The 115343-nt window shown below is 67.5% G+C and carries 88 protein-coding genes, 7 pseudogenes and 2 other annotated features (2 of these 97 only partly in view); of the genes and pseudogenes, 59 read left to right on the plus strand and 36 right to left on the minus strand.

The window, feature by feature from the left end:
• A protein-coding gene (locus tag BLU62_RS29235; RefSeq protein ID WP_074853990.1) for a WS/DGAT/MGAT family O-acyltransferase crosses the window boundary here: on the plus strand, positions 1–214 show its 3' portion. Its footprint begins 1187 nt before the window's first position; 214 of the gene's 1401 nt are visible here — the last part of the coding sequence; its start codon lies beyond the left edge, outside the window; it ends in the stop codon at positions 212–214.
• Between the two features lie 53 nt (positions 215–267).
• Here the strand turns inward: BLU62_RS29235 and BLU62_RS29240 are convergent.
• The 4 genes and pseudogenes from BLU62_RS29240 to BLU62_RS29255 all read right to left on the minus strand — a co-directional run bounded on the left by BLU62_RS29240 (position 268) and on the right by BLU62_RS29255 (position 4016).
• A pseudogene (locus tag BLU62_RS29240) lies at positions 268–2303 on the minus strand (NAD(+) synthase).
• 70 nt (positions 2304–2373) lie between these two features.
• Positions 2374–3198 (minus strand): ammonia-dependent NAD(+) synthetase, encoded by an 825-nt coding sequence (nadE, locus tag BLU62_RS29245; RefSeq protein ID WP_074853991.1) that lies wholly within the window; start codon positions 3196–3198, stop codon positions 2374–2376.
• Positions 3199–3237: 39 nt separating this feature from the next.
• Positions 3238–3732, minus strand: coding sequence for a SixA phosphatase family protein (locus BLU62_RS29250; protein WP_074853992.1), 495 nt, complete (start codon positions 3730–3732; stop codon positions 3238–3240).
• Positions 3729–4016 carry a hypothetical protein gene (locus tag BLU62_RS29255; RefSeq protein ID WP_074853993.1) on the minus strand — a complete coding sequence of 96 codons (288 nt, stop codon included), beginning with the start codon at positions 4014–4016 and terminating at the stop codon, positions 3729–3731. The genes BLU62_RS29250 and BLU62_RS29255 overlap by 4 nt, the downstream gene beginning before the upstream one ends.
• Positions 4017–4131: 115 nt before the next feature.
• On the opposite strand from BLU62_RS29255, the gene BLU62_RS29260 reads away from it, so the two are divergent.
• Positions 4132–5004, plus strand: coding sequence for a DMT family transporter (locus tag BLU62_RS29260; protein ID WP_074854319.1), 873 nt, complete (start codon positions 4132–4134; stop codon positions 5002–5004).
• 27 nt (positions 5005–5031) lie between these two features.
• On the opposite strand, the gene BLU62_RS29265 is transcribed toward BLU62_RS29260, so the two are convergent.
• Positions 5032–5475: a flavodoxin domain-containing protein gene (locus tag BLU62_RS29265; protein WP_074853994.1), complete on the minus strand. Its 444-nt coding sequence runs from the start codon at positions 5473–5475 to the stop codon at positions 5032–5034.
• Positions 5476–5747: 272 nt separating this feature from the next.
• On the opposite strand from BLU62_RS29265, the gene BLU62_RS29270 reads away from it, so the two are divergent.
• From BLU62_RS29270 to mmsB, 3 genes are read left to right on the plus strand one after another with little or no spacing between them, the layout of a single operon-like run.
• On the plus strand, positions 5748–7280 hold the full coding sequence (locus BLU62_RS29270) for a CoA-acylating methylmalonate-semialdehyde dehydrogenase (RefSeq protein ID WP_074854320.1): 1533 nt from the start codon (positions 5748–5750) through the stop codon (positions 7278–7280).
• Between the two features lie 11 nt (positions 7281–7291).
• Positions 7292–8467: an acyl-CoA dehydrogenase family protein gene (locus BLU62_RS29275; protein WP_074853995.1), complete on the plus strand. Its 1176-nt coding sequence runs from the start codon at positions 7292–7294 to the stop codon at positions 8465–8467.
• A gap of 58 nt (positions 8468–8525) precedes the next feature.
• Positions 8526–9395, plus strand: coding sequence for a 3-hydroxyisobutyrate dehydrogenase (mmsB, locus tag BLU62_RS29280; RefSeq protein ID WP_074853996.1), 870 nt, complete (start codon positions 8526–8528; stop codon positions 9393–9395).
• A 65-nt stretch (positions 9396–9460) separates the two neighbouring features.
• On the opposite strand, the gene BLU62_RS29285 is transcribed toward mmsB, so the two are convergent.
• From BLU62_RS29285 to BLU62_RS29295, 3 genes are all read right to left on the minus strand, one after another.
• Positions 9461–10330 carry a type IV toxin-antitoxin system AbiEi family antitoxin domain-containing protein gene (locus BLU62_RS29285; protein WP_074853997.1) on the minus strand — a complete coding sequence of 290 codons (870 nt, stop codon included), beginning with the start codon at positions 10328–10330 and terminating at the stop codon, positions 9461–9463.
• A 99-nt stretch (positions 10331–10429) separates the two neighbouring features.
• Positions 10430–10933, minus strand: a complete 504-nt coding sequence (locus BLU62_RS29290; RefSeq protein ID WP_074854321.1) for a MarR family winged helix-turn-helix transcriptional regulator — start codon at positions 10931–10933, stop codon at positions 10430–10432.
• Positions 10934–10959: 26 nt separating this feature from the next.
• Entirely contained in the window at positions 10960–11568 is a 609-nt protein-coding gene (locus BLU62_RS29295) for a TetR/AcrR family transcriptional regulator (protein ID WP_074853998.1), read from the minus strand.
• Positions 11569–11619: 51 nt separating this feature from the next.
• Here BLU62_RS29295 and BLU62_RS29300 point away from each other — a divergent pair, with 51 nt between their 5' ends.
• The 3 genes and pseudogenes from BLU62_RS29300 to BLU62_RS29310 all read left to right on the plus strand — a co-directional run bounded on the left by BLU62_RS29300 (position 11620) and on the right by BLU62_RS29310 (position 32232).
• Positions 11620–12120 (plus strand): DUF4188 domain-containing protein, encoded by a 501-nt coding sequence (locus tag BLU62_RS29300; protein ID WP_074853999.1) that lies wholly within the window; start codon positions 11620–11622, stop codon positions 12118–12120.
• Positions 12121–12809: 689 nt separating this feature from the next.
• Positions 12810–31147: pseudogene (locus BLU62_RS29305) on the plus strand (amino acid adenylation domain-containing protein).
• A gap of 101 nt (positions 31148–31248) precedes the next feature.
• Positions 31249–32232, plus strand: a complete 984-nt coding sequence (locus BLU62_RS29310) for a hypothetical protein (protein ID WP_244278433.1) — start codon at positions 31249–31251, stop codon at positions 32230–32232.
• A 41-nt stretch (positions 32233–32273) separates the two neighbouring features.
• On the opposite strand, the gene BLU62_RS29315 is transcribed toward BLU62_RS29310, so the two are convergent.
• Positions 32274–32915: a TetR/AcrR family transcriptional regulator gene (locus BLU62_RS29315; protein ID WP_074854323.1), complete on the minus strand. Its 642-nt coding sequence runs from the start codon at positions 32913–32915 to the stop codon at positions 32274–32276.
• A 217-nt stretch (positions 32916–33132) separates the two neighbouring features.
• On the opposite strand from BLU62_RS29315, the gene BLU62_RS29320 reads away from it, so the two are divergent.
• From BLU62_RS29320 to BLU62_RS29360, 9 genes and pseudogenes are all read left to right on the plus strand, one after another.
• Positions 33133–34689 carry an amino acid permease gene (locus BLU62_RS29320; RefSeq protein ID WP_074854000.1) on the plus strand — a complete coding sequence of 519 codons (1557 nt, stop codon included), beginning with the start codon at positions 33133–33135 and terminating at the stop codon, positions 34687–34689.
• A gap of 236 nt (positions 34690–34925) precedes the next feature.
• Positions 34926–35795 (plus strand): urea amidolyase associated protein UAAP1, encoded by an 870-nt coding sequence (locus BLU62_RS29325; protein WP_074854001.1) that lies wholly within the window; start codon positions 34926–34928, stop codon positions 35793–35795.
• 11 nt (positions 35796–35806) lie between these two features.
• Positions 35807–36475, plus strand: coding sequence for an urea amidolyase associated protein UAAP2 (locus BLU62_RS29330; protein WP_074854002.1), 669 nt, complete (start codon positions 35807–35809; stop codon positions 36473–36475).
• A 48-nt stretch (positions 36476–36523) separates the two neighbouring features.
• Positions 36524–38566 (plus strand): 5-oxoprolinase/urea amidolyase family protein, encoded by a 2043-nt coding sequence (locus BLU62_RS29335; RefSeq protein WP_074854003.1) that lies wholly within the window; start codon positions 36524–36526, stop codon positions 38564–38566.
• Complete coding sequence (gene atzF / locus BLU62_RS29340) at positions 38563–40233, plus strand: allophanate hydrolase (protein WP_074854004.1); 1671 nt, start codon at positions 38563–38565, stop codon at positions 40231–40233. The genes BLU62_RS29335 and atzF overlap by 4 nt, the downstream gene beginning before the upstream one ends.
• A gap of 228 nt (positions 40234–40461) precedes the next feature.
• Positions 40462–42219: a hypothetical protein gene (locus BLU62_RS29345; RefSeq protein WP_074854005.1), complete on the plus strand. Its 1758-nt coding sequence runs from the start codon at positions 40462–40464 to the stop codon at positions 42217–42219.
• 194 nt (positions 42220–42413) lie between these two features.
• Positions 42414–42608, plus strand: a complete 195-nt coding sequence (locus tag BLU62_RS29350; protein WP_005201466.1) for a hypothetical protein — start codon at positions 42414–42416, stop codon at positions 42606–42608.
• A 184-nt stretch (positions 42609–42792) separates the two neighbouring features.
• Positions 42793–43676, plus strand: a pseudogene (locus BLU62_RS29355) (DUF3558 family protein).
• Positions 43673–44224: a DUF3558 domain-containing protein gene (locus BLU62_RS29360; RefSeq protein WP_074854006.1), complete on the plus strand. Its 552-nt coding sequence runs from the start codon at positions 43673–43675 to the stop codon at positions 44222–44224. The pseudogene BLU62_RS29355 and the gene BLU62_RS29360 overlap by 4 nt, the downstream one beginning before the upstream one ends.
• A gap of 9 nt (positions 44225–44233) precedes the next feature.
• Here BLU62_RS29360 and BLU62_RS29365 read toward each other — a convergent pair whose 3' ends face one another.
• A complete protein-coding gene (locus BLU62_RS29365) occupies positions 44234–45061 on the minus strand; it encodes an acyl-[acyl-carrier-protein] thioesterase (RefSeq protein ID WP_074854007.1) in 828 nt (275 codons plus the stop codon).
• 100 nt (positions 45062–45161) lie between these two features.
• On the opposite strand from BLU62_RS29365, the gene BLU62_RS29370 reads away from it, so the two are divergent.
• From BLU62_RS29370 to BLU62_RS29385, 4 genes are read left to right on the plus strand one after another with little or no spacing between them, the layout of a single operon-like run.
• Positions 45162–46838, plus strand: coding sequence for an FAD-dependent oxidoreductase (locus BLU62_RS29370; protein WP_074854008.1), 1677 nt, complete (start codon positions 45162–45164; stop codon positions 46836–46838).
• A 2-nt stretch (positions 46839–46840) separates the two neighbouring features.
• Positions 46841–48118 carry a glycosyltransferase family 4 protein gene (locus BLU62_RS29375; RefSeq protein ID WP_074854009.1) on the plus strand — a complete coding sequence of 426 codons (1278 nt, stop codon included), beginning with the start codon at positions 46841–46843 and terminating at the stop codon, positions 48116–48118.
• Positions 48105–48833, plus strand: a complete 729-nt coding sequence (locus tag BLU62_RS29380; RefSeq protein ID WP_074854324.1) for a class I SAM-dependent methyltransferase — start codon at positions 48105–48107, stop codon at positions 48831–48833. The genes BLU62_RS29375 and BLU62_RS29380 overlap by 14 nt, the downstream gene beginning before the upstream one ends.
• Positions 48830–49885: a prenyltransferase gene (locus tag BLU62_RS29385; protein WP_074854010.1), complete on the plus strand. Its 1056-nt coding sequence runs from the start codon at positions 48830–48832 to the stop codon at positions 49883–49885. The genes BLU62_RS29380 and BLU62_RS29385 overlap by 4 nt, the downstream gene beginning before the upstream one ends.
• 471 nt (positions 49886–50356) lie before the next feature.
• Here the strand turns inward: BLU62_RS29385 and BLU62_RS29390 are convergent, their stop codons facing one another.
• A complete protein-coding gene (locus BLU62_RS29390; protein ID WP_159441570.1) occupies positions 50357–51685 on the minus strand; it encodes an IS110 family RNA-guided transposase in 1329 nt (442 codons plus the stop codon).
• Between the two features lie 239 nt (positions 51686–51924).
• Between BLU62_RS29390 and BLU62_RS29395 the strand changes: the two genes are divergently transcribed.
• On the plus strand, positions 51925–52782 hold the full coding sequence (locus tag BLU62_RS29395; protein ID WP_074854011.1) for an LLM class F420-dependent oxidoreductase: 858 nt from the start codon (positions 51925–51927) through the stop codon (positions 52780–52782).
• Between the two features lie 539 nt (positions 52783–53321).
• Here BLU62_RS29395 and BLU62_RS29400 read toward each other — a convergent pair.
• The gene (locus BLU62_RS29400) at positions 53322–53954 is read right to left on the minus strand and encodes a TetR/AcrR family transcriptional regulator (RefSeq protein WP_074854012.1); all 633 of its coding nucleotides are present in this window, start codon (positions 53952–53954) and stop codon (positions 53322–53324) included.
• A gap of 185 nt (positions 53955–54139) precedes the next feature.
• On the opposite strand from BLU62_RS29400, the gene BLU62_RS29405 reads away from it, so the two are divergent.
• Genes BLU62_RS29405 through BLU62_RS29415 form a run of 3 tightly spaced genes read left to right on the plus strand, consistent with a single transcriptional unit; the run spans position 54140 to position 57227 of the window.
• Positions 54140–55525, plus strand: a complete 1386-nt coding sequence (locus BLU62_RS29405) for a flavin-containing monooxygenase (protein ID WP_074854013.1) — start codon at positions 54140–54142, stop codon at positions 55523–55525.
• Positions 55522–56463: an alpha/beta hydrolase gene (locus BLU62_RS29410; protein ID WP_074854014.1), complete on the plus strand. Its 942-nt coding sequence runs from the start codon at positions 55522–55524 to the stop codon at positions 56461–56463. The genes BLU62_RS29405 and BLU62_RS29410 overlap by 4 nt, the downstream gene beginning before the upstream one ends.
• Entirely contained in the window at positions 56460–57227 is a 768-nt protein-coding gene (locus BLU62_RS29415) for an SDR family NAD(P)-dependent oxidoreductase (RefSeq protein WP_084811967.1), read from the plus strand. Before BLU62_RS29410 ends, BLU62_RS29415 begins: the two co-directional genes overlap by 4 nt.
• Before the next feature lie 34 nt (positions 57228–57261).
• On the opposite strand, the gene BLU62_RS29420 is transcribed toward BLU62_RS29415, so the two are convergent.
• The 4 genes from BLU62_RS29420 to BLU62_RS29440 form a co-directional block, all read right to left on the minus strand.
• Positions 57262–57855 (minus strand): HNH endonuclease signature motif containing protein, encoded by a 594-nt coding sequence (locus BLU62_RS29420; protein ID WP_244278434.1) that lies wholly within the window; start codon positions 57853–57855, stop codon positions 57262–57264.
• A 315-nt stretch (positions 57856–58170) separates the two neighbouring features.
• Positions 58171–59471 (minus strand): IS3 family transposase gene (locus BLU62_RS29425; protein ID WP_099047828.1). Its coding sequence is split into 2 segments (ribosomal slippage): positions 58171–59198 and positions 59198–59471, totalling 1302 coding nucleotides; the frame shifts between segments, so codons are not numbered across the junction.
• Positions 59068–59199, minus strand: a sequence feature (AL1L pseudoknot). It overlaps the preceding gene by 132 nt.
• Before the next feature lie 18 nt (positions 59472–59489).
• Complete coding sequence (locus BLU62_RS31995; RefSeq protein WP_425284625.1) at positions 59490–60260, minus strand: DUF222 domain-containing protein; 771 nt, start codon at positions 60258–60260, stop codon at positions 59490–59492.
• A gap of 232 nt (positions 60261–60492) precedes the next feature.
• The gene (locus tag BLU62_RS29440; RefSeq protein ID WP_074854015.1) at positions 60493–61191 is read right to left on the minus strand and encodes a class I SAM-dependent methyltransferase; all 699 of its coding nucleotides are present in this window, start codon (positions 61189–61191) and stop codon (positions 60493–60495) included.
• Positions 61192–61240: 49 nt separating this feature from the next.
• On the opposite strand from BLU62_RS29440, the gene BLU62_RS29445 reads away from it, so the two are divergent.
• From BLU62_RS29445 to BLU62_RS29460, 4 genes are all read left to right on the plus strand, one after another.
• Complete coding sequence (locus BLU62_RS29445) at positions 61241–62215, plus strand: NADPH:quinone oxidoreductase family protein (protein WP_074854016.1); 975 nt, start codon at positions 61241–61243, stop codon at positions 62213–62215.
• A 57-nt stretch (positions 62216–62272) separates the two neighbouring features.
• Positions 62273–62542: a DUF2277 domain-containing protein gene (locus BLU62_RS29450; protein ID WP_006358618.1), complete on the plus strand. Its 270-nt coding sequence runs from the start codon at positions 62273–62275 to the stop codon at positions 62540–62542.
• Between the two features lie 301 nt (positions 62543–62843).
• Complete coding sequence (locus BLU62_RS29455) at positions 62844–64577, plus strand: ABC transporter substrate-binding protein/permease (RefSeq protein WP_244278452.1); 1734 nt, start codon at positions 62844–62846, stop codon at positions 64575–64577.
• A gap of 3 nt (positions 64578–64580) precedes the next feature.
• On the plus strand, positions 64581–65327 hold the full coding sequence (locus tag BLU62_RS29460; protein ID WP_074854017.1) for an amino acid ABC transporter ATP-binding protein: 747 nt from the start codon (positions 64581–64583) through the stop codon (positions 65325–65327).
• A 4-nt stretch (positions 65328–65331) separates the two neighbouring features.
• Here BLU62_RS29460 and BLU62_RS29465 read toward each other — a convergent pair whose 3' ends face one another.
• From BLU62_RS29465 to BLU62_RS29480, 4 genes are all read right to left on the minus strand, one after another.
• Positions 65332–66135 carry a FadR/GntR family transcriptional regulator gene (locus tag BLU62_RS29465; RefSeq protein WP_074854018.1) on the minus strand — a complete coding sequence of 268 codons (804 nt, stop codon included), beginning with the start codon at positions 66133–66135 and terminating at the stop codon, positions 65332–65334.
• 304 nt (positions 66136–66439) lie between these two features.
• Positions 66440–67366 (minus strand): amidohydrolase family protein, encoded by a 927-nt coding sequence (locus tag BLU62_RS29470; protein WP_074854019.1) that lies wholly within the window; start codon positions 67364–67366, stop codon positions 66440–66442.
• Between the two features lie 46 nt (positions 67367–67412).
• The gene (locus BLU62_RS29475) at positions 67413–68432 is read right to left on the minus strand and encodes an alcohol dehydrogenase catalytic domain-containing protein (protein ID WP_074854020.1); all 1020 of its coding nucleotides are present in this window, start codon (positions 68430–68432) and stop codon (positions 67413–67415) included.
• Positions 68433–68437: 5 nt separating this feature from the next.
• Positions 68438–69079, minus strand: coding sequence for a PaaI family thioesterase (locus BLU62_RS29480; protein ID WP_074854021.1), 642 nt, complete (start codon positions 69077–69079; stop codon positions 68438–68440).
• Positions 69080–69273: 194 nt separating this feature from the next.
• Here BLU62_RS29480 and BLU62_RS29485 point away from each other — a divergent pair, with 194 nt between their 5' ends.
• The 4 genes from BLU62_RS29485 to BLU62_RS29500 are packed head-to-tail and all read left to right on the plus strand — an operon-like array spanning position 69274 to position 74360.
• The gene (locus tag BLU62_RS29485; protein ID WP_074854327.1) at positions 69274–70071 is read left to right on the plus strand and encodes a lysophospholipid acyltransferase family protein; all 798 of its coding nucleotides are present in this window, start codon (positions 69274–69276) and stop codon (positions 70069–70071) included.
• An 18-nt stretch (positions 70072–70089) separates the two neighbouring features.
• A complete protein-coding gene (locus tag BLU62_RS29490; protein ID WP_074854022.1) occupies positions 70090–71739 on the plus strand; it encodes an AMP-binding protein in 1650 nt (549 codons plus the stop codon).
• Between the two features lie 3 nt (positions 71740–71742).
• Complete coding sequence (locus tag BLU62_RS29495; RefSeq protein WP_074854023.1) at positions 71743–73191, plus strand: wax ester/triacylglycerol synthase domain-containing protein; 1449 nt, start codon at positions 71743–71745, stop codon at positions 73189–73191.
• Positions 73188–74360 carry an alpha/beta hydrolase family protein gene (locus BLU62_RS29500; RefSeq protein ID WP_074854024.1) on the plus strand — a complete coding sequence of 391 codons (1173 nt, stop codon included), beginning with the start codon at positions 73188–73190 and terminating at the stop codon, positions 74358–74360. The genes BLU62_RS29495 and BLU62_RS29500 overlap by 4 nt, the downstream gene beginning before the upstream one ends.
• 284 nt (positions 74361–74644) lie before the next feature.
• On the opposite strand, the gene BLU62_RS29505 is transcribed toward BLU62_RS29500, so the two are convergent.
• The 7 genes from BLU62_RS29505 to BLU62_RS29540 all read right to left on the minus strand — a co-directional run bounded on the left by BLU62_RS29505 (position 74645) and on the right by BLU62_RS29540 (position 82831).
• Positions 74645–75945, minus strand: a protein-coding gene (locus tag BLU62_RS29505) for an IS3 family transposase (RefSeq protein WP_099047828.1) whose coding sequence is annotated in 2 segments (ribosomal slippage) — positions 74645–75672 and positions 75672–75945 — 1302 coding nt in all. Because the reading frame shifts where the segments join, the coding sequence is not laid out codon by codon here.
• Positions 75542–75673 (minus strand) — a sequence feature (AL1L pseudoknot). (Overlaps the previous gene by 132 nt.)
• 198 nt (positions 75946–76143) lie before the next feature.
• Entirely contained in the window at positions 76144–77532 is a 1389-nt protein-coding gene (locus tag BLU62_RS29515; RefSeq protein ID WP_084811968.1) for an IS1380 family transposase, read from the minus strand.
• Between the two features lie 221 nt (positions 77533–77753).
• Positions 77754–79106: an alpha/beta hydrolase domain-containing protein gene (locus BLU62_RS29520; RefSeq protein ID WP_074854026.1), complete on the minus strand. Its 1353-nt coding sequence runs from the start codon at positions 79104–79106 to the stop codon at positions 77754–77756.
• Positions 79103–79492 carry a carboxymuconolactone decarboxylase family protein gene (locus BLU62_RS29525; RefSeq protein ID WP_074854027.1) on the minus strand — a complete coding sequence of 130 codons (390 nt, stop codon included), beginning with the start codon at positions 79490–79492 and terminating at the stop codon, positions 79103–79105. The genes BLU62_RS29520 and BLU62_RS29525 overlap by 4 nt, the downstream gene beginning before the upstream one ends.
• Complete coding sequence (locus BLU62_RS29530) at positions 79489–80370, minus strand: NAD(P)-dependent oxidoreductase (RefSeq protein ID WP_074854028.1); 882 nt, start codon at positions 80368–80370, stop codon at positions 79489–79491. The genes BLU62_RS29525 and BLU62_RS29530 overlap by 4 nt, the downstream gene beginning before the upstream one ends.
• Positions 80367–81107: an SDR family oxidoreductase gene (locus tag BLU62_RS29535; RefSeq protein WP_074854029.1), complete on the minus strand. Its 741-nt coding sequence runs from the start codon at positions 81105–81107 to the stop codon at positions 80367–80369. Before BLU62_RS29535 ends, BLU62_RS29530 begins: the two co-directional genes overlap by 4 nt.
• Before the next feature lie 257 nt (positions 81108–81364).
• Positions 81365–82831 carry an aldehyde dehydrogenase gene (locus BLU62_RS29540; RefSeq protein ID WP_074854328.1) on the minus strand — a complete coding sequence of 489 codons (1467 nt, stop codon included), beginning with the start codon at positions 82829–82831 and terminating at the stop codon, positions 81365–81367.
• Between the two features lie 64 nt (positions 82832–82895).
• On the opposite strand from BLU62_RS29540, the gene BLU62_RS29545 reads away from it, so the two are divergent.
• From BLU62_RS29545 to BLU62_RS34125, 11 genes and pseudogenes are all read left to right on the plus strand, one after another.
• A complete protein-coding gene (locus BLU62_RS29545; protein WP_074854030.1) occupies positions 82896–83477 on the plus strand; it encodes a TetR/AcrR family transcriptional regulator in 582 nt (193 codons plus the stop codon).
• Positions 83477–84721, plus strand: a complete 1245-nt coding sequence (locus BLU62_RS29550) for a cytochrome P450 (protein WP_074854031.1) — start codon at positions 83477–83479, stop codon at positions 84719–84721. The genes BLU62_RS29545 and BLU62_RS29550 overlap by 1 nt, the downstream gene beginning before the upstream one ends.
• Positions 84721–85560 (plus strand): SDR family oxidoreductase, encoded by an 840-nt coding sequence (locus BLU62_RS29555; protein WP_074854032.1) that lies wholly within the window; start codon positions 84721–84723, stop codon positions 85558–85560. The genes BLU62_RS29550 and BLU62_RS29555 overlap by 1 nt, the downstream gene beginning before the upstream one ends.
• On the plus strand, positions 85557–86924 hold the full coding sequence (locus BLU62_RS29560) for a cytochrome P450 (RefSeq protein ID WP_074854033.1): 1368 nt from the start codon (positions 85557–85559) through the stop codon (positions 86922–86924). Before BLU62_RS29555 ends, BLU62_RS29560 begins: the two co-directional genes overlap by 4 nt.
• The gene (locus BLU62_RS29565) at positions 86924–87121 is read left to right on the plus strand and encodes a ferredoxin (protein WP_074854034.1); all 198 of its coding nucleotides are present in this window, start codon (positions 86924–86926) and stop codon (positions 87119–87121) included. Before BLU62_RS29560 ends, BLU62_RS29565 begins: the two co-directional genes overlap by 1 nt.
• 11 nt (positions 87122–87132) lie before the next feature.
• Complete coding sequence (locus tag BLU62_RS29570; protein WP_074854329.1) at positions 87133–87678, plus strand: Cif family virulence factor; 546 nt, start codon at positions 87133–87135, stop codon at positions 87676–87678.
• A gap of 6 nt (positions 87679–87684) precedes the next feature.
• Positions 87685–88953, plus strand: coding sequence for a hypothetical protein (locus BLU62_RS29575; RefSeq protein ID WP_074854035.1), 1269 nt, complete (start codon positions 87685–87687; stop codon positions 88951–88953).
• Positions 88950–89843: an SDR family NAD(P)-dependent oxidoreductase gene (locus BLU62_RS29580; RefSeq protein WP_074854036.1), complete on the plus strand. Its 894-nt coding sequence runs from the start codon at positions 88950–88952 to the stop codon at positions 89841–89843. Before BLU62_RS29575 ends, BLU62_RS29580 begins: the two co-directional genes overlap by 4 nt.
• A gap of 338 nt (positions 89844–90181) precedes the next feature.
• Positions 90182–90672: pseudogene (locus BLU62_RS29585) on the plus strand (IS110 family transposase); the annotation flags it as partial.
• Positions 90673–90725: 53 nt separating this feature from the next.
• Positions 90726–91043, plus strand: coding sequence for a transposase (locus BLU62_RS32000; protein ID WP_074854037.1), 318 nt, complete (start codon positions 90726–90728; stop codon positions 91041–91043).
• A 24-nt stretch (positions 91044–91067) separates the two neighbouring features.
• A pseudogene (locus tag BLU62_RS34125) lies at positions 91068–91901 on the plus strand (IS3 family transposase); the annotation flags it as partial.
• Positions 91902–91947: 46 nt separating this feature from the next.
• On the opposite strand, the gene BLU62_RS32630 reads toward BLU62_RS34125, so the two are convergent.
• From BLU62_RS32630 to BLU62_RS29615, 4 genes are all read right to left on the minus strand, one after another.
• A complete protein-coding gene (locus BLU62_RS32630) occupies positions 91948–92136 on the minus strand; it encodes a tautomerase family protein (protein ID WP_074854038.1) in 189 nt (62 codons plus the stop codon).
• A gap of 68 nt (positions 92137–92204) precedes the next feature.
• On the minus strand, positions 92205–93470 hold the full coding sequence (locus tag BLU62_RS29605; RefSeq protein ID WP_074854039.1) for a metal-dependent hydrolase family protein: 1266 nt from the start codon (positions 93468–93470) through the stop codon (positions 92205–92207).
• Between the two features lie 73 nt (positions 93471–93543).
• On the minus strand, positions 93544–95016 hold the full coding sequence (locus BLU62_RS29610) for an aldehyde dehydrogenase (RefSeq protein ID WP_074854040.1): 1473 nt from the start codon (positions 95014–95016) through the stop codon (positions 93544–93546).
• A gap of 35 nt (positions 95017–95051) precedes the next feature.
• Positions 95052–96512, minus strand: a complete 1461-nt coding sequence (locus BLU62_RS29615) for a nicotinate phosphoribosyltransferase (protein ID WP_074854041.1) — start codon at positions 96510–96512, stop codon at positions 95052–95054.
• Positions 96513–97083: 571 nt separating this feature from the next.
• Here BLU62_RS29615 and BLU62_RS29620 point away from each other — a divergent pair.
• From BLU62_RS29620 to BLU62_RS29685, 13 genes and pseudogenes are all read left to right on the plus strand, one after another.
• Positions 97084–98175 carry an LLM class flavin-dependent oxidoreductase gene (locus BLU62_RS29620; RefSeq protein WP_074854042.1) on the plus strand — a complete coding sequence of 364 codons (1092 nt, stop codon included), beginning with the start codon at positions 97084–97086 and terminating at the stop codon, positions 98173–98175.
• A gap of 64 nt (positions 98176–98239) precedes the next feature.
• Positions 98240–98854 carry an HAD family hydrolase gene (locus tag BLU62_RS29625; protein ID WP_244278435.1) on the plus strand — a complete coding sequence of 205 codons (615 nt, stop codon included), beginning with the start codon at positions 98240–98242 and terminating at the stop codon, positions 98852–98854.
• A gap of 79 nt (positions 98855–98933) precedes the next feature.
• Positions 98934–99689 carry a glutamine amidotransferase gene (locus tag BLU62_RS29630; protein WP_074854044.1) on the plus strand — a complete coding sequence of 252 codons (756 nt, stop codon included), beginning with the start codon at positions 98934–98936 and terminating at the stop codon, positions 99687–99689.
• 18 nt (positions 99690–99707) lie between these two features.
• The gene (locus tag BLU62_RS29635) at positions 99708–100736 is read left to right on the plus strand and encodes a LacI family DNA-binding transcriptional regulator (RefSeq protein ID WP_244278436.1); all 1029 of its coding nucleotides are present in this window, start codon (positions 99708–99710) and stop codon (positions 100734–100736) included.
• Positions 100737–100741: 5 nt separating this feature from the next.
• Positions 100742–101665, plus strand: a complete 924-nt coding sequence (locus BLU62_RS29640) for a PfkB family carbohydrate kinase (RefSeq protein WP_074854046.1) — start codon at positions 100742–100744, stop codon at positions 101663–101665.
• Entirely contained in the window at positions 101662–102756 is a 1095-nt protein-coding gene (locus BLU62_RS29645; RefSeq protein WP_244278437.1) for a ribose-phosphate diphosphokinase, read from the plus strand. The genes BLU62_RS29640 and BLU62_RS29645 overlap by 4 nt, the downstream gene beginning before the upstream one ends.
• Positions 102746–103318: a flavin reductase family protein gene (locus tag BLU62_RS29650; RefSeq protein ID WP_099047937.1), complete on the plus strand. Its 573-nt coding sequence runs from the start codon at positions 102746–102748 to the stop codon at positions 103316–103318. The genes BLU62_RS29645 and BLU62_RS29650 overlap by 11 nt, the downstream gene beginning before the upstream one ends.
• Positions 103319–103332: 14 nt before the next feature.
• A complete protein-coding gene (locus BLU62_RS29655; RefSeq protein ID WP_074854048.1) occupies positions 103333–103662 on the plus strand; it encodes an NIPSNAP family protein in 330 nt (109 codons plus the stop codon).
• Positions 103659–103907 carry a hypothetical protein gene (locus BLU62_RS29660; RefSeq protein WP_074854049.1) on the plus strand — a complete coding sequence of 83 codons (249 nt, stop codon included), beginning with the start codon at positions 103659–103661 and terminating at the stop codon, positions 103905–103907. Before BLU62_RS29655 ends, BLU62_RS29660 begins: the two co-directional genes overlap by 4 nt.
• 59 nt (positions 103908–103966) lie before the next feature.
• Positions 103967–105421 carry an NAD-dependent succinate-semialdehyde dehydrogenase gene (locus BLU62_RS29665; RefSeq protein ID WP_074854050.1) on the plus strand — a complete coding sequence of 485 codons (1455 nt, stop codon included), beginning with the start codon at positions 103967–103969 and terminating at the stop codon, positions 105419–105421.
• A gap of 40 nt (positions 105422–105461) precedes the next feature.
• Positions 105462–106409 (plus strand): nucleoside hydrolase, encoded by a 948-nt coding sequence (locus BLU62_RS29670; RefSeq protein ID WP_074854051.1) that lies wholly within the window; start codon positions 105462–105464, stop codon positions 106407–106409.
• Between the two features lie 167 nt (positions 106410–106576).
• A pseudogene (locus BLU62_RS29680) lies at positions 106577–107827 on the plus strand (IS3 family transposase).
• Positions 107828–107891: 64 nt separating this feature from the next.
• Positions 107892–108175, plus strand: a pseudogene (locus BLU62_RS29685) (IS110 family transposase); the annotation flags it as partial.
• Between the two features lie 115 nt (positions 108176–108290).
• On the opposite strand, the gene BLU62_RS29690 reads toward BLU62_RS29685, so the two are convergent.
• The 5 genes from BLU62_RS29690 to BLU62_RS29710 form a co-directional block, all read right to left on the minus strand.
• Complete coding sequence (locus tag BLU62_RS29690; RefSeq protein WP_074854052.1) at positions 108291–109280, minus strand: NAD-dependent epimerase/dehydratase family protein; 990 nt, start codon at positions 109278–109280, stop codon at positions 108291–108293.
• Positions 109277–110332, minus strand: a complete 1056-nt coding sequence (locus BLU62_RS29695) for a phosphotransferase family protein (protein ID WP_074854053.1) — start codon at positions 110330–110332, stop codon at positions 109277–109279. The genes BLU62_RS29690 and BLU62_RS29695 overlap by 4 nt, the downstream gene beginning before the upstream one ends.
• 13 nt (positions 110333–110345) lie before the next feature.
• The gene (locus tag BLU62_RS29700) at positions 110346–111428 is read right to left on the minus strand and encodes a TIGR03857 family LLM class F420-dependent oxidoreductase (protein WP_074854054.1); all 1083 of its coding nucleotides are present in this window, start codon (positions 111426–111428) and stop codon (positions 110346–110348) included.
• An 18-nt stretch (positions 111429–111446) separates the two neighbouring features.
• On the minus strand, positions 111447–113045 hold the full coding sequence (gene fadD1 / locus BLU62_RS29705; RefSeq protein WP_074854055.1) for a fatty-acid--CoA ligase FadD1: 1599 nt from the start codon (positions 113043–113045) through the stop codon (positions 111447–111449).
• 113 nt (positions 113046–113158) lie between these two features.
• On the minus strand, positions 113159–113620 hold the full coding sequence (locus BLU62_RS29710; protein ID WP_074854056.1) for a hypothetical protein: 462 nt from the start codon (positions 113618–113620) through the stop codon (positions 113159–113161).
• A 101-nt stretch (positions 113621–113721) separates the two neighbouring features.
• Between BLU62_RS29710 and BLU62_RS29715 the strand changes: the two genes are divergently transcribed.
• Both BLU62_RS29715 and BLU62_RS29720 read left to right on the plus strand, forming a co-directional pair.
• Positions 113722–114663: a PaaI family thioesterase gene (locus tag BLU62_RS29715; RefSeq protein ID WP_074854057.1), complete on the plus strand. Its 942-nt coding sequence runs from the start codon at positions 113722–113724 to the stop codon at positions 114661–114663.
• A gap of 179 nt (positions 114664–114842) precedes the next feature.
• Positions 114843–115343 carry the 5' portion of a TIGR03084 family metal-binding protein gene (locus BLU62_RS29720; protein WP_074854058.1) on the plus strand. The gene runs 303 nt beyond the window's last position, so the window shows 501 of its 804 coding nt (coding positions 1–501); the start codon lies at positions 114843–114845; its stop codon lies beyond the right edge, outside the window.

Genomic DNA, 115343 nt, shown 5'->3' on the forward strand with positions numbered 1-115343 from the left:
CGACTTCCCGCTCTACTTCCTCGGTTGCCGTGTCACCGCTGTCTATCCGCTGGGCCCGATCTTCCACGGTCTCGGCCTGAACATCACGGTGTTCTCCGCCGACGGTCACCTCAACGTCGGGATCCTCGCGTGCACCGATCAGACCCCGGACCCGTGGGAGATCGCCAACGCCTTCGACGATCAGCTCAAGCAGCTGCTCGCCGCCTGCGACTGAGGTTGCCCTCTGCTGATTTCGATACGGCCCTCGCCCTTGGGGCTCGGACCTACTCAACCAGCAGAGCTGCCGCCCGCGAGCTGGTCGAGCCAGACCCGCGCCGACGCGTCGGACGGCGAACGCCAGTCGCCGCGCGGCGACAGCGAACCGCCCGAACCGATCTTCGGGCCGTTCGGCATCGCGGTGCGCTTGAACTGGTTGCCCATGAAGCGCTTGAGGAAGATCCCCAGCCAGTGCTCGATGGTCGCGGCGTCGTACTCGTTGCGCTTGTCCTCCGACAGCAGTTCCGACCAGGGGCCGCGCGAGCGGTCACCCCAGGCCTGCCGGGCGAGGTAGGCGACCTTCGTCGGCCGGAACCCGAAGCGGGTCACGTAGTAGAGGAAGAAGTCGTGGAGTTCGTAGGGTCCGACGGTGTCCTCGGTGGACTGGATCCTGCCGTCGTCGCCGGCCGGGACGAGCTCGGGGGAGATGACGTCGTCGAGGATCTCGGCGAGCACCTCGCTGGTCTCCGCCGAATGGTGGCTGCTGCTGATCATCCACCGGATTAGGTGCTGGATAAGGGTTTTCGGTACCGAGCCGTTGACGTTGTAGTGCGACATCTGATCGCCGACACCGTAGGTGCACCACCCGAGGGCGAGCTCGGACAGGTCGCCGGTGCCGAGGACGATGGCGCCGTGGTGATTGGCGAGCCGGAACAGATGCGAGGTGCGTTCCCCGGCCTGCACGTTCTCGAAGGTGACGTCGTAGACCTTCTCGCCCCGGGAGTAGGGGTGGTCGAGGTCGGCGAGCATCTGCTCGCACGACGGCCGGATGTCGATCTCCTTGCCGCTCACGCCCAGCGAGTTCATCAGGACGTGGGAGCGGCGCAGCGTCGCGCCGCCGGTGGCGAAGCCGGGCATGGTGTAACCCAGGATGTTGGTGCGCGGCAGGCCGAGCCGGTCGAAGGTGTCGACCGCGACGAGCAGCGCGAGCGTCGAATCGAGGCCGCCGGAGACGCCGATGACGATCTTGTCGATTCCCGTCGACCGCAGGCGCTGGGCCAGTCCCTGCACCTGGATGTGGCGGACCTCGGCGCAACGCTCGTCGAGATCGGCGGAATCGGCCGGGACATAAGGGAATCGGGGCACGACGCGACGCAGCACATCATCGTCGCCGCCGAGCTCCCCGAAAGAGAAACCGATGCGGCGCAACGACTTCAGCTGCTCCGAGTGATCACCGGCCTGGTCGCGGAGGCTGATCATCCGCATGCGTTCCTGCCGCAGCCGGTCGAGGTCGATGTCGGCCGAGATGACCTGATCGGTGGTCGCGAACTGCTGGCTCCGTGCCAGCAGGGAACCGTTCTCGGTGATGAGGGCGTCGCCGTCCCAGGCGAGGTCGGTGGTGGACTCGCCGTAACCCGCCGCGACGTAGACGTGCGCGGAGATGGTGCGCGCGGAATGCCCTGTGCACAGGTTCTTCCGGTAGGTCTCCTTGCCGATGGTGACCGGACTGCCGGACAGGTTGGCCAGCACGGTCGCACCGCCGAGGGCGGCCCACGTGCTCGGCGGGATGGCCACCCAGCCGTCCTCGCAGATCTCGACGTGCAGGGCGAAGCCGGGCAGATCGGTGGCCTCGAAGATCAAATCGGCCCCGAACGGGACCTCCTCGCCGTCGACGATCACGATGGTGGGCACGGCGTCGCGGGCGGCCGAGAAGAACCGCTGCTCGTAGAACTCGCGGTAGTTCGGCAGGTACGACTTCGGGACGACGCCGAGGACCGCACCGTCGCGGATCACGGCGGCGCAGTTGAACAATCCGTCGCCGACGACCATCGGCAGACCGACGACGATCAGCGGAGTGAGACCGCTGCTGGCGGCCACGATCTCGGTCAGCGCGTCGCGGCATCCCTCGATCAGCGCGTCCTGGTGGAACAGGTCGTCGATGCTGTAGCCGCAGAGCCCCAGCTCGGGAAGACCACGAGCGCGGCGCCGTCGCCGGCGGCCTGTCGCATCAGCTCGATGGTGCGTACGGCATTCGCGGCGGGTTCGGCGATCGTGAGCACGGGCACCGCACCCGCGACCCGAACGAAGCCGTTTGCGTAGACAGACACGTCGACAACAGTAAACGGCCTGGCACCCGAGCACTGCGCGCTGTGTACACGCGTCCGCGATGTGTGCCTGCTAGGCCCGCCACCAGATGTCGTCGAGTTCCACCGGCGTGGTGCGCTTGTGGCGGTTGCGATGCCACGCGGCCTCGATCTTCTCCGCGGTCTCGACGGGGACCTCGCGACCCTCGAGGTAGTCGTCGATCTCGTCGTAGGTCAGGCCCAGTTCGTCCTCGTCGGTCTGGCCCGCCTTCTCGTCGAGCAGGTCGGCGGTCGGGACCTTCTCCCACAGTTGCCGTGGCGCACCGAGGTGGCGCAGCAGCGACCTGCCCTGGCGCTTGTTCAGACCCGACAGCGGCAGGACATCCGCCGCCCCGTCGCCGAACTTGGTGAAGAATCCGGTCACGTTCTCTGACGCGTGGTCGGCGCCGATCACCAGCAGCCCGCGGTCCCCGGCGACGGCGTACTGCGCGACCATGCGGTGTCGCGCCTTGGCATTGCCCTTGGTGAAGTCGGTGAGCGTGGCGCCCGTCGCCCCGGTGATCTCGTCGTTCAGGGCGTCCACGCCCGGCGCCACGTTGACGGTCAGCGTCTCGTCGGCCGCCACGAAGTCGACGGCCGCGACGGCGTCGTGTTCGTCGTGCTGCACCCGGTAGGGGAGACGCATGCCGACGAACACCGCGTCGCCTCCGTCTTCCCGGACGCGTTCCACCGCGATCTGGGCGAGGCGCCCGGCGAGGGTCGAATCGACGCCGCCGGAGATGCCGAGCACGAACCCCGACGCGCCGACCGCGTCCAGGTAGTCGGCGAGGAACCGGACTCGTCGCTCCACCTCGTCGGCGGGATCTATGGCGGGGCGGACCCCCAGGGCGTCGATGATGGTCCGCTGGGTCTCACGCATACGCGCTCCAATGCTCGGTGTCGGGTCGAGCAGCCGCGGTCACTCCTCGCGGGGTATCCGGACGCCGACAAGGCGGGCGTCGGGGTCCGGGGCCATGCCGAGTCGATCCCACGGCTGCGACACGGTGAGTACCGCATAGGCGGATGTGGGAAACCGGTCGATCGGTCCGGCGGGATCGAGCGTCAGCGCGGTCTGCGGCATCCCGGGTTCGTGTCCGACGACGAGCAGGGTGGCCGCGTCGGCCGGCGCATGGATGCGGATGGTCTCCAGCACGTCGTCGGCGTCACCGCCGTAGATGTCCTCGACGTAGGTGACCGGCGCCCGGACGCCGGTCCGCTCGAGGGTCTGACGGGTCCGGGTGGACGTCGAGCAGAGCACTGCGTCGATACGGAGGCCTTCGTCGGCCATCCAGCGTCCGGCGAGCGCGGCCTGCCGGTCGCCGCGTTCGGCGAGTGGGCGGTCGTGGTCGCGCGTCGCCGGGGGATAGCCCGACTTCCCGTGACGCATCAGGATCAGGGTCCGTGCGTCGCTCATGCGGTTCCGGTCCGCCGGTGCTCCGCCGGATAGGCATCCGGATCGGCGGCGATGGTGCGGAGCAGGCGGACGGTGGCGCGCCAGGCCGACGCCTCCTGGCGCAGGAAGGCGGCGTGCTCGGGGTCGTCGAGCGCCTCGGCCTCATCGGCCAGCGCATCCAATTCGAGGTGTTCGTCGACCGCACAACCGATGAACTCGTCCAGCGTCGTGCAGTCGGTGCAGGCACGCTCGATCGCGGCTGCGTCGAGGGTGGCCAGGCGTTCCAGATCCGACCGATACCGCATGATTTCCGAATGTACGCCGTCGGTGCTGGTTACCGACGTTGCGACACCGGGTCGACCGTCTGCCGGTGATGCCCGATTCGGGCGTGGGGTCCGCGTCGCCCTTACCCTTGTGGGCGTGCACACCTGGGTACCCGCGCTACTGGCGGTGTTGGCGGCGCTGATGATCGCGGCCGGCACCGTGCTGCGTCAGCGTGCGTCCCGGGTCAACGGTGCGATCACGATCGGATGGTGGGTGGGCGCCGCCATCGCGCTCTGCGGCTTCGGGCTGCAGGCCTCGGCCCTGGGGCTGGGATCGATTCTGCTGGTGCAGCCGCTCGTCGTCCTCGCGGTCCTCTTCGCGCTACCGCTGGAGGCGTGGGCGGATCACCGGCACCCCGCACCCGTCGAGTGGGCGTGGGGTGGGGTGCTCGTCGCCTGCGTCGCGACGTTCCTGATCGTCTCGCGGCCGGAACCGTCGCTGAGACGCCCCGACGCGCTGCTGCTGGGATGCACCGTGGGCGCCGTCATCGGCATCGTCGTGGCGCTGGTGATCTGCGCCCAGCGCTCCAGCCCGCACTACAAGGCGCTGTTCTACGGACTCGTGGCGGGCACGCTCTTCGGGGTGTCGGCGCTGCTGGTCAAGGCCGTGATCTTCCAGATCACCCACGAGTTCTGGCGGACCTTCCTCCAGCCGGAGATCTACCTGTTCGTGCTGGTCGTGGTCTGCGCGGTGATCGCCCAGCAACTCGGTTTCGGGGCGGGCGACCTGCAGACGTCGTTCCCGTCCATGACCGTCGCCGAGCCGGCCGTCGCGATGGTGCTGGGCGTCCTGCTGCTCGGCGAGAACCTCAATGTCTCGGTGCCGACGGCGCTGTTCCTCGGCATCGTGCTCGCGATCATGGTCCGCGCGGTGTGCGAGCTGGCGAAGCTGTCGGCCGTGCGCGGATACGAGCAGGCCGTGGCGGCCGAGATGGAGATGCCGCCGGCCGAGGGACGGCCGGCGGCATAGATCAGCTGGTGCTGTCAGCGGGTGTGATCAGCCCTCGATCAGTTCGGCGATGCCCTCGGCCCATTCCTCGGCCTGCTTCGCGGGCTTGATCGACGACGAGTTGTCGTGGCGGGCGTGCTCGCCGACCTGGACGGCGCCGCGCTTCGTCAGCATCTCGGCGACGATCTCGCCGCCGCGGTTGAAGGTGTCGTAGATCGAGTCGCCGAGTCCGAACACCGCGAAGCGCAGCCCGCCGAGGTCGGGGTTGACGCTCTCGAGTTCGTCGGCGAAGGGCTCGGCACCGGTGGGCAGCTCGCCCTCGCCGTATGTCGAGCAGACGATCACCAGGAAGTCTTCGGGCACGAGGTCCTCGACCGCGTACTCGCTCATGTCATAGATCGAGGGATCGTGCTGGTTGAGCGCGTCCGCGATCGCGTCTGCGACGAGCTCTCCCGTTCCGGTCTCGGTTCCGTAGAGGATGACGACCGACATTTGCAGAACTCCTCTCGACGTCGGCTTTTCGCCAGCGAGGGTAACCTAACCCGCTCCCGACTGCTAAATCGCAGGTCGGAAGGGGTTGGAAGAAATACTTGGATGTCCTACTATGTTGTGACAGAGGCCATGACCCCGCATTCGGCAGATCGGGGTGCTCGCCGCCGGCCCGGACGCCGACGAGGCAGGCCCACGCAACCCCCGAATAGACGTCCCGCCCCGAGGCCGAGACCCCGACCCGACAACCCCGACAAGAATCAAAGGTGATCGAAGTGTCCGCTCCCGCAGTCCCGTCCATCCCGCACTTCCTGAACGGCAAGCGCGTCACCGCCGAGGGCGGTCGCTTCGCCAATGTCTTCAACCCCAGCACCGGTGCCGTGCAGGCGCAGGTTCCGCTGGCCTCGACCGACGAGGTCGCTGCGGCCGTCGCCACCGCCTCGAAGGCGCAGAAGGAGTGGGCCGCGTGGAACCCGCAGCGTCGTGCGCGCGTCCTCATGCGCTTCGTCGACCTGGTCAACAAGAACGCCGACGAGCTCGCGACCACGCTGTCGCTCGAGCACGGCAAGACCCACGCCGACGCCCTCGGGGACATCCAGCGCGGCGTCGAGGTCATCGAATTCGCCATCGGCATCCCGCATCTCATCAAGGGTGAGTTCACCGAAGGTGCCGGCAGTGGCATCGACGTGCATTCGGTCCGCCAGCCGCTCGGTGTGGTCGCCGGCATCACGCCCTTCAACTTCCCGGCGATGATCCCGCTGTGGAAGGCCGGTCCTGCCCTCGCCTGCGGTAACGCCTTCATCCTCAAGCCCAGCGAGCGTGACCCGTCGGTTCCGGTCCGCCTAGCTGAATTGTTCACCGAGGCAGGGCTTCCCGACGGCGTCTTCCAGGTCGTCCACGGCGACAAGGAATCGGTCGACGCGCTGCTCACCCACCCCGACGTCAAGGCCCTCGGCTTTGTCGGCAGCTCGGACATCGCGCAGTACATCTACTCGACCGCAGCCGCACACGGTAAGCGTTCGCAGTGCTTCGGTGGCGCCAAGAACCACATGATCATCATGCCCGACGCCAACCTCGACCAGGTCGTCGATGCGCTGATCGGTGCCGGTTACGGCAGTGCCGGCGAGCGTTGCATGGCCATCTCGGTCGCGGTCCCGGTCGGCGAGGAGACCGCAGATCGTCTGCGCGCCAAGCTGATCGACCGCGTCAACGCGCTGCGCGTCGGCCACAGCCTCGACCCCAAGGCCGACTACGGCCCCCTGGTCACCGCGGCCGCCCTCGAGCGTGTCCGCGGCTACATCACCAAGGGCGTCGAGGAGGGTGCCGAGCTGGTCATCGACGGCCGCGAGCGCACCAGCAACGAGCAGACCTTCGGTGATGAGGACATCTCGAAGGGCTACTTCATCGGACCGACCCTGTTCGACCATGTCACCAAGGACATGACCTCGTACCAGGAAGAGATCTTCGGTCCGGTGCTGCAGATCGTTCGCGCAGCCGACTACGAGGAAGCCCTCGCGCTGGCCACCGACCACCAGTACGGCAACGGCACCGCCATCTTCACCCAGGACGGCGACGCGGCCCGCGACTTCGCCGCACGCGTCGACGTCGGCATGGTCGGCGTCAACGTGCCGATCCCGGTCCCGGTGGCGTACTACACCTTTGGTGGATGGAAGCGCTCGGGCTTCGGCGACCTCAACCAGCATGGTCCGGCGTCGATCCAGTTCTACACCAAGACCAAGACCATCACCACGCGCTGGCCGTCGGGCATCAAGGACGGCGCCGAGTTCGTCATCCCGACGATGGACTGAGTGCGGCCCAGATGACCACACTTGCCGAGGCTGCGGTCGCGCGGCTCGACGGTGACGAACGCGTCATCGTCGAGACCGCGGCGGCCTTCGCGGCCAAGAAGCTGGCGCCTTATGCGCTGGAATGGGATGCGTCCAAACACTTTCCGGTGGCCGAACTCCGTGAGGCGGCCGAACTGGGGATGGGTGCCATCTACTGTTCCGAGGACGCCGGGGGCAGCGGACTCCGTCGCCTCGACGGAGTGCGGATCTTCGAGCAGCTGGCCTACGCCGACCCGGCCGTCGCGTCGTTCCTCTCCATCCACAACATGTGCGCCTGGATGATCGACCACTACGGCACCGACGAGCAGCGCAACAAGTGGGTGCCGCGGCTGGCGACGATGGAGACCATCGCGAGCTACTGCCTCACCGAGCCGGGCGCCGGATCGGACGCGGCCGCGCTCGCCACCCGAGCCGAACGTTCGGGTGACGAGTACGTCCTCACCGGGGTCAAGCAGTTCATCTCCGGTGCCGGGTCGTCGGATCTGTACGTGGTGATGGCCCGCACCGGCGACGCCGGTCCCAAGGGCATCTCCACCTTCCTGATCGAGAAGGACACCCCCGGACTGAGTTTCGGTGCGCAGGAACACAAGATGGGCTGGAACGCCCAGCCCACCGCGCAGGTCGTCCTCGACGAGGTGCGGGTCCCGGCGTCGAACCTCCTCGCCGAGACCGAGGGCATCGGGTTCGGCATCGCGATGAACGGCCTCAACGGCGGCCGGCTCAACATCGCCGCGTCGTCCCTCGGCGGTGCCCAGGCGGCCTTCGACAAGGCGGCCGCGTACGTCTCGAGTCGTCGTGCGTTCGGCAACTCGCTGCTCGACGAGCCGACCATCCGGTTCACGCTCGCCGACATGGCGACCTCGCTGCAGACCTCACGGCTGATGCTGTGGCATGCGGCGGCCGCACTCGACGACAACGCCCCCGACAAGGTGGAGCAGTGTGCGATGGCCAAGCGGTTCGTCACCGACAGCTGCTACGACGTGGCCGACCAGGCGCTGCAGCTGCACGGCGGCTACGGGTATCTGTCGGAGTACGGAATCGAGAAAATCGTCCGCGACCTCCGTGTGCACCGCATCCTGGAAGGGACCAACGAGATCATGCGGGTCGTCCTCGGCCGTTCGATCGCGTCCCGATACCGGGAGAGCTGACGCGAACTCGCTGCAACGCAATGGTTTTCGCAGGCAAACACTTTAGGGAGCAAAGACAATGACGACGATCGCTTTCCTCGGTCTCGGCAACATGGGTGGCCCGATGGCCGCCAACCTGGTCAAGGCCGGCCACACTGTGCGTGGGTTCGACCTGTCGCCCGACGCGGTCGAGACCGCCAAGTCCAACGGGATCGAGACGTTCCCCGCGGCCATCGAGGCCGTCTCCGGGGCCGAGGTCGTGATCACCATGCTGCCCAACGGCGGCATCGTGAAGAAGGTCTACGACGAGGTCCTGCCGGCCACCCCGACCGGTGCGCTCTTCATCGACTCGTCGACCATCTCGGTCGACGATGCGCGGGAGATCCACCGCCGCGCCGTCGACCACGGGTTCGCCCAGGTCGACGCGCCGGTGTCGGGTGGCGTCAAGGGTGCCACCGCGGGCACGCTGGCCTTCATGGTCGGCGGCGAGGACGAGGCCTTCTCCGCCGCACGCGGAACCCTCGATCCGATGGCGGGCAAGATCATCCACTGCGGTGCGGCGGGTGCCGGCCAGGCGGCGAAGGTGTGCAACAACATGCTGCTCGCCGTCCAGCAGATCGCGGTCGGCGAGGCGTTCGTCCTCGCGCAGAAGCTGGGCCTCGACGAGCAGGCTCTCTACGACGTGGTCACCGGTGCCACCGGTAACTGCTGGGCCATCGAGACCAACTGCCCGGTTCCCGGCCCGGTCCCGACCTCGCCGGCGAACAACGACTTCAAGCCGGGGTTCGCCACCGCACTGATGAACAAGGACCTCGGTCTGGCGATGGACGCCGTCGCCAGCACCGGTTCCCGCGCCCCGCTCGGAAGCCACGCCGCGCAGCTGTACCGCGGCTTCGCCGAGCAGCACGCTGATCTCGACTTCAGCGCGATCATCACCTCGCTGCACTAGTACCGCACCACCTGCAGTTCCGTATGACGTTGTGCCCGGATTCCGGGCACAACGTCATACTGTTTTCAGCTGGCAGCTCGGTGAAGTGCGCCCTTGACCTCCTCGACGACCTCGGTCGGGCGCTCGACGAGGTCAGTCCACGTGAAGTTGAGTACGGTCCATCCGTTCGCGACCAGCAGGTTGCGCTTCAACCGATCCCGCCGAAATGCGGTGGCGTCACGGTGGAACGCGAATCCGTCGATCTCCACCGCGACCTTCACGTGGGGGATCGCGAAGTCGATGATGTAGCCGAACGCGGGCATGTTCGCGATCCAGCCCGAGACGCCACCGGTCGTCAGCAGATTCACGGTGAGCCGCTCGGCTTCCGATCTCGCGCCGTCGCCGAGAAGTCGCAGATAGGAGGCCGCGCGTGTTGCGCGATGCCGCCTCGGGTAGCGGGTGTGCGCGGCGTCGAGTGCCTCGACGGTGACCCGTTTCGTCAACAGAGTCGAGTCGATGATGCTCATCCCGAGGTCGAGGGAGGCGTCCAGGACGGTCAGTGCCGGCTCGGTGACCCGAAGTCCCTGGTACTCCGTGATGTCCGCGTCGTGAAGGTGCCGGTATCGGGTCAACGCCGTCGCCGACGATCGGCGGGCGGCGCCCCGCGTCCTCGTGAAGACGATGTGTTTACGGGGTTCGGCATCGTGGAGGCCCAGCCACCAGGCGGCAGCCGCACCTCCCAGCACCGCATCGGTATGTACCGAGAGGACTGCGATCCGCGCCTGCGCGCGTGCCGAACGGGCATGTCCGGTGACGAGATAGACGCCGCGCGTCACCGCTCTCCACTCTCCGGCGGCCACCTTGCGTTGGATCGTCGACGAGCTGACGCCGCATTCGAGAGCCTCTCGGGCCGAGAACACGCCATCTCTGCGGACGGTCAGTTCGGTGATGTCCATGAAGATTCGACGCCGACGACACCAACTCGGTTCCAGCGACCGGAGCGCCGGTGTTCCGTATGACGTCGAACCCGGATTCCGGGCACAACGTCATACCGCTCAGAAATCCCCGTTGTGCTTCCGCAGCGACTGGATGGCGCCGACGAGGCCGGCCATCTCGCCGTCGGACATGCCGACGTCGGCGAAGACCTCCTCGTTGAGGGTCTTGGTGGCGTCCTCGACGGTGGAGCGGCCGAGGTCGGTGATCTCGACGAGGGTGGTGCGCCCGTCGGTCGGGTGCGGGACGCGGCGGACGAGGCCGCCTTCCTCGAGGCGACGGATCGCGTGGGTGACGCTCGTGACGTGGACCTGCAGACGATCGCTGGCCTTGGTGATCGGGAGTGCGCCCTGACGTGAGAATGCCAGGAGCCGGAGGAGTTCGAATCGGGAGAAGCTGAGATCGAAGGGGCGCAACGCGGCCTCGACGCGGGCGAGCAGGATCTGGTGTGCGCGCATCACCGAGGTCACCGCCACCATGCCGTCGGCGACGTCGCTCCATCCGGCTTCGGTCCAGTTGTCCCGTGCCTCGGCGATGGGATCGAAGTCCATGCTGCGCCCTGCCATGTCCACACCCTAATCGGCTCGTGGCGTCAGCGATCGACGGCGCGCCAACCGTCGATGACGGCGTACGTCGCGGCGACGGGATCGGCCCCGGCGGGGTAGTGGCCGGCGAGCAGGAGCAGCGCCGAACCGTGGACCTGGGCCCACAACGACGCGGCCACGGTGTCCACTTCCGCGTCGCGGAAGACGCCGGCTTCGATGGCCCGCGAGACGCCCTCGCGCAGCGGTCCGATCGCCCGCGCGGCGGCGGCCTTGGTCTCCTCGGTCGGTTCGATGCCGGAACGCGCCTCCCCGAACATCAACTCGTAGAGCCGCGGGTGCTCCAGCGCCCAGCCGACATAGGCGATTCCCAGACCCGTGAGATCGGCGGTCTCGCCGTCGGGGTCGGTGCCGTCGATCGTGGCGGTCGTCTGCGCGGCCTCGAAGGACGCGAATGCGCGGAGGAGTACCCCGCGGGCGAGGCCCTCCTTGCTGCCGAGCAACGAGTACACCGCGGACGTCGACGTGCCCGCGGCATGGGCGACGTCCCGCACCGACAACGCGCCCAACCCGCCGTCCTCGACGATGCGGACCGCTTCGTCCAGCAACTTCTCACGCACGTCGTCGGTGTGTACACGGGGTCTTGCCACGCGGATCATCGTTCCATAACATCGTTTCGTAACAGTGTTACAAAACCTTCGGAGGCAGACATGGCACGATCCACCGGTGCGCGACGACCCGGCGGGGCGCGGACGACCACCCTTTCTCCGCCGGAGGGGACCGCGCTGTTCCTGATCGGGATGCGGGTGACCCGTCCGTGGCGTGTACGTGCCTGGTTGGCCGTACTGGCCGCCATGCCGAAGATGCTCATCCACCTCCGGCGCAACCCGGAGGCGGGCCTGCTGTCGGCGCAGCTCTACCTGGGGCGCTCGCTCATGGTGGTGTCGTACTGGCGCAGTGCCGAGGACATCAGGCGCTTCGCCGCCGACGCCGGCGCGCCGCATCTCCCGGTCTGGCGGTGGTTCAACCGCGAACTCGCCGGCACCGACTCGGTCGGCATCTGGCATGAGACGTATGTGATCGGGGAGCACGAGACGATCGCGAGCGGCATGCCCCCGTCGGGTCTGGCGCAGGCGGTGGGAGCCTGCCCGGTCGCGGCCGGGACGACGACTGCGGCGCAGCGGCTGACGCGCAGTGGTCTGAACGGGTGACACCGACGAGTGACACAAGTCCCTCGGTGAGTGACACAAGGCCTACGACGCAGCGCGGGAATGTGATTGCCGCAACCGGAGAATCGACTCGAGCGGTGTCGTTTCCTGGAACGACACCACCCGAATCGAGACCTTCTGTCCCGGCTGGAATCAAAGATGGAGATTCGATATAGGAATGGTCACGGCGTCGTTAGGCTGATTCTCCATACCCATTAACTGTTCAAACTAAGCAAATCGCGTTATGTGGAAAATGGGCGATTTGCGAGCATTTACCGTCTTCGGTGGAGGACTGAAATCAGTACTCCAGCAGACGGTTTCGTGTCCGTACCCGGGGGTTTGTGAATCTGGATCCAAATCTGTTTTCACTTCGGGCGAGATGCAGATATCTGCGCGCAGAACAGGCGGTCCGGGGAATGTCATCCGATCGGACCAATTGTCTGATGACACCATTTTGAGACCTTTCTCGCGCGACCTTTACGAGTGATTTGTCTTCGCGGAAATCGTTGTGGCGGAAAGTTTCGCGAGAGTAGGGTCCGTTCTTGTCGGCGGGGGCGACAACTATCCAGGGGGGCTGCATTGCCCATTTCCGCTTCAGGCGCGGGAACGGCAATTTGTGGTCTGACGATTCCGCCCGGGCTCTGCCCCCAGGCTCGGCGGGTGCAGTCGATGAGGACGCATGGGGAGGCCGCGTGACCATCTCAGAGAAGAATTTCGAGACATCCTTCGACGATGTGTCGGGGGCTCGATCACGGGTTGGCACCCTGCCTCTGTCCGCGGCGCAGCGGGGGATCTGGTTCGCCCAGCATGTGGCAGGTGACCTGCCGATCTCGGTGGCGCAATACGTGGAGATCGCGGGCGAACTCGACACCGACGTGCTGGAAGACGCCGCACGGACAACCGGAAGAGAGTTCGGCTCCGGATATCTGCGGCTGATCGAGGTCGACGGCGAGCCGCGGCAGTACGTCGACGAGGCTCACGGCGCACCGGTGTACACCGTCGATCTGCGCGGGCAGCCCGACCCGATCGAGTCCGCCCATCGGCTGATGTCGGAGGACTATTCGCGGCCTCTGGACCTGCTCGTCGACCACCTCATGGCGAGCGTCGTGTACCAGGTCGGGACGAACCACTACTTCTGGTATCTGCGCGCCCACCACATAGCCCTCGACGGTTTCGGGGCGGTCACGATGGTCCGGCGGATCACCGAGCTGTACAACGCCGGTATCCGCGGCGAGGCTCCACCGCCTTGCAAGGCAAGCGATCTCGCCGACATCATCGAGCAGGACGCCTCCTATCCGGGGTCGACCCGCTACGAGAACGACCGCAAGTACTGGAGCGAACATCTCGAGGGCGCCCCGCCGGTGGTCAGTCTCGCCGGCCGGCTCGGCAAGCCCACGTTGCACCCGACGTTGGTGAGCACTCCGTTGCCCGCCGAGACGGCCCGGTTGCTCGACGACGCCTCGCACGACGGCGGCGTCACCCCGGTGATCGTTGCGGCCTTCGCCGCCTACCTCGCCCGGATGACCGGTAGTCCCGAGGTCCTCCTGAGCCTGCCGGTCTCGGGCCGGCACTCCGCGGTCCTGCGCCGCTCGGGCGGCATGGTCGCGAACGTCGTGCCCCTGCGGGTCCCGGTCGCGGGCCGGACGCTCAGCGACGTCGTCACCGCCGTGAAGAGCGAGCTGCTGAGCGCGCTGCGGAGGCAGCGCTACCGCCAGGAGGACATCTTCCGCGACATGGGGATCGCGCGCGACGAGGCGTCGTCCTTCGGTCCGGCCGTGAACCTGATGCTGGTCGACAGCGAGGTCGTGTTCGGTGACGTGGCGGGACGCCTGCACGTGCTGACGTCCGGCCCGACCTCCGACCTGTTCGTCAACATCTATCCCGGCGCGGGTCACGACAGCACGCACATCGACTTCCAGGGCAATCCCAACGTCTACACGCCCGCAGAGCTCGCCGACCATCACCGCAGGTTCCTGATGTTCCTGCACGAGTTCCTCGGTGGTGCGGAGGACGACCAGGTGGGGCGGCTGGAACTGCTCGACGAGCCGGAACGTGCTGCGCTCCTGCCGGTACGAGGTCCGGAAGGCGTTGCGCCACGGCTTCTCCCGGACATCCTCGCCGAGAACGTGGCCCGGCACGGTGACCGGGTCGCGATCTCGGCAGACGGTCGGCGGCTGACGTATCGGGAACTGGACGCCGTCTCGTCGCGGATGGCCCGGCGCCTGATCGACCTGGGCTGCGGGCCGGACACATCGGTCGCGATTCTTCTCCGACGGTCTGCCGAGTCCGTCGCCGCCGCGTGGGCGGTTGCGAAGTCCGGGGCCGCCATCGTTCAGGTGGACCCGGACTACCCACGCAAGCGTATCGAGCACATCGTCGCCGACAGCGGCGCCGCGGCGGCCATCACCGCCGACGGGTTCACCGACCGACTCCCGGAGTCGATGCCCACGGTGATCGTCGACGGTGAGAGCTCGCGAGGGGACGATTCTCGCGGGGAGGGCGGTCTCGGGGAGGGGGCCGCCCTCGCCCCGGACGCGATCGGGGACCTCGACCGCATCCGCCCGCTGCGCGCGGACAACGTCGCCTACATGACCTACACCTCGGGATCGACGGGCGTGCCGAAGGGTGTCCAGGTCACGCACAAGGGACTCGCGAACCTCATCTCCGACCGAACCGAGGCCTATGGCCTGGACGCGGAGTCGCGTGTGTCCTATGCGCTGTCACCGAGCTTCGACGCGTCGATGGAGCAGCTGCTCACCTGCTTCGCGAACGGCTCCGCGCTGGTCGTCGTACCGCCGGACGTGATCGGCGGCGAGCGGCTCACCCGCCTGCTGGCAGATGAGGGCGTCACCCACCTGACGCTGACGCCGGCGATGCTGGCCACCGTCGAACCGGAAGTCCTGCTCGACCTGCGGGCGGTCATGGTCGGCGGCGACAAGACCGCGCCCCGCATGGTCGAACGCTGGACGCGGTGCGCCCGGATGATCAACGAGTACGGGCCGACCGAGGCGACCATCACCGCCGCGAGCGGGGTCCTCGACCCTGCCGAGGATCTGACCGTCGGCCGTCCGGTGCGCGGGGCGTCGATGATGATCCTCGACCCCGCGTTGCAGCCGGTTCCGATCGGCACCGCGGGCGAGCTGTACCTGGCGGGACCGGGCCTCGCCCGCGGCTATGCGAATCTCCTCGCGCAGACCGCAGGCCGGTTCGTCGCCGATCCCCACGGGGAGCCCGGCGAACGGATGTACCGCACCGGCGATCTCGCACGGTGGATCGGGGATCCCTCCGCACTGTCGCTGGAACTGTTGGGTCGCACCGACTTCCAGCTGAAGATCCGTGGATACCGGATCGAGCCCGGCGAGATCGACACGGCCCTCATCGGCCACCCCGACGTCGAGGCATCGATCACCGTGCCGGTCCGCAACAACGCCGGCGCGACCGTCCTCGCGTCGTACGTGGCGGCCGTCCGCGACCACCGGATCGATGTCTCCGAGTTGGGTCGATTCGCCCGTGAATCGCTTCCGCCGCACCTGGTCCCGGCGGTGATCACCACGCTGGACGCGCTGCCGCTCAACGCCTTCGGCAAGGTCGACCGGAAGGCCCTACCCGCCCCGGTCTTCGCGGCCGCCCGTACCGGACGGCCGCCGTCGACGCCGGGGGAGTACCGACTGGCACAGCTGTTCTCCGAGGTCCTCGGGGTCGACGAGGTCGGGGCGGACGACAGCTTCTTCGTCCTCGGCGGCGACAGCATCTCCTCGATCGAACTCGTGGGCCGGGCCAAGGCCGCCGGACTGGCGTTCTCGACCCAGGACGTGTTCGAATGCAAGACCGTTGCAGCACTGGCGGTTCGGGCCACCGACGCCTCCCGCGACGACACCCTGCACGAACTCCCCGGGGCGGGCGTCGGATCGTTCCCGCTGGCCCCGATCATGCACGCGATGCTCGATCGGGGGCACATCGACCGTTTCGCGCAGGCCGCACTCGTCGAGCTCCCGGACGACCTCGAACGCGCCGACCTCGTACGCGCACTGGACGCACTGATCGACCGTCACGACATCTTGCGCGCGGTTCTGCGCGACCACTCCGGAGAGGGGTTCGTCGAGGTCCGCGAATCGGGGTCGGTCGACGTCGAGGAGTCGCTGACCGAGGTGTGGCTCGACCGTCGCGATGCCGACGAGATCGACCGGCACCTGCAATCGGCCGCCGACCTGCTGGACCCGCGGGCCGGACTGTTGACGCGATTCGTCTGGCTGCGGGACCGGACCGGCACGAAGCCGGATCTGCTGTGGCTCGTCATCCACCACCTCGCCGCCGACGGGGTGTCGTGGCGAATCCTCCTGGGCGACCTGGCGATTGCCCACGGCCACATCGCCGCGGGCGTCGATCCGCAGCCGGGCACTCCCACGACCTCCGTGCGACGCTGGGTCCACGGCCTGGTCGAGCGGTCCTCCGGACGTACCGCCGCCGAACTCGATCTGTGGTCGGACATCCTCTCGGCCGGCGACCGCCCGCTCGGGACGCGCGCGCTGGACCCCGACCGCGACATCACCGCCTCCGCGGGACGCGTGCGCATGCGCATCCCGGCCGATGTCACCGAATCGGTGGTCACCACCATCCCCGGCCGGTTCCACGGCAGCCCCAACGACCCGCTGCTCGCGGCACTGGGACTCGCCCTGGCGCGCTGGCGGTCGCTGCGCGGCGAGGCACCGGACAGCGAACTGATCGCGCTCGAAGGACACGGCCGTGAGGAGTCGGCCGTCCCCGGCGCCGATCTGACCGCCACGGTCGGCTGGTTCACCTCACGGTTCCCCGTCCGTCTCGATCTGGCGGACATCGACCTCGACGACGCCTTCGCCGGCGGGCCGTCCGCCGGTACGGCGATCAAGCGGGTGAAGGAGTTCCTGCGCGCGGTGCCGGACAACGGCATCGGCTACGGCATGGTCCGGCATCTGGACCCGGTGGGCCGCAACGAACTGGAGAACCGTCCCGAACCGCAGATCAGCTTCAACTACCTGGGCCGCGCGGGCACGCGGGACGTATTCGGACCGTGGACGCCCTCACGCGAGTTCGATGCGCTGGCCGGCACCGCCGATCCGTGGATGGCACTCCCGGCGATCCTCGACATCAACGCGATCGCCGAGCCGGGCCCGGACGGTCTCGAACTCGATGCGGTGTGGGAGTTCGCCTCCCTGGTACTCGATCGCGACGAGGTCGAAGAACTGTCGCGGCTGTGGGTGCAGGCGCTCGAAGGCCTCGCACGGCACGCGCAGGCCGACGACGCCGGCGGGCACACGCCGTCGGACTTCCCGCTCGTCGAGACCACGCAGGACGAGATCGACGGCTGGCTGCGCGACCACCCGTCGATGGTCGACGTCTGGCCGCTCACCGCGCTGCAGTCCGGTCTGCTGTTCCACGCCACCTACGACGGCATCGATGCCCGGAACAGCGCGGGAGGCGCCGGTGGCGCCGGTGGCGCCGACGGCTACGTCGTGCAGGCCGAGGTCACCCTCGGCGGCTCCCTGCGACCCGAGCGGATGCGGCAGGCGGCGCAGGCGCTCATCGACCGCCACGACAGCCTCCGGGTCGCCTTCGTCGAGACCAGCACAGGTCCACGCCAGATCCTGCTGCGCGACGTGCCCGTCGACTGGACCGATTCCGACCTCACCGGTATCGCCGACGCCGAGGAGCGGCATCGTGAACTGCGTCGGCTGATCACCGGGTCGGCGGCCCCCTTCGACCTGTCCCGGCCGCCGCTGGTGCGGTTCCACCTGATCCGCGTCGACGACGACGAGTTCCTGCTCCTCCTGACGAACCACCACATCGTGCTGGACGGCTGGTCGATGCCGCTGCTCGTCCACGACCTGCTCGCGCTGTACATCGCCGACTCCGCGGACGGCGGAGCGGCCGGCCTGCCCACGGCGCGGTCCTTCCGGGACTACCTGCAGTGGTTGGACTCTCACGACCACGACGCGACGACTGCCGCGTGGGAGGAGATGCTGGCCGACATCGAGAGCCCGACGCGACTGACCGGCAACCCGGACCGGGTCGCCGCGGACGACGTCGCGCAGGTCGACCTCGATCTCGACGTGGCCACCACCGACGCGGTTCTCGGACTCGGCCGCGCCCACGGCGTCACCCCGAACACCGCCATCCAGGTGGCGTGGGCACTGCTGCTCTCCGCCATGACGGGTCGTTCGGATGTGGTGTTCGGCAACACGGTCTCGGATCGGCCGGCGCACATCGCGGGCATCGAGCGGATGATCGGCCTGTTCATCAACACCCTGCCGGTGCGGGTCCGGCTCGATCCCGACGAGACCGTCACCGAGCTGCTCGCACGGGCGCAGGCCGAACAGGCCGCGATGCTCGACCATCGGAACATCGGGCTCGCGGGCCTCCAGCGCGCCGCGGGGATGGCCGACATCTTCGACACCGCCACCGTTCTCGAGTCCTATCCCATCGACGCCGAGGGTGTCGCGGGCGCACTGGCAGAGGCCGGGTTGCAGTGGAAGGGCATCGTGGCCCACGACGCGACCCCGTATCCGGTCAGCCTGCAGGTCACCCCGCCCCGACCGGTGACCGCCGGACGCGGGGCGGGTGATCCGGGTCGATACGAGCTGATCCTGAAGTACGCCGCCGATCGTCTCGACGCGCAGGGTGCGGCGCTCCTGCTCGAACGTTTCGCGATGCTGCTGGGGCAGATCGCGGCGGACCCGGGCCGGAAGGTCGCGACGGTCTCCCCGTGCTGGGACATCGAATGGGCCGCGCTGTCCCGCGTCGAGGGCCCGCCGGCCATGACACCGCGGACGCTCCGGGGCATCCTGTCGGACACCGCGCGCCGCCACCCCGACATGCCGGCCGTGCGTTCGGGAGAGGGCACGCTGACCTACCGGGAGCTCGACCGACGGGCCGATCGTGTCGCCCGTGAACTCGTGCGCCGCGGCGCCGGGCCCGAGGGGTTCGTCGCGTTGGCGCTCCCGCGGTCGGTCGAACTGATCGTCGCCATCTGGGCGGTGGCCAGGTCGGGCGCGGCCTTCGTCGCCCTCGATCCCGGCAACCCCGCATATCGCCTGGCCGAGTTGCTGGCCGACTCGCACTGCACGCTCGGCATCACGGTCGAGGAGGTCACGAAGAACCTCCCGGATTCCGTCGAGTGGCTCGTTCTCGACGCCTCCCAGGCGGATGACGAAGGGGTGGAAGCGGACTGGTCGACGACCACGGTGGAAGCCGACAGCAGTGCGTACCTGATCTTCACCTCCGGATCGACCGGACGGCCGAAGGCGGTCCACATCGATCACCGGGGCCTGCGAGACCGGGTCACCGCGCTGGGCGACTACTTCGGCGTGCAACCGGGTTCGGCTGTGCTGCAGGTGTCGTCGCCGGGCTTCGACGCCTGCGTCTCCGAGGTCCTGCTCGCTCACGGCAACGGGGCGTGCCTGGTGGTGGCGCCCCAGGACGTCTACGGCGGAGCCGATCTCGAGGAACTGGTGCGGGCCGAGCAGGTGTCGCACGCCATCATCACCCCGACGGCCCTCAACACCATGGACCCCGCCCGCGTACCGTCGCTGGCGACGATCGCCGTGGTCGGCGAGGCGACCGGCCTGGACATCGTGAACCGCTGGGCGCCCGGCCGTCGTCTGATGAACCACTACGGTCCCACCGAATGCACCATCTGGGCCACCGCGGCCGACGACCTGCAGCCCGGGCGGCCGGTCACCATCGGCGAGCCGGTCCGCGGTGTGTGGGCGGTGGTCCTCGACGCGTGGCTGCGGCCGGTCCCGGTCGGCGTGGCCGGTGAACTGTATGTGGGCGGACCGGGTCTGGCCCGCGGGTACCACGACCGGCCCGGCCTCACCGCATCCCGTTTCATCGCAGACCCCCGGTCGACGACCGGCGAACGCATCTACCGCACCGGCGATCAGGTGCGGTGGATCCGCGGGCGTGACGGACTCGAACTCGACTATCTGGGCCGCAACGACCAGCAGGTCAAGATCCACGGTCTGCGGATCGAGGCCGGGGACATCGACGCACATCTCGCCCGACACGACGCCGTCGCGCAGGCTGTCACGCTGGTCCAGCCGGGTCCGGCCGGCCAGCCGGTCATCGTCTCCTATGTGGTCGGCACGCCGGGGGAGGGCCTCGACGTCACCGCGCTCCGTGAGGATCTCGCGGAATCGCTGCCGCGCTACATGATTCCGACCGCAATCCTCGAGCTACCCGCGATGCCGGTCACCCGCACCGGCAAGGTCGACCGGAAGGCGCTCCCCGCGTGGGACTTCCGCACCGAGAGCGCGGGCGGCCGAGAACCGTCGACACCCACCGAGGAGCTGTTCGCCCGGCTGTTCGCGGAGGTCCTGAACCTCGACGCGGTCACCGCCGACGACAACTTCTTCGCCCTCGGCGGTGACAGCATCGTGTCGATGCAGTTGGTGGCGCTGGCCAAGTCCGCCGGACTCACCATCACCGGCCGCCAGATTTTCGAGGCCAAGACGGTCGCCGCACTGGCGGCGCTGGCCGACCCGGACGGATCGATCCCCGCCGGCCCCGGCCCGGTCTCCGAGGAGACGGCCGACCGCGCCGCGGGCCTCGGTACCGTCGCCGACTTCGGCAGCGTGTCCGACACCGATGCGGAGCTCCTCGCGCACCGCTACCCGAATCTGTCGGAGGTCTGGCCGCTGTCGCCGACGCAGTCCGGCATCCACTTCCATTCCACCCTCGATCCCGACGCGGCGGACAACTACACCGTCCAGTCGACGGTCGGACTGTCGGGACGCCTCGACGGCGCCGGGTTGCGCCGCGCCGCACAGGCACTGGTCGACCGTCACGACATCCTGCGCGCCGGTTTCGTGGAGACCTCGCGGGGCCCGCGTCAGGTCGTGGTCGCGCACACCGAGGTCGCCTTCCGCGAGATCGACCTCACCGATCGCCCCGCCGAACGGGCACGGGAGGAGGCCGAACGCATCGCCGCCGAGGACGCCGCCGCGGGCTTCGATCTGAGCATCCCGTCGCTCATCCGGTTCACCCTGGTCCGTCTGGACGCCGAGGCGTTCGCGCTGCACATCACCAACCACCACGTGATCCTGGACGGCTGGTCGATGCCGCTGCTCATCGGCGAACTCCTCGAGTTCTACGGCGATCCGGAGCGGATCGGGATCGCCGGTCCGGCTCCCTCCTACCGCGACTACCTCCGCTGGCTGGCCGAACAGGACCAGGAGGCGTCCATCGCCGCCTGGACACGGGCCTACGCCGACGTCGACGCGGCCACCCGCGTCAGCCGGAGCGGTGCCGCGATGTCCGGCGACTTCGCCGGCGAGGTCGGCGCGGAGTTGCCCGCGCAGGAGTACCTGCGGTTGCGTTCCGTGGCCGCGGATTCCGCGGTCACCGTCGGTACCGCGCTCTCGACGGCGTGGGCACTCGTCCTGCGGGTGCTGACCGGTGAGACCGACGTGATCCTCGGTTCGGCCGTCGCCGGCCGGCCACCGGAACTGCCGGGAGTCGGGCAGACCCTCGGGATGTTCCTCAACACGGTGCCCGTTCGGGTCCGGCTCGAACCCTCGGCGTCGTTGCGGGAGTTGCTGATCGGCACGCAGGATCGCAACTCCGAACTGCTCGACCACCACTACGTCGGTCTTCCGGCCATCCACCGCGCGGTGGGGATGTCGGACATGTTCGACACCGCGCTCGCCTTCCAGTCCTTCCCGCTGCGCGAGTCGACCCTGCAGGACCTCGTCTCGTCGGCGGGCCTCCGCGTCGACGAGATCACCGGCGTCGACGCCACCCCGTATCCGCTGAGTCTCGTCGTGGCACCGAAAACCGATGCCGTGGACGGGGAACCGGGTCTGTCCATCACGCTCCGCTTCCGCCGCAACGACTTCGACCCCGCTCGGGCGCGGGAGATCATCGATCTGTTCGTCGAATGCCTGGCGCGGATCGCCGACGACCCGGACACGCGTCTCGGCATGCTCGCGCACGGCGGTGGCGAGTTGGACCTGCCGGCGTCGCTGCGGCATCCGCAGCCGGAGACGTTGCCCGACATCCTCGCCGCGTCCGTCGCACGCCACCCCGACTCGGTCGCGGTGACGTGCGGCGCCTCGGTCTCGTACCGCTGGCTCGACGAGCGGTCGAACAGAATGGCCAGACTGCTTGTGCGTCATGGAGTCCGGCCACAAGATGTGGTCGCCTGTGTGTTGCCGAGGTCCCTCGACGCGATCGTCGCCATCTGGGCGGTCGCCAAGACGGGCGCGGCATTCCTGCCGGTGGACCCGGCCCTGCCTGCTGAACGGATCGGATACCTGCTCTCCGATGCCGATGTCAGGTTGGGTCTCACGCACGCCGGGACCGCTACCCTGGACGGTCCCGGCGTGCCCCCCGGCCTCGAGTGGCTCGAACTCGACGACGAACGGCACCTGTACATGCTCGACGCCGAATCCGCCGAGCCGATCACCGACGTGGAACGGGGTGGTCCGATCCGGATCGGACAGACCGCCTACGTGATCTACACGTCGGGCTCGACCGGTACGCCGAAGGGGGTGCTCGTCAGCCACCGCGGCGTGGCGCGGGTCGTCGAGGCGCAGCACCGCGTCCTCGGCTGCGACGACGCGTCGAGCGTCCTGCAGGTGGCCTCGCCGAGCTTCGACGCCTCGGTGTTCGAGATGCTGATGGCGCACGGTTCCGGTGGCCGCCTCGTCGTCTCGCCGCCCGACGTCTACGGCGGCCCCGAACTGGCCGAGCTGATCCGCCGCGAATGCGTGTCGCACGCGGTGGTGACACCATCGGCGCTGTCCACGGTCCCCGACGCAGGCCTCGAATCCCTGCGTGTACTCGCAACCGCGGGTGAGGCCGTCGGCCCCGAGCTGATCGGCCGGTGGGCGCCGGGACGCACCATGATCAATCTCTACGGCCCCACCGAATCCACCATCTGGGCCACGGCGAGCGAACCCCTCGAGCCGGGGGCCAGGTGACGATCGGCCGCGCGGTGGGCCCGGTCGCCGCGGTCGTGCTCGACACGTGGATGCGCCCGGTGCCCCAGGGCGTCGTCGGCGAGCTCTACCTGTTCGGCCCCGGACTCGCCGACGGTTACGTCGGGAACCCGTCGACCACCGCGGCCCGGTTCGTGGCCTGCCCGTTCGGCGAGGCCGGCGACCGGATGTACCGGACCGGCGACCTGGTCCGGCGCACCGCCGACAATCACCTCGAGTTCCTGGGGCGCAACGATTTCCAGGTGAAGATCCGCGGCACCAGGATCGAGGTCGGCGAGATCGACGCCCTCCTCGGCGACCGGCCCGACGTCGCCTATGCCGTCACCGTCGCACGCAGCGACAACGGGATGCCCCGGATCCTGGTGTCCTACGTCGTGGCCGTGCCGGGTGAGGAGCTGTCCGGCGGGGAGCTGCGGGACATGTTGTCGCAGAGCCTGCCCGCGTACATGGTCCCGGCCGCGGTCGTCGTCCTCGGCGAGATCCCGCGGACCCCGACGGGCAAGCTGGACCGGAACCGGCTGCCCGAACCGGTGTTCGCCGCAACCGAGTTCCGCGCACCGTCGAATCCCGCGGAATCCGCGGTGGCCACCGCCTTCGAGGAGGTCCTGGAGATCGAACGCGTCGGTGCCGACGACGACTTCTTCGCTCTCGGCGGCGATTCGCTGAGTGCGTCGGTGGTGGCGGCGAGAGTGGGTGCGGCGCTGGGTGTCCGCGTCCCGGTGCGCGCCCTGTTCGAGGCGCCCACCGTGTCGAGTCTCGCCGCGCTCGCCGGATCGCTGCACGAGGGGCAGCGCGCGCCGCTGATCGCGGGCCCGCGCCCGGAGCGGCTGCCGCTGTCGCTGGCGCAACAGCGCATGTGGTTCCTCAATCGGATGGAGCCGGAGTCACCCGCCTACAACATCCCGGTGATCCTGAAGCTGAACGGGCGCCTCGACATCGCAGCGCTGGAGCAGGCGCTCGCCGACGTGATCGGCCGGCACGAGGTGTTGCGGACGATCTACCCCGACGACGCCGGCGAGCCGTACCAGCTCGTCCTGGACCACGTGGCCGCCGCCGTCGAGGTGCGGTACGTGCCCGGAGGCGCCGTGGAAGAGGTGGTGGGCGAGTTCGTCCGCCGCGGATTCGACGTGACCACGAGGGTGCCGATCCGCGTGGGACTCCTGCGCATCGACGAGCCCGGGGCGTCCGGCGGCGGTCAGTTCCTCGACCGGGCCGGAGAGTTCCTGCTGGTCCTGGTGGTCCACCACATCGCGGGCGACGGACAGTCCATGGCGCCGCTGGCGCGAGATGTGATGTCCGCCTACGCCGCCCGCCTCGCCGGGCAGGAGCCTTCCTGGGAACCGCTCGAGGTCCAGTACGCCGACTACGCACTGTGGCAGCGTCGGGTCCTCGGCGAGCCCGACGATCCGCAGTCCCTCATGCACGCACAACTGGACTACTGGCGGTCGAGGCTGGCCGAGATCCCGGATGTCCTGGATCTCCCCACCGACCGTCCGCGCCCCGCGGTCGCGAGTCTGTCGGGCGGCCACGTCCCGGTGGAGATCGATGCCCGGCTCCACGGCCGCCTGCTGGAACTGGCGCGGTCGCGGAACGCGTCGCTGTTCATGGTCCTGCACGCCGCGCTCGCAACGCTTCTGGGCCGTTTGAGCGGTGGGGACGACATCGTCGTCGGCAGCCCGGTCGCCGGCCGCGGCGAGCCGGGACTCGAGCCGCTGGTCGGGATGTTCGTGAACACCCTCGCCCTGCGCACTCCTCTCGACCGGGAACAGTCCTTCGTCGAACTGCTCGGCCAGGTCCGGGACACCGACCTCCACGCCTACGAACACGGCGACGTCCCGTTCGAGCGGATCGTCGAGGAGCTCAACCCGCAGCGCTCCACCGCACATCACCCGTTGTTCCAGGTGGCGCTGGCCTTCCAGAACCTCTCGAAGGTCGACGTGCAGCTGCCCGAGGTGGCCGTGTCCCGAGCGCAGGCCGACACCGGTGTCTGCCAGTTCGACCTGCAGCTCGTGGTCGCCGACGCCTACGGCGACAACGGTGCCGCCGAGGGCATCACGGGCGCGATGATGTTCGCCCACGACCTCTTCGACCCAGCGACGGTCGAGGGCTTCGTCCGGCGACTGAACCGGCTGCTCGAAGCGATCGTCGACGATCCGGAGACACCCGTCGGCGAGATCGACTGGCTCGACGCGGCGGAGCGCACCGAACTGCTGTCCCGCGTGGGCCGCCCGCGGCTCGCCGATGCGGAGGCGCCGGCACCGGTGCTCCTGCCGGAGGTCTTCGCCGCGGCGGTCCGGCGGAATCCGCACGGACCCGCGGTGGTCGCCGGCGGCGCCGAGATGTCCTACACCGAACTCGATCGCCGTTCGAATCGCCTGGCACGCCACCTCATCCGACTCGGCGCGGCACCGGAACAGCCGGTGGCCGTCGCGGTCGAGAGGTCCCTGCAGTCCGTGGTCGCCTGGTGGGCCGTGGTGAAGTCCGGTGCCGCCTATGTGCCGGTCGATCCGCACTACCCGACCGCCCGGATCGACCAGATGGTCACCGATTCCGGTGCGACGCTGGGCATCACGACGCTCGGCGCACGTTCCGGACTCCCCGGGACGATCGACTGGGTCGTCGTCGACGATCCCACCGACGCCGCCCGCATCGATGCGGAGGACGACGCCGAGGTCGAACAGGCCGAACGGATCCGGCCGGTGCGCGCCGCGAACACGGCCTGGGTCGTGTTCACCTCCGGATCGACCGGGGTGCCCAAGGGCGTCGCGGTGAGCCACGCGGGGATCGCCGACTATCTGACCTCGCTCTTCGTCGATCCCGCGAGTGGCCCCACATCCCGGGTGCTGCACTTCGCCTCGCCGTCCTTCGACGCCTCCCTGCTCGAGATCCTGCTGTCGATCAGCTCGTCCTCGGCACTCGTGGTGGCACCGACCGACGTCCGCGGCGGCAACGAACTCGGGGACTTCATGCGCGACCAGCGCATCACCCACGCGTTCGTGACCCCCGCCGCACTGGCGTCGGTCGACCCCCAGGGCCTCGACGACCTGCGTGAGGTGATGTCCGGCGGCGACGAGGTGCCGACGGATCTGATCAGCCGGTGGGTCGGCGACGATCCGGCCCGCGCACGCCGATTCCGCGTGCTGTACGGACCGACCGAGACCACGATCGTCGCCACCGCGACCGAGCCGCTGAACGCGGGGGAGCGCTCGACGATCGGCACCCCGATGTCCGGGATGCAGGCCCTGGTCCTGGACGCGCGGATGCAGCCGGTGCCGGTCGGGGTGGCCGGCGAACTCCACCTGGCCGGCCCGGCGCTGGCCCGTGGCTATCTGAATCGTCCGGGCGTCTCCGCGTCGCGGTACGTGGCCAATCCCTTCGGCCGGCCCGGGGAACGGATGTACCGCACCGGCGACGTCGTCCGCTGGAATGCGGCCGGATCGTTGGAGTTCCTCGGACGCAACGACTTCCAGGTGAAGATCCACGGCTTCCGGGTGGAGCTCGGCGAGATCGACTCGGCTCTGGGGGAGCACCCCGGGGTGTCGTTCGCCGTGACGGTGCCGCGCCGCGACAGCGGAGTCGGCATGCGGCTGGTCTCCTATGTGGTGCCGGCACCCGGCGAGGTGATCTCGGGCGAGAAGCTGCGCGCCCTGCTCCTGGATTCGCTGCCGCCGTACATGGTCCCGGCCGCGGTCATGGTTCTGGACGAGATCCCGCTGACACCGAGCGGCAAGCTCGACCGCAAGGCCCTCCCCGCTCCGCTGATCACCACCCGGCGGTTCCGCGCCCCGGCGTCCCCGGTGGAGGAGATCGTGGCGGGCGTCTTCGCCGACGTCCTCGGGATCGAGGGTGGAGTCGGCGCCGACGACGACTTCTTCGACCTCGGCGGCAACAGTCTCGCGGCGACCCGCGTGGTGTCGAGAATCGGTGCGGCCCTGGGCACCAACGTCGGAGTCTCGATGATCTTCGAGGCGTCGACGGTGTCGAAGCTGGCGGCGCGAGCCGAATCCCACACGGCGATCGGCCGGATTCCGCTGGGCGCGCTGGAACGGCCGGAGCGCATCCCGCTCTCGTACGCGCAGCAGCGCATGTGGTTCCTCAGCCGGATCGAACCGGAGTCGCCGGCGTACAGCATCCCGATCGTCGTGCGGCTGTCCGGACATCTGGACGTCGACAACCTCAGGGCGGCGATCGGGGACGTCGTCGACCGTCACGAGATCCTGCGCACGGTCTACCCCTACGTGGATGCCGAACCGACGCAGGTGATCCTGCCGCCGGCCGCCGACCGTGTCCCGGTGGTCGTCACCGCGGTTCCCGAAGCGGAGATGCCGCGGGCGATGTCGCAACTGCTGGCCAGGCCCTTCGACGTGACGTCCGAGGTCCCGGTGCGGATCAGCCTCTTCTCGCTCGGCGACGACGAGTGGGTCCTCGCGGTGGTCATCCATCACATCGGTGCCGACGGTTCGTCGTTGACGCCACTCGCCCGGGACCTGATGAACGCGTACGCGGCCCGGACGAACGGTGGCGAACCCGGTTGGGAACCGCTGCCGGTCCAGTACGCGGATTATGCGATCTGGCAGCGGGTGGTCCTCGGTACCACCGAGGACCCCGACTCGCTCCTGCACGCGCAGATCGACTACTGGTCCAAGCAACTGGCAGACGCACCCGCGCTGCTCGAACTGCCCGCCGACCGTCCGCGGCCGCCGACGCAGTCCTACACCGGCGGCAACGTCCCGCTGGCCGTCGACGCCGATCTGCACGCCGCACTGCAGCAGGTCGCCCGTGCGCACAACACGACGCTGTTCATGGTCTTCCATGCGGCGCTGGCGGCACTGCTGGCCCGGCTCGCGGCGACCGACGACGTCGCGATCGGCACCCCGTACGCCGGACGCGGAGAACGTGAACTCGACGATCTGATCGGCATGTTCGTCAACACCCTGGTCCTGCGCACGCAGCTGCGTCCCGACATGTCGCTCGGTGAACTGATCGACGACGTGCGGGACACCGATCTGGCGGCCTTCGGACATTCGGACGTCCCGTTCGAGCGACTCGTCGGTGAGCTCAACCCGGTCCGGTCCGACGCCTACAACCCGCTCTTCCAGGTGATGCTGGCGTTCCAGAACATCTCCTCGGCGGACATCGAGCTGCCGGAGCTGTCGGTGTCGGCCGTCGAACCCGACACCGGGATGTCGCTGTTCGACCTGCAGGTGACGGTGTCGGACACCTATGACTCGAGCGGTGCGCCGGCCGGCCTCCGCGGCGGGATCACCTTCGCCACCGACCTGTTCGACGCATCGACGGTCGCCGGCTTCGGTGAACGCCTGGTGCGGATGCTCTCCGCCCTCGCCGAGGATCCCGCGCGCGGAGTGCACGAGGTCGACCTGCTCGACGACACGGAACGGGACGCGGTGCTGGTGCGGTGCAACGAGACCGCCCGTGCCATCGATCCCGCCGAGACGCTCCCGTCGCTCTTCGCGGGTGCCGTTGCCGGCTTCGCGGACGGTCCCGCGATCACCGCCGGCGAGGTCACCCTGACCTACGCCGAGTTCGCCGGCCGCGTCAACCGGTTGGCCCGGTGGCTCGTCTCCCGCGGAGTCGGACCGGATTCCCTGGTGGCGCTGCGGATGCGGCGCTCGCTGGACCAGGTGACCGCGATGTACGCGGTGCACGCCGCCGGCGGTGCGTACGTGCCGGTCGATCCCGATCACCCGGCCGAGCGCATCGACTACATGCTGGAGTGCGCCGACCCGGTCGTGGTCCTGACATCGCTCGACGGTGTCGAACTCGACGCCTTCGACGACACACCGCTGACCGACGACGACCGGCTCGGCCCGCTGACGCCGGACAACCTCGCGTACGTGCTCTTCACCTCGGGGTCCACCGGCAGGCCGAAGGGTGTTGCCGTGTCCCACCGTTCGGCGGTGAACCAGGTGCGCTGGATCAGCGACGAGTACGACCTGAACGTTGCCGACGTCGTCCTGCAGAAGACGCCGGCCACCTTCGACGTCTCGGTGTGGGAGCTCTTCGCCACTCTCGCGGTCGGAGCGCGCCTGGTGATCGCACGGTCGGACGGGCACACCGACCCCGACTACCTCGCCGACACGATCGCCCGGGAGCGCGTGACCATCACCTCGTTCGTGCCCTCGATGCTCGCGGTGTTCGCCGGCTCCGCGACCGCCTGTTCACCGGAGTCGCTGCGGGCGCTGCTGGTGGCGGGCGAGGCCTTCGGCCCGGACGTGGTCGGCGCGGCGCGCCGGATGCTGCCCGGGGTGGAACTGCACAATCTCTACGGTCCGACGGAGTTCACGGTGCACGCCACCGCCCGTGCCGTCCATCCCGACGACACCGGGTCGGTGCCGATGGGCAAGCCGGTGTGGAATGCCCGTGCCTACGTGCTCGACTCGCGGCTGCAGCCGGTACCGATGGGCGTCACCGGAGATCTGTACCTGTCGGGGACGCAGGTGGCCCGCGGCTACCACGGACGGCCCGGCCTGACCGCGGAGCGGTTCGTACCCGACCCCTTCGCGCCGGGCGAGCGGATGTACCGCACCGGCGACCTCGTGCGCAGGCGGCCGACCGGGGACCTGGAGTACCTGGGCCGCAGCGACTTCCAGGTGAAGCTGCGCGGCCTGCGGATCGAGCTCGGGGAGATCGAGGCGGTGTTCGCCGAGCACCCGAAGGTCGCCCGCGCGATCGCCACGGTCACCTCGACCGACACGGTCGAGTTCCTCGCGGTCTACCTCGTTCCCGCCACCGGGGCGGCCGATGCCCTCGACACCGACGAGGTGACGGCCTTCGCGTCGACGGAACTGCCGGGCTACATGATGCCCACGGCGGTGCTCGTGCTGGACACGGTGCCGCTGACCGCGTCGGGCAAGCTCGACCGGAAACGACTGCCGAAGCCGACGCTGAACACCGCGGAGTTCCGTGAACCGTCGACCTGGCTGGAAGGCGAGATCGTCCGCACCTTCGAACACGTCCTCGGCGTACCGCGGGTGGGGGTCGACGACGACTTCTACGAGCTCGGCGGCAACTCGTTGCGGTCGGTTCAGGTGGTCAACGACCTGAAGAGCGAACTGCACATGGACATCCCGGTCCGGTGGATGCTGTCCGCCTCGAGTCCGGCCGACCTGGCCCGACGGATCGAGGACTGGATGGGACGCGGCGAAGACGCCGACCAGTCCATGGAGTTCGATGCGCTGCCGCCGCTCGGGCTCGACGTCCTCCTGACGATCCGGCCGGGCGGGGAGCGCCCGCCCCTGTTCTGCGTCCATCCCGCATCCGGACTCTCGTGGGCCTATCACACGCTCGGCCGGCATCTCGCGTCCGGACGGCCGGTGTACGGGCTGCAGGCACCGCAGATCGGTGGGGAGAACGACGGTCCCACAACGATTTCCGGACTCGCCCGCCGGTACTTCGACGAGATGCGGACCGTGCAGCCGCATGGGCCGTACCACCTGATGGGGTGGTCGCTGGGCGGCACGATCGCCCACGCGGTGGCTGCCGAGATCCGCGCGGCAGGCGAGGAGGTAGGACTGCTCGCGATGCTCGACACCGAGGCCGACGCGGTCGACACCGATGCGATCACCACCATCACGGCCGGCGAACTCATCAGCAACCTCGGACCGGTCCTCGGCATCGACTTCGTCAGTGCCGACGCGACCGCCGAGGAGGCGGCCGAACAGATCGCCGCGCGTCTCGGCGGTGGACTCGGCATCGACGCCGAATCCATCGAGAACCTCACCGAGGCATACAACATGCTGATCCGGGCAACCGGTGACTGGCAGCCACCCGTCGTCGACGTCGACCTGCGGTACTTCACTGCGGTTCGCGACCGGCGCGCGGATGCGGTCGGTCACGACGGGTGGGCACCCTACGTCCGCGGGGACATCTCCAATGTCGACGTCGACGTACACCACCTCGGAATGACCGAGAACGAGGCGATCATCCGGATCGCCGGGATTCTCGACGAGTACATGACTCGCGATGACGGCCACGAGCACGGCCTTTCCGGGTCCAGGGATTTCAACAATGGGAGATTCACCATCAAGAAATGAGGTAGTCCATGAGCAGGTCAAGGACTTCGACCGAGCTACGCCGAACGCGCTTCCAGGGCTTGCGCGTTCGACGCCCAGCGGTCGCGATGCTGGGTTGTGCGATGGCCGCGTCTTTCGCGGTCACCGTGCCTGCCCACGCCGCCGCCCCCGCGGCCGGCCCGCCGACACCGGGTATCGCCACCGTGGGGATTCCCACGATGGCGTTGCCCGCCGGGACACTGCCGGATCTTCGTCCGGTGTCCCAGGTGGTGCTGTCGAAGACATCTGCCCCCGAACAGGGATCGGTGGTGACATCGTCCTGGCCGCGGGTCATGGCCGGTGACACGGCGATTCGTCCGACCCCACTGGGCCCGGCCCGCCGCGTCGCCGATCGGACTGCGGCGACCGGAGACATCGTGCGGATCGGGAATCTCGAGCTCAGCCGACCGCGTGCCGTGTCCAAGCAGCTGGCCGCCGACATCACCGCGGGCTCGGGTGAACTGGTGGCCGGTATCTCCGATGTCCTTCGGAGCAACGGGGTTTCGACCGCCCGTGCGGACAAGGTCGCCGAACAGATGGTCGGTGACGCCGCCGTCGGTGGCGTGATCGGCGTCGGAGTGGCGGCGCCACTCGCCCTCGCCGTGGGCGGTGTCGTCGGCGGCGGACTCGGGCTCCTCCTGACGCTTCCGCTCTGGCCCACCGGTCTGGTCTTCGGGCCGCTGATCGGAACGGCCGTGGTCGCAACGCTGGTGGCGCTTCCGGCGGTGGCCGCCGGCGTCGCCATCGGCGCGGCGCACGGCTACGACAAGGGATGGAAGGTGCCGCTCGACCGCAAGCCCGCCAAGCGGCCCCAGCCGACGTCTGTCTCGCTCGACCGGGCTCCGGTCCGGGTGGCCCCGCCGGTACCGGCGACCGCCATCAAGCTGCTGACCCCGGTGCCGACCGTCAAGCAGGTTGCTCCGTCGCCCGCGGTCGAGCGCGTGACACCGACACCGGCGGTCAAGCAGGTCGCGCCGTCACAGCCTGCCCGTCGTGATGCGGTGCCGTGCACGTGGGCACGGATGGCCGAGGTCGCACTGCAGGGAGGTGCCATCGGCAGCTGCTGAGCGCAACCGAAGGATCGGCCCTGGCGCAGTCGCGGACGGCGTCAGGGCCGATGTTCTGTCAACATCCGGATCGCGCCGACGATCGTGTCGACGAGTCCCTCGGCGGTGTGTCCGCCGAGCTCGCCGCGCTGTTCGTCGGCGCGCATCATGATGACCGACTCCACGAGGCGGAACGGCAGCAGACAGCGCTTGTCGGCCGGATCGCCCAGGGCCGCGGACGTCAGTGCCGAGTATGCGGCCGCGAGTTCTTGTCGGGCGGAGCGGAATTCGGCGAAACGGGGTTCGCCCACCTCGGGCAGAAGGTAGAGCGCCCCGAGGTTCCAGCGCGCACGGGCGAGCTGTCCCACGTCGAAACGGGCCAGGGTGAGCAGCCGCTCCAGAGCCTGCCCCTCGGCGTCGAGCAGCGCGCGGGCCTGCTCGACCGAACCGAGGACCGTCGTCTCCAGCAGGTGCGCCAGGATGTCGTCCTTGGTGCCGAAGTAGTGGTACATCGAGGCCTGCCGGATTCCCACGGCCTCGGCGATCATCCGCGTCGACGTGCCGGTGTAGCCATGGCGGGTGAAGAGTTCGGCTGCGGCGTCGAGGATCTCGTCGCGGGCGGTCTCGCCCCGACGTCTCGCCGGCACCAGACGTGGGCGCCCGGGGCCGCCGGATGTGGTGGCCGAGCGAGTGTCGGTCGCCATGATTCCTCCTGCGTTGGTGGATGTTCCCGACCAGTTGACCATGCCTGAGGGCCTCCGGATGACGGTGCGAACCCGCGACCTGCGTCGATTAACGCACTCGTTACCTGCGTTTTCGCAGCCGGAACAAAACTGTCAATCGAAAGAAACGTGCGTTCGCTTATCTATCACCTGACAGATACGCGCTCAACGAGGAGCTCCTCGACAAGAAAGAACGCACATGACCTCAACCCCGGAAAAGACCGTCGCGCAACCGGCCACCGCCCCGGCGGGCGACCACGACGCCGACGACCTCTCCGAATTCGGTTACGAGCAGCAGTTGCACCGCTCGCTCGGCAAGTTCGCCTCCTTCGCCGCGGGCTTCTCGTTCGTCTCGATCCTCACCACGATCTTCCAGCTCTTCGGACTCGGCTTCGGGTTCGGCGGCCCGGCCTTCTTCTGGACCTGGCCGATCGTCTACGCGGGCCAGTTCCTGGTGGCGCTGTGCTTCGCCGAAATCGCTGCGCGCTACCCGATCTCGGGTGCCATCTATCAGTGGTCCCGTCGCATGGGCGGCGAGGTCATCGGCTGGTTCGGCGGCTGGTTCATGATGATCGCCCAGATCGTCACGGCCGCCGCCGCGGCCATCGCACTGCAGGTCGTGCTGCCGGCGGTGTGGATGGGATTCCAGATCGTCGGTGACGACCCAACTCTCACCAGCACGAGCGGTGCGGCCAATGCGGTGCTGCTCGGCTCGATCCTGCTGGTCATCGTCACCGCGATCAACTGTGTCGGCGTCACCTGGATGAGTCGCGTCAACAGCATCGGCGTCGTCTGCGAGCTCGTCGGTGTCACCGCGGTGATCCTCGCGCTGTTCACCCACGCCCGCCGCGGCCCCGACGTCGTCTTCGACACCGGCGTTCCCGGACAGCAGCCCGGGTACATCTGGGCGTTCATCGTGTCCGGTCTGATGGCCGCCTACGTGATGGTCGGATTCGGCTCCGCGGGCGAACTCGCCGAGGAGACCAGGGATCCGCGCCGCGTCGCTCCCCGCACCATCCGGATGGCGCTGACCGTCTCGGCCATCGGTGGTGGCCTGATGCTGCTCGGTGCACTCATGGCGGCACCGACCCTCGGTGAGGAACTCGCCGTCGGTGGCCTGCCCTACGTCCTGGACTCGGTGCTCGGCAGCTTCTGGGGCAAGGTCCTGCTGTGCGACGTCGCGGTGGCGATCTTCATCTGCACTCTCGCCATCCAGACCGCGTGCTCGCGTCTGATGTTCTCGATGGCCCGCGACGGCCGACTCCCGTTCTCGGCGCAGCTTTCCCACGTCAACAGCCGGACCGGTACCCCGATCGCGCCGTCGATCCTCATCGGCGTGCTCTGCATCGGCATCCTGCTGGTCAATGTGGGCAACTCCGCGATCTTCGCCACCCTCGCCAGCGTCTGCATCATCCTGATCTACCTGGCCTACCTCGCCGTGACCGGGCCGATGCTCTACCGCCGCCTCCAGGGCTGGCCGCACCCGGGCGGGGTCGACGCGGGCGGAAGAAAGCTGTTCAGCCTGGGCAGATTCGGGATCGTCGTCAACGCTCTGGCGGTGCTCTACGGCGGACTCATGGTGATCAACCTGGCGTGGCCCCGCGCCGAGGTCTTCGACCCCGCCGGCGAGATGCCGATCCTGCGCTGGGCCGGACCGATCTGCATCGCCGTCACCGTACTCGTCGGCATCGCGTGTTTCCCACGCGGCAAGGAACATCCGAAGCCCGTCACGTTCCCCGCCGGCCCCGCCGCCTGAGGCGAAAGAGCGCGACGCACCAGGTCCGCTGCCTGAGGTGAAAGAGCGCGACGCACCCAGGTCCGCTGCCTGAGGTGAAAGAGCGCGACGCACCAGGTCCGCTGCCTGAGGTGAAAGAGCGCGACGCACCCAGGTCCGCTGCCTGAGGTGCGAGGAGCGATAGCGACGAGCCACGAAGGCCCGGTGACCCGAGCTCCACAACCGCAACCGCAACCACATTCAGAGGAGTCACCAGAATGACCACCATCACCGCCGCCGGCACCGGGACCACCGCGGGTGCCCGCGAACATGCCCGGTCGCAGGCCGGCACCATCACCGACAGCATGCCGGTCGTCCCGGCGTCGAACTGGCCGAACCCGCCCGCCGACGTCGACCCCGCGGACCTCACGTGGGCCGAGACCGTGCCCGGCGGGCGTTACACCAGCAAGGTCCTGGCCCGCGGTACGCGCCTGCGCCTGACCGACGTCGCCGGTTCGGCGTGCGCCCACATCCTGCTGTGGCGTGCGGACGCGCCGTGGGAGCGGCTCAATGTCGCCGACACCGTGAAGGTGCCGTGGCAGGCCTATCTCGGTGCGGGGCATCCGTTGCTGAGCGACCAGGGCCGGGTCCTGGCGACGATCGTAGCCGACGGATCCGGACACCACGACGCGCTCTGCGGCACCACGAATCTCGCCGCCAACACCGCGAAATACGGTGATGGGCAAGTGCATTCGGACAGTCCCGCGGGACGTGAGCTGTTCACCCTCGCCGCTGCCAAGCACGGACTGACGCCGACCGACGTCGCACCCTCGGTGTCGTTCTTCCACGGTGTGAAGGTCGACGACGACGGATCGTTGCGCTCCACCGGGTCCGCCGGCGCCGGCACGTCGGTCGACCTCGTCCTGCATCTGCCGTGCGTCGTGGCGATCGTGAACACCGCACATCCCGTCGACCCGTCGCCGACTTTCGACACCACCTCGCTCGAGGTGCTCGCGTGGAAGGCCGAACCCGATCTCGGTGCGCTGCTGGCCGGCGTCGCGGACACCGATCCCGAATACCAGCGGGCCGTCGCCAACTCCGAAGACGTCTGGGCCGCAGCTCGTTTCTCCAGCTCCCCCTCCCGATAGGACGAACACTCATGACCACCACCATCGACTTCGCCGCGGCGCCCGCCGCCGACCTCGCGCTCGTCACCGGCACGGTCGTCTACGACGCCACGGTGGGTGACCGCGGACCCTGGTCGGGCGTCGTCGCCGCCGGCGACGTGCTCACCATCGTCGACCTCCACGGCAACCAGGCCGTGGACACCCTGTTCTACGGTGCGGGCGACCACACCAAGCGCTACTCCGCGCAGGCCACGATCGCCGCACAGGGCAACATCTTCCTGACCACCGGCACCGTCATCCGTGACCAGGAGGGCGATCCGCTGATGACGATCGTCGCCGACGAGGTCGGCAACCACGACACGGTGGGCGGCGCCTGCTCGCAGGAGTCCAACACCCTTCGCTACGGGCACCACACCAAGCACCAGCACGCCTGCGTCGAGAACTTCCTGATCGAGGGCAGCCGGCACGGACTCGGCAAGGCCGACCTGGTCGGGAACGTCAACTTCTTCATGAACGTGCCGGTCGACCCGGACGGGTCCCTCGGCATCGTGGACGGTCTGTCGGCGCCCGGGAAGCGACTCGCCCTGCGCGCCGAGGCCGACACCCTGGTGCTGATCTCCAATTGCCCGCAGATCAACAACCCCTGCAACGGATTCGACCCGACCGCGGTCCGCGTCATCGTGACCGGGCCGTCCGCCTGACACGCGTCGATCCGTACCCCGCTCACCGACTCACCGAGGAACCACACCATGTCTGCCTCCGCTGGGGCCTCCACGCCGGCCCCCGTCACCGTCATCCGATCCGGCCCACTCACCACGATCCAGGACTGGCCCGGTCGTATCGGGTATTGGAAGGTCGGTGTCCCGCCGTCCGGACCCATGGACGACCTGTCGTTCCGGCTCGCCAACCTCGCCGTCGGCAACCCCGAGACGGCGGCCGGCCTCGAGGTCACCCTGATGGGTCCGGCACTGCGATTCGACGAGGAGGCCGTCGTGGCGGTCACCGGCGCGCCGGTCACCGTGACCCTCAACGGACGGGTTGTGCCGCAATGGGTTCCGCTGTCGGTGTCCGCCGGTGACGTCCTCGACGTGGGTACCGTCGGGTCGCTCGGCATGCGGGCGTACATCGCGGTGTCGGACGGCCTCGACGCCGAGGACTACCTGGGCAGTCGCTCGACCTTCACGATGGGCCGCTTCGGCGGACTCGACGGCCGCGCTCTCGCGGCGGGCGATCAGCTCGCCCTGCTCGGTGGTCCGACCACCTCTGCGCGTCGCATCCTCGGTGACGAGCAGCCCGCCTTCACCAACACCTGGCAACTGGCGGTGACCGTCGGACCGCACGGGGCACCGGAGTTCTTCACCGAGGCCGACATCGCCGACGTGTTCGCCACCGACTACGAGGTGCACTTCAACTCCGACCGCACCGGCATCCGGCTGATCGGTCCCAAGCCGCGATGGGCGCGCAACGACGGCGGCGAGGCCGGTCTGCACCCGTCGAACATCCATGACAACGCGTACTCCGTCGGAGCTCTCGACTTCACCGGCGACACCCCGATCCTGCTCGGACCCGACGGGCCGAGTCTCGGCGGGTTCGTGTGCCCGGTGACGGTGGTGACCGCCCAGCGGTGGAAGCTCGGTCAGCTCAAGCCCGGTGACACGATCCGCTTCGTGGCCGTGCGCAGCGAGGAGACCGCGTCGCCCAAGGAGACCGGCCTCGGCCGGCGCGCGAGTTTCGTCGACGTGCTTTCCTCCGGCGGCGACGCCGACAACGGCATCCTCGGCTCGACGACGACCGCCGACGGTTCGACGGCGGTGACGTACCGCCGCTCCGGTGACGACAACATCCTCGTCGAATACGGCGACATGCAGCTCGATCTCGCACTCCGGGCGCGTGTGCACGCCCTGAGTGAACGCATCGCCGCCGAAAAGCCGCGCGGCCTCGTCGATCTCACGCCCGGAATTCGTTCGTTGCAGGTCAAGGCCGACCCGGACGTGTGGTCGCAGACCCAGATGCTGGAGTGGCTCACCGAATGTGAGAGTCAGCTGCCCGCCGCCGAGGACCTCGTGGTTCCCAGCCGAACGGTGCATCTGCCGCTGTCGTGGGACGACCCGGCCACCCGCGAGGCCATCGAACGCTACATGCTCGGTGTCCGTTCCGACGCTCCCTGGTGCCCGTGGAACATCGAGTTCATCCGCCGCATGAACGGTCTCGACTCCGTCGACGACGTCTATCGCACCGTGTTCGACGCCGGCTACCTGGTGCTCGGACTGGGCGATGTGTATCTGGGTGCGCCGGTGGCGGTTCCGCTGGATCCCCGGCATCGGCTCGTCACCACCAAGTACAACCCCGCCCGGACCTGGACCCCGGAGAACGCGGTCGGCATCGGCGGTGCGTACATGTGCATCTACGGCATGGAGGGGCCCGGCGGTTACCAGTTCGTCGGACGTACCACGCAGGTGTGGAACCATCGTCATCCGCAGCCGGCGCCCGGTTTCGATCCCGAACACCCCTGGCTGCTGCGCTTCTTCGATCGCATCCACTGGTACCCGGTGAGCGCCGAGGAACTCCTCGACATGCGCGCGGACGTCGCCGCCGGACGAGGGGACAGCACCAAGATCGTCGACGGTGTCTTCTCGCTGGCCGAACATCAGCGATTCCTCGACGAGAACTCCGCCGACATCGCGGTCCGGCGGGAGAAGATGGAGATCGCCCGGGCCGAGGAACGTCAGAGGTGGTCTGCTCAGGGAGAGTTCGCCGCCGAGGTGGCCGAGAACGAGGAGCGAGTGGCATGAGCAAGGTCGAGGAGATCTACGCGCGGATCGCCGAGGCGGACCGTCCGGAGGTGTTCATCGCGTTGCGTCCGCAGGACGAGGTCGCGGCCGATGTCGACGCGTCTCTGGCGTCCGGCGGGCCGCTGGCCGGCACGATCCTCGCGGTGAAGGACAACGTCGACGTCGCCGGGCTGCCGACCACCGCGGCCTGCCCGGGCTACGCGTACACGCCGGCGGCAGACGCGCCCGTGGTCGCGGCGCTGCGGGCCGCCGGTGCCGTGGTGATCGGGAAGACGAACCTCGACCAGTTCGCGACCGGACTAGTGGGAACGCGCAGTCCTCATGGAGCCGTGCGTGATTCACGACGTCCCGAGCGCATCTCGGGCGGTTCGAGTTCGGGTTCCGCGGTGTCCGTCGCGTTGGGTTTCGCCGACATCGCGATCGGCACCGACACCGCCGGATCGGGCCGTGTGCCCGCCGGCCTCCAGGGCCTCGTCGGTATCAAGCCGACGGTCGGGGCGGTCTCCACCGAAGGTGTCGTACCCGCGTGTGCGAGCTATGACACCGTCACGATCTTCGCGGCTGACCTCGCGTTGGCGAACCGGGCGATGGCGGCGATGGCCGTCGCGCCGGGGCCGCGACCGTTCGGCCCGTCGGCACCGTTGGCCGCGCCGGAGCGTCCCGTCGTCGCGGTGCCCGCCGAGCTGCCCGAGCTCGACGAGGCGTGGCGCGCCGCTTTCGCCGAGGCGGTCCTGCGGGCCGAGGCCGCCGGACTCGTGATCAAGACCATCGATCTGTCGCCGTTCCTGGCGGCCGCGAAACTGCTGTACGAGGACGCGCTCGTGGCCGAACGGCACGATGCGGTCGGCGACTTCCTGGACGCGGCGGACCCGGATGCCGTCGGCCTCGATCCCACTGTCGCCGGGATCATCGGTGCCGCTTCCCGATTCACCGCCGTCGACCTGCTGCGCGCACGCCGGCGCCTCACCGAACTCCGTGCGGAGGCCATGGGGGAGTGGGGCGACGCGACCGTGCTGATGGTCCCGACCGCGCCGGCGCACCCGACGATCGCGGAGGTCGCGGAGGACCCGGTCGGCGTCAATTCGCGGCTGGGCACCTACACCAACTTCTGTAATCTGTTCGACCTCTGCGGTCTCGCCGTCCCGAGCGGCGTGGTATCCGAAACCGACGGCACCGAAGCACAATTCGGCGTCACCTTCCTGGGCGCGGCGCACGAGGATGCGGTGCTCGTCGATGTGGCGGGCCGGTTCCTCGGCGACCACGACGTCCCGGCGTCGTGGATCGAGACCGAGGATTCGATCGAGCTCGCGGTGTTCGGTGCGCACATGCGGGGCGGGCCGCTCACTCATGAGCTCAGCGAGCGGGGCGCCCGATGGGCGGGGGAGATCACGACGACCCCCGCCTACCGGCTCGTCGCCTTGGACACAACGCCGCCGAAGCCGGGACTGATCCGCGATCCTGGTGCGGGGCGGGCGATCCGGGGTGAGATCTGGCGGTTGTCGCCGGCCGCGCTCGGCGCGTTCCTCGCTGCGCTCCCCGAACCGATGATGCTGGGCAAGGTCGAGGTGACCGCCGGGGAGACCGGGCCGGCACGGTGGATCGTCGGCTTCGGCTGCGCGGCCGACGCCGGTGCTGCCGGAACGGAACTCGACCGCGACCGCTGGTAGACCGCCGAATCCGAATCCGTTCCGTATGACGTCGAACCCGGAAGCCGGGCTCGACGTCATACGGATTCGAGCGCTCTCACACACCACGTGCCCGCGCCCGACCTGGTCGTTTGTCCAGGCGAGCCGAATTCGTGCCGTTGCGTCCGGTTGGCTACCAATTTTCGATCCCCAATGCTTAACTTGCTCAGCGCAAGGGGTCGGGGAGAGGAAGTTGGACGGGTGACCAGCATGGGGCGGAACGGGATTCAGCGTTCGGAGAAGGTCGCGCGACGCGCGGACCGCAAACAGAAGCGTCAACACCGCGTCGTCGCGGGCGCGGCCGCGCTCGCCACGGTGGCGGCAATCGGCGCCGGGCAGGCGATGGAGCCGGCTGCGGCCGAGGCGGCATTGCTCCCGGACTCCATACAGAAGCTGCAGACATGGTCGAACGGCTTCAACACGAGCAACCCTCTCGGAGAACTGGTCAGCGGTATCGGCAACGGTGCGCTCGCTGACATCGCCGAGAAGTGGCGAATCGAGTCCTGTGTCTCCGGCGGCGAACGCGGCGGCGCCGACTGCTCGCAGTCGAGCACCGACTTCGGCGGGATCGGTATCGCCATCGTGCTTCCCGACCGGATCGAGGTCGTGCCAGTCGGCATCTACGACCCGGTTAAGGGCACCATCGAAACGATCTCCAATTCGATCCTGGGCGACATCGCGCGGTGGATCGGCCTGAACATCCCGCGCTCCATTGCCGACGCCCCGGACACCAAGGGCTCCGCGAAGGTCATCGGCAACGGTTTCCAGCTCGCCCTGGCGTTCCGCGAAGGCGACGCGACAGCCATCTCGTACCTGCCGCTCAGCATCGCGACCGCGGGCGCGAGTGACGGCCGCACGGCCAAGTCCTTCGCCCTCCTCGGCATGGCGCACGCCTGGAACACCGATGCGCTCGACGTGACTGTCCTTGGCCAGAAGGTCACGTCCATCCCCGGCATCAAGGGCGTCGGCTGCTACGGCGGCCTCACCGGTGCCTACGCCGACGGCGTCGGAGCATGCGCGAATGTGCTGGGCACCTTCGATTTCCGTTACCAGCAGCCCAACGGCGAGCTCCAGTTCGCGCTCACCGACCCGACGGCACTCCTCTCCGATCCGACGGGTGTCCTCGGTGACGCCGGGCAGGAAGCGCTGCAGGGGATTCTCGCGGCCATCCTGAGCGGTACCGGCGTCGACTTCGACGGCGACTGGATGTCCCTCTCCAAGGACTTCTCGCGCCTGAGCATCGGCGGCGACTACGACCTGTTCAGCGGCAACTTCCTCCGCCTCACCAGTGACTACGGCTTCACCGGGCCGATCACCGTCGAATGGCTGGGTTCGCAGGTGACGTTCCGCCCGCTGGTCGAGGTGAACGGCGAATGGCGCCCGAACCGTCTCGGCGTCCCGGTCATCTCCTTGGGCCAGCTCGACACCGGGCAGATCGTCCCGGTCATCCGCATCCCGAGCTACGAGTTCCCCTTCGGCATCCCGGCGACCGACGACGCGGTGATCCCGCAGCAGAACACCGTCGCGCGGGTCGCGGCCTCGGCTCCCACCGAGTTCGCGGCGACGACCTTCGCGGACACCGACGCACCTGAGGTCACCGCGGACGACGCGGACGACTCGGGCAGCGACGTGGCCGGCGAGTACGTCGGCAAGCATCGTGCCGCCGACGACGGGTACGAGGGCAAGCACCGCGCGCCCGACGCCTCGGTCGACGAAGGTGGCTCCGACGCGGGCTCCGACGCCGGTGCGGACAACAGCGACGGCGGTGACTCGGACTCCAGCGGCTCGGACTCGGGCAGCGGTTCCGGCTCCGACAGCGGCAGCGGCAGCGGCTCCGGCTCCGGCTCCGGCTCCGGCTCCGGCTCCGACAGCGGCAGCGGTTCGAGCAGCGACGCGGGGTCGGACTCCGGCAGCGACTCCGGCTCGGGTGCGGGCTCGTCGAGCGACTCCGGCGCCGAAGCGGCATAACACCTGCCGCCCCACAGACCGGCGCCCCGGCATTGGACTTGATCCGTGCCGGGGCGTCGACCATTTCCGGGGCTCTGTCGGTCGTGGGATCGACCCCCGACCGATGCCGACGAACAGTGACTAGGCTGGACGAAGAGCAGGGCTGGACGAAGAGCAACGCTGGACGAAAAGCCGAGCCGACCAGGGAGGCCGTGATGGCGATCGATCGCGACAGAAGCAGAGCAGTGTCGGAAGTCGTCCGGCAGCATCCGGTGATGAGTCTGGTCGCGGTCTCACCGGGCATCGCCGTGTTCGTGGTCCTGCTGTTGCTCGACCAGACATTTCTGGCGATCCTGTTCGCCATCCTGGCCGTCGGCGGCGGGGTGTACCTGTTGAGCCGTAAACGCTGAGCACGACGCCCGCGCGGTGAACCTCGACTCGGCGACGCGCGCGGCTACAGTGGTGGCCAATGAGCTCGACCGCATCGCCGCGCGCGGTGCCGGCGGGCACATGCGGGTGAAGGGAGTGCAGGCGCATGATCGACGATTCGGGTCGTCACCACGGCCGGGCGGCCGGGCGGCCGGGTCGCTGACGATGGCCACACGCGTCGACGCCTACATCTGGGCGATCCGCCTGACCAAGACCCGATCCGCGGCCGGTGCCGCGTGCCGAGGCGGGCATGTTCGAGTCAACGGCATCACCGCCAAGCCTGCACAGCCCGTGGTCCCGGGAGACGAGATCCGTGTCCGGCTCGCCGGACACGAACGCATCGTCGAGGTCACCAAGACGATCAACAAACGGGTGTCCGCCCCGCTGGCCGCCGAGTGCTTCATCGACCGTTCGCCGCCGCCTCCCCGAAGGAGATCCTGGCGAGCCAGCCGCGTCGTGACCGTGGCGCCGGGCGGCCCACCAAACGTGAACGGCGACAACTCGATCGACTCCGCGACTCGAGCCTCCTCGTCGCCTTCCTCGCCGCGGTCGTGTTGCTGGTCGGCGGCTGTTCGGACGACCAGCCGGCCGACCCGAACAAGCCGAACACCCCCGAGGCCCCGGCGCAGGCGGGCTCCGGTCCGTTCTTCGGGAAGTGCGGCGGGGTGACGCTGGAAGAGGTCAACCGCATCACCGGATTCGGCGGACTCACCGAGACCGTCAACAACACCTCGGTCTGCGAGTGGGACACCACCGGCTCGCGGACGGGCGCCGTCGCGTCCTTCAACTGGTACCGCGGCTCGCCCATCGGGCGTGAAGAGGCCAACGTCAAGTTGTCGCGCGACGTCACCAACAAGCTCGAGATCGACGGACATCAGGGGTTCATCGGATACACCCAGTCCGGTCAGATCTGTGAGGTCGGTATCGGATTCGGCGCCGACTTCTTCGAATGGTCCATCCGGGGCGATGCGGCGCAGGCCCGGCCCATCGAGCAGATCTGCGACGCCGCACGGGAGTTGGCGACACTGTCCATCGAGCGTGCGTCATGAGGCGCCTGCCGGCGATGCTCGTCGCCCTTCTCCTCGGCCTGACCGCCCTCGTCGGGTGTTCGCGGACGGTTGACGGTGAGCCGGTGCCGGTGGGCGCCGCCGGACAGTCCGGCAGCAGCGACATCGACACCGATCAGTTCGACAAACTGCTCCTCGAATGCGACGTGCTGCCCGACGCCATGATCGCCGACGTCGTCGCCGGTGGTGGGTTCGCCGAGCGATCTTTCAGCGGCGCCATCTGCCGGTGGTTGGTGTCCGGTGCGACCGACGTCGTCAGCGTGACGTTCAACTGGTTCGAGTGGGGCAACGTCAACCTCGAGAAGGAGACGGCGAAGAAGCTCGGTTTCCAGACCGAGAACATCAAGGTCGCCAGCCAGTCGGCCTTCACGCAACGCGACCCCGCCCGTCCCGGCGTCTGCGGCGTCACCGCGCGGGCGCCCAGTCGTGGGATCTTCACGTGGTTCGTCGAACCCCGCGGCGCGCCCCAGGGCGACCCGTGCGCGGCCCCGATCAAGCTGATGGAGCTGCTGCTCCAGGGCGGCCAGTAGCTCCCGGGATCAGGTCGGCAGCGGGCCCACCACAACACTCGCCGCGACGACCAGCTCGTCGCCGGTGCCGGGCATCAGCAGCCACACGGTCAGCCGGTTTCCCTCGCGGACGCGACGCAGGGTGAGGCGCGTCCCGGGCACGATCGGGCGCAGGTACTCGATGACCACCCGGTGCGGCACGTCGACGAGATCGGCGTGTTCGACCAGCTCGTCCTCGATGGCCTCGAGGTAGGCGGCGTTGTTTAGGTGCCTGAACGGATCGAAGTCCGTGATGCGCAGGACGTGCTCGCGGTCGGGGAGCGAGATGTCCTCGGCGGCCGGGGCCTTCTCGGGGTTCATCGACTTCCACCGCAGGCGGTGTTCGTCGTTCATCGACGACAGCATCTCGAAGGCTTCGTCGGACAGGCGTGAGGGCACGCCCTGCTCGTTGACGTTGATCCAGAAGGCCTCGGTCTCGATCAGGCCGTCGGGCCGCTCGTCGGGGTTGAACCGGTTGGTCTCGTGGTCGGAGGTGAGGCGCACCCGCATGTTGGTCCAGCGGGTCGACAGGGCACCGCACCAGCGCTGGGCCGTGACGGTCCCCGGCCAGGTGATCGGCCGGATGACGTCGATGATGGTGCGTCGGACGATCCAGAACGGTTCGGTCTTGCCGAACTCCGTCGCCTCGAGGTTGTCGTTGGCGACGTCCTGCAGATACCGGGCGACGGCGTCGAGCCGCACCCGCATGTCCTGGTCGACGTCACCGGTCCGGACCCGGTACTGCGCCTGGTAGAACCGCGCGCCGTCCTTGCGGGCGGGCAGTGATCCCGCTTCCACTCCTGAAGTAACCTGGCTCACTCGAGTCCCTTCGATGGGTCGCAGGTATCTTTGCAGTTAAGATACAGTCAAGGCCGAAACTAGAACACGTTCTACGTGTTGGATTACGAGGAAACAGCAGATGGCGCATGTGATTACCCGCCCATGTTGCAACGACGCCAGTTGCGTGAGCGTGTGTCCGGTGAACTGCATCCACCCGACGCCGGACGAGCCGGAGTTCCTGACCGCCGAGGCGCTCTACATCGATCCGGAGACCTGCATCGACTGTGGCGCGTGCATCGACGAGTGCCCGGTCGAGGCGATCGTCCCCGACGACCAGCTCACCGAGCGCGACGAGCCGTACCTGCAGATCAATGCGGACTACTACAAGGACCACGACGTCGAGGGCGGGCTGGTCCCGCCGCGCAAGTCGCCGCCGCTGCCCGACAAGGAACTGCACGTGGCGATCGTCGGCGCCGGTCCGGCCGCGTTCTACGCCGCCGAGGAACTCGTCCGGAAGCCGGCCGTCAAGGTCGACATGTTCGACCGGCTGCCCACGCCGTACGGCCTGGTGCGCGCCGGTGTCGCCCCGGATCACGCGGCCACCAAGGGGGTCGAGAAGACCTTCGCGTCGGTCGCCGCCAAGAAGAACTTCGACTACTACCTCAACGTCGAGGTCGGCAAGCACATCAGTCACGACGAACTCGTCGTCCGCTACCACGCGGTCATCTACGCGGTGGGCGCGGCGACCGACAAGCGCCTGGGCATCGAGGGGGAGGACCTGCGCAACTCCGTCGCGGCCACCCAGTTCGTCGCCTGGTACAACGGCCACCCGGACTTCGCCGACCTCGAGGTGGACCTGTCCTCCGAGCGTGCGGTGGTCGTCGGGAACGGCAACGTAGCGCTCGACGTCGCGCGCATCCTCGTGACCGACCCGGACGACCTGGCCAAGACCGACATCGCCGACCACGCCCTGGCGAAACTGCGTGAATCGAACATCGACGAGGTCGTGCTGCTCGGCCGGCGAGGCATCGCCCAAGCCGCGTACACGAACAGCGAGTTCCTGGCTCTCGGCGACGTCGAGGGCGTCGACGTGGTCATCGATCCGGAGGATCTCGTCCTCGATCCGGCCACCGAGGCGGCACTGTCCGACGACACGCTGGACTCGACCATCGCCACCAAGATCCGGCTGGCCCGCGAGTTCGCCGAACGGCCGCGGACGCCGGGCAACAAGCGCATCGTGTTCCGTTTCCTGACCTCTCCCGTGGAAATTGCCGGTGACGGCGAAGTGACTACCCTGACGTGCGTGCGCAACGCCTACGCCGATGCCGCCGGACGGGTGGCCGTGAAAGCCACCGACGAGCGGTTCGACCTCGACACCGGGCTGGTGCTGCGGGCGATCGGCTACCGCGGCGTCCCCGTCACCGATCTCCCCTTCGACGAGGGTCGCGGCGTCGTGCCCAACTCCGAGGGGCGCGTCCAGGTCTCCGCCGACGGCGACGTCATGCCGGGGCTGTACGTCACCGGCTGGATCAAGCGCGGAGCGACCGGCGGCATCGGCATGAACCGTCTGTGCGGTCAGGAGACCGCGCAGGCGGTGATCGCCGACTTCGTCGCCGCGGCCTTCGACGACCCGTCGACCCCGCGTGACGACGTCGCCGCACTCGTCGCCGATCGCGGTGCCCACCGCATCGACCTCGCCGGGTGGAAGGCGATCGACGCGGCCGAGAAGTCGGCGGGCAAGTCGGCCGGCCGTACGCGTGCGAAGTTCGTCAGCATCTCCGAGTTCGAGGCGGCCGCAACCGCCGGGGCGCAGTAACCGTGCGGGTTGCGCTGCTGTCCTACCGCAGCAAACCTCATTGCGGTGGACAGGGCGTCTACGTCCGGCACCTCTCCCGTGAGCTCGCGCTCCTCGGGCACAGCGTCGAGATCTTCTCGGGGCAGCCGTATCCGGAGCTCGACTCCTCGGCGATCGACGCCGGGGTCACGATCACAAAGGTGCCGAGCCTGGGTCTCTACGACGAGCCGGATCCGTTCCGTACCCCGGGGCTGGGTGAGTACCGCGATTGGATCGACCTGCTCGAGGTCGGGTCGATGTGGACGGCGAGCTTCGGCGAGCCGCTCACCTTCAGTCTCCGGGTCGCCCGGTTGCTGAAGGACCGGCGCGACGACTTCGACATCGTGCACGACAACCAGTGTCTCGGTTACGGGTTGCTCGAGATCCAGAAGGCGGGCTTCCCGCTGATCGCGACGATCCACCACCCGATCACCCGTGACCGCACCCTCGCGGTGCGGGCGGCCAAGGGCTGGCGCAAGATCACCGCGTGGCGCTGGCATTCCTTCCTGCGGATGCAGGGACGCGTCTCCCGCCGAATCCCGGAGCTGCTCACCGTGTCCCGCAGCAGCGAGGTCGACATCCGCAAGGCCTTCGACATCCCGTCGGGCCGCATCACGACGATCCCGCTCGGCGTCGACACCGAGATCTTCACGCCCCGTGCCGAACGCGTGCCGGGTCGGATCGTCTGTGTCGCGAGCGCCGATGCGCCGCTCAAGGGTGTGTCGTACCTGCTCGAGGCGGTGGCGAAGCTCGCCGCCGAACGCGACGACGTGAAACTGGTACTGGTGTCCAAGTTGGACCCGAATGGACCGTCTGCCAAGATGATCGAAGATCTGGCCATCGGCGATCGGGTGTCGGTGGTCTCGGGACTCGAGGACTCCGAGATCGCGGAGCTCCTGGCCTCGGCCGAGGTCGCCTGTGTGCCGTCGCTGTACGAGGGTTTCTCGTTGCCGGCGGTCGAGGCGATGAGCTGCGGAACACCACTCGTCGCGACGCGCGCCGGTGCGATCCCGGAGGTCGTCGGCACCGGCGAGGAAGCCGCGTTGCTGGTGCCGCCGAGGGACTCCGGGCGCCTGGCGCAGGCGATCGGACGGCTCTTCGACGACGCCGAGCTGCGGGCTCGTCTCGGCTCGGGGGGACGGCGCCGCGCCGAGGAGAACTACAGCTGGGCAGCGGTGGCCGCGAAGACGGCGGCTCACTACGAAACCGTGCTGGCCGGACACCGGCGAGCAACAGAAGGGACATCGAGTGCTGACAGTTGATTTCGACCGTCTGGGCGTGGGCCCGGGCACCAAGGCGATCGACATCGGGGCGGGTCAGGGACGACACTCCTTCGAGATGTTCCGCCGCGGAGCGGATGTCATCGCCTTCGACATGTCGGAGAGCGACATGGCCGATGTCGCGGAGATGTTCGACGCCATGACGGCCGAAGGGCATGTGCCCGCCTCGGCCAAGGCGCGCGCCGAGGTCGGCGACGCACTGCGTCTCCCATACGCGGACAACAGCTTCGACGTGGTCCTCATGTCCGAGATCCTGGAGCACATCCCGACCGACGAGGGCGCGATCAGCGAGATGGTCCGCGTCCTCAAGCCCGGTGGGGTGGCCGCCGTGACGGTGCCGCGGTACTGGCCGGAGAAGGTCTGCTGGGCCCTGTCGGACGAGTACCACGAGGTCGAGGGTGGACACGTCCGCATCTACAAGGCGTCCGAACTGGCCGGGAAGCTGCGCACTGCGGGCCTCGAGGTCACCGGAACCGATCACGCTCACGCTCTTCACGCACCGTACTGGTGGCTGAAATGCGCTGTCGGCGTGGAGAACAACGACAATCCGCTGGTCAAGGGCTACCATCAGCTGCTCGTCTGGGACATGATGAGCAAGCCGTGGCTGACCCGTGTGGGTGAGCAGGTGCTCAACCCGATCATCGGCAAGTCCGTGGCCCTGTATCTCCGTAAGCCCGAGACTGCTGCGTCTTCATGACGGCCGCTCCGGCTGTCCCTGGAGTGGTCACCGCCGAGCAGATGCGCGCCACCGGCGCGGCGATCGTCGGCATGCAGGAGGAATCCGGTGCACTGCCGTGGTTCCCCGGCGGACAGACCGATCCCTGGGATCACATCGAATCGGCGATGGCGTTGTCGGTGACCGGCTTTCATGCCGAAGCCGAAGCGGCATACGAGTGGTCGCGGCGTAAGCAGCGGTCCGACGGCTCCTGGCCGATCCGCACCGTGTGCGGCAAGGTCGAGGATGCCGGGACCGACTCCAACTTCTGTGCCTACATCGCGGTCGGGGTCTGGCATCACTACCTGATCACCGGCGACGAGGCCTTCCTGCAACGGATGTGGCCGGTGGTCTGGTCGGCCATCGACTGCGTGCTCCGCTTCCAGCGGGATGACGGCGCGTTCCGGTGGGGTGGCGACCACCGCACCGGCGCGATGTTCGGCGAAGCACTGATCACGGGTAATGCCAGCATCTTCCAGGCCCTGGACTGCGCGATCCGGATCGCCGGCGAGATGGACCAGCCCGACGACGCCTGGATCGCCGCGCACACCAAGCTCGGTGACGCCATCCGTGCCGACACCGCTCGTGACGCCGAATGGGAGATCTTCACGCCCCCGTCCGAGCATTCGATGGACTGGTATTACCCGATCCTCGGTGGCGCGGTGCGCGGCGAGGAGGGGCAGAAGCTGATCGCCCGCCGCTGGAGCGAGTTCGTCGTCCCCGGCAAGGGTGTCCGGTGCGTCGACCACCGCCCGTGGGTGACCGGTGCCGAAACATGTGAGCTCGCACTGGCTCTCGATTCCCTCGGGGACACCGCCGACGCCATCGAACTCATCGCGTCCATCCAGCACCTGCGCGATCCCGACGGATCGTATTGGACCGGACTGGTTTTCGCCGACGGCAAGCGCTGGCCGGTGGAGAAGAGCTGCTGGACCTCCGCGGCCGTCGTCCTGGCGGCCGACGCCGTGAGTCGCACCAGCGTCGCCAACGGCATCTTCCGCGACGTGCGGCAGCGGCTGGCCGTCGCGCCCTAGGCGGACCGTCGCTCCCTGGAATGCGAGGAGCGCAAGCGTCCCCGTCGCTCCCTGAGGTGCGAGGAGCGCAAGCGCCCGGGTCGCTCCCTGAGGTGCGAGGAGCGCAAGCGCCCGGGTCGCTCCCTGAGGTGCGAGGAGCGCAAGCGTCCCCGTCGCTCCCTGAGGTGCGAGGAGCGCAAGCGTCCCCGTCGCTCCCTGAGCAGCCTATGAGGGTTGTGTCAATTGGGTCCTGTGGTGGGTGTGGGCGTGGGGGTGTGTCCCGTCGGCCTGGGTGGCTGCGGGTGTGTGGCGGGGTTGAGGTTTGATCGGCCGGGGTCGATGCCGGGCGTGTGCTCTACCTAGCGGGCAAACGGGTTGGTACCCAACAGCCTTCATTCGAGCTTGGTTCACGCCGGGCGGGGACTGCTCAGGCTCAGGGTCGGGTTTGTTCCCAAGGTGCGGCGAGCTTGTCCCGGTCGCAAGGGGTGAGGGTCAGGCGGCGGTCCTTTCTGCGGGTCGGGTACGGCCGGCGGCGATGTCGGGGTTCCACGGGGTGGCGGTGGTGATGACGACGAACAGTTGGCGGAGCAGTGCTGCGGCGATGGCTACCCGGGCTTGGTTGGGTTTGAGTGTGCTGGTTTCTCGGTTGGTCAGGTGTCGGTAGCGGGTGGCGTAGACCTCGTTGTGGGTGAGTGCGGCGAACGCCGCTCGCCAGGCCGCGACTCGTAACAGTGGTCGGCCGCGGCCGCTGATGGTGGTGGTGCCGCGGTAGGCGCCGGAGGAGTTTTCCCGGGGGCACAGGCCGGCGTGTTTGACTACCGCGCGTGCGGAATCGAAGCGGGCGAGGTTGCCTGTTTCGGCGAGGATCGCCGCGACCGACACTTTGGAGACGCCGGGGATGGAACCGGCCAACTCGTCCAGGCCGAGGTCGGTGAGGACGGCGAGCATGTGGGTTTCGGCGGTGTCGCATTGTGTGGCGGCGTGCTGGTAGTCGCCGAGGGCGTAGTGGGCCCGTTCCAGCGCCCCGGCCTCGATCGGTTGGTTACCAATGTCGAAGGCGGTGTCGATGATCGCGGTCAGGATGCGGTTGTTGATCCGGCGGGCACCCCAGTGGGGCAGTTCGGTGCGTACCCGTTCACGCAACTGGGTGGCGGCGTGGTCGCGGTCTCCCAGCGAGGTCACCGCGGTCGGGTCGCAGCCGCTCACGGCCATCGTGGCCAGCCAGGTCGCCGAGTCCAGCGGCCGGCGGGCGCAGTCGAGGGCGTGCGGCCAGGCACTGTCGAGCATGTCGCGGACTTGTTGGCGTGCTGCGCCTCGGCGGGTGAGTTGTTGAGCGCGGCGCACGCCGAGGTGACGGAGCCGGGTCCACTGTTCCTCGGCCGGCTCGGGCAGATAGATGTGGAGTTGAGTGGTCAATCGCGCGATCAGCAGAGCATCTTTGTCATCGGATTTGTCGTGGGTGAAGTCTTCGGTCTCACGAGCCCGCGCGACGGCGATCGGTTGGACACACACCACCGCCACGCCGACCGCAGCAGCAAGGTCGCGCACCGTTTTCCAGCGATGCCCGGTCGGCTCACACGCGAGGACAATGCCGGCGAACCCGGCAGCGGTGGCATGGGTGCGGCTCCACTCGATCGCGGTGGCCAACTGCCGTGGCGCACAGTGAAAGGTTCTGCGTGCCACGATGCGGGAGTCGTGATCGGTGACAGCCACGACTTGTTTGTTCGCGGCCAGATCGATCGCGACGACCGCGTAGTCGCGCCGCACGATGCCACGGAATCGACTGATCCGATCGTTACGACGCTTGTCTCCTCGACTCAAACGACTAGCCTGAGACATTGACATCCTCCTTTTGTGGTTGGGATAACCAAGCCCTTACGACCACAACAGGAGGATGTCCCAGTTACCAGCCCTTCCAGCTATTACTAGGTGCGAGGAGCGCAAGCGACGAGCCTCGAAGGGCAAACCCCTGGTCTCTGTGGCGCCCATCACCTAGACTGGTGTCCAGTCAACCGTCCGGTTCTGTCGAGGCGGTACGCAACGGCGCCCGGGGAGGCCTCATGGATTTCGGAATCGTGCAGTTCACCAGCGATCGCGGCCTCAAGCCGCACATCCTGGCGCCGCTGATCGAGAATGCCGGCTTCGCGTCGTACTACGTTCCCGAGCACGGGCACATCCCCACCCGTCGCGACGCCGCGCACCCGCAGACCGGTGACGAGACCCTGCCCGACGACCGGTACATGCGCACCCTCGACCCGTGGACGTCGCTCTCCGCCGCGGCCGCCGTCACCGAACGCATCCGCTTGGCGACCGCTGTGGCGCTGCCGGTGCAGTCCGACCCGATCACGCTGGCCAAGACCATCGCCACCCTCGATCACATCTCCGACGGTCGGGTGACTCTCGGCGTCGGCTTCGGGTGGAACCTGGACGAGCTCTCCGATCACAACGTGCCGCCGAAGCGGCGTCGGACCATGCTGCGCGAATACCTCGAGGCGATGCGGGCCCTGTGGACGCAGGAAGAGGCCGAGTACAGCGGCGAGTTCGTGAACTTCGGACCGAGCTGGGCCTGGCCCAAGTCGACGCAGGCGCACATCCCCGTGCAGGTCGGTGCGGCCGGCAACGAGAAGAACTTCAAGTGGATCGCCCGCAGCGCCGACGGCTGGATCACCACGCCGGGCGAAGAGGACATCGAGGGCTCCGTCGCACTGCTCAAGCAGATCTGGTCCGACGCCGGTCGCGAAGGTCAGCCCGACATCGTCGTCCTCGACTTCAAGCCGGTCGCGGAGAAGCTGGAGAAGTGGCGCGAGCTCGGTGTCACCACCGTGCTGTACGGCCTTCCCGACGACTCCGTGGAACGTGCCACCGGGTACCTCGCCAAGCTGTCCGGGAAGCTGGGTCTCGTCCCGGCGGCAGTTTAGCTGTTTCGACCCGCCAGGTCGGGTACGGGGTAGCGCGGAAGTTCGCTGGTGCGGAGTCGGGGTCGGGTCAACAGCGTGCGCCGGCCCGGCATGAGTGTTCCGCGGAACACTCGTCACACGTTGAGCTGCGGAATCGTCGGTGGCGCCGCGTTCCTCGAAGGCCTGATCACCGAACCATTCGGCAGGTGGCTGCGGCCTGACGTCCGGCACATCCACCCTTTTTCGGCGAACCCACCACCTTCGGGGGTGGTGGGTTTGCCGAAAAAGGGTGGGGCTGTGGCTATTTGGCTGTCAGCTCGATGATCGGGAGCTGCCGGTCGGTCTTTGTCGGTAGCCACCGAACCGTGGATCGGCGCCGATCTGTTTCCACGCGGACTCGCCGACGGCGGCCCCAACGTCCCGGGGTCAGTAGATCTAGAGGCCCCTGCTGGTTGAGTGAGTAGGCGAGGAGCCTGCGACGAGTCGTATCGAAACCAGTCGCCGTACAGTTCGGTGGTGCGGGTTTCGATACGGTCCTCGGTCCGCCGTCTCGGACCTATTCAACCAGCGGTTGATGTGCCGGTTTCGATTCCGCTGGCGGGGTCGGTGCGCAGGCCGGGCATCACGAACCGGTCGAGGTGGCGCCGGACCTGCGTGGCGTCGTCGATGTCGATGGTCTCGCCCGGTGACGTGCCGAGGCTGATCAGCACGCGCGCAACCCATTCCGCGGCCTCGTGGAGGTCGTGTCCGGGATGGATCTCGCCGCGTCGGGCGGCTGCCTCGACGTAGGGGTACCAGAAACCGGCGAGGTCGGGGACGAGCTTCACGACGCCGACGCCGGCGCATTCGGCGAACTCCGTCGGCTCCTCGGTGCGCAGCCGCATCAGGAGGGTTCCGGGGTCGTCGTAGGCGCCGCGCCCGATCCGCACGCCGGCGGTGAGCTGGCCGGCGAGGTCGTCGAGGTCGTCGAGCGCCGCCCGGGCGTCTCGCCAGAACGATTCGGTGAGCCGGACGATGGTCGCCCCGACCATGGACGGTTTGTCCGGATAGTGCCGGTAGAGCCATGCGCGCGACACCCCTGCCGACTCGGCGACCTGCTGCATCGTGGTCGCGCGAATGCCCTTCTCGGCCAGCAGTTTCTCGGTGGCGTCGAGCAACCGGTCGTGGACCGACGGGGTGGTTGTCTCGGTCACGGGTTCTCCTGCGTCGCTCGTCGTCTGGGGTGCCTGTCTGTCATGCGTGCTCCGGCGAAGACTAACAAGACCGTAGACAGTTCGCGGAATCTGTGTACACGGCCCCGGCCATCGTGTAGACACTAACCAGATTGTGTCTACACGCGATGTTTGATCATCACTGAGGTTTGTCCAGAGGGGGCAGCGTGCGTTTACCGACCACCGCGATCATCGGCGCCGGGATCAGCGGTCTGACCGCAGGCAAGATGCTCACCGACTACGGCGTCCCGTACACCTGCTTCGAGAGCTCCGACCGCATCGGCGGCAACTGGGCGTTCGGCAATCCGAACGGTCACAGCAGCGCGTACCGGTCGCTGCACATCGACACCTCGAAACACCAGTTGTCGTTCCGGGACTTCCCGATGCCCGACGACTACCCCGACTTTCCCCATCACACGCAGATCAAGGCGTACCTCGACGCCTACGCGGAGGCCTTCGATCTCACCTCGTCGATCGAGTTCACCAACGGCGTGGAGCATGCACGACGACTCGACGGCGGTGGCTGGGAGCTGGAGACCCAGCACGGCGAACAACGCCGCTTCGATCTCCTCGTCGTCGCCAACGGTCATCACTGGGATCCGCGTTTCCCGAACTTCCCGGGCGAGTTCGACGGTATCGAGATGCATGCGCACCACTACATCGATCCGCGCACGCCACATGACTTCTCGGGTAAGCGCATTCTCGTCGTCGGTCTGGGGAACAGTGCGGCCGACATCGCCGTCGAGTTGTCGTCGAAGGCTCTCGACAACAAGCTGACGCTGTCGACGCGTTCCGGTGCCTGGATCGTGCCGAAGTACTTCGGCGGGAAGCCCGCGGACAAGTACTACAAGACCTCACCCCACATCCCGATGTCGTGGCAGCGGAAGTTCGTCCAGATCATGCAGCCGGTCACGGCCGGCCGTCCCGAGGACTACGGTCTGCCGACGCCGAATCACAAGTTCTTCGAGGCACATCCGACGCAGTCGGTGGAACTGCCGTTGCGACTCGGCTCCGGCGATGTCATCGCGAAACCGAACGTCAGCCGACTCGACGGTTCGACGGTCCACTTCGACGACGGCAGCTCCGACGACTTCGACATCATCATCTACGCAACGGGATACAACATCACCTTCCCGTTCTTCGATCCCGACTTCATCAGCGCGCCGGACAACCGCATCGACCTGTACAAGCGGATGTTCTACCCGGGCATCGACGATCTCGTGTTCGCCGGCTTCGCACAGGCGGTCCCGACGTTGTTCCCGTTCGTCGAATGCCAGGCCCGCCTGATCGGTGCGTACGCCACCGGTCATTACCGGCCGCCATCGATCGCGGAGATGCGGGACACGATCGCTGCGGACACGCAGTTCTTCACCGGTCACATGGTGCAGAGCGCGCGGCACACGCAGCAGCTCGACCACTACCTCTACGAACACAACATGCGTACCAAGGAGATTCCCGACGGCCGGCGCCGTGCGCAGGCGCAGGGGCCGATGACCTGGCCGGGCGTGGCAGAGACAGTCCCGGCCGCAACCACCTCGGAGGCCACCGCATGACCACACCGTCCGGAGCGCAGACCGTCCGTTTCCCGTCGGCGGGCACCGAATGCGACGCCTGGTTCTTCGCCGGTTCGTCGAGCTCGCCTTTCGAGATCGACGGCAAACGCCCCGTCGTCGTGATGGCGCACGGATTCGCGGGCACCAAGGATTCGGGTCTCGCACCGTTCGCGCAGCGATTCTCGGAGGCGGGTCTCGCGGTCTTCGCCTTCGACTACCGCGGTTTCGGACTCTCTGGTGGGCAACCGCGACAGCAGATCTCGCTGGAGCGCCAGGCCGACGACTACCGGGCGGCGATCGTGGCCGCCAAGCAGCAACCCGGCGTCGATCCGGATCGGGTGATCCTCTGGGGCGTTTCGCAATCGGGCGGCCACGCGCTGACGGTCGCGGGCGGCCGTACCGACATCGCGGCGGTGATCTCGGTGATCCCACTCGTCAACGGGCTGGCGGCCGGTCGCGTCGCCTACAACCAGGTCGGGGGTGCGGCCATCGCGCGTTCCACCGCGTCGGCGGTGGCGAGTGCGGTGTCGTCGAAGCTGGGGCGCGGCCCGAAGATGATGCGGGTCGTCGGCAAGCCCGGGGACCGTGATGCGGCACTGACCGCTCCCGGGTTCCTGGAGAGCTACCTGGCGATCGCCGGACCATCGTGGCGCAACGAGGTCGATGCGTCGGTGGGTCTGGAGATCGGCGGGTTCCGGGCAGACAAACATGTCCACGAGCTCGACGCCCCGGTGCTCGTCCAGATCGCCGACTACGACTCGGCCGCACCTCCTCACGCCGCGGCGAAGGCGGCGTTCAAGGCACGCGCCGAGGTGCGGCACTACCCGTGCGATCACTTCGACGTCTTCGAGGGCAACGATTGGTTCGAACCGTGTGTGGGCCATGCGATCTCGTTCCTCAACCGCAAGCTCGCCGCCGAGGCGGTGAGCGCTCGGTGAAGCGCGCGATCGTCATCGGCGGGGCGTCGGGAATCGGGCTCGCGACGGTCGACGCGCTGTCGGCCGAAGGAGTGGAGGTCGTCGTCGCCGATGTCGACGTCGACCGTGCCGAGAAGGTCGCGGCCGAGCGGGGTGACACGGTCCGCGCATTGCGGGTCGATGTCACCGACGAGGAGTCGGTGATCGCGGCGTTCGACGCGGTGGGGGAATTCGACACCGTGGTGAACTGTGCCGGACTGTCCGATCCGGGCGCCCTGACCGAACTCGAGTTGAGCGCCTGGCGTCACACCGTCGACGTCTGCCTCACCGGTACGTTCCTGGTGATCAAACACGCCGGCCGTCGGATCGCCGACGGTGGTTCGATCACTTGCATCGCATCACTCAACGGGCGGCAACCGGGCGCCGGGATGGGTTCGTACTGCGCGTCGAAGGCGGGTGTGCTGATGCTCGTCGAGGTCGCCGCGATGGAGTTGGCGGAGCGCAGGATTCGGGTCAATGCGGTGTCGCCGGGCCTGGTCGAGACCCCGCTGACCGAGGGCATCGGATTCGTTCCGGGTCTCACCGACGAGTACATCGAGAACACCCCGCTCGGACGCAGCGGCGAACCCGCCGAGATCGCCGATACCATCGTCTTTCTCGCTTCCGACAAGGCGCGGTGGATCACCGGCGCGGCCTTCGACGTGAACGGTGGCGCCCACCTCAAGCGATATCCCGACGTCCTCGGAAAAGCGCGGGCGATGCTGGACGCTGCGCTCCCTGATTAGCGAGCTCAGCCTCCACCCACCCATGTGCTCCGCTTCAGAAGGGAGGTGGGTTGGCTGTGTCCCATTCGTCGAGTTGTCGACGGTGAGTTGTGGTGCGGGCGGTGCGCTCGTCGGCGAGGCGTTGCCGGGCGGGGTGATCGGGTGGTTGTGTTCTCAGCGAGTTGAACAGGTCTCGTCCGGTGAACGGGTTGCCCAGGTAGGTGTGTCCGGTGGGGGCTTCGAACCACACGGCGAGGTAGTCGTCCTGGTGGTCGCGCCAGTTTCCGAAGGTTTTGATGCGGTGGTGGAACCGGCACAACGGTTTGAGGTTGCGCTCGCTGGTCTTTCCGCCGCGGTCGGGGTTGCGGTGGTCGTACGGGTGGGTGTGGTCGAGGTCGACGGCCCATACCGGTTGGTTGCAGCCGGGGAAGGTGCAGCACAGTTCCCCGGCCCGTACCAGGGATTGGAGTTTGCGGCTGGGGACGTACCGGGTCGCGGCTGCAGCGGCCTGGGCGTCGGCGTCGCTGGGTTCGTCGCGGATGCCGGTGGTGACGACGATGCGGTGGGCCTCGGCGAGCAGGCGGCGCATGGTGTCGGCGTCGACGAGTCCGTGGCCGTCGAGCATGCCGGGATCGTTGTCGAGACCCATCAGCGTGGTCAGATTGCCGATGATGTGAAAAGTCGGGCAGGGCGCACCGCAACCGGTACAGCTGCACGAGCATTCGGCATCCGGTTCGGGAGCGGCATCCGGTTCGGTGGCGGTGTCGGAGTCGATTGCGGCGGTGGCCGTTTCGGCCGGCGTGGGTGTGGGTTCGTTGTGATCGGTGGGCTCGTCGTCGGGTGTAGGGGTGTCGAGGTCGTGCTCGGCGGGTGCGGGTGTGCAGTCGGGGCACTGGCAGATCAGGGTTCGTGTGCCGTGGGCCAGGGCGAGGAGGGCATCGGCGCGGCGTTGAGCGATGGTGAATCACCCTAGGTTTTGTGCCGCCTCCAATGTGGGCTGGTCCTCGGGGCCGAGGCCAGCGTAGTGGAGCGTTTCGAACTCGGTCGGGGGAATCTGGCCAATACTCGAGTGCAACCTGCTGTTGTTGTACCAGTCGACCCAACCAGCGGTCGCGAACTCGACGTCGGAGATCGTCCGGTACGGGCCGGAGTGGAAGATCGTGGTCCGGATGCACTCGGTCTTGTACAAGCCGTTCACCGACTCGGCCAGCGCGTTGTCGTAGGCGTCCCCGACCGATCCGATCGACGCTGCGATGTCTTCGAGTCGCAGACGCTCAGTCAGTGTAACCGATGTGTACTGACTTCCGGCATCCGAATGATGAATAAGCTCAGCAGCTTTCACCGGATGCCCTTCCCGATTGCGCTGCCACAGTGCCATCCGAAGCGGGACTGTCACCAACTCCACCGACTTCGATGTCGAGGCATGCCATGCCACGATTCGACGGGAGAACACGTCGATGATGAACACCACATACACCCACCCAGCCCAGGTCCGGCAGTAGGTGAAATCGGTCACCCAAACCCGGTTCGGTTCGGCAGCACTGAACTGTCGGTTCAACAGATCCTCCGCGCGGACACCATCAGCGGATCTGACGGTCGTTCGGACTCCCTTCGACCGTCGAATTCCTTGGTGGCCTAACACTTTCATCGCTCGATCAACGGCGCCATAGGACACCCCAGGCAGAGTTGTGCGATGCAGATGGGCGCGCATCTTCACCCGCCCGTAGAGGCCCTCGGGAGTCATCTTCCGCCGGCCGTCGTCACCGGTGCGCCAGACGACAGTGCGCACCGCATCGACGACGTGGGCATCAGAGACCGTCCGTGCGGCAGGCGTGCGTGATCGCCATGCCCGGTAGGTTCGTGCGGCAATCTGGCAGCCCTGCCCACGCAGGACCCGGCAGATCGACTCGACCGCAAACCCGTTGGCGCGCATTTGATCTATGAACGCCACGATCATCGGTTGCGGGGGTCGAGTTCCCCCGCGAAGAAAGTTGTCGCTGCTTTCAGAATGGCAACGTCTTCTCGTAACTGCTTGTTCTCGGCCTTGAGGCGCTTGATCTCGGCGGACTCCTTCGTAGTGGTCCCGGAGCGGGCGCCGGCATCGATCTGGGCTTGTACGGCCCATCGACGTACCGTCTCCCCGCCGACACCGACCTGCTTGGCGATCGCTTCGGCCGCGGCAGTCAACGACGTGTACTCGCCGCCGTGGGTCTCCAGCAACCGCAAGGCCCTCGAACGGACCTCCGGGTCGATTTTCTTAGGCATGTGCTCATCCTTCCTGACTCAGAAGGAAGCGGTATCAAACCTGGGGTGATTCATGGTGCGTCCATCTCGGGGGTGGACGCTGTTGGCGATGGCGGTCAGTTGTGCGTTGAGTGCGGCGGCGTCGGTGTGGGGTAGGTGGCCGGCGAGGCGGGACTGGCCGGGTTGGAACCGGTCTGGTCGGATGGTGACTCCGCGGTCGCGGGTGGCGTGGTCGTTGCGTCGGCGGACCGCGTCGGGAGCATGTTTGTGCACGATCTGATCGACCAGTGCGGTGAATCGTGTGGTCGACATCGGTTCACGGGCCAGGATCGCTTCGGCCAGGTGTGCGTCGACGATTGGCATGGTGGCATCATCGACGAAGTCGGTGCGCTTGAGTGCGATGAGGAATCGGCCCAGGTCGATTCGTCCGCAGGCCAGTGCGGTGCCGGTCAGCGGGAGTCGGTAGCGCATCGCGTCGCCGGTGCGGATGAGGTCGCGCGCTTCGGCGGCGGTGACGTTCAGTGCGGCACCGAGTTCGGCGGTGGCCTGTTCGAATCCGTTGGGTCCGTATTCCGTATACGGGTCACCACCGGCCAAGGCGTCGGCCGTCGTATCGAGTAGGTCGTTGATCGAGTTCGCTCGGCCGGAGTGCAGTTCGCTGCGCCGGTGTAGGTAGTCCTCTTCGCGTTGTTCGTGGAGCAGGCTGGCCGCCATCAGGGTGCGGCAGGTGTTGGCCGCGTTCATCGATGCCGAGTAGGCGGCGGTGCTGACGAGTGCCTCGGCCGACAATCCGGCCAGCGGGCCGAACACGTCGACACCGGTGTCAGGGAATCCCCGACGGGGTCGATGGTGTCGAACTCGAAAGCCATGCCAACACCATACGATCGGGCACCGACAATTCCGTCCGACGCACAATCGCGCAGATCCTGGTGCTGGCAACGGCGTTCGGTAGTAGACGTTCCCGCTTATCGGTTTCCTTCCCGCCAATTGAGCACAATAAGCGGAAAGGAAACAGTCCAGCGGGAATACCTGGCCCGCCGAGTCAGACCTTCGGCGTCAGCGGTGCTCCCACCTCGCCGGAGTCGCGTCGGAGCACTCGCAACGAGCCCTCCACCCGGACCTCGGTGAACTGGCCGGTTTCCAGCGCCTGGCAATAGATCTCGTAGGGCGGCCGTCCGCCGTCGGCTGGATCGGGGAAGACGTCGTGGATCAGCAGGGCACCGCCGATGCGTACCCACGGAGCCCAGCCGTCGAGGTCGTTCTGGGCGGCTTCCATGCTGTGACCGCCGTCGATGAAGACGAAGTCGGCGGGCTTGCCCCAGACACGGGCGGCGACCGTCGACGGTGCGAGGAGTCCGACGACGGTCTTCTCGAGTCCGGCGTCGAACATGGTGCGGCGGAAACGTGCCGAGGTGTCGAGCGTGCCGGTGTGCGGGTCGACCAGCGATTCGTCGTGGTATTCCCAGCCGGGCTGGTGCTCCTCGGAGCCGCGATGGTGGTCGACGGTGACGAGGACGGCGTCGTTGGCCTCGGCCGCGGAACCGAGGAAGACCGTGGACTTACCGCAGTAGGTGCCGATCTCCACGCCGACCTTCGTCGAATCCGGTTGTGACAGATACTCTCCGGCGATCTCGAACAGCGTCTGCGCCTCGTCGAGCGGCATGAAGCCGGGTGCCTCGTCGGCGACTCGGCGGCGTTCGGGGGAGGGGGCGTTCGGCGACGGCGCTGTGGACTGTGACATGGCACAGATCCTATCGGGTGTGTGAGGGGCGCCGCGTAGGGTGAGCGATATGAAAGCTCAGGTACTCAGTGCAGAGACAGGCCCTTCCGGACTCGAATTGACCGAGGTTCCCGACCCCACGCCCGCCGACGGCCAGGTCGTCGTCGACGTCAAGTCGTGCGGGGTGTGTTTCCCGGACCTCCTGATGAGTCAGGGGAAGTACCAGCTCCGTGTGCCCACCCCGTTCACCCCGGGTACCGAGGTCGCGGGCGTGGTGCGGTCGGCTCCCGAGGGATCGTCGGTGAAGGTGGGGGACAAGGTCCTCGTCGCCTCGATCGTCGGCGGTTTCGCCGAGCAGGTGGCGGCGGCGCCGGAGCAGTTGCTGCCGCTGCCCGAGGGGCTCAGCTTCGAGCAGGGCTCGGCGATGGGCATCAACTACCAGACCGCGCTGTTCGCGCTGAAGACCCGCGCACATACCCAGCCGGGTGAGGTCGTCGGTGTGCTGGGTGCCGCCGGCGGCGTCGGTACCGCGTCGATCATGGTCGCCAAGGCCATGGGCGCGAAGGTTGTCGCCATCGTGCACCGCAAGGGTGCCGAGGAATTGCTGCGGAGCGCCGGTGCCGACGAGATCGTGCAGCTCGAAGAGGGCTGGGGCGACAAGCTCAAGGAGGTCGCACCCAAGGGTGTCGACGTCATGATCGATCCGTCCGGCGGTGAGGTCTTCGACGAGGCGCTGCGCCAGGTCGCGCCGGACGGACGCTACGTCGTCGTCGGCTTCGCCGCGGGTGGCATCCCGACGGTGAAGCTCAACCGCGTTCTCTTCCGCAACATCGCCGTCGTCGGCGCGGCTTGGGGCGAGTACGTGCGCACCCATCCCGAGCTGAACCTTCCGGCGAAGCTGCACGAGGAGCTCAGCCAGATGATCGCCGACGGCATGACCCCGCAGGTCAACGTCACCTATTCGCTGGATCAGCTGCCCGAGGCGTTGACCGATCTGGCCGAAGGGCGGATTCTGGGTAAGGCGGTCGTCAAGATCGGCGACTGAGGACATCGGCCCGGCCGGCGACGACCGCAGGAGACCCCACCTGCGAAGGGAACCGCCATGTGCCGCAACATCACCGAACTCCGCGGACTTGAACCGCCCGCCACGGCCGACGAGGTCGAGGCGGCCGCGCGGCAGTATGTCCGCAAGGTGAGCGGCGTGCGGCACCCGTCGCCGGCCAACGCCGAGGCCTTCGAGGCCGCGGTGGTCGCCGTCACCGCAGCGACCCGCACCCTGCTCGACGCCCTGCCCGAGCGTCGTCAACCGCCGAAGACGGTTCCCCCGCTCCGACGCCCCGAGGTCCAGGCGCGGATCGCTGCGCGGGGCTGAGACCAGATGTAGCGATTCGTATCGCCCAACGATACGAATCGCCACACCTGCGTACGCGGACTGGTCTCGCCAGCCCTCAGTGAGGCCGGCCGTACCGATCCGTGTCACCTGCCCCGGCGGCTCGGAGATATAACCCCAGTTCAGTGGGGTTACGCTCACCGGTGAGCAAAAATTTGGGACGTGACCGCGGGGTCGGGCTAGGGTCCGAGTGGTGTCCAACCACCGATCTCCTCGCGCTCATCGAGCCGCTCCGCGCGTGGTTCGAATCCTCGCGCTGGCGCTGACGGCCGCCATCGTCGGGATGCTGACCATCCTCGGCGGACCAGCGCCGGCGCACGCCGCCCCCGAAGACAGCTGCGCCCCGGCGGGGCTCGCGTCCGCATCGGCGGCGCCGGTCAACCTGGCTGCCGCGGAACAGGGCGGTGAGGACAAATACACCACCCCGAACACGACGCCGATCGACCAGATCGACATCGGTGCGCTCGAACTGCTGGCGCCGGGCAAGATCTCCGTCGGCACGCTGTCCGACGCCGGGCCCAGCATCTGTGTGAACAGCGCAGGCAACTTCACCGGCTTCGACAACGAACTCATGAAGGCCATCGCCGCGAAGCTGGGTCTGCAGATCGAGTTCAACGGCACCGAGTTCGCCGGTCTGCTCTCGCAGGTCGCGAACAACCGGTTCGACGTCGGGTCGTCGTCGATCACCACCACCGACGACCGTCGCAAGACCGTGGACTTCACCAATGGCTACGACTTCGGCTACTTCTCTCTCGTCGCCCCCACGAACGGTTCCATAAAGGGATTCGGGGACCTCTCCGATTCGACCCGCATCGCCGTCGTCCAGGGCACGGTCCAGGACGACTACGTCGTCAACACCCTCGGACTCGACCCGGTCAAGTTCCCCGATTACGCAACCGCTTACGCCAACCTCAAGAGCGGCCAGGTCGACGCGTGGGTCGCGCCGTCGCAACAGGCGGAAGGCGCCGTCCGCGAGGGCGACGGCACCGCGATCGTCGAGAACACCTTCAGCGTCAACAACTTCGTCGCGTGGGCGGTCGGCAAGAACAAGCCGAAGCTCGTCGAGGCCCTGAACTCCGGGCTCGACGCCATAATCGCCGACGGCACCTACGCCGAGCTCTACGTCGACTGGGTGCCGCGCGAACTGCCCGAGGGCTGGAAGCCGGGCAGCAAGGCAGCTCCCGAACCCGAACTCCCCGACATCGCCGCGATCGCCGCCGAGAACGCCGAGAACGCCGGCCCCACCGAGGCCACCAAGCCCAAGTCCACGCTCCAGCAGCTCGGCGACACCTTCTTCAACTGGGACCTGTACGAGAAGTCCTTCCCGGAACTGATCAAGACCGGCCTGGTCAACACGCTCATCCTGTCGGTGGTGTCCGGCGTGCTCGGCACCATCCTGGGCATGATCCTGGCGCTGTGCGGCATCTCCCGCTCCCGCTGGTTGCGGTGGCCCGCACGGGTGTACACCGACATCTTCCGCGGTCTGCCCGCGGTGGTCGTCATCCTGATCGTCGGCCTCGGCGTCGGGCCGGTGGTCAAGGGGATCACCGGCAACAACCCGTACTGGCTCGGCGCGGTCGCCCTGGCGCTCCTCGCGGCGGCCTACATCGGCGAGATCTTCCGATCGGGTATCCAGAGCGTCGACGAGGGCCAGCTCGAGGCGTCCCGCGCGATCGGGTTCAGCTATCGTCAGTCCATGCGGCTGGTCGTGGTGCCCCAGGGCGTGCGACGTGTGTTGCCGGCCTTGATGAACCAGTTCATCAGCCTCATCAAGGACAGCTCGCTGGTCTACTTCCTCGGACTGCTCGCCAGCCAGCGCGAACTGTTCGCCGTCGGCCGAGACCTCAACGCGCAGACCGGAAACCTGTCTCCGCTGGTCGCCGCGGGCATCATGTACCTCGTCCTGACCATCCCGCTGACGCACCTGGTCAACTACATCGACCGTCGCCTCCGTACCGGTAGGCCGGCCGATGTCCACGATGATCCGTTGCCCGTCACCGTCGTCGAGAAGGGATAGGCAATGCCTGCCACCACCACACGAAAAGCTGTGTCGCTGACCGGTACCGACCTGCACCTGTCCTTCGCCGAACATCACGTGCTGCGCGGCGTCGACATCCAGGTCGACGCCGGTACGACGACCACCGTCATCGGTCCGTCGGGATCGGGCAAGTCGACGCTGCTGCGGGTGCTCAACCGCCTGCACGAGCCCGACAAGGGTGACATCCTGCTCGACGGCCGGTCGGTCCTCAAGGACAACCCGGACGAGCTGCGCCGCCGAATCGGCATGGTGTTCCAGCACTTCAACCTGTTCCCGCACAAGACGGTCGTGGAGAACGTCGCCCTCGGGCCCCGGAAACTCAAGGGGCTCAGCAAGGACGAGGCCCGCGAGGTCGCGCTGAAGCGGCTGGAGATCGTCGGACTGACCCAGAAGGCCGACGTACGGCCGGCACGCCTGTCCGGCGGTCAGCAGCAGCGCGTCGCCATCGCGCGGGCCCTCGCGATGACACCCGAGGTGATGTTCTTCGACGAGGCGACCTCGGCCCTCGACCCCGAACTCGTCAAGGGTGTGCTGGCGCTCATGGCCGATCTCGCGTCCGAGGGGATGACGATGGTCGTCGTCACCCACGAGATGGGCTTCGCGCGCAACGTGAGTGACAACGTGCTGTTCATGGACCACGGTGCCGTGGTGGAAACCGGTGACCCCGAACAGGTCTTCGACGACGCGAAGTCGGATCGCCTGCGCACCTTCCTGTCTCAGGTGCTGTAGTAGCTCACATCCACTGGACGAGCTCGTCGGACCGTTCCGGGTGGCGCTCCCGGAACCGTTCGACGACCTCGCTGATGTGGTCGTGCATCAGCGTCTCGGCCTTTCGCGGGCGGCCGGCGATGATCGCTTTGGCGATGTCGGCGTGGTCGTGGCTCATCGCGTCGTCCTCGGCGACGGTGTCGCGACCCGCGTCGAGGACGTGCTCGACGACGATGTGGTCGATCGCCTGGGTGAGCAGTGTGAGTACCCGGTTCCCGGTGAGCTCGGCGATCACGCCGTGAAAATCGTTGAGATCACTGAAGATCTCGCTCGCCTCGTGTTCGTCGACGTCGTACTCCAGGAAGCGGGCGAAGGCGGCTTCCTTGAGCTTGCGGTCCTCGAGCCGGGCCACCTTGGCCGACAGCGGCGGCTCGAGGATCTTCCAGGTGTCGAAGACCTCGTCGTAGGTCGCGCCGGCGAGGTGGAAGTACAGCGTGGCGGTGCGCGCCAGGTACGAGGCGTTGAGTGCGTTCACGAAGGGCCCGCCACCCGGGCCGCGCTTGAGAGTGATCAGCCCCTGGACCTCGAGGATGCGCAGCGCCTCACGCAGGGTCTCGCGGCTGACCGAGTAGTTGGCGAGCATGTCGCTCTCCGCCGGGAGCCGATCCCCTCGGCGCAGACCGAGACTGACGATGTCGGAGACGATTGCAGCCGCCGTCGTCTCCGACGCCTTCGGTGCACGCGTGGACTCGGCCGACCTCACCGAAGTGTGCATCTCTCCGGGGTTGTAGATGATCGGGAGACCCGTGCGGGTCAGTTCGCGTGTCATCGTCGACCTTTTCTCGTTCAGTGGAGGCGGTCAGCGAACCGCGGGCTGGATTCGCCGACGGATTGCACACTACGTGGTGATCAGAGCCCGGCTTCGGGATTTCGTACGTGTGAACGAAACCTACGCTCGACGGGGCGGATCAGTACGGCGACGATCCACCGTCGACGTTGAGGGTGGTTTCGGTGATAGCGCCACTGTGCTCGCCCAGGAGGCTCAAGGCGGCGTGCGCGACCTCGTCCAGGGTCGCATGCCGGCCGGTCCTTCTCAGATCCTGTGGGTCGCGGGTCCCCCAGGTCCCGGATCGTCACTCCCGCGTTTGACCGAGGCCGAACAGGCGAGCACCGTTGCGGTAGAACACATTGCGCAGCCAGTCGTCGCCCATGTCGAGGCCGGTGATGACCTCGAGCGCATGCGTGTAGCCGTAGGGGATGTTGGGGAAGTCGCTGCCGAACAGCACCTTGTCCCCGGCGTCGGCGAGGCGGGCGCGCAGCTCGGCGGAGGACGGGGCGAGCTCCTCGGCGAAGTCGGTGAACGCCATCGTGGTGTCGAGGTGCACGTTCGGGTATTCCTGCGCGAGATCGAGGAACGGCTCGTACTCGGGCATGCCCATGTGCGCGATGATCAGCGGCAGCGACGGGAACCTGTGCAGCAGAGCACGAATGGGCTCCGGTCCGGTGTACCGGCCGGGGGCCGGACCCGACCCGCAGTGGATGATGACCGGCACCTGGGAGTCGGCGATCTGCGACCACACGCCGTCGAGCAGCGAGTCCATGGGGGAGTAGTCGCCGACCTGGATGTGGCTCTTGAAGACCCGTGTCCCGGCCTGGATCGCACGAGAGACGTAGGCGGTGGCCGATTCCTCCGGGTAGAAGGTCGCGGTGTGCAGGCAGTCCTCGTGATTGGCGGCGAAGTCGTTCGCCCAGCCGTTCAGCCACTCCGCCATGTCGGGCTTGTGCGGGTAGACGAGCGACGAGTAGGCGCGGATCCCGAATTCGCGCAGCGTCGACACGCGGACGTCCTCGTCGGCGCGATAGGTGATGGGCCACTCGCGTCCGACCAGCGGGCCCGCCGAGTCGAAGTACGCCCACACCTTGTCCATGACCGGACGCGGCATGAAGTGCGTGTGGACGTCGACGATGCCCGGCAGGTCGAGGTCCTGCCAGACCGCGCGGACGCGATCGGCCTCGTCGGAGCTGAACGGCACGGGAGCTTCCGGAACGGCTGTGTTCACCCGTACGACGGTACGCCCGGCGGAGGACGCGGGACACGTCGGCCGGTCACCCGACGGTGGGCGAGATGAGCACCTTCCGCTGGTCATTGGGTCCCGACAGCTCGGTGAACACCCGGTTCACGGCGTCGAGTCCGACGATCTCGCTGACCAGGGTCGACGAACCCACCGCGCCCCGGTCGAGCTCGGCGGCGGCGGTGCGGAACTCGGACTTCGTGTAGTAGGAGACGAAGTGCATCGACGTCTCCTTGACGATGCCGGCGACGGGCATGAAACGGTCGTCACCCAGGCACACGCCGGCGACGACGATGCGGCCGTGCGTGCGCACCGCATCGAGCGCCGCCGCGATCATCCCGGGCTTGCCGACGCATTCGATCACGACGTCGAATCCGTCCCGGATCTGCTCGGTCAGCGATTCCGGTGTGTGGGCCGCGGATGCGCCGACGTCGAGGGCCGCTGCTCGACGACCGGGCGACGGATCGGAGCAGACCACCTCGCCGGCGACGCCACGCGACAGCCAATGCAGCACAGCGGTTCCCGCCGGGCCTGCGCCCAGCACGAGGACACGGTCCGCGGGTTCGATCCCCGCTCGCTGCACGGCGTGCAGGCCGACCGCGAGCGGTTCGACCAGGGCGCCGTCCACCGGGTCGGCGCCGTCCACCCGCACACTCTCGGCGGCACCGACGACGACGAACTCGGCGAGCGCCCCGGGCAGCACGCCCAAGCCCAGCGTGCGTGCCGCCGGACATCGGGCGATGTCGCCGGTCAGGCAGGCACGACATCTGTGGCAGCCCCTCACGGGCATCGACGCGACGTGATCTCCGACGCGAAATCCGGGCGCCTCGTCGGAGCCGGAGCCGGAGCCGGGGTCGGCCGGGCCGATGGCCACGACCTCGCCGGCGAACTCGTGACCCATCACCGTGCCGGGAGGCAGGAAAGGCGCGGTGGACAGGTCGGAACCGCAGACGCCGTTCGCGGCCACCCGGAGCACGAGTTCGCCGGGCCCGGGCGTCGGATCGGGGACCTCGACGATCTCGAACCCGTCGGTGGCGGTGACCGCGGCGCGCATCCGCGTCAGCCTGCCGACCAGCGCACCGCGGGGCCGCCGACCGCGGAGCGCGGGACGATGAAGACGCCCTCGGCCTCGCAGGTCACGCCCTCGGCGTCGGAGATGGTGCCGCGGGCGATGCGTTTGCGGCCGGTCTCCTCGGTGACCCACGCCCGCGCGGTCAGCGTTCCCAGCGGCGTCGGTCGCAGGTAGCGGAGGGTGATGGTGCCGGTGTAGCAGGCGCCCTCGTAGCTGGCGGCGTTGCCGAGGAGATGGTCGAGGAGCATCGCGCACACCCCGCCGTGGACCTGCCCCGGCGGTCCTTCGTAGGCGGCGCCCAGGGTGAACTCGCTGCGCACCCCGTCGTCGACGTGTTCGACGTCGAGCGGTGGAGCCAGCGCGTTGCGGACCCCGATCACCGCGTTTCCCCACGCCATGCCGGTGTTCTCCCGGGTATGCCGGACGCCGTACGGCCCGTCCATCTGCTCCGAGCGCAGGTCGGCGACGATCGCGGCGATCCGCTGCCGGGCGTCGGCGAGTGCATCCTCGCCCACCTCGGTGCGGATCACGGCGTCGACGAGGTCGCGCACGGTGTCGGTCAGAGGTGTGTAGACGTCGCGTCGACGTGCGACTTCGTCTTCGGAAATGTCCTCGAGGATGAACTCCATGGGGTCTACCGATCAGTAGGTGTGGCATAGGTAACGAAGAGTGGAGGCCTGAATTAGAACGTGTTCTAATTCAAACACTAGAACGTGTTCTCGTTTCCGGTTTCGGGTGACATCGACCACCAGGTGATCCAACCCGTGGGTGCCACCGGCGGTGATCCCTCGAGCCGGGGACACAACCACAGGAGATGCTCCCGATGAGTGCCGATACCTTCGACCTCACCGCACGCGACGAGACCTGGGTCAAGCGGGTGCTGCCCGTCCTCAAGCTCGTGGCCAAGACGTACTTCCGCTCCGAGGTCCGGGGCATGGACAAGGTTCCCGACGGGGGCGCCCTGCTCGTCTCCAACCATTCCGGCGGGCTGATGGCCTTCGACGTCCCGGTGATCAGCGTCGCGTTCGCCGACGAGTTCGGACCCGACCGTCCGCTCTACACCCTCGCCCACGACCTCATCTTCACGGGCGCGGGCAAACAGATCTTCGGCAAGGTCGGCTTCCTCCCGGCGCACCCCAAGAACGCCGTCGCCGCTCTCCGGGCGGGTGCGGCGACCATCGTGTTCCCCGGCGGCGAATGGGAGGCGCTCCGTCCGACCAGCCAGTCCGCGACGATCGACTTCCACGGACGCACCGGCTACATCCGCACCGCCCTCGAGGCGGGCGTCCCGATCGTCCCCATCGTCACCATCGGCGGCCAGGAGACACAGCTCTTCCTGAACCGCGGCGACAGCCTCGCCAAGCTGCTCGGACTGCAGAAGCTGCTCCGGGTCGACAGCGCGCCGTTCGCCTTCGGCTTCCCGTTCGGGCTCACCGCCCACTTCCCGCCGAACGTGCCCCTGCCGTCGAAGCTGGTCACCCAGGTGCTCGACCCCATCGACATCACCGCCGAGTTCGGGACGGATCCCGACCACGCCGAGGTCGACCAGATGATCCGCAAACACATGCAGCACGCCCTCGACGGACTCGCCCGCGAGCGCCGGTTCCCCGTCCTCGGTTGACCACGAAGGAGATCGACGATGATCACGCAACTCCGCGATCGCGTCACGACCTACGCGTGGCTCGTTCGCACCCTCGTCCGCAGTGGCTTCCTCGGCACGCTGCGTCTCGATCGCTACATCCGGATGGGCCTCAACCTCCGTCGCCACGGCGGCGCGTCGCCGGTCAGCGGCATCGGTCTGGCGGCGGCTCGCGCCCCGCAGGGGCTGGCACTCGTCGACGAGGCCGGCGAGCTCACCTGGGGTGAGCTCGATGCGCGCTGCGACGCCCTGGCCGTCGGCCTGCGCGACCTCCCCGGCGCTCCGGTCGCCACCGTCGCCATCCTCTGCCGCAACCACCGCGGCCTGATCGAGGCGCTCGCCGCGTCGTCGCGGCTCGGGGCGGACGCCGTGTTGCTCAACACCGGCTTCGCCGGGCCGCAGCTCGCCGACGTCCTCGAGCGCGAGGGAGCCGACGTGCTGATCGCCGACGACGAGTTCGACGCGGTCATCGCGCCTGCCGCACAACGGCTTCCGGGACTGCGTCGCATCACCGCGTGGACCGAGACCGGGTCGGTCGCGGGGCACACGACGGACTCGCTCATCAACCCGAACCTCGGCCGTCGTCCCGCACGTCCCGGGCGTGCCGGGCGCATCGTGCTGCTGACCTCGGGCACCACCGGCACGCCGAAGGGCGCCCGTCGGGGTGGCAGTACCGACATCGCCTCGCTTGCCGCGATGCTCGACCGCATCCCCTGGCGTGCAGGCGAATCCACGGTCATCGCGGCCCCGGTCTTCCACGCCTGGGGATTCGGGCAGGTGGCCATCTCGGCGACGATGACGTGCACGATGATCATGCGTCGACGCTTCGACCCGGTGGCCACCCTCGACCTCGTCCGCGAGCACGACGCGACCGGACTCGCCGTCGTGCCGGTGATGCTCGAACGCATCGTCGACCTGCCCGACGAGGTGCTCGACGCCCATCCGATGCCGAGCCTGAGGTTCGCGACCGCGAGCGGTTCGCGCATGCGGACCGACGCACTGATCGCGTTCCTCGACCGCTTCGGCGACGTCGTCTACAACAGCTACAACGCCACCGAGGCCGGACTGATCAGCACGGCCACCCCGGAAGACCTGCGGGTCGCCCCGGACACCGCCGGCCGCCCGCTGACCGGTACCAGCGTCCGCATCCTCGACGACGACGACCGCGAACTCCCGGTCGGCGAGATCGGTCGCATCGTGGTCGCCAACAACTCCGGCTTCGACGGGTACACCACCGCCGACACCAAGGCGTTCAGCGCCGGGCACATGGTGTCCGGCGACGTCGGGCGCATCGACGAGAACGGCCGGCTGTTCGTGGTCGGACGCGACGACGAGATGATCGTGTCCGGCGGCGAGAACGTCTATCCGCTCGAGGTGGAGCAGGTCATCGGTGCCCTCGACGAGGTGCACGAGGTCGCGGTGATCGGCGTCGACGACGAGAAGTTCGGTCAGCGCCTGTCCGCCTACGTGGTGCGGGCCCCGCAGACACTCATCGGCGCCGACCAGATCCGGCAGTACGTCAAGGAACAGCTCGCCGGGTTCAAGGTGCCCCGCGACGTCCACTTCCTCGACGAACTGCCCCGTAACGCCACCGGCAAGATCCTCAAGCGCGACCTCGAGTCGGCCGGTCCGGAACGGAAGGTGAGCTGAACGATGAACGCACGCAACACACCTGAAGTCGCCGAGCTGTTCGCCGGCGTCGACGCCGCTCCGCGCGGCGCCGAGCGCATGACCGGGCCCGACGCGCTAATGCTCAACATGGAGACCCCGTCGAACCCGATGCACACGCTGAAGGTCGCGGTGCTCGACACGACCCGGCGCGGGCGTCCGCTCACGCTCGACGAGATCGCCGACGTCGTCCCGCGTTTCCTCGGGATGTTCCCCCGCGCGACGCAGCGGGTGCAATGGGCGCCGGGGTGCTCGGCACGCCCGTTCTGGGTGCAGGACAACGCCTTCGACGTCACCCACCACCTCGACGAGATGGATGTCGCCGCTCCCGGTGGGCGTGCCGACCTCGACGCGGTGCTCTCCGAACTCTCGGTCCGGCAACTCGATCGACACCGGCCGCTGTGGGCTCTCACGCTGGTCCACGGCCTGGAGGGCGACCGTCAGGCAGTGGTCGTCCGCGTCCATCACGCAGTCGCCGACGGACTCGCGGCGCTCAACACCTTCATGGCCGCCACCGCCGAGCAGGGGGAGCGAATCCACCCCGCGCCCGTCGTCGAGGCTCTCGCCCAGGACACACGCACACTCACGAAGGCGGCGCGCGCCGAGTCGTGGCGGCTGGTCCGGGGCCTACCCTCGGTGGGCCGTGCCGCCCGCCGCGCGGTGACCGCGCGCCGTCGGGCGGCCAACGGAGACCTCATCCCCAAACCGCTGACGGTGCGTCGTACCAGCTTCAACGCCCGGAGCGGCGCCGACCGGGTCTGTGCGTCGGCCGACATCTCGCTGGCCGACGTCCAGCGGATCGCCCTCGCCGCCGGCACCACGGTGAACGGTGCCCTGCACGGCGTGATCGCCGGCGCGATCCGGGACGAGCTCACCGCCAGAGGCGAGGAGCCGGGTACCTCGGTGACCATCTTCGGGGTCTGCAAGGACCTCGCGTCGAACCGGGTGCACGGCAACGAGATCGCCACCGCGATGGCGTACCTGCGGTCGGATCTGGCCGATCCCGTGGAACGGATCGTCGCGACCGGCGAGAGTTGCGGGGCCACCGTGGCGTGCCGTCGGGACGTCGGCTTCGAACTGACCGAGAAGCTGGCGACCTACACCGGCCGGCTCGGTCCGTTCTTCCGCGGAATCGCCGCCAACCGGGCGCCGCTGGTGATGAACAACATCACCACCGCCAACATGCCCGGCCCGCGGACGACGCGCTGGATCGGCGACATCGAGGTGGTCGACTGGATCTCCTTCGCGCTGGCGATCGCGCCCGCCGACGTCAACCTGACGACCTACAGTTACGCCGGACGGCTCAGCATGGGACTGATCGCGACGCCGGAGTCGATGCCGGACCCGGCCGGGTTCCTACGCCGGGTCGCGCAGGCCGTCGACGAGGCGACCGATGCACTCGGCATCGGCGCGATGGCACGGGAGGCCAGTTGATCGACTGGGAGACCGAACGAGCACGGCTGGGACTGTTCGCGGGCGTACTGCCCCGCGCGATCGGCAGCTCGCTGGCCGCACGACGAGGGAACCCGGAGACGGGTATCCCACCGGCCGGATGCGGACCGCGCCAGGTCGGCGAGACCGCGATCGACGAGCTGTTCATCGCCGTCAACTCGGTGATCCGGGACATCCCGCCTCTCGAGTCGGTCGAGGGCATGGTCGCGCGATGCGCGGACGTGGCCGACGAGTTCGTGCGGCTGGGACCCGCGGGAGTCCATCGCGATCCCGATGCGCCCCACCTCCTGTCGCGCGACCGCAAGATCTTCGGCACCACGGCGTTCGACCACATCGACTTCTCCGTCGACGCCACACTGCCGGCTTCGGTCGCGTCGCTGGACCCGTACGCCGACGGCATCTCGTCGGTCCGGGTGATGACGAAGCGCAAGACCGGTGCCCGCTGGCTGATCTGGGTGCACGGCGCGGCACAGGGGCGGCCGGACGATCTCTACGCGTTCCGCGCGGCGCACCTGCACAAGAAGCTCGGCTACGACGTCGCCTTCCCGGTGCTGCCGGCGCACGGCGCCCGACGGGTGACGAAGGTGGCCTACCCGGGCTTCGACCCGCTCGTGAACACCCTCATCACCATCCGGGCCGTTGCCGAGATCCGGTCGCTGATCACCTGGATCGAATCCCACGACCCCGCCGAGATCTCCATCGCCGGAACATCTCTGGGCGGGCCGATCGCGGCGCTGGTCGCCTCGATGGACCCGCGGGTCGCCGCGGTCCTCGCGGTGGTGCCCATGCTGGACATGCACGCGACGCTCGCCCACCACATGTCCCGCGGCGGACCCAAGGGTGAGCACCTCGCATCGTTGATGCGCGACGACTCGGTGCGCCGGGTCGCGAGCGTCATCAGCCCGCTGTCGGTACAGCCGATCGCGCCGCCCGACCGCCGGATGGTGGTCGCGGCGCTCAACGACCGCGTGACCTGGGTATCCGCTGCGCAGCAACTCCACGAGCACTGGGGTGGGCGTATCCACTGGTACCCCGGAAGCCATGTGGGGCACGCCATCTCGACCGGAATCCGGCACGCGACGGACGGCTTCCTCAGTGAACCGATACGACCCGCGGGCCCGGCGGAAGAAGACAAGCGCGCCGTGTTCTGAGTTCAGCTCGCCTCTTATCCGAATGAAGCGACGCCACACTCGCTCCCTGAGGTGTGAGGAGCGTTAGCGCCGCCACCCTTGCTCCCTGAGGTGTGAGGAGCGTTAGCGCCGCCACTCTCGCTCCCTGAGGTGTGAGGAGCGTTAGCGACGAGCCACGAAGGGCTGGTGAGCCGACCTCGCCGGCCCTTCGTGGCTCGCTTCGCTCGCACCTCAGGGAGCGGGTGGGTTGCTGCGCTCGCACCTCAGGGAGCTGGTGGGTTGCTGCGCTCGCACCTCAGCCTGAATCACCCTAGGTTTTGTGCCGCCTCCAATGTGGGCTGGTCCTCGGGGCCGAGGCCAGCGTAGTGGAGCGTTTCGAACTCGGTCGGGGGAATCTGGCCAATACTCGAGTGCAACCTGCTGTTGTTGTACCAGTCGACCCAACCAGCGGTCGCGAACTCGACGTCGGAGATCGTCCGGTACGGGCCGGAGTGGAAGATCGTGGTCCGGATGCACTCGGTCTTGTACAAGCCGTTCACCGACTCGGCCAGCGCGTTGTCGTAGGCGTCCCCGACCGATCCGATCGACGCTGCGATGTCTTCGAGTCGCAGACGCTCAGTCAGTGTAACCGATGTGTACTGACTTCCGGCATCCGAATGATGAATAAGCTCAGCAGCTTTCACCGGATGCCCTTCCCGATTGCGCTGCCACAGTGCCATCCGAAGCGGGACTGTCACCAACTCCACCGACTTCGATGTCGAGGCATGCCATGCCACGATTCGACGGGAGAACACGTCGATGATGAACACCACATACACCCACCCAGCCCAGGTCCGGCAGTAGGTGAAATCGGTCACCCAAACCCGGTTCGGTTCGGCAGCACTGAACTGTCGGTTCAACAGATCCTCCGCGCGGACACCATCAGCGGATCTGACGGTCGTTCGGACTCCCTTCGACCGTCGAATTCCTTGGTGGCCTAACACTTTCATCGCTCGATCAACGGCGCCATAGGACACCCCAGGCAGAGTTGTGCGATGCAGATGGGCGCGCATCTTCACCCGCCCGTAGAGGCCCTCGGGAGTCATCTTCCGCCGGCCGTCGTCACCGGTGCGCCAGACGACAGTGCGCACCGCATCGACGACGTGGGCATCAGAGACCGTCCGTGCGGCAGGCGTGCGTGATCGCCATGCCCGGTAGGTTCGTGCGGCAATCTGGCAGCCCTGCCCACGCAGGACCCGGCAGATCGACTCGACCGCAAACCCGTTGGCGCGCATTTGATCTATGAACGCCACGATCATCGGTTGCGGGGGTCGAGTTCCCCCGCGAAGAAAGTTGTCGCTGCTTTCAGAATGGCAACGTCTTCTCGTAACTGCTTGTTCTCGGCCTTGAGGCGCTTGATCTCGGCGGACTCCTTCGTAGTGGTCCCGGAGCGGGCGCCGGCATCGATCTGGGCTTGTACGGCCCATCGACGTACCGTCTCCCCGCCGACACCGACCTGCTTGGCGATCGCTTCGGCCGCGGCAGTCAACGACGTGTACTCGCCGCCGTGGGTCTCCAGCAACCGCAAGGCCCTCGAACGGACCTCCGGGTCGATTTTCTTAGGCATGTGCTCATCCTTCCTGACTCAGAAGGAAGCGGTATCAAACCTGGGGTGATTCAGCCTGGATCCGTGGACGGTTGTCGGGAGGTGTAGTTTGGGCTGCTTCTGTGGTTGATCAGGTTGTGGGCGTGGGGTATTCGCTGATCTTTGTCAGCTTTTTCACTGGGGTTCCTGGTGGTGGGTGGATGTGTTGGGGTGTTGGGGTCAGGGGGTGTTCACCGCGGTCCACAGGGTGGTGAATGCGTGGTGCCAGGGCCAGTGTCGGGGTAGGTGCAGGATGGGTGTTCGTGCTGGTCGGGCCAGTCGGGCGGGTACGGCGACCAGGGTGCGTCGTAGTGTCGCTCCGCGCGCGGCGCGCAGTCTGGCCGAGCTGGTGAGCGCGGCGAGGGTGCGCATGAGGTTGTGGCTGATGGTGGTCAGGGCCAGCCAGGCGGCGTTGGCGCCGAAGACGCCGGAGGGTAGATGGGCCAGTGGTCCGTCGATGAGGTCGGCGAACACGGTCTCGATGACGGCGTGGGCGCGGTGATTGATGTCGGCGGTGATGGTGTCGTCGGTGGTGTTGGTGAAAAACGAGTGATACCGCCATGCCGGCATCAGGGTGTCGGTGTCGGCAGGGTGGTGTGCTTTGACTCGCCGCACGATGAGTCGGGCGGTGATCGGGTGTGGCGAGAGTGGTGTGACCGTGTAGGTGGTTTCGGCGATTTCGGCATCAGAGATCAACGCGCCGGTGTCGGGGTCGGTGACCGCCCCGGGATAGACCACTGGGGTCCAGGCATCCTCGCCGATGGCTGAGATCGCGCGGGTGATCGCGGTGTTGGTCCGTAGGACCAGCGAGAACGTGGCTCCCAGGCGTTGGCAGGTAGCCATCACCTCAGCTGATCCGTAGGCCGCATCAGCGCGCACGGTGATCTCACCGGCGGCCCCGCAACGCCGGGCGGTGGCGATGGTTTGCGCGATCATCGTTGCGGCCCCGGCACCGGAGGCGGCGCGGCCGGCGCGCAGCCAGGCGTTAGCGATCACCGGTGGGTACTCGGGTGCGCTGAGGGTGGCGATCAGCGGCGACAGACCCCGACGCAGCAGTTCACGTCCGGCGATCTTGGCGTGTCCGTAGGAGGCGCCGGTCTTCTGATAGCCATAGACCGGACGCAGCAGGGAATCGATATCGACGAACACTCGGGCACCGTTAGTGGGCAACAACCCTGCCCGGGCGCACATCGCCGGCAGGGAGCGGGTCATCACGGCGTTGAGTTGTCGGGCATGCCCGGGAGTGAACTCACGCAGGGTTTGTCCGATCGTGGCCGGGGCGTACACGCGGTCGAACAAGCGTCGGTGCCCGCCGCTGCGGACGATGCCGAGGTCGTCGATACTGTCCGCGCCGCAACATAACCCGGCGATCACGGTCAGCAGTTTCGCTTCCAAGTTGGCTCCGGCTGAGGCGACCCGGGTGGTGCCCAGATCGACCCGTTTGGCCAGCAGCGCGGCCACCCCGGTCGAGCGCGCCAATTCCATCACCGGTACCAGCCCGGCATGCGACACGAGATTGTCGTCGTCAAAGAGTGCGGACGTGGCCGAGAAGCTGTGTGATACTTTCACTGAAAGTGCCTTCTGAGCTGGGATGTTTTGTGTCTCAACACCACCAATCATCCCAGCTCAGAGGGCACTTTTATGTCACCGACACCCCACACCCCTCCACGGATCCAGGCTCAGGGAGCGGGTGGGTTGCTGCGCTCGCACCTCAGGGAGCGGGTGGGTTGGTGCGCTCGCACCTCAGGGAGCGGGTGGGTTGGTGCGCTCGCACCTCACGGGCGGGAGATCTACTCGGGCACCAACTCCGGGTTCGCGTCGGCGATCAACTCGTCCCGGTCCTCGATCAGGACGAACCCCGCGGCGATGGCTGAATCGGCCGCGTCCCGGTAGTGCTTCTCGTACTCCTCGCGCGTGCCGTAACGCTCGGCGAGCAGATGCTCCGGAACCGGGTGGGTCGACCCGAACAGCAAGCAGATCCGGGAGATCGGTTCGGGGACGACGCCACTCAACACCTGCGTCGGTGCGTCGACGCAGGGCGTGCGGACACCGCCGAGGACGTTGCCGATGTCGTCGACCTCGAACTCGGGTACCGCCGTCGACACTCCCCGGAGACGCAGCGGATCGGCGACCGGCGGCGGGTCCCCGCCGTCGGCCCAGGCGCGGAGGTGGCGCAGCCCGGCGCGCAGCACGAACCGCTGCTGGCCGCGGTTCACCGGGTCGGGGCAGCCGAGGAACTCCTCGAATTCGCCGATCTGATGGAGGTCGGCGTGCGAGGTCCCGGCGATCTCCCACACCCGCAGTCGGTCGGTGTCCGGCTGTCGCACGAGGTGATAGCGGAAGTTGGTCAACACGTCGGTCTCGGTCTGCACGACGAGCACCGGGGCGTCGAGGTCGGTGCGGAGCCTGGTGGGTTCACCGCTGAACACCGTCGTCACATCGATGCCGGTGCCCACCTCGCCCGGGGGCAGTCCGGCCGCGGCGCGGCTGTGGATGAGGAACCCGTCGAAGTCATCGTCGGTGGCCACGGCATTGACGTAGGTGGTCAGCGCCATCGCCGACTGTGATTCGCCGACGGCGAGCACCGAGCGGACGGTGAGTCCGGCGAGCGGGTGGTCCGGGGTCGGTGTCTCACCAGAGTGGTCACCGCGTATCGCCCGTCCGATCGAGCGGAAGATGTCGTAGCAGTAGGCGTCACCGGGATGGTGCAGACCCGCGTAACGGTCGGGGTCCTTGGCGGCCAGGCCCTGGGGCTCGCCGGTGGCGACGCCCACCGAGCCGGTCCCGCCCTCGACGCCGACGTACTGCGCCGACACCCCCACCCACGCGTAACCCGCACGTACCAGCTCGGCGGCGAGATAGGAGTACTCCGGTCCGGCATCGCTGCCGCTGCTCACGTTCAGCCATTCGACGACGGCGCTCCCGTTGAACGCCGCCGGGTCGGCGGGGCGTCGCACGACGAGGCGCGTCGTGAACTCGGCCGGCGGTGTGTCCCCGTCGCCGACGAGCCGTTCGGCCACCCCCGACGCGGCGTACTCGGTGTCGGTGTAGCCGGCGGCGGCGAGGTCGGGTAGGGGCGAGGCGCTCAGCAACGAGGAGCCCCTGCCTTCGGTCAGCGGACGAAACGTGATGTGCTGGTTCACTTCTGCTTCCGGTGCTTCTCGATGACCTCGCCGAACATGAAGTGCATCTTGGTGCCCTGGGGCCAGCCGATGTAGTAGCACAGGAACAGGCTGATCTCCTCGAGCTGCTCGGGAGTCAGCTCGCCGTTGCCCAGTGCGGCTCCGGCCTGGATCTCGGCGACGTCGATGTTGTTGCTCGCCGCGAGTGCGCCGAGCAGGATGAGACGCCGATCCCGGTCGGAGAGGCCCTCGCGCGCCCACACGTTGCCGAACACCTGGTCGGCGGTGTGCGCGAAGAAGTCACCGGGACCGTCGCTCATCTCCCAGCCGTAGACCTCGGACATCCGCTTGAGGCCGCGTTTGCGCACTTCGCCGGGCGCTTCGTCGGAGATGTTGGATCGGGTCATGCGGATTCTCCTTCGAGATGGGGGACACCGAGTCCGGGGGCCAGCTCGCGGAGTGCGATCCGGCCGAGGGGCAGGTCGACGTCGAGGTCGTCGGCGAGTGCGAGCGCCAGCGACAGGTCCTTCTCGCCCAGTGTACGAACGCCGGTGAAGATGCCGTACCACGGATCGTCGGCGTCGAGCGTCGCCGTGGACTCCCGCAACATGATGGCCCCGGCGCCGCCGGTGATCGCGTCCGTGTGCCGAACGACCTTGCCCAGCTTGGCGATGTCGAGCCCGGCGGCCTCGGCGAGGCGCGCCGCCTCGGTGGTGGCGGTGAACGAGATGAAGTGCAGGAGGTTCCGGGCGAGCTTCATCTTGGTGCCCGCGCCCACCTCGGGGCCCGCATGTACGAGCATGTCGGCGGTGAGCCGGAAGGGTTCCTTCAGCTTCTCGTAGGCGTCGCGCGGGCCGCCGACCATGATCGCCAGCCGACCCGACGCCGCACCCATCGCGCCGCCGGAGATCGGGGCGTCGAGCAGGACCACGTCGCGTTCCGCGCACTGTGCGGCGAGGTCGACGGCGGTGTCCGGTCCGATCGTGGAGTGGACGGTGATGACGGTGCCGGGACGGGCCGTCGACAGCAGCCCGTCGGGGCCGGTGACCACGGAACGGACCTGCTCGTCGTTCAGGACGCAGATACCGATGATGTCGGTGCCGGAGGCGAGTTCGGCGAGCGAACCGGCCGCCTTCGCGCCCTTGTCGACAACGCTCGCGATCGCCTCGTCGGATAGGTCGAACACCGTCAGACCGCCGGGCCAGGCGGCCAGGCTGCCGGCCATCGGGCCACCGATGTTGCCGAGCCCGACGTACCCCAGCCGGATCGGGGTCTCCTCACTCATGACCGGATGACCTGCCCGCCGTCGACGTTGAAGATCTGCCCGGTGATCCAGCCAGCCTCGTCGGACAGCAGGAAAAGGCACATCCCGACGAGATCCTCCGGCGTGCCGAACCGCTTGAGCGGCAGCCGGTTCACGATGTCGGCAACCATCTCCTTCGGGGTGGTCGTGCGGGTCGCCTCGGTGTCGATGGGGCCGGGGGCGATCGCGTTGACGCGGATGTTCTGTCCGCCGAGCTCGGTGGCGAGCTGTTGGGTGAGGCCGTTGACGCCGACCTTCGCGAGACCGTAGAAGCCGCTGTACAGCCATGCCGCGGTGGAGGACTGGTTGACGATCGCGCCGCCGCCGTTGGTCATGTGCGGGTAGACCGCGCGGGTCACGTTCAGCGCGCCGTCGAGGTTCACGGACATGAACTTCTTGTAGTAGTCCCACGGCACGGTGATGAGGAAGTCGAGCTTCATGCCGCCGTAGATCGCGGCGTTGTTCACCAGGCCGTCGATGGAACCGTAGGCGTCGACGGTTGCCTGGGCGAGTGCCTTCGCGGACTCCTCGTCGGCGACATCGGTGCTGACGTACAGGCCGCCGATGTCGGCGGCGACCTGCTTGCCCTTCTCGTCGGCGAGGTCGGCGACCACGACGTTGGCGCCCTCGGCGGCCAGCGCCCGCGCGTAGGCCTCTCCGATGCCCCCGGCCGCCCCGGTCACGATGATGGTCTTGTTCTCGAAACGCTTGGAACTCATTGTCCTGCTTTCTGTGTGAGTGGTGTGGTGGACTCTGGGGCGGGCCGCTGTGGGGCTTCGACGCGGTGCCTCGCTGCGCTCGGTACCGGCTCAGCCGGCGGATGGGGTGCCTCGCTGCGCTCGGTACCGGCTCAGCCGGCGGATGGGGTGCCTCGCTGCGCTCGGTACCGGCTCAGCCGGCGATCAGCCGCTTCCTGAGGTGCGAGCTCGCGAGCGCTCTTCGCGCCCTGAGGTGCGAGCTTGCGAGCCTCGAAGGGTCAAGCGGGCCGTGCCACGGCCTTGGTCTCCAGGTATTCCTCGAATCCGGCGACGCCCATTTCGCGACCGATGCCGGACTGTTTGTAACCGCCGAACGGGACGTCGGCGGAGTACCAGATGCCGCCGTTGACGCCCATGGTCCCGGTGCGGACACCGTTGACCACCTTGTTGATGCGGTCCTCGTCGGTGCCGTAGACCATGCCCGACAGTCCGTAAGGGGAGTCGTTGGCGATGCGGATGGCGTCGTCGTCGCCGTCGTGGGCGATGATCACCAGGACCGGGCCGAAGATCTCCTCCTGCGCGACGCGAGCGGAGTTGTCGAGTCCGGAGATCAGCGTCGGCTCGACGAAGAAGCCCCTGGGTTTGTCGGCCGGACGGCCGCCGCCGATCTCGATGGTGCCGCCCTCCTGCTCGGCGATCTCGATGTAGGACAGGACACGCTGTCGCTGGCGTTCGGAGATCAGCGGCCCGCAGATGGTGCCCGAACTCGTGGGGTCTCCGGCCGGGAGTCCGGCCAGGGCATCGCGGGTCGCGGTGATCGCCTCGTCGAGCTTGGTTCGCGGCACGACCAGACGTGTCGTGATCGCACAGCCCTGGCCCGCATGGGTGACGACGTTGAAAGCGGCCATCGCACAGGCGGAACCGAGGTCGGCGTCGTCGAGCACGATGAACGCGGACTTGCCGCCGAGCTCGAGGAAGACCTTCTTCAGCGATTCCGACGCCGCGGCCATCACCTTCTTGCCGGTCGCGGTGGAACCGGTGAAGGAGACGAGGTCGACGCGGGGATCGGTGCTGAGCTGTTCGCCGAGACGGTGATCTGTCGAGGTGACGATGTTCAGGACGCCGGGCGGGAAATCGGTCTCCTCGGCCACGACCTTCCCGACGAGCGCCGCGCACCACGGGGTGTCCGGTGCTGGCTTCAGGACGACGGTGCAGCCGGCGGCGAGGGCAGGGCCGATCTTGGCGAAGTTGATCTGGTGGGGGAAGTTCCACGGGGTGATCGCGCCGACGACGCCGACCGCTTCCGAGCGCAGCTCGCGATGGTTCTTGATCCCCATCGGCTCGGCCTCGCCGAGGTCGCGGGTCCACTCGTAGCTCTCGGCGAGGTCGGCGAAGTAGCCGAGGTCGGTCACCGGGCCCTCGAACTGCGGGCCGTGGGTGAGGAACGACGGGCAGCCGACCTCGGCGATCGTCAGCTCGCGGAACTCGTCGGCGTGGGCGAGGAGGGCGTCGCGGAGCTGACGCAGGCAGCGGGCGCGGAAGGCGTGATCCCGCGACCAGTCGGTGGTGTCGAAGGCGGTGCGGGCAGCGGCGATCGCGGCATCCATGTCGTCGGAGGTGGCCTCGGCGGCCTGCCCGATGACTTCCTCGGTCGCGGGGTTGACGACGTCGAAGACACCGCCGCCACCTGGGGTGAGTTTGCCGTCGATCAACAGATCCGACGCGGATTCGGGACGTAGGGGCATCAGCTGGAACTCCATCTGGACAGGTGTCTGGACTCGCGTTCAAACCTAGTGTAGCGTGGCTCACATGTCCAGCCCCGTGTCCCAGGAATCCACTCGTCGCCGCCTCACGCAGCAGCAGGCGGAGACGGTCTCGCGGCTGACCGACGCCGCGGTCGACGTGCTGAACGCCGAGGGTTTCGACGGGCTCACCGTCCGGTCGGTGGCCAAGATCGCGGGGGTCGCGCCGGCTACGGCGTACACGTACTTCTCGTCGAAGAGTCACCTGGTGGCCGAGGTCTTCTGGCGTCGGCTGTCCGCGGGCGTCCACGAGCCCGATCCCGCGGGGACACCGGCTGAGCGGGTCGCCCAGGTGCTCCGCGAGGTCGCGCTCGTCGTGGCGGGAGAGGGCCAACTCGGTGGCGCGGTCACCGTTGCGCTGCTCGGCGCCGATCCCGACGTCGAACACCTGCGTGTCCGCATCGGTGCGTTCATCCGACGGCGCCTGGCGGCCGCGCTCGAGGAGGACCCGGAGAATCCCGGGCCGCTGCTCGACGCCCTGGAGATGATCTACTCCGGCGGCCTCGTCTACGCCGGCATGGGCCACATGACCTACGAACAGACCTCCGAACGACTTGTCGCCGCAGCGCATCTACTGATGGAGAAGTGATGACCGAAACGACCTCGGTGCCGGGGATGGAGCGGGCGCTCCCCTTCGACCCGTATGCCTATGATTTTCACGAGGATCCGTACCCCACCTACGCGCGGCTCCGCCGGGAGTCGCCGGTCTACTACAACGCCGAGATGAACTTCTGGGCCCTCGCCGGCCATGCCGACGTCCGCGCGGGATTCCGTGATGTACAACGGTTCTCGAACAGCTGGGGAGTGTCGATGGACCCCTCGGCGTACGGTCCCGACGCCCACAAGTCGATGTCCTTCCTCGCGATGGACGACCCCAAACACATGCGCATCCGCAAGCTGGTCTCCAAGGGGTTCACGCCGCGCCGGGTCAACGACCTCACCGGTCGCATCACCGCACTGACCCACCAGCACTGGAGCAAGTGCCTCGACATGGGTGAGTTCGACTACGTCCACGACTTCGCCGCGCTCCTGCCGATGGACGTGGTCTCCGAGCTGCTCGGCGTCCCCGAGGCCGACCGCACACATCTGCGGCATCAGTCCGATCTCCTGTTGCATCGCGAGGACGGCGTACTCGACATCCCCGAGGCCGCGATCTACGCGTACATCGAGCTGCACAAGTACTATTCGGAACTCATCGCCGACCGGCGGAAGAATCCCGGTGAGGACCTTGTCTCGGCGCTGATCGAGGCCGAGATCGACGACGACGAGACCGGCGAGAAGATCAAGCTCACCGAGGACGAGATCGTCGGCTTCATGGTGCTGATGGTGGTCGCGGGCAACGAGACGACCACCAAACTGCTTGCCAATGCCCTGTATTGGGGCTGGCGCAACCCCGACGAGCTCGGCAAGGTGTTCGCCGACCCCGAGCTCGCGGTACCGCAGTGGACCGAGGAGACGCTTCGCTACGACAACTCGACCCAGATCGTCGTTCGTCGCGTGATCGAGGACGCTCCCTACGGCGACCTGGTGATTCCCGCCGGCGACCGCGTTCTGCTCCTCGTCGGTTCGGCGAACCGCGACGAAGAGGTCTTCGGGCCGGACGCCGACAAGTACGACATCGGCCGGGACAACGGGCAAGCACTGATGAGTTTCGGCCTCGGTGCGCACTTCTGTCTCGGTGCACATCTCGCCCGGCTGGAGGCCAACATCGGTCTCGGCGAGGTGATCCGGTCGATCCGAGCGGTCGACATCGACATCGACAAGGCGGTGCGGGTGCACTCGGTCAACGTGCGCGGCTTCGCCGAACTCCCGGTGAAAGTGACGGTGCGCTGATGGCTTTTCGTCCACATCCCGAACGTCGGCCGGTCCTCGTCGCCGGTGCGTCGTCGGGCATCGGTGCGGCCACCGCCGAACACCTCGCCGCGGCAGGCCATCCGGTGGCCCTGGCCGCCCGCCGCGTCGAGAAGCTGCAGGAGCTGGCCGACAAGATCATCGCCGCGGGCGGCGAGGCGGTCGCCGTGCCTCTCGACGTGACCGACGAACAATCCGTGATCGACTGCGTCGCCAAGGCGGAGGCGGCACTCGGCGAACTCGAGATCGTGGTCGCCGGTGCCGGCGACCTCGCGGTCGGCCTCTCCTACCAGACCGGTCCGGAGCATTTCGCCGACCAGGTCAACATCCATCTCACCGGCGCCTACCGCATCTACCGGGCGGTCATTGGCGGCATGATCGACCGTGCGCGTGGCGATTTCGTGTTCATCGGCTCCGACGTCGCACTGCATCCCCGGCCCTGGTCGTCGGCATATGTCGCCGCGAAGTCGGGCATCGACGGCTTGGTGGCGACGATCCAGCTCGAACTCGAGGGCACCGGCGTGCGTGCGGGTGTGGTCCGCCCGGGACAGACCCTGACCGGCATGGGCATGAACCTCGACCCGAAGACCACCGAGGACATGCTCAACGACTGGATCAAGCACGGTTTGGCGCGGCACGGCAATTTCCTCGAACCCGGACACATCGCGCTGGCGGTCGCCGCCATGGTGACGATGCCGCGGGGCTCGCACATGCGCGCGGTCGAGGTGGAGGCCGAAGGCGCCGTCTCCCGTGACCGCGACAGGTCCGGCAAGACACAGACAGACCCACAGGCAACGAAGGACAAGGGGACCGATCAATGACCGCGATCACCGAATCAGGCCTGAAGAAGCCGAATCGCGTTTCCGGCGGCGAAGGCGAACACGGCCACCTCGACGAACTCGCCACCGACCCGCTGTCACTGTTCTGGCGCGTCCGCGAGGAGTGCGGCGACGTCGGCATGTTCCAGCTCGCCGACCGCGAGGTGGTGCTGGTGTCCGGGGCCGTGGCCAGCGAGGAGTTCTTCCGCGCTCCCGAGGAAGACCTCGACCAGGCGGCCGCCTACCCGTTCATGACACCGGTGTTCGGCGAGGGCGTCGTCTTCGACGCCAGCCCCGAGGAACGGTCCAAGGCGATTCACAACTCGGCCCTCAAGGGCGCCCACATGAAGCAGCATGCGGTGACGATCCCCAACGAGGTGGAACGCATCATCGCCCGGTGGGGCGACGAGGGTGAGATCGACCTGCTCGACTTCTTCTCCGAACTCACGCTGTACACCTCGTCGTCGTGCCTCATCGGACGCAAGTTCCGCGAGCGTCTGAACGCCCACATCGCCCACCTCTTCCACGACCTGGAGAAGGGCACCGACCCGATCGCGTACGTCGACTACAAAGCCGACATCGAGAGTTTCCGCAAGCGCGACGAGGCGCGTGCCGAGCTGGTCGAGTTCATCCAGGGCGTGATGGACGAGCGCATGGCGAATCCGACTCAGGACAAAGAGGATCGCGACCTGATGGACGTGCTCGTCCAGGTCGGCTTCGACGCCAACACGGTCACCGGCATGTTCATCTCGATGATGTTCGCCGGCCACCACACGACGTCGGGGACCGCCGCGTGGACGCTGATCGAGTTGCTGCGCAACCCGGACTACATGGCGCGCGTCTACGACGAACTCGACGAGATCTACGGCGACACCCCGGACGGTGAGCGCCCCGAGTACACCTTCGCCCACACCCGGCAGATGCCGCAGCTCGAGAACGCCCTCAAGGAAGCACTCCGCCTCCACCCGCCGCTGATCATCCTGATGCGCGTGGTGCAGAAGGACTTCCACGTCGAGGACTACGAGATCTCCGCCGGCCAGTCGATCGCGGTGTCGCCGGCGATCTCGAACCGCCTGCCCGAGGATTTCCCGGATGCGGACACCTTCGACCCCGACCGGTACGACAAGCCGCGCCAGGAGGATCTTGTCAACCGCTGGACCTGGATTCCGTTCGGCGCGGGCCGGCATCGTTGCGTCGGTGCGCAGTTCGCGATCATGCAGCTCAAGGCGATCTTCTCGGTGCTGTTCCAGAACTACGAGTTCGAGATGTTGCAGCCCCCCGAGAGCTACCAGAACGACCACTCGAAGATGGTCGTTCAGCTGCAACAACCGTGCCGCGTTGCCTACCGTAAGCGTCAGGACCGCTGATGCGTGTCGAGGTCGATCTGGATCTGTGCCAGGGGCACGGAATGTGCGAGCTGGAGGCCCCGGAGGTCTTCGCTGCGAAGACCGACCATGTCGAGATCCTCGACGAGAATCCCGACGAATCCCGGCGCGCCGAGGTCGAGGCGGCCGTGCAGTACTGCCCGACGCAAGCGTTGCGTCTCATCGAAGATGACGAGTGAAGGTGGAACACATGTCTTTTGATCGTGCCGAACTGGAAGAGATGAAGGAGCGGTGGCTCGCCGCCAACATCGAGGCAGAGAAGGCGGGGGACTGGAAGCCCCTCGCCGAGTTCTACACCGAGGACGCCACCTACGGCTGGAACTACGGCCCCAAGAAGGACTTCATGGCCGTCGGTCGCGACGAGATCCGCGATCTCGCGCTCGGCCAGGAGATGGAGGGCCTCGAGGGCTGGGAGTACCCGTATCAGTCGTGGGTGATCGACGAGACGACCGGCGACATGATCGGCCTCTGGAAGCAGGTCAACGAGGGTACCCGCGACGACGGCAGTCACTATGCGCTCGAGGGCATTCAGGGCAGCTGGTTCAAGTACGGCGGCAACTTCCAGTTCTCCTGGCAGCGGGACTTCTTCGACTACGGCAACGTCTCCGCCCTGTTCATCGAGATGATGAAGAACAACGCGATGAGCGACGGGATGCTCAAGCGGGTCGAGAAGGCGGCGCCGGGAAATCTGCCGGGGTGGTACGACTTCGGTAAGGCCCCCGTGGCGATCTGGTGATCTGACATGACTCCCACAGCCCCGGCCTATCAAGGTCTGAGTCAACAACAGCTCGCCGTCCTGGTACCCGAACTCCTGCTGTCCGGCCAGATGATCGACCGGAGCGGGATGGCCCATCTCATCGGCGCCTTCGGGCGAGAGGTGATGGGCAAGATCGCCATCGAGGAATGGATGGCCGCGAGTCCGGTCTACACACACCGGATCCGGACCGCGCTCGGAGTCGACGGTGACGGCGTCGAGGACATGTTCAAATGCCTTCAACTCGACATCGGCGCACCGCCACAGTTCATGGACTTCCGGTTCCGGGTCGACGACAGGTATCACGGGTCGTTCGTCCTCGATCATTGCGGCGCACTTCTCGACGTCGAACCACTCGGTGACGACTACGTCACCACGATGTGCCACGACATCGAGGACCCGACCTTCGACGCCACGGCCATCGCGACCAACCGCCGGGCGCGTATCCGGCCGGTGCATCGTCCGCCTCGACGCCCCGTCGACCGGACCCCGCACTGCGAGTGGACGGTCACCATCGAAGCCGATCGGGACGAGCTACCCCTGCCGCCCGACGCCGAGGAGATGTTCGGCACCCGGGCGGGACAGATTGCTCTGTCCGCGATCGATGCCTCGGCAACCGATGGCTGGGTCGACTATCGCGGTCCCCTCGTCGAGGATCTGCAGTTCGCCGAGTGGTCCCTTTCGACGCTGGTACGGATCGCCGAAGAGGTTGCGCTGCAACATCAGCTGCTGTCCCTCGGCTTCCTGATCAGTCTGCGCAGGTATGCGGAAACCGACGAGCAGGTGGTCGAGATCTTCCGCAAGCAGCTGATCGGGATCGCGGGATTGGCGGCGGATCGCATTCGCGCAGCCCTCGACCTCCCTGCCGACGCCGAAGGTCTCGCCCGCGTGCTGGCCCTGCATCCGTGCTTCGGTCCGGCGCAGTACACCGGCCTGACCGCGACCGCCGACGGCGACACCGTCGTCATCAGGCTGCCGCGGGACTCCGACGCGGTGACCGACGGTGGCTGGATGTCGATCATCACCCCTGATCATCTCGAACCGCTGCAGGCGGCTGCGACGGCCGTGAGTTCCTACCTGAACGTCGAGGGCGCCATCGAGACCGACGATGCGCTCGAGATCCGGATCGCCACGTCGGACACGGCACAGAAGGAGAGCGGCGAGGTGGCGATCGCCCGATTCAGCGGCGGCGCGAGTTTCGAGTTCGTCGACCGCGGCCGTTCGATCCCGATCACCCCGGTGGGTAGTTCGACGTGATCGGTGACGCGGGCTGGTCGCCGGGTGCCGCAGGGCTCGGCGGCCGGGTTGCAGTGGTCGCCGGAGCGACCCGTGGCATCGGCCTCGCGGTGACGTACGCCCTCGCCGGGCAAGGGGTTTCGGTCGTCGTGAACGGCCGCGACGAGAGCGCGCTGGAGGAGACCGTCGCGGAGATCCGCGGCGGGGGAGGCCAAGCCGTCGGCGTCCGCGGCTCGGCCGGTGACGACGGCGTCGCCCAGAAGATGGTCGATGTCGCGCTCGCCGAATTCGGTGCGCTGGACATCGCCATCAACTGTGCCGGAATCGCCGAACCCCCGGGTTCGACGGTGCTGACGATCGCTCCCGACGAGTTCCGGGCCCAGGTGGACGCCCACCTCATGAGTGCCTTTCATCTCCTCCAGGCCGCGGGACGCGTGTTCGTCGAGCAGGGATCGGGGGCGATCGTCCTCACCGGGTCGGCCGCATCCCTCGGAATGTTCGGCGGCAGCGGCTATCCCGCGGCGAAAGGCGGCGTAAATGCGCTGGCCCTCGCCGCGGCGGCGGACCTCGCCGACCACCATGTGCGCGTCAACGTCGTGATGCCCGGCGCCAAATCGCGGTTGTCGACCGGTGACGACTACATCGCCCACATCGAGGGTCTGCATCGTCGGGGGATTCTCGATGACCTGACCCGCGACGCGGCACTGGACCCGGCCCCGCCGGAGTACGTGGCGCCCCTGTACGTCTTCCTCGCCAGCGACGCCGCCGAGCACATCACCGGCAACATCTTCAGCGCCGCAGGTGGTTTCATCGGCCGGTTCGAGGCACAGCAGGCGAGTTTCGTCGCCTACCGCGACCACAAGGACACCTCGCCGTACAGCCTCGAGGAACTGGCCGAGCTACTCGGGTGAGTGTCGCTCCCTGAGGTGTGAGCGGAGCGAGCCACGAAGGGTTGCCGACGTCGACTCGCCAGGCCTAATGGGGGTGGGTCGGTGGTCTTTTCCCGTGGTGGAGGGGATGCTGGTCGTGTGAGCCTGCCCGGTCGGTGACCACTCGCTGGGCCTGAAACGGTTGGCGGATTTCTACTCGAAGACCGTGCCCGGCCGGGCGGGATCACCTCGCAGAACGCTACTGGGATGTCGTGCCCCCGCACCTGTGGGTGAGCACTGATCCATTAGGCCGCGTGAGAGGGGATCCTCGGGCTCACATCGCAACTACTCGCTAGGAGGAGACGAGGTGAGCGTTCGACATGATCTTTGTGGGCAACGACTGGGCATCTGATCACCACGATGTGTGCGTGATGGATGAGACCGGCAGGGTCCTGGCCACTCGCCGATGTGCTGAGTCGGCGGCTGGTATGACCGCGTTACATGACTGCTCGCCCGGTTCGCCGAGGAACCCGAGCAGGTGGTGGTGGGTATCGAAACCGAACACGGCATGTGGGTGACCGCGCTGGTCGCTGCCGGCTACCAGGTGTATGCGATCAACCCCCGCTCGGTCTCCCGCTATCGCGATCGCCATCATGTCAGTGGCACCAAATCCGATAAGGCCGATGCGAAAATGCTGGCCGATCTGGTGCGTGCCGACCGCCACAACCATCTACTCATCGCCGACGACAGTATTGAAGCCGATGCGATCCGGGTGATGGCGCGCACCCACCAGAATCTGGTCTGGGCCCGCTCGGCCCACCAAAACGTGCTGCACGCCCAACTCCACGCCTACTACCCGGCCGCACTCGAGGTGAACCGCCCCGGGTTTGTCGGAGGCTCTCGAACCTGTGATGGATGGAGAGTATGGCAGCACCACGGAAGTACAGCGTTGAGCTGAAGGAGCGGGCGACGCGGATGGCGGTGGAAGCTCGCAAGGACCCGGCCACGCGGCCGGGGGCGCTCAAACGGATCGGCGATCAACTCGGTGTGCACCCGGAGGCGCTGCGCACCTGGGTCAAGCAGGCCGAGATCGATGGCGGCGTTCGACCGGGTACCACGACCAGCGAGGCTGAACGGATCGCGCAGCTGGAACGCGAGAACCGTGAGCTGCGGCGGGCGAACGCGATCTTGAAGCAGGCCTCGGCTTTCTTTGCGGCGGAGATCGACCGCCCACAGCGCTGATCGTGGAGTTCGTCGCCACTCATCGTGGCGAACACGCCAGTCGATCCGATCTGCGCGGCCTTGCGCGATACGGCCGCCCAGATCGCTCCGTCCACGGTGCGAGCCCATCTGAGTTCTCGACGAGTCGAGGCGCCACGGGTGGTCGGTGACCGCGAGTTACTCGGCGAGATCCGCACCGTGCATGCCGACAATCTCGGCGTCTACGGCGCCCGCAAAGTTCATGCCGAACTACGCAGGAAGGGTATCGGCGTGGCCCGATGCACCGTCGAACGATTGATGAAAGCTGATGGGCTGCAGGGGATAACGAGGCTGAAGACACGGAAGACCACGCACAGCGAGGGGGCCGAAACTCCGCAGCCGGCAGATCGTGTCGAGCGGCAGTTCACCGCGGCGGCACCCAACGCGCTGTGGGTGGCCGACCTGACCTACATCCGCACCCACTCGGGGTGGGTGTATGCCGCGTTCATCCTTGATGTCTTCTCGAGGATGGTCGTGGGCTGGCGGGTCTCGACCACCATGCACACCGACCTCGCACTCGACGCCCTGGACATGGGGTTGTGGGCTCGCTCGCGTGCCGGCCAGGACGTGGCCGGGCTGATTCACCACTCCGACCGCGGAGTGCAGTATCGAGCGATCCGTTACACCGAACGCCTCGCCGAAGCCGACGCGGTGACTTCTGTTGGCTCTAAGGGCGATTCGTACGACAATGCGATGGCCGAGGCGTTCAACTCGCTGTTCAAGGCCGAATGCATCCGCAACCCAATCATGCGCCCTCGAGGTGGTTGGGGTGGTGTCGGTGAGGTCGAGATCGCCGTCGCCGAGTACATCGATTGGTTCAATCACCGCCGCCTGCACGGCGAGATCGGACAGGCAATCTACCTTATGACGTATTTGCCGTTGCGGGTCAGCCCATCAGCTTCCCGCCATGCCCCCACTGCGCACGTGCCACGCCATGCAGCACAACCGTTGTGTCCGAGCCGATCTCGTCTCCGAGGACCTCCGACACCGCCTTCGTCAGTTCCGCCACCATGTCGGCGGCGAACTGCCGGTCGGTGAACCTGTCCTCGAAAAAGCTCGCTTCGATGTATGGCATTTTCGCTATCTCCGTCTCGTTGCGTTCGTTGTATCACGCGCAACCGGGATTGGTTGTCGCGTTTAGATCTACCTGGAATCCAGCTGGAGCATTTGCGCCGATTCCGACAGATAGTCGGTGACATCCTGCCCGGCCCGCACCACGTTCTTGATCCCGGTCCGCAGCCGGGTGATGTCGCCGAGCACCTTCTCGTCGACGACCAGCGCATCGCCCATCGCACCGATGCGCAGCGTGCCCAGATCTCTTCGGTCGAGTAGGTCGGATGCAGTGGCGGTTGCGGTGGTGAGCGCCTCCGACACCGACATGCCGTGCTGCACGTACAGTTCCAGCTCGCGATGGTGTGCCCCGAACGGGCACAGCGTCCCGGACGAGTCGGTCCCCATCGCGATCTTGACCCCGGCTGCCCGTGCGATCGCGAAAGCCTCGATCGTCCGGTCATGGGCGTCCCGGAGACGTTCGACGCCTGCGGCGGACAGGCCCCGTGTGGTGCCCTCACGCTGGCACCAGTCGTTGAAGGCCATGGTGGGCACCAGGAACGTGCCGTGGCGCGCCATGTGGGCAGCACACTCCTCGTCGAGGTAGGAGCCGTGCTCGATGCTGTCGACTCCGGCTTCGAGGCTGCGTCGGATTCCCTCCAGCGACACAGCGTGCGCGGCCACTCGCAGGTCCATGTCATGTGCTTCGTCGACGATGGCAGTGAGTTCGGCGACGCTGTAGTTGGGCCAGTGCGGCTGTTCTCCTTTTGACATCCCGCCGCTGGCCATGACCTTGATGAAGTCGGCGCCGCTACGTGCCTGCAAGCGGACCATCTGTCGGCATGCATCGACGCCGTCAGCCGTATCCCATTCGCGCCGTTGCGTATACGGCGGGTAGAACAGGTCGCCGTGTCCGTTGGTCATGGTGATCCACCACGGGGCGACGACCAGGTTGGGGCCTACCATCAGCCCCCGGTCGACCATGTCGCGTAGCTCCACCTCGCCGACCCCGCGATGCCCCATGCAGCGCAAGCTCGTGAAGCCGGCCCGCAGCGCCCGGAGTGAGTTGCGGTAGCCGTGGAGCAACTTCTCCGGGCCGGTCTTCTGGCCGCGGAAGACGTCGCTCGCCAGCACTCGGTCGGTGACCGAGTTGGTCGTCAGATGAACATGGCAGTCGACCAACCCGGGCAGTACCGCGTGACCTGTCGCATCGAGCCGCGGGGTACCGGGCGGAACGACGTCGGGCCGATGCTCTCCGACGTAGTCCACCCTGCCGCCCCTGATGTACAGCAGTCCGGACGCGTACCGCTCGTCTGCTCCCAGCCACACCAGGCCGTTCTCGATCGCAATGTCGTTCATTTCCACTCACTCACTGTGCAGCACTGTCCGACAGGTGCTTTCCGTTCCGCCGGGATTCAGGGTCACACAGATCTCACGTCGGCGGCGCGTCCAGGACGACGGTCTTGTTCTCCAGGTAGGCCTGCAGCCCCGCCACGCCGCCCTCCCGTCCGATCCCGGATCTCTTGAAACCGCCGAAGCCGATGCCGAAGTCGGCCCGATTGCCGTTCTGTCCGACGGTGCCGGAGTGGAGCCGGCGGGCGATCGCCAGGACCCGTGCGGAATCGTGGGTGAACACAGCGGCGTTCAGGCCGAACTCGGTGGCGTTCGCGATCCGGATCGCGTCATCGAGATCCCGGGCGGGCTGGACCGCCAGCACCGGACCGAAGATCTCCTCCTGACCGAGTCGCGACTCCACGGCCACCCTCCCGAAGACCGTCGGCTCGACGAACCAGCCGCTGTCGAGGTGAGCCGGACGGCCGCCGCCGTAGGCCAGTTCGGCTCCCTCCTGCCGTCCGATCTCGATGTAGTCCTGGACGCGCGCGCGCTGGCGCGCCGTCGCCACGGGCCCCAGCCTCGTCGTCGGATCGTACGGATCCCCGATCGTGACCCTGCTGAACTCCTCGGCGAGCGCCGCGACCATCGCGTCGTGCCGCTCCTCGGGAACGATGACCCTCGTCAGCGATGCGCAGATCTGCCCCGACAGGAAACATTCTGCTGCCGCGATGATCCGAGCTGCGTCCGCGACGTCGAAGTCGTCGAGTACAATCGCCGGCGACTTGCCCCCGAGTTCCAACGAGGACCGTGCGATCCGACCGCCGAGGATGCCGCCGATCCGCTTGCCCGCCTCGGTCGATCCCGTGAACGCGATCTTGTCGACGCGCGGATCCCTCACCAGGGCTTCCGAAGCCTCTCGCTCGGCGGTCACCACATTGAGGACACCCGGTGGCAGGCCGATCGTGTCCGCGATCTCGGCCATGATGTACCCGGCACCGGGTGCCTCCGGCGAACACTTCACGACCACCGTGCAACCCGCGAGCAGGGCGGGCGCGACCTTCCAGGCGAGGAGCCCCATCGGGGAGTTCCACGGGATGATCGCACCCACGACGCCGACGGGCTCCTTCACGATCATCCCGAAAGCGGCTCCGTTAGTGGGTGCGACCTCCTCCGCGAACGCGAAGTCGGTCGCCAGTCCCGCGTAGTACCGGTAGGTCTCGATCACCTCCTGCATGACGACGCCCACCGAGGACGCGAGGATCCCGGTCTCCCGCGGCCAGATCTCGACCACGTCGTCGATGCGCTGCTCGACCGCTTCGGCGATGGTGAGTAGCACCTCGGCGCGCTCGGCGTGCGACAACCGCGGCCACGGCCCTTCGTCGAACGCCTTGCGGGCGGCCGCGATCGCGCGATCGATGTCGTCGACGTCGGCGTCGGGGACCGAGTAGAACACCTGCTCGGTCGTCGAGTCGATCACGTCGATCGTCGCGGTCGAGTGCGGTTCGACCCAGGCCCCGTCGATGTAGAGACTTCCGGTCGACGACAGGGGAACTCGGGGGAGCGTTTTCATACGGGATTCCTCTTCTGCGGGCGAGCGTCTCGAGATCAGGCGACCCTGGAGTCGTCATCCTGCTCGCGCATCTGCTTGATCACGTCGTAGTAGTAGTACTCGGGGACCTCGGCCTCGCTGCGTGCGATCAGTTCGGTGAAGTCCCACTTCGTGAGCAGGTGCCCGTCGCGGTACACCGGCTGGAGCAGGTTCTCCTCCGGCGAGATCGAATCGCGGCGGACGGTGACGAATTCCCCGTCGCGCTTGGTCAGTGCGAGGCGGCCGGCCTTCGATACCTTGAAGGTGGCTCCGGTGGGCTGCTTCGCGACATCCCGCCACTCGCCGTCCACGCAGACCGCATTGCACTTCTGACCGAAGTTCAGGGAGTCGCGGTTGTAGTGCTGGAGCAGACCTCCACCCATGCCGAAGATGGCGTTCTCCGCCGACATGCCACGTCGTTCGAGTTCCAGGTAGATCTGCGGCAGGCTGGCGAAGGTGACCCCGTCGCCCTGCACGACGCGCAGGTAGGGCGGCAGGACCTTGAAGCCCTTCGAGTTCACCTCGTAACCGAAAGCGTCCATGAGCCACTCCGCAGTGTCCGCCGTGACCTGGACCGGGTCACCAGAGTCCGGGCGCGCTCCGACCAGCCCCGGAAAGTTCTGGATCTCCTCCTTGAGTTCCTTGCCCAGGATGTTCTTCACCGCGTTCTCGTGATCGTACGAATCCGTCAGCAGCAGTACAAAACCCGCGTCCCGGTAGGTGTGCAACATGTTGCGCAGCGCGTCGACCTCGTGATCACGTCCCCACGCGGTGAAGCCCGCGTGCTCGCTGTTGGGGCCCGAGTTGGCCGGCGACACAGCATTGTAGTACTTCATCGCGGCCAGAATGCCCGGCACGGTGTCGCTCTGTTCGAAGTTCACCAGGTGCGCAAGACCGCCCAACGCCGCGGATTCCTGGGAGCTGACCCCGCGAGCACCGTAGTCGTGCAGCTGCAGTCGCAGCAGCTCGGGGTGGTCGGAGGTGCGCGCGAAGGCTTCCCGGATGATCTGCTTGCTCATCCAGCTGACGGTGCCGATGGTGGTCGGGTACCAGACCGCACGCAGCAGTGCGGTCTCGAAGAAACTGGTCACCCAGGCGTACTTCGGATCGGTGTTGATGATCTGCACGAGCACGTTCCGCGTGGGCAGGACGGTTCCCTCCGGCACGGCCTCGATCTCCACGGGCAGGTACCCGCCGTGGTCGTTGAGGATCCCCAGCCAGTTCTCGCGGCTGAACGGCATGCCCTGTGCCCGGGTGACCGCTTCGGCCTCGTCGATGTCGTCCAGGGTGATCGGACGCAGGAGGTGCTCGCGGATATACGCCTGCAGGCCGACGAACATCGTGGCCGGGAAGATGCCACCGCGCGACTCGATGTAGCTCGAGACGTACTCCGTGCCCTTCGGGTACAGCGAGTGGTGACAGTGCTTGTAGGTGTCGGTGTTCAGGATGATGTTGTCGAGTGCCGAGACAGATGACATGGAATTCCTCACTCACTTTTTCGGGATGTAGAAACGTTTCTACTCTGGTCAAAGAACTGGGGTCGCCCCGTTTGCATCGATGACGTTGCACGGAGATCCCCGCGTGCTGCGACTCTCAGTGCTCCGTAGTCATAGTGGGGAAAGGTACCACCGACGGTCAAGCGATGCGGCGTAAACAAGATGTTTCATTCGCGTTTCGCGATCGCGGTGCGGATCACAAAGAAGGACAACAGTTTTCGATGACCGCCGGTCGGTCGTCCCGATCGCCGGTCGAGCGAGGTCAGGTGGCGTCGGTGGTGATGGGCCACCGGGGCAGGGTGCCTGGCTCGGGCACTCCGGACGCCAGATGTGCCCGCGGGCACGAACGTGCAGGTCCTCGCATGTGGCGGTTCCTGCGAATGCCCACCGCTTGCGTTGACGGCCATCGATGCATAGAATCGTTTCTATCGCCCGGGTCGGAAGTCGTCGGCCCGATCGGAGAGGATCTGAAGACTCCCGTGCTCGGAGCATCCTCGAGCGGCGCTCCATGCCAGGCGACACGAGAATCGTTCACAGTCAGAGGGGCAGTTTCATGAAGATCTGGGTAACTACGCCGTTCTTTTACCGCGACATGAGCCGCCCGTGGTCGGAGCTGCTCGACGATATGCTTCGTATCGTCGACGCTGCCGAGGACCTCGGTTTCGAAGGTGTGACCGTCAACGAGAACCACTTCCAGAACTACGTCAGCAATCCGTCGTCGGTGATGTTCAGTGCACTGGCCGCGGCGCGCACTGAGCGACTGCGGATCATGCCTGGAATTGTGGTGCTGCCCTACTACAACCCGCTGCTCATCGCCTCGGAGATGAGTTTCCTCGATCACATGGCCCCGGGCCGGATCGGGATCGGGGTCGCTCGGGGCGGAAGCCGCTATCCGCTTGATCGCATCGGTGTCGATCCCAAGGATGCGCGTGAGATCTACGAGGAATCCCTGGAGATCATCAAGCGCGTGTGGGTCGAGGACGACGTGGAGTACGACGGCAAGTACTTCTCGTTCCCGCCGACCACGATCGTGCCCAAGCCGGCTTCCGATCCGCACCCCGAGCTCTGGGCCGCGTCGCAGAGCATCGCCGGTGTCCGACGGGTGGCCCAGCAGGGGAACAATCTGATCACCGCGCCCAACTACGGCAACTTCGAGCCCTACGGAGACCTCGAAGCGCTCCTCGAGGCGTACAACGACGAGATCGAGCAGACCGGGATGCCGCGTGGCCAGGTGATGGCGCTCCGCCACACTTGGCTGGGCAACACCGAGGAACAAGCTACTGAGTATTTCGACGATGTGCTGAGCGAATACAACTACTACCTCACGCTCGTCCATGCCAGCAGGACCGCGAACCAGACCAAGGAAGAGCGTTTGTCTGCCCGTGCCGACGGCGAGAAGGACGACTCGGTCGTCAAGGGCGGTGCGATGAAGCCGGCCGAGGAGACCTTCTCCAAGGAAGGGCTCTCCGAGAAGTACGCGGATCCGATCCTCACGACCCCTGATCGGATGATCGAACGGTTCAAGGCCTACGAGGCGCTCGGCGTCGACCACATGGCGTGCCTGATCGCGGTCGGGCAGCCCATCGAGGCGGTCGTGGCGAACATGGAGTTCATGGCGAAGGAAGTGCTCCCCGAGTTCTCCTGAGACCACCTCGACGTCCGACACGAGAGAAAGCCAGGTCATGACCAGCCGACTTCATGTTTTCGACATGGACGGCACCCTTCTCAAAGGTGCAGCCGCCCTTCATCTGTCACGATACTTCGGCAAGCTGGATGAGGGTCTCGACATCGAGAACCGCTGGGCGGCAGGGCAGATCACCGACACCGAGTTCTGGTCGACGCTGCTCGCCATCTGCGACGGCGCCACCGAGACCGAGCTCGACGCGGCGTTCGAGCAGGCGGAGTGGCTCGACGGGGTCGTCGCCACCTTCGAGGACATCCGCCGACGAGGCGAGACGGTTATCGTCATCTCGCAATCGCCGGCGTTCTTCGTCGACAGGTTGAGACAGTGGGGCGCGCACGAGACCTACGGGTCCGACGTCGTGATCGGCGAACCGCTCTCGGAGGACGCGACCCTGTCTCCGCAGGAGAAGGTGAAGATTACTGAGGCGGCGCTGGCCCGGTTGGCGTTGTCGCCGGAAGACTGTGTGGCTTACGGCGATTCGTCGTCGGACATCGAGCTGTTCGGTTGGCTCCGGAACACCGTGGCTGTCAACGCGAGCCCGGTCGTCGCCGAACTCGCGTCAGTCGAGTATCAGGGCGACGACCTGCGCGCCGCCTACGAACTGGGGCGAGGGCTGTTCGGCGCCCGGAGCCGGATCTGAGCATCCGGCGACTCACCCTTCCCGATCAGGTCCCGCACGGACTTCCCAGCACCGTTTCGAAGACAGTAGGAGAAACACAATGACACCTCTCACGATCCTCGTCGCCGGCGAATCGTGGATCAAGCACACGATCCACATGAAGGGCTTCGACCAGTTCCACAACACCGAATACGAGGAAGGCGCGACGGTCTTCCTCGACAACCTCGCGGCGGAGGGTCACGAGGTCACCTACGTTCGCGGGCATGAGATCTCGTCACGATTCCCCAAGACCGCGCAGGAGATCGACCACTACGACGTCGTCGTCATATCCGACATCGGCTCCAACTCGTTCCAACTCCCCGACGAAACCTTCCTGCGTTCGGAGATGTCGCCGAACCGGCTCGGCGTCGTGGCCGACTATGTCCGCCGGGGCGGCGGCCTCGTGATGGTCGGCGGCTATCTCTCGTTCACCGGCATCGACGCCAAGGCCCGATTCGGCATGACCCCCCTTGCCGATGTCCTCCCGGTGACCATGCTGACCTACGACGACCGGATCGAAGTGCCCGAGGGATGCAAGGTCGAGGTCCGGTTGCCCGGGCACCCGGTCCTCGGCGACACGCCCAACGAATGGCCTCCACTCCTGGGGTACAACCGCGTCATCCCGCGTGACGACGCGGAGGTGGTCGCCCGCAGCGGTGACGATCCGATCCTCGTGACGGGCACGTTCGGAAGCGGTCGCGCCGTCGCCTTCACCTCCGACCTCGCCCCGCACTGGGCACCCCCAGAATTCGTCGAGTGGACGAGCTACGCACACTTGTGGTCGTCGATACTGTCGTGGGCAGGCGGACGCTCATGACCAGGGGAAAGGATCGCGGTGACGTCTGAGAGCAAACCCAAACGAGCAACCATCAAGGACGTGGCCGAACACGCCGGGGTCTCGGTGAGCACCGTCAGCTACGTCCTCAACGACTCCGGCCCAGTAGCGCCCGAACGGCGCAACCGAGTCCTCAACGCGGCCCGTGTGCTGCAGTACTCACCAAATGAATCGGCGCGCAACCTCAAGCGGCGCACTGCCTCTCGAATCGGGATGGTGATCCCCGATCTGACGAACCAGTTCTTCGCGATGATCGCCGAAGGCGTCCACCAGGCAGCATCAGCGCATGACGTGCTGGTGGTGCTGGTGGTCCCCGGCAGCGCCGAGCAGTCCGAGGAGGAGCAGACCCGGCTCCTGCGCAGCCAGCGTGTCGACGGGGTCGTCTACCTGTCGAGCACCGGATCGATGCCCGCGGCCAGCTACGAGCTCGCCCGCTCCGGACCGGTGGTCCTCGTCGACGAGCAGATCCCCGGCGTCGACCTGCCCGCCGTCGTGTCCGACTCGCGCAAGGGTGCCCGCGAAGTCGCCCAGCATGTCATCGACAACGGGCATCGTCGAATCGCGGTGATCGGCGGCCCGGAGAGTCTCTGGACCGCGCAACAGCGTCTCGCCGGCTATCGGGAAGCCTTCGCGGGCGCCGGTATCGACCCCGATTCGGTTCCGGTCCTCGTCGGTGACTACCGCCAGGACGCCGGCTACGAACTCGCCTCGCGCGCACTGGCTGCCGACATCGAACCCACTGCGTTGATCTGCGCGAACGACCTGATGGCGGTCGGCGCGATGGAGTACTGCCGGAACTCGGGCCGACGCATGCCGAACGACGTGAGCATCGTCGGCTTCGACGACCTGCCGCTGTCGTCGCTGCTGACCCCACGTCTGACCAGCGTCCGTCAGCCCGCGCACGACATGGGCTACCGGGCGACGACAGTCCTGTTCGACCTCATCGAAAATCGGACACCGGCGCCGATGAGCCTGCTACCGACGACCGTGCAGGTGCGATCGTCGGTGTGCGACATCAACGGAGCGTGAATGGCATGAGTAACGGAGTACTGGTGATCGGCGCCATCAACGTCGATCTCGTGGTGGGCGCCGATCGACTCCCCGCGCCGGGTGAGACGGTGGTGGGCCCGCGTCTCGACAGATTCGGGGGTGGCAAGGGCGCCAACGCCGCTGTCGCGGCCGCACGGATGGACGCGGGCGTTCGCTACTGCGGCGGGGTGGGGACCGACGACCTGGGACGCGAGGCGCTCGCCGAGCTGACGTCTCTCGGCATCGATGTGTCCGATGTCGCCGAGATCGATGACATCCCCACCGGGGCAGCACTGATCGTCGTGGACAGGGCGGGCGAGAACCAGATCGCGGTCGCAGCCGGCGCCAACTCGCACGTCGACCCGGCGGGTGTCCGGGCCGCCGTGGAACGGTCGGTCGGGTGGGCGGGCTGCGTGCTGGTAAGCACGGAGATATCCACGGCCGCGGTCCGCAGCGCGGTCGCGGCCGCGCGCGAACACGGGCTGCCCTGTGTACTCAACCCGGCACCTCTGCACGAGGATCTCGTCTCCGCGGTGCGCGCCGCGACGGTCCTGACGCCCAACGCCTCGGAACTCCGAGACCTGTGCGATGCGCTCTCGATTCCCCACATGGACGTCGACGACGCCGCCGCCCGGGTCGCCGACACAACCGGGGCGTGCGTCGCGGTCACGCGCGGTGCAGAGGGTGCGCTCATCGCTCGCCCGGACGGTGGGATCGAACGGATCCCGGCGCTCGCGGCGCCAGAGGTACGCGACACCACGGGCGCCGGCGACACGTTCAACGGTGTGCTCGCGGCGTCCCTGGCAGCAGGGAACACGCTCGACGAGGCATGTCGCCGCGCCGTCATCGCCGCTTCGCTGTCCGTGCGTCAGGTGGGAGCGCGGACTGGTATGCCGTCAGCGGAAGAGGTAGCGATAGCGCGAGTGTGACCGGCGTTGAACCACGGAACCCGCATATCGCGGGTAGAAACGTTTCTACCCGTCCGCTGACGAAATGGCCACTACGACAGAACATCTGGAAGGCATGCATGACCACCTCACTCCCGCTCGGCTATCAGAAGCAATTGATGATGTTCGCCGGACGCGCGAACCCCGCACTCGCGGCGTCGATCGCCGCCACGCTGCAGGTCGACCTGGGTCCGATCACCCTGAAGACCTTCTCCAATGGGGAGGTGTACTGCCGCTTCGACGAATCCGTCAGAGGTGCAGACGTATTCCTCATCCAACCGATGAGTGCCAATCCGGACGAAGGGCTCAACGCCAACGACGCGCTGCTGGAACTGCTGGTGATGGTCGATGCCGCCATCGGCGCGAGCGCACACCGGGTCGTCGCGGTCACCCCATGGTTCGGCTATTCCCGGCAGGACAAGAAGTCCGCTCCGCGAGAACCGATCTCGGCCCGTATGGTGGCTCGGATACTGGAGGCCGCCGGAGTGGACAGGGTGCTGACGATGGATCTCCATGCAGGTCAGCTCCAAGGCTTCTTCAGTGTTCCCGTCGACCACATGACTGCGCTGATGATGCTGGCCGATCACTTCGCCCGACTCGACGACGATCTCGTCGTGGTGGCGCCCGATGCGGGCCGAGTCAAGTTGAACAAGCAGTTTGCCACTCGCATCGGCGCGGGACTGGCCATCCTGGACAAAGAGCGCCCGCAGCAGCAGATCGCCCAGATATCCACTGTGATAGGCGATGTGCGCGGCAAGACAGCCATCGTCGTGGACGACATCATCGATACCGCCGGCACGCTGTGTGCTGCCGGCGAAGCCGTCGTCCGGGCCGGCAGCAATCGTGTGTTCGCCGCTGCCACCCATGGTGTGTTCAGCGGGCGCGCGTACGAGAATCTCGCCGACTCGCCGTTCGAGCGCGTCGTCGTCACCGACACCATCGCGTTGCGTCCCGATGCGCCGCCGGTGATCGACGTCATCTCGTGCGCACCGATGCTCGCCGACACGATTCGGCGCATCTTCGTCGATGACTCCGTCAGTGAGGTGTTCGGGGGCAAGAACCATGTGTTCTAAGGCGGCACCGGAGAACCGGGCGGCCGCGTCCGGGTCCACTCATCTCACCGGCGTGCACGATGCCGCGGGTGTGGTCGACGTCTCCGCGCTGCGCACCACGTTCGGGAAGTTCCCCAGCGGGGTGACGGCGGTGTGTGCGATCGACGGTGCCGGGCAACCGACCGGCATGGCGGTCAGCGCTTTCGTGAACGTGTCCCTGGAACCACCCCTGGTCGGCGTGTTCGTCCAGACCTCCTCGACGACCTGGCCCAAGTTGCGGACGCGGCCGCGCATCGGACTGTCCGTCCTGAGCGCCGACCAGCACACCGCATGCCGGCAACTGGCGTCCCGCACCGGCAACCGGTTCGCGGATCTGAGCTGGGACACCGGCGTGGAGGGCGCGATCTTCCTGCACGGAGCCAGCGCGTGGTTCGACTGTGAGGTCGAGTCCGAGTCGGTCACCGGTGACCACACCTTGGCCCTGCTGCGCATCATCGGCCACCGTGTGGCTGGACCCGAATCCCCACTGGTGTTCTACGAGAGCCGATTTCACGATCTCAGCGCGTCCGCGCGAGACAACTGACCGAAAGGACCCCCATGATCGTCGAGATTCGCGAGTACGTAGCCGTTCCCGGCCGCCTGCCGGCGATCGTCGACCTGTTCTCCAACCACACTGCGCGGATGTTCGAGCGATACGGCGTCGAACTGATCAGCGCCGGGCACACCGTGATCGGAGAGAACTCGTTCGGGGAGTTGGTCTACAGCCTCCGATTCAACGACCTCGCCGAACTTGATCTCAAGTGGGGGCAGGTCACCTCCGATCCCGAGTGGCAGGACGCGTTCGCCGCTGCGGAGCAGGACGGTCCGTTGATCGGGACGATGCGACGCCGGGTCATCGATGACACCCCGTTCCAGGCCAGACGATGATCGTCGAGATCAACGGCTGCCACGACGTCCAGCTGGTCTCCTCCGGGGACGGGGACGGGGACGGGGACGGGGCGGTGCAGATCGTCGCGCCCAAGACACTGCTGCCCTATCTTCCCGGGATAGTCGCGCTGAACGGTCTGGGGCGCGTCGCCGGCCACGTCGTCGAACTAGATGTCACCTGGACCGGATGGCCCGCAGGTGTCCCCACCCCGCCGACCGCGGTGATCACCACACGCTGCGACTGAGCACCCTCGCCGCTCGACGAATCGACTATGGGTGGCACCGTCACCCGAAAGGACCTCTGATGACCGACCCCGCGCTGCTGAGCGCCGTCCCCACCGGAATCTGGATAGGCGGCGCAGCCCGCGAGGCATCGAACGGCGGGCGGTTCGACGTCGTGAACCCGGCCACGGGCGACGTCCTGGCCACGGTCGCCGATGCGACCGTCGCCGACGCGACCGTCGCGCTCACCGCAGCCGTCGCGGTCCAGCCCTCCTGGGCGGTCACGCCACCGCGTGAGCGCGCCGAGATACTGCGCCGGGCGTGGGAGATCATCCGGGAACGGGCGGACGACTTCGCCGACCTCATCACCCTGGAGATGGGCAAGCCGTTGGCCGAGAGCCATGGCGAAGTCGCCTACGGCGGCGAGTTCCTGCGGTGGTTCGCCGAGGAGGCCGTCCGGATCGGCGGCCGGCTAACGGCCGCGCCGTCGGGGAACGGCCGCATCCTCGTCACCCGAGAACCCGTCGGACCGACGCTGGCGGTCACACCGTGGAACTTCCCGCTAGCCATGGGAACCCGCAAGATCGGTCCGGCCCTCGCCGCCGGTTGCACGATCATCGTGAAACCGGCGGAAGACACGCCTCTGACCATGTTGCTGCTCGCCCAGGTCTTCGCCGACGCCGGGCTCCCGGACGGGGTTCTGTCGGTGGTCCCGACCCGATCGGCGCCCGCGGTCGTCGGTGCGCTCATGACGGACCGGCGCCTCCGGAAGGTGTCCTTCACCGGATCGACCGCAGTGGGCAAGAAGCTCATCGCACAGTCTGCCGAGCAGGTGTTGCGGACCTCAATGGAGCTCGGCGGCAACGCGCCGTTCATCGTCTTCGACGACGCCGACATCGGAGCCGCGGTCGAAGGTGCGGTCGCCGCGAAGATGCGCAACGGAGGACAGGCGTGTACGGCCGCGAACAGGATCCTGGTCGACAATCGAATCCGGGACGAGTTCACCACAGCGCTGTGCGCCCGGATCGATGCGATCACCGTGGGCCCTGGCCACGACGACGGGGTCTCGCTCGGCCCTCTGATCAACGCGAGGCAGCGCGACGCAGTCTCGACCCTCGTCGACGAAGCGGTCGCAGCGGGAGCCCGTGTCTACACCGGGGGAGCAGCTGTCGACAGGCCGGGCTTCTTCTACCAGCCGACCCTCCTCGACGAGGTCCCTGCCGGATCGTCCATCTTGGACGAGGAGATCTTCGGCCCGGTGGCGGTGATCACCGGGTTCGACACCGAGACCGAGGCAATCGAGGCGGCGAACGGAACCGACCACGGCTTGGCCGCCTACTTCTACACCCGAGATCTCGACCGGGCCAGCCGAGTAGCTGCCGCCATCGAAGCCGGCATGGTGGGCGTGAACCGCGGGATGATCTCCGACCCAGCAGCTCCCTTCGGTGGCGTCAAACACTCGGGTCTGGGGAGCGAGGGCGGGAGCGAGGGCATCGACGAGTACCTCAACATCAAGTACATCGCGCTCACCTCGTGATGCGGTCGAGACACGCTCAGATGGCCACGGAGGGGATAAAATGATGTCCGACAGCGATTCCCGGGCCTTTTTCCTCGACTGCGACCCCGGTATCGACGATGCACTGGCCCTGGCGTACCTACTCGCGAGGCGTACTCCCATCGTCGGCGTGGGAAGCGTGGCGGGCAACGTTGACGCACGGCGGGGCGCCGCGAACGCTCGCCGGCTGCTGCGGTTGTTCGGCAGGCTCGACATCCCGGTATCTGTCGGACTTGAGGCGCCGGGCGACGACCACGCCGACGACGCCAACTCGTCATTTCACGGCCGCAACGGACTAGGGGGAGTGTCCCTACCCTCGGGTCCGGATGACGTCGGGGAGTCAACGACTCCCGACACGCTTCGTCGGCTGGCTCGCACCTACGGCGACCGACTGCACATCATCGCGACCGGACCACTCACCAACCTCGCGCACGTCCTGGCGAAAGAGCCCGACTTTGGACGCCGCGTGGGCGGCATGACCGTGATGGGCGGTGCGTTCTCCGTCCCCGGCAACGTGACCCCGTGGGCGGAGGCGAACATCGCGTCTGATCCCGCGGCGGCTGCGCACGTCGTCCAGTCGGACTGGAGTCGGCTCACGTTCGTGCCGATCGATCTGACATACACCCATCTGCTCAATCGGGAAGACCAGGCGGCCGTACGCGATCTCGACCGTCCGGAACTCGAAACCCTCTGTCGCATCGTCGACTTCTACTACGACGCCTACCAGGAGCGATTTCGCGGACAGCACATCCCACTCCACGACCCATTGGCCGCGGCTATCGCAGTCGAAGATGCACGTGTTGTTGCCGCCACAAGAGGAGAAGTGACCGTTCGCGTCGAGCACGGCGAACGCCGAGGGCAGACGACTGCGTCGCCCGACGCGGACGGGCGAGTCACAATCGTTTCAGCGGTGGACAGGCCGTGCGCGCAGATCCTAGTGGATACCTTCACAAGCTCCCGGCAACGTTGAGGGAGGTTAATTGGGTTCGACACGCGATAGCGTGACCCAGCCGCTTGGCCGCCCCCTGTCGGATGATGCCGGTGCCGCTACCTTCTTCAGAAGACCTAAGCCCTGTGACACATTGTGAACCGCCCCGGGTTTGTCGGAGGCTCTCGAACCTGTGAAGGATGGAGAGTATGGCAGCACCACGGAAGTACAGCGTTGAGCTGAAGGAGCGGGCGACGCGGATGGCGGTGGAAGCTCGCAAGGACCCGGCCACGCGGCCGGGGGCGCTCAAACGGATCGGCGATCAACTCGGTGTGCACCCGGAGGCGCTGCGCACCTGGGTCAAGCAGGCCGAGATCGATGGCGGCGTTCGACCGGGTACCACGACCAGCGAGGCTGAACGGATCGCGCAGCTAGAGCGCGAGAACCGTGAGCTGCGGCGGGCGAACGCGATCTTGAAGCAGGCCTCGGCTTTCTTTGCGGCGGAGATCGACCGCCCACAGCGCTGATCGTGGAGTTCGTCGCCACTCATCGTGGCGAACACGCCAGTCGATCCGATCTGCGCGGCCTTGCGCGATACGGCCGCCCAGATCGCTCCGTCCACGGTGCGAGCCCATCTGAGTTCTCGACGAGTCGAGGCGCCACGGGTGGTCGGTGACCGCGAGTTACTCGGCGAGATCCGCACCGTGCATGCCGACAATCTCGGCGTCTACGGCGCCCGCAAAGTTCATGCCGAACTACGCAGGAAGGGTATCGGCGTGGCCCGATGCACCGTCGAACGATTGATGAAAGCTGATGGGCTGCAGGGGATAACGAGGCTGAAGACACGGAAGACCACGCACAGCGAGGGGGCCGAAACTCCGCAGCCGGCAGATCGTGTCGAGCGGCAGTTCACCGCGGCGGCACCCAACGCGCTGTGGGTGGCCGACCTGACCTACATCCGCACCCACTCGGGGTGGGTGTATGCCGCGTTCATCCTTGATGTCTTCTCGAGGATGGTCGTGGGCTGGCAGGTCTCGACCACCATGCACACCGACCTCGCACTCGACGCCCTGGACATGGGGTTGTGGGCTCGCTCGCGTGCCGGCCAGGACGTGGCCGGGCTGATTCACCACTCCGACCGCGGAGTGCAGTATCGAGCGATCCGTTACACCGAACGCCTCGCCGAAGCCGACGCGGTGACTTCTGTTGGCTCTAAGGGCGATTCGTACGACAATGCGATGGCCGAGGCGTTCAACTCGCTGTTCAAGGCCGAATGCATCCGCAACCCAATCATGCGCCCTCGAGGTGGTTGGGGTGGTGTCGGTGAGGTCGAGATCGCCGTCGCCGAGTACATCGATTGGTTCAATCACCGCCGCCTGCACGGCGAGATCGGACACATCCCACCCGTCGAGTACGAGACCGACCTACTGGTCGACCCACACAGTCACCAGCTACCGTGAAAACCCCGGTCCCGGCAACCACTGGAACCAACTAACCGAGCCTCCAGCAAACCCGGGGCGATTCACACCGCGAACCATCGCGTCGGGCAAAGGTCACGTCGTATTGGCCCGTCATATCCGCAACACCCGACTCAACGATGCTGCCATGGCGATGGCGCAAAGCGCGTGACCGGCAGTCCCGGCGCCCGCGCCTACTACGACAACCTCAGAGCCCAGAAGAAGACCCACACCCAAGCCCAACGCGCGTTGGCCAACCGGCTCATCGGCATCCTTCACGGCTGCCTCACCCACCGCACTCTCTACGACGAACACACCGCCTGGGGCCACCGCATCAACCTCGCCGCTTGACACCTTGCACCCTTGGGATGTCTTCGAGGCTCGTCGCTATCGCTCCTCGCACCTCAGGCGGCGGAGGCGTCAGGCTCGTCGCTATCGCTCCTCGCACCTCAGGCGGCGGAGGGCGTCAGGGGCGGCGCGCGGCCCGACGCTCCACCCAGAACCTCGCGCCTTCGGCGATGGCCTCGGTCACCGGGCGCGGCGTCCAGCCCAGGTCGCGTTCGGCCTTGCCGTGGTCCATCTCGGACATGAAGAACATGAGCTTCACCGACGGCACGGTCAGCTGGACGGGCTCGCGGGTGATCGTCGCGCGTGCTGAGCCGACCGCACCGACGGCATACAGCGCCGCGCGGTCGAGGGCGAGCCGCGGTGGTTGCCGTCCGGCCTCGCGGGCTGCTATCTCGGTGATCTCGCTCATGTCGATGGACCGGTCGGACACGATGTAGCGCTCGCCGGCCCGGCCGCGTTCCCCGGCCAGTATCAGGGCGCGGGCCGCGTCGTCGATGCCGACCGACTCGGCGCACCAGCCGCGGATGGTGAACGGCAACTTACCCAGCGCAGCACCGGCGACGAAGGATCCATGCGGCGTCGGCTGCCAGTCACCGGGACCGTAGGTGTTGGCGACGCACATCGAGACGCCCGGCACCGAACCCTCGCGGGCACGAGCCAGAAGGAGGTCCTCCGCCGCGACGCGACTCTTCACATAGTCGGGCGCGCCCGACCAGTTGAACGCGTCGTCCTCGGTGGCGCGACGATCCTTCACCCGTCCGATGGTGGCGGCAGTGCTGGTGAACACGAACTTGCGCAACGGCTGACCGGCGGCGACGTCGAGCACCGCCCGCAATCCCTCGACGTTGGTGCGGTACAGCGGCGCCGGATCCCGCAGCCAGGCACGGGTGTCGACGGCGCAGTGGAACACGACGTCGCAGCCCTCCATCGCCGTACAGACCGAGCCGGCGTCGAAGAGATCGCCGATGGCATGGTCGAAGTCGAGGCCGGCCAGAGTGCGGAGGTCGCTGGTCGCACGGGTGAGGACGCGGACGTGCTCCCCGTTCTCGACGAGTTGGCGAACCAGTCGGGACCCAAGGAACCCGTTGCCGCCGATGACGAGCTTCAACGTCCCCCCAGCCCGCCCGGCACGAGGTCGTCGATCGCGGCCGCGCTGCGGGACAGCATCGCGTCGAACATGGCGGTGCCGCGCTCGGTCGGTTGTGCGGCGGCCGAACCGAAGACGATGATCAGCGGCGCCTGGATGAGGTTGGCGACGTAGTCGGTCCAGCATTCGTCGAGCGTGTAGCCGGTGACTCCCTCGGTGACCAGCGCACGGTGATAGGACGCGACGATGCCGCGCTCGTGCTTCCGCCGGTCCTCGGTGGTCAGGCTGGTGCTGAGCAGAAAAGCGATGTCGCGCAGGGGGTTGCCGGTGGTGATCGTCTGCCAGTCGATCACCGTCACGTCACCCGCGGGCCCGAACAGCACATTGTCCACGCGCAGATCGCCGTGGATCAGCGCGGCGTTGCGCAACGGGGCGACGAGCCAGTCACCGGCCTCCCGCACCAGCCAGTCGATCGCCGCGGAACTCGCCGTATCGGGGGAGAAACGGTCGCGATAGACGTCGGCCATCGGCGCGAGAATCGACTCCATCATCTCGCGTTCCGGGACCCCGGGCAGCGGCATCTCCTCGAGCAGAGCGGCGTCGTTCCACCGTGGTGCGTGCAGACCGGCGGCGGCCACCGCGACCGACTCCGCTTGCGCCGGAGTGCATCCGGTGATCTGATCGCCCTGCACCGCCTCGCCCATGTCCTCGAGGAGCAGGACGAACTCGGTGCCGGCATCGGAGATGGTCGCGGCGAAGCATCGTGGCATCGGGACGGTGAAGCCGGCGGCCAGGTCGCGGTAGAAGCGCACCTCGTTGCGGAACACGCCGGAGCCGAACTCCCGTTGCTCGGGGCCGCCGGTGGCCAGCTTCGCGACCATGGTGGCCGGCAGGTCCGTCGGCGACCCGTGGTCGAGTGTCAGCCGGTACGACCCCGCCATCTGTCCCGTTCCCACGGCTTCCGCGGCGACCGACACGATCGACGTGTCGTGACCGTTCTCCCCGAGGAAGGCGGTCAGCCAGGCGGGCGTGAGTTGGTCCACGCTCGTGGGTATCTCGATGGTCTCTGTCATGTGGACCTCACCGTCACGAGGGCATCCTTCCGGGATTGACCGGCAGCCCGGCCGCGCGGTCGGGGCGTATGTCGCGATACGCCTCGACAACCGGAGCGAGCTCGGTGGGCGTCGCTCCGTGCAGGATCACCGAGTCGACGCCCAGATCGAACTGCTCGGCGACGGTCTTCGCGCAGTCGGACGGTGAACCGGTGGCGGAGTCGGCGACCCAGGCCTCCGGGATGGTGTCGGCCAGCTCGCCGAGTTCGTCAGCGGTGGCGGTGGCGTCGATCGGGCCGCGGGCCCCGGTGAACGCCGCGGTGGCGCGGACTCGTTCGAGATCGGTGGGGTCCCACTGGTTGGCGCCCATGAGCTGATCCGGATAGCCCTGCAGGTAGGTCGCGAGGCGGCCGTACAGCCTGCGCAGCCGGTCGGTGGGGTCCAGGTCGTCGGAGAGGGTGGCCACGACCGACCAGATCCGGATCGACGCGGGGTCGCGGCCCGCGCGCTCGGCCGCACTGCGCACGTGAGCGACCGCCCGCCGGGTGGCGTCGGCGCTGAAGTACGTGTGCAGGACGACCCCGTCGGCGATCTCACCGGCCAGTTCGAGCGTTCTGCGGCTCATCGTCACGAGCAGGATCGGTGGTGGGGGATCGAGCGTCACCCCGAGATTGAGCAACGGATAGGAACCGGCGGGCCCGTCGTGCCCGATGACCATCTCACCCGCCCACAGCTTGCGGAGGAGGCCGGTGATGTCACGCAGGGCCGCGCCGGTGACGAGCGGGACGCCGAGGATCTGCCACTGAGGGGTGATCCCACGACCGAGTCCCAGAGCGAAACGGCCGCCGGAGACCTCGGCGAGGGTCGCCCCCATGGTCGCGGTGACGATGGGGTGCCGCGTGTTGTGGTTGGTTGCGGCCGTGGCGATCCCGAGGTTCTCCGTCGCACCGGCGAGAGCGCCGCACAGTGCGGCGGCGTCCTTGACGTTGAAGCGTTCCGAGACGAACGCCGTCCCGAGTCCGCTCTCGTCGGCGAACCGGGCCTCGGCGGCGAGTTCGCGTGGGGTGACCGGGTGCCGGGACAGCGCGTAGTAACCGAGTTCGGTGAGTTGATCCATGGTCTCGTGCGTTCTCGCCTACGGGGAGCCGGTGCCCGCGCCGACGGCCTCGCCGTAGGTCTGCGACCGTGGCTCCCGTACCCACAGGGTTCCGTGGCCCGCGGTCGCGCCCTCCTGCTTCAGGGTGCGCTTGAGGATCTTGTTGGTGGCGGTCGTCGGCAGGTCGTCGGCGATCCGTACGTACCTCGGCCAGGCCTTCGGCGACAGATCCGCCTGGGCCGCAAGCTGTTCGGCGAACGACTCCGGCGTCAGCACCGCGTCGTCCTGAAGCACCGCGGCAGCCATCACGGCATCCCCGACGTGCTCGTCGGGCACCGCGTACACGGCGACGCGGTTGATCTCGGGGATCCGCAGCAGGATGCGTTCGATGGGGCCGGCGGCGAGGTTCTCGCCATCGACGCGCAACCAGTCGCCGGTGCGCCCGGCCAGGTAGATCCAGCCCTCGGAGTCCTTGTAGGCGAGGTCGCCCGACCAGTACATCCCGTGGCGCAGGCGCTCGTTGGTGGCGTCGGAGTCGTTGTAGTACCCCATGAACATTCCGCCGCCCTCGATGTTCACCAGTTCACCGATGGCCTCGTCGGAGTTGAGGAGCGCCCCGTTCTCGTCGAATTCGGCTGCGGGACATTCGCTGACGGTCGACGAGTTGTACACCGCGACGTTCGGGAAGCCCCGGCCGATGGAGCCGTGCGGGGTACCGGGTTCGCGGGTGATGATGATCGCGAGCTCGGTGGAACCGAAGCCGTCCCAGACCGTGCAGCCGAAGCGTCGTGAGAACTCGTCGATGTCGCGGTCGGTGGCCTCGTTGCCGAAGGCGACCCGCAGGGGATTGTCGGCGTCGTCGGGCTTCTCCTCGGTGGCGAGGATGTAGGCGAGCGGCTTGCCGACGTAGTTCATGTACGTCGCCTTGTAGCGCCGGATGTCCTCGAGGAAGGTCGACGCGGAGAACTTCGCCGGGGCGATCGCGGCGCCACCGCACAGTGCGACACAGTACCCGCCCATCAGTGCGGCACTGTGGAAAAGTGGCATCGAGAGGTAGCAGACGTCGCCGGGCCCGATGTCGTACTTGTCCACGAGGACCGGTCCGGCGAACGGGATCATCAAGTGCGCGAACTGAACAGGCTTGGGGTTGCCGCTGGTGCCCGAGGTGAAGATCAGCATGAAGGTGTCCATGGCCCCCGGTACCGAATGCGGGGTCAGCTCGCCTGCGCCGGCGATGAGGTCGGCCCACTGCGTTGTCGAGGTGTCCAGGACGGTGACGCCACTCAGGTCCAGCCCCTCGAGGAGGGGGCGGTGTTCGGCGTCGGTGATCAGGATCTGGCAGTCCGCGCGCAGGATGTCGGCGGCCAGCCCCTCCCCGCGTCGGGTGTTGTTGATGCCGGCGGTGACATAGCCGCCGAGAGCCCCCGCGGCGAGGGCGATGAGCATGTCCGGGGTGTTCCCCAGCAGAGTGCCGATGTGCATCGGGCGGGTGGCGTCGGCCACCGATAGCACTGCGGCGGCGGTCTTCTCCGCGTCGCGGATGTACTCGCGCCACGTCCACCGGCTGCCCTCGTAGGTGATTGCCAGGTTGTCGTCGTCGGCGCGTTCCTGAAGGAGCTGGGTGACTGTCTCGGCCATGCGGCCAAATCTAGAACGTGTTCACCCGGTCCGTGTACAGATCTGAAATATTGTCTACTCGCATGCCTGTCGGGGGCGCCGAAGCGTCCCCGACAGGGGTCGTGCGTGTGCTCCTAGCGGGTGAAAGAGCCGCTACCGGGCACGACGGTGAAGGTCTGGTCGTTCTTGCCGATGATCGTGGTGGTGAACTCGACGGACCCGGCGCCGGTGGCGATGGCGACGCCGTCCGACGGGCGGCCGTCGGTGCATGCGGCGAAGACGTCGCTGCCGGTGCTCCCGGTGGACTTGTTCGTCCAGGAGATGCCGACGCGCGCGTCCTTGAGATTCGTCGAGCAGGACTCCGTCGGGGTGGTGTTCAACGAGACCTGGGTGACCCCGGGTTCGGTCGCGGATGCGAGGATCGAGGCAACGAAACCTCCGGTGACACCGTTCGACCCGACGGTGATGCCGGCGTTCGGGATCTGTTCGACGTTCAGAGCCTGCTCACCCGGCGCGGCCTGCGCGGTCGCAGCGCCCAGGGTCAGTGCGCCGGCTGCTGCAGCGGCTCCGAGTCCGGCAATAATCTTGCGGCCCATGTGTATCTCCCGTCACTTCGGACACTTTGGACACAGACTACGGGAGTGACGTTGGACTCCTCAAGGTGAGGTCGGCGGCACTCTGCTGATACAGAAGACACATGAGCGATCCGCAGCACGCTGTGTCACCGAACCCTGGCCCGCACGACCCACTGTCCGCATTCCATCTCGGCGATCTCGCCGTGGAGGGCAAGGGTGTGCGCGCCGCCCAGCTGCTGTGTTCGCAGTTCGCCGATCACCGCGGGCTGATCGAGTTGCCCGCGCTCGCCGTTCTCTTCGACCACTGCGGCGGCATCCCGTTCCATCGGGTCCACGAAGATCCGGCGGCTGCCACCCTGCAGGCACGCTTGTCGCTGTCGACGCACGGCCGCGCGCGGCTCGGCGACATGCTCGCGGCGCGGGCCGAAGTCGTGATGCACGACGACGGCTGGGGTTCGACCAGCGTCGAGATCCGCACCGGCGCAGGACAACTGTGTTGTGTCGGAACCGCGCGCAACGTGCGGGTCGGACGCGCCCCGACCGGGCAGACCCCGTCCGCGGAGATCGGGATGGCGACACCCCGATGCGCCGACGACCATGGTGTGACCCTCCCGGCCGCGATCCCCGCAGGGTTGACCGGACGTGAGGTCGTGGGGGAGATCGCGACGAAGCAGCGCGACGCCGGTCCGCTCGTCGAGATGCTGAACGGCACGATCGAGGTGCTCGACGGGGCCACCGACCGGGACGCCGGCATCCGCTTCCGCAGCGCCACCGACCCCTGGATGGGCAACATGTTCGGCACCATGCACGGCGGCGTCATCGCCACGATCGTCGGCCAGGCGGGTTCCTTCGCCGGACACCTGCATACCGGACCGGGGCAGGAGTACTCGATCGGCGACATGGCGATCGGCTTCTACCGGTCACCCGCGGTCGACGGCGGCGAGGTCACCGTCGAGGTGACACCGATCAAGACCGGGCGTCGTATCTCCTCCTTCGAGGCCACCATGACCTCCTACGACGACGTCCTGCTGAGCCGCGCGACGCTCGACGTCCACTACCACTGACGGTCGTCGGGGCGCTGCCCGAAACCCGCCCCTGAAGTGCGCCCTGTGTGGCGGGGTCGCTGCTGACATACCGTCACCCCCTCCAGGGGGCGCACAGCAGAGGCGGCTTCCGGCGTCGCGGACCAAAGAAACAATCAAGCGCGCTTGATTCTTCTGGGCAGGTGTGTGAGGCTGATCGCATGACCGATCGAGCAGCGGCCGTGTACGGCGTCGTGGCAGATCTCGAAGCCGAGTCGGACCAGCTCGACGCGCTGGTCGCCGGCCTCGACGACGCCGGATGGGCGACGCCGACGCCCGCCCCGGGGTGGACCATCGCCCACCAGATCGCGCACCTGGCCTGGACCGACGAGGTCGCGGCCATCGCGGCCACCGATCCCGACCGGTTCACCGACCTCGTCACCGAGGCCCTGCAGAACAATCCCGAGACCTATGTCGACGATGCCGCCGAGGCCGGGGCGGGTGCCCCGATCGACGAGATCCTCGCCGGCTGGCGCCTCGCTCGCGCCCGGCTCGCGGATGCCCTGCGCGAAGTGCCCCAGGGCGTGAAGATCCCGTGGTTCGGCCCGCCCATGTCGGCGGCGTCGATGGCGACCGCGCGACTGATGGAGACCTGGGCACACGGCCTCGACGTCGCCGACGCCCTCGGTGTGACGATGCTGCCGAGCGACCGGATTCGGCAC

Source organism: Gordonia westfalica (assembly GCF_900105725.1).
Classification (GTDB): domain Bacteria; phylum Actinomycetota; class Actinomycetes; order Mycobacteriales; family Mycobacteriaceae; genus Gordonia; species Gordonia westfalica.

What these genes read in the sequence shown, in the direction of transcription:
- nadE (WP_074853991.1), bottom strand. Translation starts at nt 3,198, where the DNA reads ATGCGTGAGACCCAGCGGACCATCATCGACGCCCTGGGGGTCCGCCCC.
- BLU62_RS29250 (WP_074853992.1), bottom strand. Translation starts at nt 3,732, where the DNA reads ATGAGCGACGCACGGACCCTGATCCTGATGCGTCACGGGAAGTCGGGC.
- BLU62_RS29255 (WP_074853993.1), bottom strand. Translation starts at nt 4,016, where the DNA reads ATGCGGTATCGGTCGGATCTGGAACGCCTGGCCACCCTCGACGCAGCC.
- BLU62_RS29265 (WP_074853994.1), bottom strand. Translation starts at nt 5,475, where the DNA reads ATGTCGGTCGTCATCCTCTACGGAACCGAGACCGGAACGGGAGAGCTC.
- BLU62_RS29275 (WP_074853995.1), top strand. Translation starts at nt 7,292, where the DNA reads ATGACCACACTTGCCGAGGCTGCGGTCGCGCGGCTCGACGGTGACGAA.
- mmsB (WP_074853996.1), top strand. Translation starts at nt 8,526, where the DNA reads ATGACGACGATCGCTTTCCTCGGTCTCGGCAACATGGGTGGCCCGATG.
- BLU62_RS29285 (WP_074853997.1), bottom strand. Translation starts at nt 10,330, where the DNA reads ATGGACATCACCGAACTGACCGTCCGCAGAGATGGCGTGTTCTCGGCC.
- BLU62_RS29290 (WP_074854321.1), bottom strand. Translation starts at nt 10,933, where the DNA reads ATGGCAGGGCGCAGCATGGACTTCGATCCCATCGCCGAGGCACGGGAC.
- BLU62_RS29295 (WP_074853998.1), bottom strand. Translation starts at nt 11,568, where the DNA reads ATGATCCGCGTGGCAAGACCCCGTGTACACACCGACGACGTGCGTGAG.
- BLU62_RS29300 (WP_074853999.1), top strand. Translation starts at nt 11,620, where the DNA reads ATGGCACGATCCACCGGTGCGCGACGACCCGGCGGGGCGCGGACGACC.
- BLU62_RS29310 (WP_244278433.1), top strand. Translation starts at nt 31,249, where the DNA reads ATGGCCGCGTCTTTCGCGGTCACCGTGCCTGCCCACGCCGCCGCCCCC.
- BLU62_RS29315 (WP_074854323.1), bottom strand. Translation starts at nt 32,915, where the DNA reads ATGGCGACCGACACTCGCTCGGCCACCACATCCGGCGGCCCCGGGCGC.
- BLU62_RS29320 (WP_074854000.1), top strand. Translation starts at nt 33,133, where the DNA reads ATGACCTCAACCCCGGAAAAGACCGTCGCGCAACCGGCCACCGCCCCG.
- BLU62_RS29325 (WP_074854001.1), top strand. Translation starts at nt 34,926, where the DNA reads ATGACCACCATCACCGCCGCCGGCACCGGGACCACCGCGGGTGCCCGC.
- BLU62_RS29330 (WP_074854002.1), top strand. Translation starts at nt 35,807, where the DNA reads ATGACCACCACCATCGACTTCGCCGCGGCGCCCGCCGCCGACCTCGCG.
- BLU62_RS29335 (WP_074854003.1), top strand. Translation starts at nt 36,524, where the DNA reads ATGTCTGCCTCCGCTGGGGCCTCCACGCCGGCCCCCGTCACCGTCATC.
- atzF (WP_074854004.1), top strand. Translation starts at nt 38,563, where the DNA reads ATGAGCAAGGTCGAGGAGATCTACGCGCGGATCGCCGAGGCGGACCGT.
- BLU62_RS29345 (WP_074854005.1), top strand. Translation starts at nt 40,462, where the DNA reads ATGGGGCGGAACGGGATTCAGCGTTCGGAGAAGGTCGCGCGACGCGCG.
- BLU62_RS29350 (WP_005201466.1), top strand. Translation starts at nt 42,414, where the DNA reads ATGGCGATCGATCGCGACAGAAGCAGAGCAGTGTCGGAAGTCGTCCGG.
- BLU62_RS29360 (WP_074854006.1), top strand. Translation starts at nt 43,673, where the DNA reads ATGAGGCGCCTGCCGGCGATGCTCGTCGCCCTTCTCCTCGGCCTGACC.
- BLU62_RS29370 (WP_074854008.1), top strand. Translation starts at nt 45,162, where the DNA reads ATGGCGCATGTGATTACCCGCCCATGTTGCAACGACGCCAGTTGCGTG.
- BLU62_RS29385 (WP_074854010.1), top strand. Translation starts at nt 48,830, where the DNA reads ATGACGGCCGCTCCGGCTGTCCCTGGAGTGGTCACCGCCGAGCAGATG.
- BLU62_RS29395 (WP_074854011.1), top strand. Translation starts at nt 51,925, where the DNA reads ATGGATTTCGGAATCGTGCAGTTCACCAGCGATCGCGGCCTCAAGCCG.
- BLU62_RS29410 (WP_074854014.1), top strand. Translation starts at nt 55,522, where the DNA reads ATGACCACACCGTCCGGAGCGCAGACCGTCCGTTTCCCGTCGGCGGGC.
- BLU62_RS29420 (WP_244278434.1), bottom strand. Translation starts at nt 57,855, where the DNA reads ATGGGTCTCGACAACGATCCCGGCATGCTCGACGGCCACGGACTCGTC.
- BLU62_RS29440 (WP_074854015.1), bottom strand. Translation starts at nt 61,191, where the DNA reads ATGTCACAGTCCACAGCGCCGTCGCCGAACGCCCCCTCCCCCGAACGC.
- BLU62_RS29445 (WP_074854016.1), top strand. Translation starts at nt 61,241, where the DNA reads ATGAAAGCTCAGGTACTCAGTGCAGAGACAGGCCCTTCCGGACTCGAA.
- BLU62_RS29450 (WP_006358618.1), top strand. Translation starts at nt 62,273, where the DNA reads ATGTGCCGCAACATCACCGAACTCCGCGGACTTGAACCGCCCGCCACG.
- BLU62_RS29455 (WP_244278452.1), top strand. Translation starts at nt 62,844, where the DNA reads ATGCTGACCATCCTCGGCGGACCAGCGCCGGCGCACGCCGCCCCCGAA.
- BLU62_RS29460 (WP_074854017.1), top strand. Translation starts at nt 64,581, where the DNA reads ATGCCTGCCACCACCACACGAAAAGCTGTGTCGCTGACCGGTACCGAC.
- BLU62_RS29465 (WP_074854018.1), bottom strand. Translation starts at nt 66,135, where the DNA reads ATGACACGCGAACTGACCCGCACGGGTCTCCCGATCATCTACAACCCC.
- BLU62_RS29475 (WP_074854020.1), bottom strand. Translation starts at nt 68,432, where the DNA reads ATGCGCGCCGCGGTCACCGCCACCGACGGGTTCGAGATCGTCGAGGTC.
- BLU62_RS29480 (WP_074854021.1), bottom strand. Translation starts at nt 69,079, where the DNA reads ATGGAGTTCATCCTCGAGGACATTTCCGAAGACGAAGTCGCACGTCGA.
- BLU62_RS29485 (WP_074854327.1), top strand. Translation starts at nt 69,274, where the DNA reads ATGAGTGCCGATACCTTCGACCTCACCGCACGCGACGAGACCTGGGTC.
- BLU62_RS29490 (WP_074854022.1), top strand. Translation starts at nt 70,090, where the DNA reads ATGATCACGCAACTCCGCGATCGCGTCACGACCTACGCGTGGCTCGTT.
- BLU62_RS29495 (WP_074854023.1), top strand. Translation starts at nt 71,743, where the DNA reads ATGAACGCACGCAACACACCTGAAGTCGCCGAGCTGTTCGCCGGCGTC.
- BLU62_RS29525 (WP_074854027.1), bottom strand. Translation starts at nt 79,492, where the DNA reads ATGACCCGATCCAACATCTCCGACGAAGCGCCCGGCGAAGTGCGCAAA.
- BLU62_RS29530 (WP_074854028.1), bottom strand. Translation starts at nt 80,370, where the DNA reads ATGAGTGAGGAGACCCCGATCCGGCTGGGGTACGTCGGGCTCGGCAAC.
- BLU62_RS29535 (WP_074854029.1), bottom strand. Translation starts at nt 81,107, where the DNA reads ATGAGTTCCAAGCGTTTCGAGAACAAGACCATCATCGTGACCGGGGCG.
- BLU62_RS29540 (WP_074854328.1), bottom strand. Translation starts at nt 82,831, where the DNA reads ATGCCCCTACGTCCCGAATCCGCGTCGGATCTGTTGATCGACGGCAAA.
- BLU62_RS29545 (WP_074854030.1), top strand. Translation starts at nt 82,896, where the DNA reads ATGTCCAGCCCCGTGTCCCAGGAATCCACTCGTCGCCGCCTCACGCAG.
- BLU62_RS29550 (WP_074854031.1), top strand. Translation starts at nt 83,477, where the DNA reads ATGACCGAAACGACCTCGGTGCCGGGGATGGAGCGGGCGCTCCCCTTC.
- BLU62_RS29555 (WP_074854032.1), top strand. Translation starts at nt 84,721, where the DNA reads ATGGCTTTTCGTCCACATCCCGAACGTCGGCCGGTCCTCGTCGCCGGT.
- BLU62_RS29560 (WP_074854033.1), top strand. Translation starts at nt 85,557, where the DNA reads ATGACCGCGATCACCGAATCAGGCCTGAAGAAGCCGAATCGCGTTTCC.
- BLU62_RS29565 (WP_074854034.1), top strand. Translation starts at nt 86,924, where the DNA reads ATGCGTGTCGAGGTCGATCTGGATCTGTGCCAGGGGCACGGAATGTGC.
- BLU62_RS29570 (WP_074854329.1), top strand. Translation starts at nt 87,133, where the DNA reads ATGTCTTTTGATCGTGCCGAACTGGAAGAGATGAAGGAGCGGTGGCTC.
- BLU62_RS29575 (WP_074854035.1), top strand. Translation starts at nt 87,685, where the DNA reads ATGACTCCCACAGCCCCGGCCTATCAAGGTCTGAGTCAACAACAGCTC.
- BLU62_RS32000 (WP_074854037.1), top strand. Translation starts at nt 90,726, where the DNA reads ATGGCAGCACCACGGAAGTACAGCGTTGAGCTGAAGGAGCGGGCGACG.
- BLU62_RS32630 (WP_074854038.1), bottom strand. Translation starts at nt 92,136, where the DNA reads ATGCCATACATCGAAGCGAGCTTTTTCGAGGACAGGTTCACCGACCGG.
- BLU62_RS29605 (WP_074854039.1), bottom strand. Translation starts at nt 93,470, where the DNA reads ATGAACGACATTGCGATCGAGAACGGCCTGGTGTGGCTGGGAGCAGAC.
- BLU62_RS29610 (WP_074854040.1), bottom strand. Translation starts at nt 95,016, where the DNA reads ATGAAAACGCTCCCCCGAGTTCCCCTGTCGTCGACCGGAAGTCTCTAC.
- BLU62_RS29615 (WP_074854041.1), bottom strand. Translation starts at nt 96,512, where the DNA reads ATGTCATCTGTCTCGGCACTCGACAACATCATCCTGAACACCGACACC.
- BLU62_RS29620 (WP_074854042.1), top strand. Translation starts at nt 97,084, where the DNA reads ATGAAGATCTGGGTAACTACGCCGTTCTTTTACCGCGACATGAGCCGC.
- BLU62_RS29625 (WP_244278435.1), top strand. Translation starts at nt 98,240, where the DNA reads ATGGACGGCACCCTTCTCAAAGGTGCAGCCGCCCTTCATCTGTCACGA.
- BLU62_RS29630 (WP_074854044.1), top strand. Translation starts at nt 98,934, where the DNA reads ATGACACCTCTCACGATCCTCGTCGCCGGCGAATCGTGGATCAAGCAC.
- BLU62_RS29640 (WP_074854046.1), top strand. Translation starts at nt 100,742, where the DNA reads ATGAGTAACGGAGTACTGGTGATCGGCGCCATCAACGTCGATCTCGTG.
- BLU62_RS29650 (WP_099047937.1), top strand. Translation starts at nt 102,746, where the DNA reads ATGTGTTCTAAGGCGGCACCGGAGAACCGGGCGGCCGCGTCCGGGTCC.
- BLU62_RS29655 (WP_074854048.1), top strand. Translation starts at nt 103,333, where the DNA reads ATGATCGTCGAGATTCGCGAGTACGTAGCCGTTCCCGGCCGCCTGCCG.
- BLU62_RS29660 (WP_074854049.1), top strand. Translation starts at nt 103,659, where the DNA reads ATGATCGTCGAGATCAACGGCTGCCACGACGTCCAGCTGGTCTCCTCC.
- BLU62_RS29665 (WP_074854050.1), top strand. Translation starts at nt 103,967, where the DNA reads ATGACCGACCCCGCGCTGCTGAGCGCCGTCCCCACCGGAATCTGGATA.
- BLU62_RS29670 (WP_074854051.1), top strand. Translation starts at nt 105,462, where the DNA reads ATGATGTCCGACAGCGATTCCCGGGCCTTTTTCCTCGACTGCGACCCC.
- BLU62_RS29695 (WP_074854053.1), bottom strand. Translation starts at nt 110,332, where the DNA reads ATGACAGAGACCATCGAGATACCCACGAGCGTGGACCAACTCACGCCC.
- BLU62_RS29700 (WP_074854054.1), bottom strand. Translation starts at nt 111,428, where the DNA reads ATGGATCAACTCACCGAACTCGGTTACTACGCGCTGTCCCGGCACCCG.
- fadD1 (WP_074854055.1), bottom strand. Translation starts at nt 113,045, where the DNA reads ATGGCCGAGACAGTCACCCAGCTCCTTCAGGAACGCGCCGACGACGAC.
- BLU62_RS29710 (WP_074854056.1), bottom strand. Translation starts at nt 113,620, where the DNA reads ATGGGCCGCAAGATTATTGCCGGACTCGGAGCCGCTGCAGCAGCCGGC.
- BLU62_RS29715 (WP_074854057.1), top strand. Translation starts at nt 113,722, where the DNA reads ATGAGCGATCCGCAGCACGCTGTGTCACCGAACCCTGGCCCGCACGAC.